Source organism: Gilliamella sp. X-23, from assembly GCF_057063545.1.
Genome location: NZ_JBXSQG010000005.1, coordinates 1 through 115,343 on the forward strand (window position 1 = coordinate 1; position 115,343 = coordinate 115,343).

The following is a 115,343-nucleotide window of genomic DNA, read 5'->3' on the forward strand; positions in this document are numbered from 1 at the left end:
TAGGTTGACTCAAGCCTTAACAAAACTTTATAAAATTTTAACAAAAAAACTAGCGCATTATTATTCAAGCGACTATAATTTAACCGCTTTTAAAGCAAAATAATGCTAATAAGTTGAGCAGTTAATTATAAAAATTCAAATAAAACAAAAAATTACTTGACAGGATAATCGAAATGCGCTATCATCTTTGGCATATGGCATATGGCATATGGCCTGCCAAACCTATGCCCTAAATTTTTTTCATTTTCACCGTAGCCAAAAAACGGCTCTATTCTCTTTTTTATTACCTAGTCTAGCAAAATTGTCCGATTTATCGGCAATATTCTCGTCGAGAACGAAGTATTTATCCAAGTCGCTGTTAGCTTTTGCGCCATTACTCTTACTGCCGTACTCGGTGAGTTCGCTGGCATTGTCAGTCCAGTCCCAGCAGGTCATTCAAGGCTCCGCACCATATTTAAGCATTGATGGTGTAACTAAAGTTGTTAGCATGAAAGACTTATTGGGCATAAGGCTGCCAAATATCAGCTATATTCCTCAGGGGGCAAATAGTGCACTTTATCCTAATGCAACAATAGATCAATCGAACGTAAATGCACCGATCGAGATGGCAAATATAACGGATACATTTGCCGATATACAAACAATAGTACCATTGGTAAATTACCCTGAACTTCAATTAAATGATTTAGTTGTTTCACCTTATAATTATGGTCATGACGATGACGGCGATGATAATATAAATGCAACAGGACAGTTAACCATAAAATGGCAAGATAAAAATGGTACAGATATTACAGGAGAGGTTAAAGCCAATCCGAATAAACGGTTTAATCTTTGTGATGGGCCTTATAAACTTACCTTAACAGCAACTGCAGGCACTTTATCAACACAGTATGGTGTTCCCAATAGTAGCAGCTTTACGGGTAATGACCACAGTTACTATATTAATGGCAATATGAATAGGCCAGTTGCTTGCTATGCGCAACCAAATTTAGCTTACGATGACCATGCTTTTGGTACTACCATTTGGGATATGGATGGTCCAAATTGGGTTTCGTTAAAAGGGTTTAAAGTCACAAATAATAGCAATATAGCAGAGAACTTCCCGACGACGGGATCAGATAGGTTATATTTCTATTTATTATTGGGAGGGATCTCCCCTGAACAAGTTATAGCTGCAAATGGTACAACGGTGAGTGCGGTTAGCGGTAGTGGTGTATCATTATCGTTAAGCAAAGAGAATACACAACATTGGGCTATTGACATGGATAGGATATGTAGAACTTGTATTCGAGGTGGTAACCTTTATCCTGGTGGTGATGAAGCATTGAAGATTGTATTAAAAGGTCCTTCGATAAATTCAAGTAATAAGGCTTTTTCTCCTTCGTTATTTAAGCTTTATTCTGATGTAAATCATACAAAATTACTGTATAGCTTTAAGATAGAACGTTGGTATATCTCTCAACCAGGATCGACAGTAAGATATGGGTATGCGGATGCTCAAAACTTTTGTCGTAATTTAGGAAATGGTTATCGAATTCCCGATATAAATGACTACACCAATGGGAATGGAGCAGGCTGGACTGAAGGTTTATCGGGAAGAAGTATTAATAACAGTCAACGAAAAGTCAGTTATAAAGATATTAGTGGTAAATGGGTTGGGGGATTATTTAACGAGTGGGGGTTTACTGCCAATACTATGAATAATTTCTATGAAGGTAGTGACTGGAATCTCAGTATTGGTAATAATTGGGATAATGATACAGGATATTGGGCTAATTCATATAATGGCAGTCTATATAGTGTTTATTCAGCCGATGGGGGTATTGAGCTGCAGAGTACTACTTATAGTCGCTTTATGGCTTGTGTTACCCCTTAAGTCTATACGTGCGTTTCTTGTCAAAAGCGATATTGTTTTACAGCGATGATGAGAATGCATCTATTTGTAGACCTTAATCTTAAACCTAGACCGAGTTTGCGCTTTTGCTGTTTGACAGCAAAAGCGCTTTTTTCTCAAAATAAGTTAAATTTCTAAGCAGAATTTTGGTGAAGAATGATTATTAGTTCATAGTAAAAAAACATTTGGCTTCTTCAATATTAGTTGAAAAGCCATTGGTTTTATTATTTTTTAAGCAATCTTCTCTTTCAAAACATCCTATCTTTACAACAACCGCTTAATAATCCTATCCACTTTAATGCGGCTCAGCCGCTTTATTAATTTATGGACTTGGGTAGGATAAAATTGGCTCGCTTGGATTTGTTGAAAGTGCGTAACCAACGTTGTTTTTTGGCGAATCGTGTTAAGTTCTTGATTGAACTTATCTCTTAATTCTTGTTTTGGATCGTGCACTAGTATACCGTTTTCAAGGTCAAGGCGCCACGCTCGTGGGTTTAGGTTGTTGCCGGTTATGAGTGCCCAATTATCATCTACCCAGATGCCTTTTAAGTGATAGGTTTGAGATTCGTCTTTCCATAATCTTATTGTGAGTTGCTCTTTATCAATAAAATTTTGTAGGCGTTCAATAAAGCGTCTTAAGTTGATTTCGTATAAATAAGGCAGTCCGCCCGATATGTTAAAGGGTTGGTCGGGTGGGATATAGAAGTCGTTGGCTTCTTTGTCGCCAATGATTAATTCAACTTGACGTCCTTTGCGTAACAGGCGAATGATGTCGCGCACTAGGATGTTAGGTAAATTAAAGTAAGGCGTGCAAAAAATGATTTTTTGTTCGGTTATATTTATTAGGTGATGGATAATTTTATTGAGTGAGTTGTTACGCCCAAGCCCCATTATTGGCGCAATCGATAATGTTTCGTTGTCGGCATTGCCGTTGTATTGGTAGCTGGCATCCATTAGGTGTTGGCGCAGGGTTTTTATTTCGGATTTGATTTGTTTGCGCGTTTTGTGTACGCCCGTATTGAGCAATTGTAAAGCCTCATACGGTATAAAGTGGTCGTTGATGAACTGCACCATGCTATCAGCTAATAATGGATTGGTAATTAAGTGGTAGCGGTCATAACGGTATTTTTCAAGTTTATGTAAATAGACGTTGTTGATGCTTGCACCGCTGTATATGACGGTATTATCAATAATAAAACCTTTTAGGTGCAGTACGCCAAGCACTTCTCGGCGGTTTACGGGTACACCATAAATAGGGATGTCGATGTCAGGGTGTTGTTGTTTGAGCTGGTAGTAATAGTTGGCGTTGGTGTGGGCTTTGTCTTCACCAATTCGCCCCCGTTGTGCGCGGTGCCAGTCAACAAATATTTTGATATCTAAATTTGGGCGCTGTTGTTTGATTTGATACAGTTCGTTAAGAATTTCTTTGCCAGCTTCGTCTTGTTCTAGATAGAGCGCAACAATATAAATGCGATTTTGTGCTTGTTTTATGTTTTCAATTAAAGCTAGTCGATATGCTTTAGGATCATATAAAATTTGGTATTGGTCAGCATTTTGTTGAATTTTGGCTAGTTCATCAAGATGCTTTTGATGATTGTATTTTATAAATGGTATTCGCATGATCTATTTATCGTTATAACTGACCAGTTACGTTAGGGTTTTATCTAAGGTAATTTAAATAAGGCCAGTAAGAATAACACTCCTTTTTATTTGTATGCATTTTTTCTAAGTTGCTTTAGGTTCAGCGTGCAATGTTATGCCTCTTGCAACCTGTTTATGCTTTATTGTCGGTGATAATAAATGGTTTAAGATTGTTCATCAACCCATGTTTGAATTATTTTATAAGTCAATGCTAGTACCACTGGACCAATAAATAACCCCATTATGCCAAAGCCAAGTAATCCGCCAATGACGCCAAATAATATAAGTAAAAACGGTAAGTCAGCCCCTTTTTTTATTAAGTAGGCTCGCATTACGCTATCTAAGGTCGTTAATATGACCGCAACAACAATTAAGATGATACCTGCAATGGTATTGCCAGACCAAAATTGCCAAAAAATGCACCCTAGCATCACAATCACAGGACCAATTTGTGCTACACAGCAAATAAATAAGATCAGCGTTAGCACACCAGGCAATGGCATTTCGGTTAATAGAAAACTTAATCCGCCAATTAGGGCTAAGGTGATAGCCGTAACCACAACCCCAAGTGCTACTGCACGAATAGATTGTCCAGCAAGAGTGACGGTGGTTGTGCCGTATTGTTTTGATAGTCGATTAGCAAGTAAGTAGACATATTTTGTGATACTTTCGCCTTTTAAAAAAAGAAGTAAGCTAAATATAATCATGACGCCAGCATGAAAGATGAATATGCCAATGTTGGTGACTTGTTCAAGTAGCCAACCTATCATGGTGCCAATATAAGGTTGTATGTTTGAGACTAAGTCAGAACCATCAGTTTGAATCAGGTTTAACCATTTTTGGTGTAGTTCAGGACCAAAAGCGGGGATGTTATTTAGCCAGTCTAACTTTGGCAACTCTTGATGTGAAAGTGATTTTGCCCATTCAATAAGGTGGTGACCATTTTGGGCTACCGAACTAATAATTAATATAAAGGGTATAATGCAAACAAGTGCCAATATGAGCGCCATTATTAGTAACGATAACCAGCGTTTGTTAAATAGCTTTTGTTGAATTTTTATCATTAGTGGCCAAGTGGCAATAACTACCATTACCGCCCAGAAGAATCCAAATAAGAATGCTTCAATAACACGATAGGTAATAATGATTAGCAACCCAATGATTAACAGGTTTAAAATCAACTTGAGTAAATCAGTAGTGTTTTTTTCTGCTGGCATTTTTTTACCATATTTATTAATCTTGATGGCGTCATTATACGCATTATCACTTCAAATTAATACGATGGTGTTTATAATTAATTATTTTAATGGAGATTTTAAAATGAAAAAATTACTGTTATTAACATTATTAGGTGTGGCATTAACCGCATGTGCAAATTCCCCAAAAGTGAAGCCTGTTGCACAAAATGCTAATGATACAGCGCCATTTCCTGCAGCTCAAGTTGGCTTTACGCGTTATGCTATCCATTTGCCTGCTATTGCTAATGAGAACAATACAAAAGTTGAAGTGATCATTGGTAAAGAGATGAATGTTGATTGTAATTTCCATAATTTAGGTGGTGTAGTTAAGCAAGAAGAGCTTAAAGGTTGGGGATACTCTTATTATGTTGTTGAAAAGACCGTTGGTAACCTGTCAACCTTAATGGCTTGCCCAGAAGGTACTAATAAAAATCAATTTGTGACGATTAACCATAATTTAGGTTTGTTGAATTATAACAGTAGCTTACCTTTAGTTTTTTATGTGCCAAACGATTTACAAGTTAAATATCAAGTTTGGCAACCTAATGGTAAAACCATGCAAGCTACTGCCGAATAATAATGGGTAATTAATTGCTAAATGGTCATCAATTATTCCCTGAGTGGTTAAAACATAGCCACTCAGTTACGAAAGTTTTAATATTTGATTTTTTAAGTAGACATCTTGAAAAAAAAAGGTATTTTATCCCTCGTAATGCAAGGTTAGCTCTACTCGTTCATTTATTTTATTAATGACTTGTGATTGCCTGATTACCTCGGTTTCGCTTGGCGATTGTAATATTGGTTATTTATATCATTGTTAGCATCGTCGATAGCAAAATTTGGGGGTCCGTTGTGTCTTTGCAATGGGCTTGTGTCTAACATGTAATATCCCTACAACTAGAGGAGAAGTGGTGAGCATGTTTACTCAACGTAAAACAATTCTTTCAATCGTGGCTGGTGTTTCACTAGCGTTATCTCAATCTGCTATTGCTAAAGATCGCGTTGTGCATTTTTACAATTGGGCAGGGCAAATTGGTTCTAATACTATTTCGGATTTTGAAGAGTCGACTGGCATTAAACTTGTTTATGATGTGTACGATTCGAACGAAATCCTTGAAGGTAAATTAATGGCGGGCCATTCTGGTTTTGATGTGGTTTCTCCTTCTGATAGCTTTTTAGCTAAACAAATTAAATCAGATGTTTATTTACCGTTAGATAAAAGCAAGTTACCAAACTGGAAAAATCTTGATCCAAATTTAATGAGGTTAATGGCAACGCACGATCCTGACAATAAATATGCCATCCCTTATGTGTGGATGACAACAGGTATCGGCTATAACATTGATAAAGTGAAAGAACGTTTGGGCAAAGACGCGCCAGTCGATAGTTGGGATTTAGTCTTTAATCCTGAAAATATGGAAAAACTCAAAGATTGTGGTGTGGCATTTTTAGATGCACCAACCGAAATTTTTGCGAGTGCACTTCGATATTTAGGTAAAGATCCAAACAGTACTGACGCTAAAGATTACACAGGTGCGGCTTATGAGTTGTTAGAAAAGGTAAGGCCAGATATTCGTTACTTCCATTCTTCACAATATATTACCGATTTAGCAAATGGCGATATTTGTGTGATTTTAGGTTGGTCAGGCGATATTTTACAATCACGTGATAGAGCAAACGAAGCGAAAAATGGTGTGCATATTGGTTATCAAATTCCAAAAGAAGGCGCATTAGTCTTTTTTGATACCTTTGCAATTCCAAAAGATTCAGACAACCCTGACGAAGCTCATGAGTTTTTAAATTTTGTTATGAAACCTGAAATTGCCGCACAAGTCACTAACGATGTGAACTTTGCTAGCGCTAATAAAGAAGCAAATGACAAATTTATAAAACCAAAAGTGAAAAACGATCCAGCGGTTTATCCAAAACCAGAAGTGATGGAAAAACTATTCACTTTGCAAGTTAAAGATCCTAAACTTGAGCGCGTAATTACTCGTACGTGGACTAAACTCAAAACTGGTAAATAGTTGATATTTTGTATATCGCGTTAAAATGATAATTCTAGACGGATGGGCTATTGAGTCTTTCCGTCTCGTTTTTTTTGGCTTGTTGTTATGAGGAAAATAGAGTGAACAATAAAACAACAAATCAGGTACAGCCTAAAAAAAAGATGATAACTCCACTGTTGGAGATCAAAAATTTAACCAAAGTTTTTAATGATGATTATTATGCTGTTGATGATGTTAATTTGACTATCTACACTGGCGAAATTTTTGCTTTATTAGGTGCGTCAGGCAGTGGTAAATCCACTTTGTTACGAATGCTTGCCGGTTTTGAACAGCCTACGTCGGGGCAGATTATTCTTGATGGTAAAGATTTATCGCAAGTTCCACCTTATGATCGTCCAATTAATATGATGTTTCAATCGTATGCTCTGTTTCCTCACATGACGGTTGAGCAGAATATAGCCTTTGGTTTAAAACAAGACAAATTAGATAAAGCCGAAATCAAACAACGCGTTGACGAAATGTTAGCCCTTGTGCATATGGAGCAATTTGGTAAGCGTAAACCGCATCAATTATCTGGCGGTCAAAGACAACGTGTGGCTTTAGCCAGAAGTTTAGCCAAACGTCCAAAATTATTATTGCTTGATGAGCCAATGGGTGCGTTAGATAAACAACTTCGCGATCGTATGCAACTTGAAGTAGTGAGTATTTTAGAACAGGTAGGCGCAACGTGTGTTATGGTAACTCATGATCAAGAAGAGGCCATGACCATGGCAGGGCGTATTGCCATTATGAATAAAGGCCAATTTGTACAAATCGGCGAGCCTGAAGAGATTTATGAACACCCAAATTGCCGTTATAGTGCTGAGTTTATTGGTTCGGTAAATATTTTTGACGGTATTTTGCAAGAAACACAAGAAGATGGTTTGATCATTAGCTGCCCTATGATTAAGCATCCATTAAAAGTCGATTATGATTCGCCTGCAGTTGAAGGTGTGCCAACACAAGTCGCACTACGTCCAGAAAAAATTAAACTATGCGACGAAATCCCAGAAGATGGCTACAATGTGGCAACTGGTGAAGTCGTTGAAATCGCTTACCTTGGGGATCTGTCGATTTATCACGTTAAATTACCAAGTGGACAAATTATCATTGCACAGCTACAAAATGAGCATCGCTATCGCAAAGGCATGCCAACTTGGGGTGACATAGTTAACTTAAGTTGGGAAGTAGATAGTTGTGTTGTGCTTACTGAATAAACATAAGAGGATATCATAATGCGATCCATTGTATTAGGATTGTTGTTAAATGCATTTGTGTTGCTCAATGTTTATTTGCGTTTTGCAACAACAGGGGCGTTTGATAACTTATTTTTAGATGCGCTATTTACCGCAATGACATTGAGCTTTTTATTGTCATGCTTGGGGTTATTTTTAGTAAATTATAAACCATCTAGGTTTGCTTATAGGCTGATTATTGCTGGCAGTATATTATTTGTCCCTGCGGGGCTTGTGGCAATCTATTTTGCTTATAAAAAAATGCAACAACAACGCTCAGAAGCCGATCTAATGACTCTTTATGGACGATTAATTGTTATTGCCATTCCTTATTTATGGATGCTTTTGCTCTTTTTATTGCCATTTTTAATTGTATTTAGGATTAGTTTTTCTGAAAAAATCTTTACGATTCCGCCTTATACTGATTTGTTTAGTTTCGATGACGGGTTGCTAAATATTGCTTTGAACTTTGGTTATTATATTAACTTAGTTACTGATAATATTTATATTGAGTCTTATTTAGAATCATTAAAAATTGCGGCTATTTCAACCATATTATGTATTTTAATTGGTTACCCATTAGCATGGGCAATTTCAAAATGTAAACAATCTACACGTAATATTCTATTATTGTTGATTATTTTGCCGTCTTGGACGTCATTTTTAATTCGAGTTTATGCGTGGATTGGTATTTTAAATCAAGAAGGCTTGTTAAATCACTTTTTAATGTGGTTAGGGGTTATTGATCAGCCTCTGGTGATTATAAAGACTTATTTGGCAGTTTATATTGGTATTGTGTATTCTTATTTACCGTTTGTTGTGTTACCTATTTATACTTCATTAAGTAAAGTGGATTCGACGTTAATTGAAGCCGCATTAGATTTAGGTTGTAAACCAATAAGGACCTTTTTCAAAATTATTGTGCCACTTACCAAAAATGGCATTATTGCAGGCGGTATGCTGGTGTTTATTCCGGCCGTTGGTGAATATGTGATACCTGAATTATTAGGACCATCTCAAAGTATCATGATTGGTACGCAAATTTGGACTATATTCTCTCGGGATACTGATTGGCCGGCAGCATCTGCTGTTGCGACAGTTATGTTGTTGATTTTAATAGTGCCAATTTACTATTTCAATAAGTTTCAAAGCCGACAAATGGAGGGTAAATAGATGAATGATTTACCTGTTATTTTGCGATCTTCTGTGATTGTATTTATTTCATTGCTATTGGGTTCGTTAGTACTATCGATATTGATTAGTTCGGCTGGGTTAAATCTGCTTATCGATATGAGCTTATATATTAACTGTTTGATCTTTAGTTTTATTGTGACAGTGATTGTGACATTATCGCTTATTTTTCGATGCCTTAAAGGACTTATTTTATTGGTGGTATTTTCTTTTTTATATATCCCAATGATTATTTTAATTGTTTATTCATTTAATAGTTCTCGCTTAGTTACGGTGTGGGCTGAATTTTCAACTAAATGGTACTTTGAGCTAATGCATAATGAAGAGCTATTTAAAGCTGTTGGCCTGAGTTTAGCAATTGCCGCATGTGCAGCGACTTTTGCAACAATTTTAGGTACGCTTGCTTCTTATGCTGTTGTTCGCTTTAAACGATTTAAAGGGGCAAATCTGTTTTCATTTATGACAACAGCACCGCTTGTTATGCCTGATATTATTACAGGATTGGCATTATTGCTTTTATTTGTCGGTATGGGACAAATTCTTGGGTGGCCAAAGGACCGTGGCGCAATTACTATTTGGATGGCGCATACGACCTTCTGTATGGCTTATGTAACAGTGGTGATTAGTGCAAGGCTCCGTGAACTTGATAAATCAATTGAAGAAGCCGCTTTAGATTTAGGTGCTAATCCATTGAAAGTGTTCTTTATTATTACATTGCCAATGATTGCACCGGCATTAGTTTCTGGTTGGTTATTAGCCTTTACTTTGTCTCTTGATGATGTCGTGATTGCTAATTTCGTAACGGGGCCGGGAGCAAAGACATTACCGAAGTTGATCTTTGCAAAAGTGAAATTAGGCGTCGATCCGCAAGTTAATGCGCTTGCAACTATTATTTTATTGATAGTTGGTATTATCGGGTTTATTTCATGGTTATGGATGCGTCAAGCTGAACGACGTCGAATAAATGGATCTCGTATGCATTAATACACACCGCACTTTCTATTATTGCCGCGCTTTGCGGCAATATTTCGTTTTAAAATCTCCGTGTTTTTTTTATCATTTTGTATTATAGTGTGACTTGTCAATCTTTTTGGCAAAATTCTCAGGGCGGGGTGTAAGTCCCCACCGGTGGTATAGCCCACGAGCGCTTAATTTGTCTTGTTAACTGTGGTGATTTTTTTATTGTTCAGTTAATTTTAAGAGGTTAAGGTCAAGCAGATTTGGTGAAATTCCAAAGCCGACAGTTAAAGTCTGGATAAAAGAGAGTTGCTTATCTTTCCAATATTTGCTGAAAGGCAAAACCATGCTAGTCGAGCACTGCCCTGATTCTGGTATTTTATTTATTTGTACTTAATTAATTTAATGGCTAAATAGATCATTGTTAAATGGTTAAACGGTTATTTAAAGTTGATTAAGTAAATAATGAAATGAGCAAGTGAAAATATATAGGTATTTACCATGAATCAGTTTAATTTAAATGAGTTTGGCACGCCCATTGAACGTGTCAAAAAAGCGATCGCATCAATTCAAGCCGGTCAAGGTGTGCTGGTTTTAGACGATGAAGACCGTGAAAACGAAGGCGATATTATTTGGGCTGCCGAGTCTATTACTAGCCAGCAAATGGCGCTGACGATTCGTTACGGGAGTGGCATTGTTTGTTTATGTTTGCCACAAAAACGTTGTGATGAGTTACATTTGCCAATGATGGTGGCAAATAATACCAGCAAAAACAATACAGCATTTACTATTTCGATTGAAGCTGCTAATGGAGTTACAACTGGTGTATCAGCTGCTGATCGCGTTACAACTATTAAGGCGGCGGTGAATGACAATGCTAAGCCGAGCGATCTTAATCATCCGGGGCATGTGTTTCCTTTAGTTGCTAAAGAGGGCGGTGTTTTAGTTCGCCGTGGCCATACTGAAGCGTCGATTGATTTAGTGACACTAGCAGGTTTAAAACCTGCCGCAGTTCTGTGTGAGTTAACCAACGATGATGGTACTATGGCACGAGCACCTGAAGTGGTTAAGTTTGCTAAACAATATCATATGCCCGTTGTGACCATTGAAGATATTGTTGAGTATCGTAAATCGTTAACAGTGTAGTAATGAAAAAAATGACTTTAAATAATTTTTTTAAATCATAGTAATATTAAAATATTGTTTGCTATTTATGCCATTTTCCGCCGAAAACATCGGCGGATAGGAGTTGAAATCAACCAAGTACCTTTAAAGCACAGGCTTTTGTTATTTTGACGCCGTTTTCTAATGCTGAAGTGTCGAACTTCATTTCTGGATGATGTAATCCTGGGGTTAAATCAGCACCTAATCCCCAAAAGCCAGCTTTGACATTGCGTTGACATGGATAGTTGAAAAAATCTTCTCCACCTGGAGTAAAAATTGGATCTTTTAAACCCGCTTTTCCAAGTACATCAACAATTGCTTCGGCAATAATTTGGGTGACATCGTTATTAATTTCAGCAGCTGGGATCTCTTTAGTGACATTAATATCCACTTTGGCACCGATAGATTCGGCACTGAGTTTTATTGCATTTAGAGTTTTGGCTTTTAGTTCATTCATAGCTGGATTTGTTGAGGTTCTTAGATCCCAACATACATACGCTTCAGATGGAATGGCATTAGTTACACCTGCATCACAAATGCAACGTGTTGCTTTGACGCTATAAGTTAAACTTGGTGCAAGGTGAATGGTGTTAACCGCCTGAATGGCAAGTGCTGCTGCATCAAGCGCATTAATGCCTAAATGTGGGCGAGCACCATGTGCAGGTATTCCATGAATATTGGCTTCAACGGTAGTGGATGCCGAATAGTACATTGCTGCTGAGGCAAAGCCTTTAGGACATTCATCTTTAGGGCGTAAATGTAAGCCGATAATCATGTCAACATCGTCAATAACGCCACCTTCAATCATGGCTAAAGCGCCTGAACCAAGCTCTTCAGCTGGTTGGAAGATCAGTTTTAATCGTCCTTTTTTGATGTTGTTTTCTTTTATTAGTTCTTGTGCCGCAGTTAATAATATTGATGAGTGGCCGTCATGACCACATGTGTGTCTTGCACAATGCTTACCATCAATGATATGACCCAATGCATCCATATCAGCTCGTAAAGCCAGAACAGGACCCGGTTTTCCGCTATCATATTGGGCAACTATGCCTGTTGTGTTATTAATATTACGGCTTACCTTATAACCGACTTGTTCAAGCTGCTGTGCAATATATGCTGATGTTTTGTGTTCTTCAAACCCTAATTCAGGAATTTGATGTAAATATTGGTAATGTTCTAATACGTTGGACATTGAGATCTCCTTTATTAAGCAATAAATCGCATAATAATCATTGCAATAAGTGCATTAAAAATACTGGTTAACATAAGCAACGGCCAGTATTTTTTAGGTACATCTGCAACGCCTAATAATCGTCCCATATATTGCAATTGTGAGCCCATTAAGAAAATAGCGGGAGCAAGAATGGTTATTGCTGTCACATTAAGTGTGCCACTAGTAAATAAGTTAACGGCAACACCAGTTCCCGCTGATGCTGATAACCATGCGGTCAATAGTACGGTAATGGCTTCGCCAGGTAGGCCAAAAATTTCCATGACTGGCGCGCAATAAGTTCCAATAAATTGCATTATACCTAAACGTTTTAGAATTTCGGTGATAACAAATGCCATTAAGATGTTTGGCATTAAATTGTTAATGGCGATATTGAATCCTTTGCGTGCACCAATAACAAAGATATCTAAAGGGTTATTTGTTTGTTTTTGTGAATTACTCATTGATAAAATCCTTTTTATAAATTGAATTTAATACCAAGCGGACCAGTATGGCACCAACAAATTTAAGCACTAACATAATGACAAGAGGAATAAAAATAGCCACGGTCATTGAGGCAAATAATGCTGAACCAATCGAAAAGTAGTTATTGATTAAACCTGCACCAGAATATTGCCAAGCACTAATGATGATCAGATCCTTTTTGGTAATTTGCTTTTCGTCATATAATTCTTTGGTTAATACCGCACCTGCATCAGTGCTTTGTAGATCGGTAATTAATGCAAGTCCAGTTTTGCCCGGAACGCCTAAAATTGGTTTTAATAATGGCGTTAATAATTTGTGTGCTGCACGGATTGTGCCGTAATGGGTAAAGATCTCTAACACGCCTAAAGCTAACATAACCGTTGGTATAAGAGATAAAGCAAAAATAAAGCCAGCTCTTGCACTGTTACCTCCTTCACCTACAAAGGTGTTCTTTTCAGGATGAAGCATGGTGCCAAATTTACCGCTTAAACTAGTAAAATCAAATGCACCTAGCCATTCTTTACCCTCTACATTAAAAAACAACCCCGAAAAAAACAAAATTGCCACCACCAGTGACACATAGGCTTTTATACCCACTTTGAACTCATTGTCTGATTTTTTTGACATGCTATCTTCCTTTTCATTTGATTTAAAATACTGATATCCTATAAATGGCAATATTTTAGAAGTGTAAAAAATGTCTACTTCATGTTTTACTTATAAAATAGCCCAAAAGTGCTATTTTATTATTCTATAACGATTCTAAATTAAATTGAAAAAGATATAACTATTTTTATTTTTTTCTAAAAATTCATCTGGTTCGTTTATATCTTGCAAAAAATATCGGCCTATAAAGGCAGCGGATGTGAGCTTGTATAAATGCTAAAATATTGAATTATACAATTTTGTCCTTGCCATTTATAATTCTTCATTATAGAATTACTTACTTATTTGAAAAATAAGAATAAAAATTGTGAAGATGTTTCATAACGTTAAGCGGTTTTGGTTTAATCATTAGGAATATATAACAATTGACATCTTTTGGTGGCAGATCTTTGTTTGCGAACCATCTTCTGTTTTGCCGTTGCTTATCGGCAATATAGCATAATCAATCATTATACTAAAAATAGATTGCAGTAAAAAATTGATTACTACGGCAAAAATAAAATAGCGAAGCGAGGTAGCTATGTTTAGCGTGAATAAAGAGTGGGCATTTGTGATGCTAACTTGCTTTTTTGAATTATGTTGGATTTTAGGGTTTAGTTTCGCAACCGAGCTTTGGCAATGGGGTATTATTGTGTTGCTCATTATTGTCGATTTTACGTTTTTGACTAATGCTTGTAAGACAATTCCGACAGGTACAGTTTATGCCATATTTTCTGGGGTTGGTGCAATTGGGGCAACTGCGATTGATATGTTGCTTTTTGGAAAAGAGATTAAATTAATTCAACTTTTTTTTGTGGCACTAATTATTATTGGTGTTATACAACTCAAACGAGCCGATAGTTAATATTATAATAAAGGACAATTTTAATCATGGGATGGCTGTTGATATTGATCGCGTCAGTTTTTGAAGTAGTTGGTGCAATTGGCCTTAAGCTGTATGCTGAGCAAAAAAATTTGTTTAGACTTGTGTTATATTGGGGGGGATTTTTTGTTTCTTTTGTCCTTTTTTATTTTTCACTTCATTATCTTGATTTAAGTATTGTATATCCTGTTTGGGTAGGGCTTGGTACATCGGGTGCGGTGTTAGCTAATATGTTATTATTTAATGAGCCTAAAAACTTTCCTCGTTTGTGTGGGCTTTCCATTATTATTATTGGTGTTATAGGTCTACATGTTACTTTATGATTATTTTTCGTTAGTTTATTGCGGATAAAAAAAACCGGAGATAAACTCCGGCAATGTAAAATGTAAATTAAGATCATTGGATGAATAAAAAGAAATTAGATTTCGTTAGCATGCTCTTTTAAGAAACTAGCAACACCGTTTGGATTTGCTTTCATGCCTTTTTTACCTTTTGTCCATTGTGCAGGACAGACTTCGCCGTGCTCTTCATGGAATTGAAATGCATCAACAATACGAATCATTTCGTCGATATTGCGACCGATTGGTAAGTCATTAATGGTTTCATGACGTACAATACCTGTTTTATCAATAAAGAATGAAGCACGTAGTGCAACACCCGCTTCAGGATGTTCAATGCCATAAGCTTGCATAATTGAGTGTTTGATATCGGCAACAATTGGGAATTTGACTTCGCCAATACCGCCTTTGTCTTGTGGGGTATTGCGCCATGCATTGTGCACGTATTCTGAGTCCATTGAAACACCAATTACTTCAACTCCTCGTTTTTTAAATTCTTCTAGGCGGTGATCAAATGCAATGATTTCTGATGGACAAACAAAAGTGAAGTCCATTGGCCAAAAGAAGACAACAGCATATTTACCTTGAATATGTTGTGATAAATTGAAGTTGTTAACAATTTCACCAGAACCTAAAACAGCTGTTGATGTGAAATCTGGTGCTTTGCGAGTGACTAATGTCATGCGTTTTCTCTCCTGTGTATTAGTGCAAATTTGTTGCTGTGTATTATAGCGATTTAAACCTATTGTCCAAGTTGTTATAAACAATTGATATCATAAGTTTAAGCTATTAATGGTTGATTTATTATTAGGTATTAATTATTGTTCTTTTAGGTTTACCTTTATTTTTGATATCTCGATGGCGTTGTTTTATTTTTTTCTTTTTAACATCTTCTTTTTTATTGGCGTTTTTTAATTTTGCTTTCTGTGAAGGCTTTTTCTTAGCTGCTGGTTTTGGCGCTTTTGTTTTAGGCCGCAATTCGTCAATTGTTCTTAATTTGATCGGTTCTTGAATGTAGCGCTCAATTTTTTGCAACAATTCGTTATCATGTGCTTCGACTAGTGTTATTGCAGTGCCTTTTTTCCCTGCGCGAGCAGTGCGACCAATACGGTGCAAATAAACATCGGCAGTTTTCGGGGCATCAAAATTAATAACGTGGGTGATATCGTCAATATCAATTCCACGCGCTGCAACATCAGTTGCAACCAGTACATTAACAATGTTATTGCTAATTCTTTTGATTGCTTCGTTGCGTTTTGCTTGTACCATTTCACCTTCTAAATAGCAACTGTGGATGCCAGCTTGATGCAGCAGGCTAACTAATTCGTGCACACGTTCACGTTTACGAACAAATACAATGGTTTTTTTTAATTCTTGTTGTTTTAATAAGTGAGTAAGCAGTGCCACTTTATGGGGTAAGTCGTCAGCACGATAATAGAATTGTAGGATCTTTTTTCGCTCTTTACGTGATGGATCGGCATTGATTTCAATTGGTGCATTTAAAATGCGACTGGCAAAATTATGCAGTCCTTCGCCTTCAAGTGTAGCTGAAAATAATAAAGTTTGTTTACGCCAGCGAGTTTCGGCTGATATGGTTTCGACATCTTGCGAAAAGCCCATGTCTAGCATGCGATCCGCTTCATCTAAAATCAACATTTCAACAGCTCGACAATCGAAATTCTCTTCTTTTATATACTGTAATAATCTACCTGTTGTTGCTATAACGATATCTTGGTTTTTACTAAATACCTCGGCGTGATTCATATAAGCAACACCGCCAGTAATGGTTGCAATACTTAAATGGGTGGATTCAGTTACTAATTTTGCTTGTTCGGCAATTTGCATAGCAAGTTCACGCGTTGGTGTTAAAATCAAAATGCGTGGTGGACCTGGTTTACGACGTGGAAAGTCCAATAAATGTTGTACAGCAGGAATTAAAAAAGCTAGTGTTTTGCCGGTACCTGTAGGCGCGGAGCCTAAAATATCTTTGCCATCTAGAGCAACAGGGATGGTTTGCGCTTGGATAACTGTTGGAGTATTTATATTTTGTGCTTGAAGATTGTGAATTAGTATATCATCTAATTCTAAATCAGAAAAAGTGTGTGCTGTCATAGTGTTTTTGTTATCTAAAATTATAGGGCACATTATAACGGCAATTGTTATAACTACAATCAATAAAAATGTAATGGATTATTATTCGTTCTCTATGAGGCGTTTGCTTGTAGCCAAGTTGTTGTGATTTAACGGCCTGCTTGTGTGTCTAATAATTATACGCTTTATTTCAGCAAAACTTATCATCACCGGTTATTTGTGATAAGATTAAGAGTATTATTATACCATGCGAAACGATTATTTGTTTACACAGTAGACATTAAATTAATCTAAGTAGTTTGGTGCTTAACCATTTTGTAAGTTAATACAGATTAACTTAAAATTCTATTGTTAAATAATACGCCTATAATCACTATCAGATAATGACGATGACTGAATGTTTCTCGAATGATAACTATAATCAACAATTAGAAAAAAAAGTAGATAATTTAAAAGCATTATTATCAGACTTTTCACTTCCCGAATTAGCTGTATATTCATCGCCTATTAGCCATTATCGTATGCGTGCTGAGTTTAGAATCTGGCATGATGGCGAAGATCTTTATCATATTATGTATGATAAAAAGACAAAAAAAAGGGTTAGGATTGATCAATTTCCTATCGCAACTAAACTCATTAATCAAGCCATGCAGGCGATTTTACCTTTGTTACAACATAATCAGTTGCTTCGCCATTTATTGTTTCAAATCGATTATTTTTCGACATTAAGTGGTCAGTTGTTAATTACGCTTTTGTATCATAAAAAATTAAGCGATGAGTGGACCATTGAAGCAAAAAAATTAAAAGTCCAATTAGCTGAACAGGGCATAGATGCCAGTATTGTCGGGCGAGCTAGTAATCAAAAAATAGCGATTGATGTTGATTATATTGACGAAGCTTTGCAAGTAATGGATAAGACGTTTCTTTATCGCCAAGTTGAAAATAGTTTTACTCAACCTAATGCTGCGGTAAATATTAAAATGCTACAGTGGGCTGTATCTGTTACTAAAAACTCATCGGGTGATTTACTTGAGTTTTATTGTGGTAATGGTAACTTTTCAATAGCGTTAGCGCAAAACTTTCGTAAAGTGCTGGCAACCGAAATTGCTAAAGCGTCGGTTTATTCTGCTCAGTATAATATTGCAGTTAACCACATTGATAATCTTACTGTTGTACGATTATCTGCTGAAGAATTTACCTCTGCAATTAAAAAAGAACGCGAGTTTAATCGTTTAAAAGGGATTAATTTAGATGATTATCAGTGTGATACGGTACTTGTTGATCCACCCCGCAGTGGATTGGATTTAAATACCATTGATATATTGAAATCCTATAAAACTATTATTTATATTTCGTGTAATCCTTATACATTGCGTGATAATTTGCAGCTATTGACCAAAACACATTCAATTCAACACTTTGCTATGTTTGATCAGTTTCCTTATACCGATCATATTGAAACAGGTATTGTGTTGTGTAAAAAGTAAAAGAAAGTAAAAGAATGTAGAATATAGAATATTATTTGCTAAAATACTCCGACATCTATACCTAACTGCTTGCCGTTTCCAGTTTATATACAAACTTACATCGATTTAGAATAAAAAAAACCCTAGATAAACTAGGGTGCATTAAATTGCAAGGAATGGATGAAAGGAAATAAAACAATGAAACAGTAATGTCTAGCTTCATGAATCATTGTGTGGCTACTATAACAAAGAAAAACCAACTAATTGATGACATTATTATTACAAAATAGTCATAAATTTATCATGGTTGGTTTAGCGTCTGTCATTTATTCTATAACATTGTTATGCAATTTCGGCAATCAGACAAATAACAAAGGAAGTATTCAAATATGAAATTGTTAGTAGTTGAAGATGAGCAAAAAACAGGTGAATATCTTCGCCAGGGTTTAGTTGAATCTGGATTTGTTGTTGATCTAACAAATAATGGCCTTGATGGCTATCATCGAGCCATGACTGAAGACTATGATTTAATTATTTTAGATGTCATGTTGCCAGATATTGTTGGTTGGAAAATTGTTCAGTCATTGCGTGAAGCAGGTAAAGATGTCCAAATTATGTTGCTCACAGCTATGGGTAGTGTGGATGATAAAGTAAAAGGTCTTAACTTAGGTGCAGATGATTATTTAGTAAAACCTTTTTCGTTTGCCGAATTATTAGCACGAGTTAAATCTCTGCTTCGTCGTAATGTTCCTCAGGTCAATAATTCTCAATTGAGTATTGCTGATTTGGTCATGGATCTTCATAAACGAACAGTAACTCGTGGAGATAAACGTATTGATTTAACTAATAAAGAATTTTTATTGTTAGAGTACTTTTTACGGTATCCAGGAGAGGTGTTGCCTCGTTCCTTAATTGCGTCTCAAGTTTGGGATATGAATTTTGATAGTGATACTAATGTGATTGATGTCGCGATTCGACGATTACGTAATAAAATCGATGCCGATTTTGAACCAAAGTTAATTCATACAGTTCGTGGAATGGGGTATAAGTTAGATGTCTTGGATGAAAACGAGTAAGTTTATCTCATTTCGTTTGCCGCTTGCTGTTTGTTTGTTAACAAGTGGTCTGCTTTATTGTTTCAGTTTTTTAATTGAACACTCTTTTGAAAAAATATCAATTCAACACAATGTCTCCGAACTTAATTCGGTTATTGATTCTATTGAACGTGAGCTTGTTTACTATTCTCCAGACGATAATCGTGATGAGTTTATTCAGAATTTATTACTAATTTTAACTGGTCATCACCGTTTGTTTGTTTATGTTATTGATGATACAGGTAAAATTGTTTATCGAACCCGTGGTCCAAATTTAACTTTTGCTAAAACTCAAATTGATTTTGATACCATTATTAAAAATCACAGCACAGCTATTTGGAATCAAGATAAAGCATCGTATCGGGTTGCTGCGTCAAGCGTTGTTATTGAAAATGGTAAACAATACACTACTATAGCTGCTGTTGGTCGTGATTTATATATTGAATTTATTCAGCGATTACACGATGGTTTAGGATTACTTATTGGTATTGCTTGTATTTTGGCATTAATTGGTTCTTTTATTAGTATCTATTTTACTCAAAAACCCATAAATCGATTGATTAAAAAGATCGAGAAAATTAATCTTAAAAGCTTGAATTACCGTATTCCTACATCTTTGGTTCCCATTAAATACGTTAGCTTAGTGAAAGCATTTAATCATATGCTGAATCGTATGGAAGATGTGTTTCAGCGTCAACGAAATTTTACGGCAGATATTGCTCATGAAATGCGAACACCTATTACCAATCTAACAACACAAACACAAATTGTGCTTAGTAATGCTCGATCGACTAACGAATACCGTGAGATTTTATATTCTAATTTAGAAGAATACGAAAAAATGTCGCAGATGATTTCTGATATGCTATTTTTAGCACAAGCAGATAATCGTCAATTGGTACCCAATTTAATTGATATTGATTTACATGATATGATCACAATGATGTGTGAGTATTTTGAACCACTGACTGATGAGAAAAATATCATCTTTAACCTTGAAGGTAACTGTTCCCATATTCAAGGGGACAAGATGATGTTAGGGCGAGCAATTAGTAATATTTTATCCAATGCAATTCGTTATACACCAGAAAACCAAATTATCACAATAACTTTAAGTCAAGTTAGTGAAAAACGCATTAGGATCATTATTGCTAATCCAGGTAAAAAAATTGATAGTAAACATTTACCACACCTTTTTGATCGGTTTTATCGGGTTGATGAGTCACGCCACCGTAATGGTAATGATAGTTCGGGTACAGGCATAGGACTTGCGATCGTAAAATCCATTGTTGAAACGCATAAAGGCTCGATTTATGCTGAATCCGATGAGCAATCTACGAGATTTATTATTAGTTTACCAGCGGCTATTTAACATCAAAGTCGCTGATCAATAAATTAGCTGCTGCATAAGCAGCTTTATCTTTTAGTTCTTGCGGTACTTGATCGTTACGAACAATATCGTCCAACACTTGCATGACAGCCCCTAAGGCATCTTCAATATAACCCAGATCGTTACTGCCAATTTGTGCGTATTTTTCGCAAATAAGTTCGCTATATTTATTCATTGCATACTTTCCTTTTGATTAACTTATAAAAAGTTAGCTAATTGTTGATAAACTTGTTCGGCTTGAATGGTTTGCATGCTTTTTTCGTTTGAGATAATACTGAATTGGTTTTTTCCATATCCTCCGATTAGTTTAGGATCAGTTTTGCCAAATAAAGTAATATTGGGACGATCTAATGCAGCAGTTAGGTGACTTAGTCCTGTATCAACCGAAACAACCGCTTTTGCTCCAGCAATAATGGTTGCTATGTCAGAAAGTGAACATTTGGGAAGTACTTCGACATGTTGAAATCCCTGAGCTAGGCGAATTGCTCGAGCTTGTTCATGTGGTGCCCCCCAAGGTAGCTTTATTCTTAATCCTGTTGGTTCAACTAATTTAATTAATTTTCGCCAAGCGTCTTCACTCCAATGTTTTTCATCGCGGGTTGTTGCGTGTAAAAAAATTAGATACTGCTGATTATCGCTAGGTAGTGAAGATAAAAAGTGGCGCGCAATGGCATAATCACCCATTGAATTAGGTAGTTGGTACTGTAGACTTTGAGCAAACAGCAATCTAATGCGTTCAATGGCATGCATCTGTTTGGGTACATTGTGTTTTACATCATAAAACCAACTGGCAATGGGTTCTTTGATGCTTTTTCGATCTAAACCGTGCTTAATGCCTTGAGCCTTACGAGTAATAAGAAATGCACTTTTAATAAGTCCTTGCGCATCGATAATCGCATCATATTGTTGTTGTCTTAAGGTCTGGATAAAGTCATTACGTTCTTGGCGAGTTGTTTTGGCAAACCAGCTTTTCCTCCAGCGTCTTATTGCAACGGGGATCACTTCATTTACTGCATAGTGCCAACTGGGTATTTGAGCAAAATTTTCTTCTACTACCCAATCGAAAGCTATATTTGATAAGCTGTTGGCCGCATCAGTTAATGCTGGTAAAGTATGAAGTACATCCCCCATGGATGATGTTTTAACAACTAGTACACGCATTATCCATTACTCTTTTCACAACGCATAATGAGTTTCATTAATGTCTCAAATACGTTATCGGGTTTAATATCAATTAAGCTTTGGTGATAGCCCTGTTCAGCATCACCTTGGCGCACACGTTGGTAGCCAGTAATTAGACGAATAACTTCGGCTTTATTTGATAATGGAGGTGTGAAATCAGGGCTACTTGGTCCATAAAGTGCCACCAGTGGTCTATCTAATGCAGCAGCAACATGCATTAATCCGGAATCATTAGTAACAATCGCTTTACAAGCGGCAATTAAACTCACTGCTTGTTCTAATTGGGTTTGTCCAGCTAAGTTAATACATTGATCGCCATGTGTCATTTTTGCAATAATCTGTTCACCAACGTTGCGATCTTTTACTGAACCAAAAATAATAATTTTAGCATGTTGTTGAACTAGCATATCGGCAAGAGCTGCGTAATGATAATCTGGCCAACGTTTTGCAGGGCCAAATTCAGCTCCTGGGCAAAAACCAATTAATGGTTTATCTTGTGCAATTGTAAAAGTTGAAAGTGATTGCGTTATTTCATCTTGTTCAACATTGAGTTTAGGCCATAACAGAGGCTGTGGTAAGTCCGATGCCGAGTGAATTTGATTTTTAGGATAAGCAAGTGCAACATAGCGTTCAACCATTAGTGGAAAGGCCTGCTTATCAAGTTTTCGTATATCATTTAATAATCCATAACGCATTTCACCTTTCCAACCTGTGCGTTTAGATACTTTTGCAAAAAATGGGATTAATGCGGATTTAAATGAATTAGGTAACACAATTGCTTGATCATAATGGTTATCACGTAGTGATTTTCCTATTTCGTGACGTTTTGCTAAAGCAAACTCACCATGCCCTAATGGCATTGCAATTGCTTGATTCACTTCTGGCATTTTATTTAACAGCGCTCGACACCAAGCAGGTGCTAAAACATCAATTTGGTTATTAGAATCAAGTTGTTTCAATGTACGATACAGACTTTGCGACATCATCATATCGCCAACCCATGAAGGACCAATAATGAGTGTTTTCATTTAATTAATTCCGTTTTATTGTTCATTTAGCCATTTCATATATTCAGCAGTGCCTTCTGCAACGGTTTTAAATTCGATTGAACATGTCGTTTGTCTAAATTTAGTCAGATCAGCTTGGGTATAGCTTTGATAGCGTCCTTTTAGATGCTCAGGGAAAGGAATATAATCAATTTCGCCTTTTTTATGGTAGTTAAGTACTGCATCAGCAACAGCTTGAAATGATTCTGCTCGACCTGTTCCACAGTTATAAATGCCTGAGATTTTGTTTTTCCAGAACCACAAATTGACCGCAACGACATCACCAACATAAATAAAGTCACGTTTAAAATTTTCACTGCCAGCAAAAAGTTTTGGTTTTTCACCTTTGTTAATCTGTTCATTTAAGTGAAATGCAACACTCGCCATGCTGCCTTTGTGCGATTCGCGAGGTCCATAGACATTAAAATAACGGAATCCGCAAACCGGTGAATTAGCTTGGGGTAACAGTTGTCTTACGTATTGGTCAAATAAGAATTTAGAATAACCATAAACATTTAAAGGTTTTTCGTAAGCACGGTTTTCAATAAAGTTATCACTGCGTCCGCCATACGTCGCAGCTGATGATGCATATAGAAATGGAATGTTGAAGTCTAAACAATAATGCAATAAGTCCTTTGAATAGTCGTAATTGTTTTCCATCATAAATTTACCATCCCATTCAGTGGTTGATGAACAAGCACCTTGGTGAAAAACAACATCAATATCAAGATCTTCATGACTAATAATAGCTGCAATAAACTCGTCTTTATCCATATAATCGGCAATATCTAGATCAGCTAAATTGGCAAATTTAGTGCCGTCGGTTAAATCATCAACAACCAAAATGTCTTTATGTCCTAGATCATTCAGACCTTTCACAATATTACTACCAATAAATCCGGCACCGCCCGTTACAACAATCATGATTATTTTCCTTAACCAAAAAAACTAATCTGCTTATGATAACGATTTATGATAAATTTTTCGAGTGATCATTTAAAAAAGCATAATCGAGAGCGGATTTATTTACGAATTTATTTTATTTTTTGCAGTAACTAATATATATCTTGCTAAATTAAGATAAGGTTCAGTTTGGCAATATGTTTGCTCAAGTTCTAATAACTGTTCGAAGTGAGTTTCGGCTTTGGATTTATTGGTAAGATAATCATGAAAAATGCGAATCCCTGTTTTTTGTAAAATAGTAAAATCCAGTTGTGTAAGCCAGTGATATACGTCTGTTGGAACTCTTGGAAAATCGGGAGAAAGTGTTTTCTTTTTGCGTTTAGCTAACCCTGATTGTGTGTAACCAAAATTGCCTAATGTGACAGTTTTAAATAAAAGTGCATGATAATTATAAAACATTAACGATAAATAGCCTTCTGGTTTGAGATGTTTTTTTAATGATGCTATTAATTCAATTGGCTCTGCTACCCATTCTAATACCGCATGGCAAATGACTAAATCAAACTTTTGGTTAATTAAGTTATCAAGCTGTTGGATAGGGCAGCAAAGGCAATTTATATTTACCTTTTCTGCTTGAGCCTTTTGTTTTGCTAGTTCTAGCATCTGTTCTGAGATATCACAAAGTGTTACTTGATGTCCAAGCTTGGCAAGCCTGCCGGCGATTTGACCTTGCCCACCACCAGCATCAAGTATGGTTAGTGGCTTATTGGTTGGATAAGTAACTAAAATTTTTTCTAATTCTTGCCATACTATCGCTTCGCGAATTTTTCCTTTGGTTGTGCCATAAATGTTTTGTGCAAACTTATTGCTGATGTCATCAAAATTACGATCTTGTTTATTCATGAGTTATTTTTGATTATTTAATTGTTTTGCTTCATCATTTATTTGCGCTATTTTAGCAGCCATTTGGTTATAGCATTGTTCCATTAAGGTTCTAGCATCCTCTTTGCTTAGATCTTTTGTTTCTATAGGCTCTAGCATTTCAACAATAAAATGTCCATTATTTAGACGATTTAATTTGATATCATTAGTTTGCGATACACAAATTGGCACAATGGGTACTCCAGCAGCAATTGCGGCTTTAAATGCCCCTGTTTTAAACGGTAACAATCCACGTCCGCGGCTACGAGTACCTTCAGGAAACATCCAAATAGATATGCCACGTTTTTTGATTTCATTAACAACTTGTTCGATTGTATCGCGAGCTTTTGATTTATTATTACGATCAATAAGAATGTTGCCAGTAAGGTAATAAAGTTGCCCAAAAAATGGAATCCAAGCTAAACTTTTTTTACCGACGGTGACTGTTTTAGGTTGTACGACATCTGATGCTACGATGATGTCATAGTTATTTTGATGATTAGCAATATATACACAACTACCTATTTTATTAATATTAGGGTGAATGCGAGTATCAACTTTTACGCCAAATATAGGTTTAAAGAAAAAACCAAATAAATGAGCAAATCTTGCCACATTTTGGGGATTTCTTGGATTAAATAAGCAAAAAATAGTGCCTAACACACAAATAACAAGACCAATGATAACCACACTAATTAAGCGGAAAAGAAATACCATAATTTACCTCATAAGTTAACTTAGCGTATTATATACATAATTAACATTAATATACAGTTGTTAAATATAGCTGTTTAAAGGAAATTTATGCATAAATCGACGATTATTTGGAATGAAAATCAGACGCCTATTTCTGTTCATTTTGATGATGTGTATTTTAATACGGAAGGCGCCATTGAGGAAACAAGGTATGTATTTATTGACGGTAATGATTTACATCAGCGTTTTTTACAGCATAAGCAAGATACATTTATTGTTGGTGAAACAGGTTTTGGTTCAGGGCTAAGTTTTTTAATTTTATGGCAAACGTTTTTAAATTTTAGAAGTGAGCATCCAAATCATATACTGAAATATCTTGCCTTTTTCAGTGTCGAAAAGTATCCATTATCTTTAGATGAACTAATAAAGATACATGATAATGTGGTTTCTAAAAATGAAACGTTATTTTCGTTAGCAAAACAACTTCAGGCTAGTTTGATTGATTCTACCTGCCAATTTGACAACGTTAGTTTGACAATATGCTATGATGATATTAGGCATTTTTCAGATTTTCTAGTTAAGAAAAATGTATTGATTGATGCTTGGTTTTTTGATGGTTTTTCACCGGCTAAAAATCCTGATATGTGGTCAGAATGTTTATTTAGCAATTGTTTTAGCCTAACAGCCCCAGGCGGTGGTTTTGCGACTTTTACGGCTGCTGGTTTTGTTCGTCGTCATTTAATGAGCGCCGGATTTACCGTTGAAAAACGAAAAGGGTTTGGCGCAAAACGTGAAATGTTAGTAGGGTATAAGTGAGTTTGCTTTTTACCTGTATCCACTACCGTCATTTCTCAAATTACAGAAAACAAAACAAGTCACTCCCAAAATTAAGTAATTTTCTAGAAGTGATAAGCTAATTCATGTAACATATTAATCAATAATAACAATTTATTATTGATTAATATAGTTATAAAAATAATAGTAAATTAAATAGGAGAACAAATGAAAGCCTTAAAAAACGTTTTAATTATATTAACCACCGCTATGATTTTAACGGGTTGTGAAGAAAAAAACGAGGAATATTATTTAAACAATATAGACTCAGCAAATAAAAAAGTAGAGCAATGTAATCAGGATTTAGAAAAGGCATTTATAGCAAATGATAAAGGCGGTATCGAAAAGGTAGAAAAAAATCCTGAATGTCGTGCTGCAATGTCTGCAATTGAAAAAGACAGAAAGATAAAATATGAATTAGAAAAAAAACGGAAAGAAGACGAAAAAAAACAAGCGGTAGAATCTGAAATGAGCGCCATCAGACAACAAGTTTCTGGTATGTCATGGGGCGAATCAGTTGATGAATATTTAAAGGTAGATGAGTGTAAGAGTAGTTTTTCGTTTAATAAAAGCCCGAAATGTGAAGCTTGGGAAACGGTTTATAAAGAAAAAGTAGATGAAGGCAAAAAAGAGTTAAAACAGCTATCTTTTAATGAAATTAAAGCAAAAATGCAGTCTTTATGTAAATTAGATAAAAGAACTGGCTCTAAGTGTAGTGTTGCCCAAAAAGCACTAGAAGAAAAGGCGGCTGATGAATTAGCCAATGTCGATATTCAAACCATTGAATCAAAAAAATCGCTATACTGTGCAGAGGATCTGGTTTTTCAATCAGCTTGTAACGTTAGTTGGGAAAAAGCATGGAAAAAAGAAAGTGATAAGTACGTCAAATTCTATACAGAAAATAATGCGGAATTTGTTGCTACATATAACTCATGCATAGATAAATTAGAAGCCGTTAAAGCTCAGAAATTAAACTGGAATGAAGAAAATAAATTACAAAAAGCAATAAAAGAAGGATACCCTTGTAGTCAAGTGAAAGATGCTTACACGAAAAGAGGAATGGGATACTCTTGGTTTTATAAGAAAATTGAAGAATAACCCAATTAGTCGTGTTCTATTAGAATGGAATCGATTGTTGACAAAGAACTCGCTTTTAGCGAGTTCTTTGCGCTAATAGATTTGTAAACTTAGTAAATAAAAATTTTAATAAAATCAATGGTTTTTCTTCTTTAAATCAGGTGATGCTTTGGGGAGGGTTGATTTGGTTTTGTGTGATAGTTTCGGATGTTTTGGCTTTAAGTGATTAAAATGGCGACAGTGACCACGTCCGAGCTAAGGGAATTTGAAGCGAATTCCCTTAGCGACCCCAGGCTTTATCTGCATAATGTGACCTTTCAGACTGCTCTCCACAATTACTTGTATCATCCTGACACTTGCCTTTACGAGGCCATCTTTGCTTTGCTCAGACGTTCAAATAGCACAGCACAAACTAGCCAAACGTTCCTGTTTGGCGTGCTAGCCTCGCTCTATCGTGGCACATTCTGACGTCAAGCAAGACAAACAACATAACCTTGGGTTAGATTTTGTGGAGGTGTTTTTGGTTAAAGAGATCTAATTACTAGCCCAAAATCAGTCAGAAAAGATATTGATTTCATTGAAGTTTTTTTGGTGTTATGGGTTTATGTGCCATTGGACAAAAATAAATGCTGATAGCACTATTTTATCACTGAAATGGCATAATCTGATATGCAGCCTAATTAAAGTGTCAGTTAGCACGCTTTAGCTAGGCTGGTGTTAGCATTTTACTCCATTGAGGTTCTGCGTAAGGTAATGGGCATAGAGTCCTTTGGGGTAATGTTAGAAATCAAATTGATAAATCAGATCCAATGTTTGCGCTAAGCTTGATGCTGCATCTAAATAAAGATTCGGCATAAGCCTATAACGTAAAGTAAACGTTGCCAATGAATCAAAAATGCCGACACCATATTTTAGTTGTAAGTTAGGTAATATATACCCGCTAACCACAACTTTAGAGTTGTTACCCGCACCTTGTGTATCAAGCGTTAGATTTTTGATACCAAATGCATTACCTATATCACCAATATATTTACCGGTTTTTGCTGTGCCAATACCAACGAGTAATGCGGTCATCATGTCACTATCACTTTGTTCCGCACTATCAAGTCCTTGACCTCGAATTAAGTAGGAAAGGGCTTCTTGCTGTGACATGGCAGGATCTGAAAACACTTCAATCTTAGGTGATTCCGACGATCCTGTAACACGAATCCCCGCCATGATGTTATTATTTTCCATTGATTCTGGATTACGGATTGCTTCAATGTCGAGCATAGCTTGATCGGTTGCACCTGAAAATGTGATGATACCTTTGTGAATAATCAAGTCTTGCCCATAGGCATGGAATCGACCTGTTGGAATTGAAATCTCTCCATGTAGATCGAGTCCTTTATTGGTTTGTGTTGCAATTAAATTACCTTTAAGCGATGCATTTAATCCAAAGGCATCGACAGTAACTTTATCCTCAATATTAATTTCAATATGTCCATTGATTTTCATGCCAAATTCTTGGGCCTTAATTTCTTTTCGATTTGCACCAAGCATGACCTCATCGGGCGAAACATCAACGCTTGATGAGGGTAGCGATTCAACCGTTATTTTACCTTTTGGAATACTTACTTTTCCTAATAACGTTAATTCGTCTGGTGTTGCATTGATTTTAATATCAGGAATAATGGTCATAACAATCATTGGTGGCACTGAAACTTCCATGGCGGCACCATTAACTGTTAACGAAGCTTGCCATTTATCTAAGGTATTCCAGCTGGCATTACCATTAATATTAACATTACCTGCTTGAGTGGTTAAAACACCTTTTAATGTGGATGATTTCCCATTGAAATTGATATCAAACTTAGCTGATTTGATGTCAATGGGTAATTGGCTTGATTGTATTTCACTATGTTTCAAGCTAATATTACCTGTTAGCAATGGGTCATTTAATGATCCAGAAAATTTAACCGTACCATTAATGGCACCTTTAGCATAATCTTTACTGTCTAATAATGGATTAATAATCGCTAAAGCTAAATGATCGATATTTAATTGGCCACTTAATGTTTTTTGATTGGTTGGATCTGTTATCACTATATTTCCGCTGATTTTTCCTAGTTTATTTAGGCCAAAAATCCAATCTAATTTAGCTTGTTGTTCATTAAATTCTGCATTGATTTTGAAAAGTTCGAAAGGCAGTGGCAACGACTGTGAGGTAACAATTTGTTGAATATAAACATCATGACTGGTTATATTCGCTTTTATTGATGGTATTTTATTGTCATTTTTAAATTGTATGATTATTTTGCCATTTACATTACCAGCAAGTTTGGTTTCACCATCGTTAGGTATTGGTAGTTTAGATAGATTAATTTCTTTTAACGTAATACTGGTATCGGTGTTTTTAGTTATCGAAAATTGTTTATCAAGGCAAATAGTTGACTTTTCATTTATCCAGCAATGGGCACTAATGGCTGGTATTTGATTCTTTATGTCATAAGATAAGTCCAACGATTTAGCGAGTTGCCAATTATTGTTCTTGCCTAAATTAAGTAGGGCATGCGCAATGGTCCCGCTCCATTTTGTGCGATCTTTATCAAGTTGCCCTGTTAACGAAGTTGTCAATGATGCTGGATCACCATCAATATTTACCGTTAAAGTATGGTGATTTTCACTGCCTGATAACTCAATATTTGCTTTTTTGATGATTTGGCTTGGTAGCTCTATTGTTTGACCAGTGAGCTTGATATTACCACTTAATTGGTTTTTATACCGAATTTTGCCAATAAGATTAGCTTTAGCTAGTTTGATTGTGTTAAAAGAAAATGAGTTAACCGACAAATTGGTATCAATAGTGGCATTGTTAGCAGCGCCATTGAGTTCAATATTGCCCACAACAGATCCTTGCATGCCGTCAATCAATAACGATAGCGATTCGAAATTTAACTTTGTAAGTAAATTGCCACTTTCACTTGAGCCATTTATATTGAGCTGATTTTTTCCCCATTTTATCGCAAAATCATCTGCAGTGGTTTTATTTTCAGAGTTAACAGATAGATTACCTGATGCCAAAAAATCAGCATGATTGATATTACCTTTTAACTGTAAATCGGATAAATTAAATGCCCATTTGTCACTTTCTAGCGAGCCGGTTGTTTTCAATTGACCGTTTAATCGAATTGGATAATTTGGCAATTCTTTAGTGATATCAACGTTATTGAGTTTTATGTCGGTATCCCATTGTAGTGCTTGTTGCCAATTTGCAGTTCCTGCTATATTAATTTCACCTTGGGGTAATTTAATTATTCCATGGTCGATCATTGCACCTTGATTGGTGCCTGTACCGGCAATATCAAACATCGTGTTGGCTAATTCCTCTCCTTTTATATGGCCTTTAGCTGACATTTGATACTGCTGCACGTTACCCTCTATTGATGCAGAAAAATCATTTAATTCATATTGCGCTTGTCCTTCAATTGGCCATTGAATATGCTTACCTTCGAGTTGGGTCATGATAGGCAAGTATTTTTCTATAAAATTGATGCGCCCATTTATTTTTATTTGATTCAAGCCATCAAGAGTTGCGTTAGTTAATAGCTCTCCAAGCAATTTACCTGAAAATTGTGCATCAAATTGATTTTGTTCGGTATTTGCTTTCACTAATGCTAATACTGGCCAGTCGTCATGTAATGTGATTTCGCCCGAAACCGAAGCATGTCCGCTTGCGTAAGGGGTGGTAGCATCTGTATCGACTTGTTTTACAATGATACGACTATTGACGATATTAGTCTGAATTATAACGTTATTGAATCGATAATCTTGCCCACCAATATGTAATAACCAGTTATTACCAGTTAAACTTATCACATTAATATTTAATGGAATATTAACTTGAGGTAATGAATCAATCAGTGGTTGATTAAAAATTTGGCTAATTTTTTCATTAAGCGCGATATCTTCGTTTGTTGCTTCAACAGGTAAATTGGTTGTTTTATTATCGGCAAAAATAGCGCTTAAATCTGTTGCTACAGCGGGATAAACATAAATTTGATTATTAATCCACCTTGCTTTACCAGTAAAGTCTGACATACCAAATTGCATATCATCAACGGTGACTTTTATATTTGTTAAGTGGGTATTTTTAAGATCTATAGGTAACGGTGTTTTGAGTTCAAAACGTTTTTCTGTGTTAGGCTCTTCTCTAGGCGAACTATCTATTTGTCCAGTATTAATTGAAACTTTTACACCATCGGCATTAAATTGATTTACACAGACTTGGGCTTTTAATAAACAATGTCCAGCTAATGAAAATGAAGCATCATTAACTTGAACATTAACATTCGGTAATTCAAGCGAAAGTCCTTGTATATGCAGATTATGTAATGTGCCTTCAACTTGAGCTATCTTTAGCTCAGGTAGAAATTTATTTAAAACATAGGTAGTTAGTTTTACACCAAGACTGGTATATATAAACAAAATAACAAAAACGATTAGAAAGACGATAACAGATAAAATGGCTATGCTTCGCTTTTTCCATTTGCGTATCTGTTTTAATTTTTTTACTTTTTTTATTCTAACTAAATTTTTAGCCATATTATAACTCGCTTCCTAGACCAATATATAGGTGAATAGAACCGGTGTTTTTATTTAATGGTGTTGCTAAATCGATTTTTATTGGCCCAACAGGAGAGGCCCAACGAATGCCAAATCCTGTTCCTGTATAAAATTTGGTTGTATCAACTTTGTCTATGGCTTCGCCAGTATCAACAAAGGCAGCCCCCCACCATGGACCTGATAAATTATACTGGTATTCAATTGAACCTGTGATGAGTTTAGAGGCACCTTTTAATTTGCCTTTTTTATCTTTAGGTGAAATAGATTGATAGCTATAACCACGAATACTGCGCTCACCACCCGCAAAAAATCTAAACGATGGTGGAACTCGATCAAAATTGCTTGCTTGTATAATACCGAAATTGCCACGAGCAATAAATCGATGCGACTTATGTAGCGAGCGAATCCAAGCTTGTTGAGCTTGAAAACGAACTAAATTAATATCTGACCCTAATGATTCTCCAGCGGCTTCGACAGAGTAACGTTGCGAATCCCCCCACATCGCTAATAAATCACCATCAGAACGAATTCTTGATAAGCTAAGTGAAGGGTAATACAAAAATGTTTTGAAACTTGCATCACCTTGGGTAAAATCATCTCGTAATAGATTAAAACCTAATGCTGTTTGCCATCCATAAAAATTATCCCAGTTGCGCAATGCTCCAAACGTATAAGAACGTGAGTAGGTGTCGTTATTATCTATCTTTTTATAACCACTTTGAATGGTATAATACTGCTCAAGAGGTGATTTTTTTAATGGAATTTTGTAACTCATAGTGACCAGTTGTTCTGGTGAAGATAGCGATAAGTTACTTTGAAAACTTTGTCCTCGGCTATTGATCCAAGGTTTGTTCCAACCAATTTTTCCATGTACACCGTTATCTGTTGAAAAGCCTAAACCTAAGTCCATATTATTTTTTTTGCGAGGCGAGGTTTCAACATCAATAGGTAGAACTTTGTCTTTTGTTAAATGTGGAAAGTCAGGTACAACAACCACTGAATTAAACCAGTTTGTTGAGGTAAGGCGTCTATTTAATAATGACAATTGTTCGGCTGTATATTCCTCACCATCTTTAAATGGAACAATATTTGCTAAATAATCGTCACGGATTTTGGCGTTATGAAAAGTGACTTTACCTAGTCGATAACGTTTACCTGTAGTGTAATCAATATTCCAAAAGGCTTTATTTTCAACTGTCGAAACAGCCAATTGATGTTTAGGCATATCGGCATCAAAGTAACCTTTTTTTAGTGATAAATTTTGTAAGCTTTTCTTAAATGACTCATAAATGCCATGATTTAACACATCGCCAATTTTGGGTAAGTTGTTTTTTAGCAAATATTGAAAATCGGGATCTTTTTGTCCATCCCCAGTAATATTGACATTGAGCTGCTCAACTAATACGGGATCACCTGGTGATATGTTAACGACAAGGACTTTGGGATCTTGTGCGTTATATTCAAAAGTTGGCGAATAGTAACCTAATGCGCGTAGTGCTTTTTGCACCTCACTTTCAAAATACCGCTTAAAAGCGGGCGTATCAACCACTTTATTGGGGGAAATTAATGAAACACGTGTATTGACATTGTCAGCTAATTCTCCTGATAATCCTTTAATGGATAATTTCATGTCAGCGTAACTTGATGTCGCTGTCATCACTAACAGTAAACCTAATGAACAGGAAAATCGCGACACATAGACCTCGTATAATATTAAGATTCAAGTAAAGTGACATGACCAATATAAGGTAAGTGACGGTAGTGCTGAGCATAGTCAATACCATAACCTACGACAAATTCGTCAGGAATCGAAAATCCGATATATTTCACTGGAACGTTCACTTCGCGCCGTGAAGGTTTATCTAGCAGTGTACAAATTTCAATACTGCGTGGATGACGTAATTTTAAAATAGCCATAACTTTGCTAAGTGTATTACCCGTGTCTATAATATCTTCGATAATCAATACATCTTTATCACGGATATCTTCGTCTAAATCTTTTAATATTTTAACATCACGGTTACTAATCACAGCATTACCATAGCTTGACGCTGTCATAAAATCAACTTCGTGTCCAACGGTAATTGCTCTGCTCAAATCGGCCATAAAAATGAAAGAGCCACGTAAAAGACCAACTAAAATAAGTTCATTTTGGCTATGTTGATAATCTTGACTGATTTGTTGACCTAGTTCAATCACGCGCTTTTGGATATCATCAGTAGATATCATCATTTCTAATGTGTGTTTTTTCATTAATAATGCTCAAATTAAATTTTAAAAAAATTAAATGAGATTCTAGCAATTTTCCTTGGTAAAAAGAATAAGCGAACTCATTTTTTATTAAACTGACATGGGAATAGATTTTCGTATTTTATGCTTGAACACCTAGTTACCTAAAATTTTTTGATAACTATTTTTAGTCACCTTTTGTTGTAAACGCCGTTTTTTAAAAAAATCACTCAAAATAGTACTACATTCGTTAGCTAGTACTCCGCCTGTCACTTCTGCATAATGGTTGATGCCTTGCTGAGCAAGAATATCGATAAAAGAACCTGCTGCGCCAGTTTTGTAATCACTTGCACCATACACTACACGTTTAATACGGCTATGAATAATGGCGCCAGCACACATAATACAAGGTTCAAGAGTGACATATAAGGTTGTATTAATTATGCGATAGTTATTCAAAAACTTACCCGCTTGTTCAATAGCTAGTATTTCGGCGTGAGCTGTGGGATTATGCTTACTAATAGGTTGATTAAAACCTTCACCAATAATTTGATTATTTTCATCAACAATCACCGCACCGACAGGGATCTCTCCTATCGATTCGGCACGATTAGCAAGCATTAATGCATGTCGCATCCAAATTTCATCTGACATTTTCAAATTATAAATTATTGAGATTTAGGACATCACGCATGTTGTATAAACCAACAGGTTGTTTGGCAAGCCAGAGTGAAGCTCGTACAGCACCATTAGCGAATGTCATACGGCTGGATGCTTTATGACTAATTTCAACACGTTCACCAATATCGGCAAAAATAGCGGTATGTTCTCCTACTATGTCCCCAGCTCGGATAGTTGCAAAGCCGATAGCGCCTTGTGGTCTTTCCCCTGTGTGACCTTCGCGACAGTAAACTGCACGCTCTTTTAAGTTGCAATCAAGTGCATCTGCTATTGCTTCACCCATGGCTAATGCTGTACCAGACGGCGCATCAACCTTGTGACGGTGATGCGCTTCAATAATTTCGATATCAGTATAACCGCCCATAATTTTGGTGGCTTTTTCCAATAATTTTAGCACTAAGTTAACACCAACACTGAAGTTTGCGGCAAATACAATGGCAATGTTTTTAGCTGCATCAGCAATAGCTTGTTTACCTGCATCATCAAAACCAGTTGTGCCAATGATTATCATTTTTTTATTTTCAACACAAAAAGCTAAGTGTGCAAGGGTGCCTTCAGGTCGGGTAAAATCGATCAGTACGTCAAATTGGTCTTTAGCTTGTGCTAAATTATCGGTGACTTTAATGCCACACATACCGATCCCAGCAAGTTCACCAGCATCACTACCAATTAGTGATGAACCAGCTCGTTCAAATGCTGCACCTAAGGTAACCCCTTCGATTTGCGAAACAGCTTGGATAAGTTGCCGTCCCATTTTGCCACCAGCACCAGTTATCGCAATACGAATCATGTTTGTTGACATATAACTTTCCTTAACTTTTTGTGAATGTAGATAAATAAATATTATAGCGGAAAATAAATAACTTATACACATCAGCTAAACTTAAATGCTACAATTTTTGATCCCTTTTCTATAAAAAATAATCAGGAGTTATTATGCGATCTCCATGGTATTTTGGTTGGAATATCGTTATTGCAGCATCTTTTCTCACTTTGCTTTCTAGTGGGTTGAGAATGAGTATGGGTGTTTTTTTCCTACCCATTGCAAATGATCTTGGGTTTAGTCGTAGCGTCCTTTCTGGCATTATTGCTATAGGCATGCTTTTTTCAGGTATCGCAATGCCAATAGCGGGATATTTAGTGGGTAAGTATAGTACTCGTTTTGTCCTAATATTAGGTGCGATCATTATTATTATCTCGACAGTTTGGTCAGCTAACTCAACCGATTATTGGAGCTTTTTACTATCTTTCGGTATTGCATTATCTTTTGGTACTTCTTTTGTGGGGTCAGTTAGCTTTACGCCCATTGTTGCGCGTTGGTTTATTAAACGCAGAGGATTGGCCTTATTTATTTTATCAACAGGAAGTATGGCTGGTATTGCGGTGATGTTACCTGTTTTTGCATTCTTCATTCCTATTTATGGATGGCAAACAACGCTAATTTCGTTTGCTGTGATTTTTATGATTATCGCCTTGCCTATTGCTTTGTTTATTATGAAAGATAATCAATCTGAGATCGAAAATTCTAGTATAGAGCCTGTTATCAATCAAAAAATAGAGCCTAGTGTCAAACTTATAGATGTGCTAAAAACACGTCCATTTTGGCAACTGAGTTTTGGGCTTTTTACCTGTGGCTTTAGTATGAATTTATTAGGAACACACGGTGTCCCAATGCTTATCGATCATGGATTTGATCCTATCACCAGTTCTAATGGTATTGGTTTAATTGGTTTAGTCGCTATTTTTAGTACCTTAGTTTTGGGTTATCTATCTGATATAGTACAACGAAAAAACATTTTGATGATGGTTTATTTAATACGAGGCTTAGGTTTTATTGCTCTTGTTTTAGCATCAACTAAATGGCAGCTTTTTACTATTGCAGCAGTGGGTGGTTTGGTTTGGGCTGGCGCTTTGTCAATGTCTGGAGCTATTACAGCAGATATTTATGGTGTAAAAATTGTGGGATTACTTTCCGGATTAACCTATTTGGGGCATCAAATTGGTGCGATGATTGGTTCATGGTTAGGTGGATGGGCTTACGATCACTTACACACTCATTTAGTTGCGTTTGGTACGGCAAGTATTTTATTGTTACTGGCGGCATTTAGCGCCTATCTTCTTCCTAAACGATAATAGTTTAAAACAAATGGACGTCAAGTGACGTCCATTCTTTCTTATAAAACTTTTAATAATTCAACATCAAAAATTAATGCACTGTATGGTGGAATTGATGCACCAGCACCTTGAGCACCATAGGCTAACTCATGAGGAATATATAAACGCCATTTTGAACCTTCAGGCATCAGTTGTAGTGCTTCAACCCAGCCTTGAATTACGCCATTGACAGGAAACTCAGCCGGTTGTCCACGCTCTACTGAGCTATCAAATACAGTACCATCAATCAATTGACCTGTATAATGAACTTGAACGCGATCTGTTGCTTTAGGCAAAGCGCCATCACCTTGTTGGATGATTTCATACTGTAAACCAGATTCAGTCGATTTAATACCATCTTTATCAATATTTTTAGCAAGAAAATCTTTACCTGCTTGAGCAATTTTTTCTGCTTGTTTGGCTTTTTCTTTTGTTGCTTGTTCATGTACATGACGTAGTGCATCATGTAGTTCTTGTAAAGGTAGTGCAGGCGGATTACCGGCTAAAACATCTTCCATGGCCTGTTTTAACGCGTTGAGTTCTAAATTATTCAATCCTGACTCTTTCAATTGTTGCCCAATTTGTAATCCAATGGCATAACTTGCTTTTTGATCTATTGTTTCTAGTTTCATTTTGTACCTTAATTGTTTAAAAGAAGCGTCTATCATGACTGTATTAAGTTGGTGGATACAAGGATAAAAGTCAAGTGATAATTTGTATCATTACTTGATGATAACTTGATTATTAGCTAATTGTTAAAGAATTTATCAATTTGGCTAGCACTCAGGAAAAATATCAGCGATAATATGGCCTATCATTTTTTAAATGGATAAAGTTAGATGCTGTTTCGTAAATTTACCGCCTTTGCAATTGTAACGAGTGTTTTATTAACTGGTTGTTCGGTTGTTGAGCATTGGATATATAGACCGGATATCAACCAAGGTAATTATGTGACACAAGATGCTCTTGATCTATTAAAAGTAGGTCAAAGTAAAGAACAAGTTGTGTTTATTATGGGCTCACCAATGTTAACTTCTGTTTTTGGCGATAATGTTTGGTATTATGTTTTTCGTCAGCAACCTCAGCATGGGGACGTTAGCCAAAGAAGTTATGCTGTTTATTTTGATGAAATGGGCCTAGTAAAAGATATTAAAGCATCAGAACTAGACGGTTCCAAATCATTAGAAGAAATGAATAAACAAGGTATATCAGACCCGATTGATAAAAAATCTGATGACGATAATCCTGACCCCGATTCTTAATAAAAAACCTCGTTACTTAACGAGGTTTTTTATTTTTGTTTATTTATTTTAATTTTATACCTATAAAAGGTAATAACTTGCAACGATTATTAGTAATAACTACCGTATAAAGTAATAATAATTGGCATGGTATTATAAAAAGCAGTACTGAAGCGATAAATATAATTAAAAATATTTACAATAGCCGTATATTGAGATATTTGTTTAGTTTGTATCCATTCTTATTATTTATATGGTGGTTTTATTTGAAAACGTCGAGTAAAATAACAAATTTTTAATTGATGTCGAGGTTTTTTTGCATAACAGGTCAAGTCTAAATCGTTTTTCCATTGCCCCTATGCTTGATTGGACCGATAAGCATTGCCGTTATTTTCATCGAATTTTAACTAAACAAACATTACTCTATACCGAAATGGTGACCACTGGCGCGATTTTATTTGGAAAAGGGGATTATTTAGCTTTCAATAATGAAGAACATCCAGTCAGCTTACAACTAGGTGGTAGCGATCCTAAAGCATTAGCACAATGTGCAAAATTAGCACAAGAACGTGGTTATGATGAAATAAATTTAAATGTAGGTTGCCCATCCGATCGTGTACAAAATGGCATGTTTGGTGCTTGTTTAATGGGAAAAGCCGATTTAGTTGCAGACTGTGTTGCACAAATGCAAGATCAGGTTGATATTCCCGTCACAGTAAAAACCCGAATTGGCATTGATAATTTTGATAGCTATGCATTTTTATGTCAATTTATTGAAAAAGTCATGCCCTATACTAATACATTCATTGTGCATGCACGTAAAGCGTGGTTGTCTGGGTTAAGCCCAAAGGAAAACCGAGAAGTCCCTCCGCTCGATTATGATCGTGTTTACCAACTTAAACAAGATTATCCCGACTTAACTATCGCGATTAACGGTGGTATTAAAACAATTGACGAAATAAAACACCATCTAAAGTATGTTGATGGTGTAATGGTTGGGCGAGAAGCTTATCAAAACCCACTATTACTGACTCAAATTGATGCACAAATTTTTGGATTAAACTCTCCAATAATCGAACCTAAATTAGCGATTCAGGCACTTTACCCTTATATTGAACAGCAACTGACACAAGGGGCACAGCTAAATCATATCATGCGCCACACATTAGGGTTATTTAATGGACACAAAGGCGCAAGGCAATGGAGACGTTATTTGAGCGAAAATGCCCACAAAAAAAGTGCGGGTGTTGACGTTGTTGAGCAGGCTTTAACATTCATCAAGTAGATGACAAAAAATAGCGGTTATGATCGATAAATATTGATGATAATTGGACGCAACTAGTATATCGTTATATACTAATCCACATTTTTCATAATGGTTTTTATTCAGTGCGTTTAAATTCAAGCCAACAAAAAGCTGTCGAATATGTTTCAGGCCCTTGTCTTGTATTAGCGGGCGCTGGTTCTGGAAAAACTCGGGTTATCATCAACAAAATTGCTTACCTAATTCGTGTTAAAGAGTATTTACCACGCCACATTATTGCCGTCACTTTTACCAACAAAGCCGCACGTGAAATGAAGGAACGTATTGCTCAATCGCTCAGCAAACAAGAGGCTAGAGGGCTAAAAATATCGACATTCCATACTTTAGGGTTAGATATTATCCGCAAAGAATATAAACACCTTGGCATCAAGTCGAACTTTTCTTTATTTGACGATCACGACCAAACAGCACTATTAAAAGAACTCACACAGCAATGGTTAGATGGAGATAAAGACCTTATCAACCAACTGCGCTCAACCATATCAAATTGGAAAAACGACATTATCGACTCAACCCTTGCCATGGCAAGGGCGCAAACTAACAAAGAAAAGCTTTTTGCACACTGCTATCAACTTTACGAAAAACAACTAAAATCGTGTAGTATTTTAGATTTTGATGATCTGATCTTACTACCTACACTATTATTAAAAAACAACGAACAAGTCCGCGAAAAGTGGCAAAATAAAGTTCGTTATTTGCTAGTTGACGAATATCAAGACACTAATACTAGCCAATACGAATTTATCAAATTACTTGTTGGCAACCGAGCTAAATTCACTGTGGTGGGCGATGATGATCAATCAATCTACTCTTGGCGAGGCGCACGTCCACAAAACTTAGTATTACTGAAACAGGACTTCCCAAATTTAGAAGTAATCAAACTCGAACAAAATTACCGATCATCGGGTCGTATTTTAAAAGTTGCCAACATCTTAATCGAAAATAATCCACATATATTTGAAAAAAAACTCTTCTCAGAGCTTGGCTATGGTGAAGTTATTAGAATCATCTCGGCCGATAGTGAAGAACACGAGGCCGAAAAAGTTATTAATGATCTTATTGGTCATCGTTTTACGAATAATAGCCAATACGGACAATATGCCATATTGTATCGTGGTAATCATCAAGCGCGTCTTATTGAAAAAATGCTAATGCAATACCGAATACCATATCGAATATCGGGCGGAACCTCGTTTTTTGCACGTGTTGAAATCAAAGACTTAATGGCTTATTTACGGTTATTAACTAACCCTGATGATGATAATGCGTTTATTCGCATTATCAACACACCAAAACGAGAAATTGGCCCAGCAACCATCCAAAAATTAGGGGAGTGGGCAAATCACCGAGGTATTAGCCTATATCAAGCAAGTCATGATATGGGGTTAACTCAACTACTATCTGGCAAACGCATGGAATCGCTACAGGTATTTATTCATTGGTTTGATACGCTTATTCAAAAATCACATCATGAACCGATGGACGCGATTTATGAACTACTGCATGGTATCAATTATGAAAGCTGGATTTATGAAACATCCACATCCCCAGCATCAGGCCAAATGCGTATGCGCAATGTTGAACAGCTAGTTAGCTGGTTAAATGATATGTTAAAAGGCGATGATATTGACGAAGCTATGACACTTGAACAAGCTGTTGCCAGATTTACCTTACGAGACATGCTAGAACGTAACGAAACCGAAGAAGAGCTCGATCAAGTTCAGCTTATGACACTGCATGCTTCGAAAGGGTTAGAGTTTCCTTATGTGTATTTAGTTGGTATGTCAGAAGGCTTATTACCTCACCAAAACAGTATTGATGAAGACAATATCGAAGAAGAGCGCCGCCTAGCCTATGTAGGCATTACTCGAGCTCAACAAGAGCTCACATTTTCATTTAGCCGACAACGTAAACAATTTGGAGAAACAATACAAGTCGAACCAAGTCGATTCTTATTAGAACTGCCACAAGATGACTTGGCATGGCAAGATCAACGCAACGAACTATCTCCCGAAAAAAAAATGCAACAAGGACAAAGCCGCCTAGCCATGCTAAAAGCGCAAATTGCCAAGGCTAAATAAGCAAATATTAATCATGACAATGTAAGGAATACAAAATATGAAGTTAATGATAAGTGTCATATTAATATTAATCAGTTGCTTTACGCATGCGATAGACTTTAATTATCACTCTGACAACACGCAGTTTTATCTATTAATTAAACAAATTGAATCTCAAAAAACATTACCTAGATTGGATACAGCAAAAGGTAAAGAAATCCTTAGCAAATTCACCGATCCCAAACTTATTGGAAATTTTTCAAACGATAAATTAGACGAACAATTGCAAATCACCAATTATATTAACTATATAGTAGAAATGTATTTGATCTTTTCGCCAAATAAATCAAACCAATTAACGAGCCAAGACCTAACCAATAACCTAAAAAAATTCCAAGCTGAAATCATTCTATTAAGTAATTTTAATATAAAGTATTTTGCGGCAATATCACAGCAGGTTAACCAGTTTTATAAAGAACTTCCAGAAGCGGAGAAGGGTGGAGTTATAAAATATAGTACAAAAATGATGCAAGTAGAAATGTTAAAATACTATTATGGTGGATTTAAGTGGATGGAACTACCGGACTGTTTAACTGAACAATCCAAACTTAATATTATCACTACTCTAGAACAATCGGCTGAAAATTATGCAAATGTGATAACTGAACAACAAAAACTACAAATTATCGAAAAGGCTGAAACACTAATAACTCAACAACCGGCATTTGAAGCACAGTTATCACACATTATTGAAGTGATGAAAAAAAGCAAATGTGAAGAACTATGCAAAATAGCCAACAAAAAAATAAAGCAACCTGAAAAAATAGAGGAAAATAACTAAAATCAAAAACGATTAACAAATAAAGCGCTATATATCAAATAGTCACCAAATTGCTTATAGGTCGTCTATATTCATGACCAAAACAAAAAATAAACACCTAGATTGGTGATATTTTGACAATCCAACGCAATAAACCATTAAAAATCATTGACGGATAGAAATAGCTTTATATAATACACAGCGTCTAATCAACAAATCCAATCCCAGTCTCCTTAGCTCAGCTGGATAGAGCAACGGCCTTCTAAGCCGTAGGTCACAGGTTCGAATCCTGTAGGGGACGCCATTAAAAGATAAGATAATCAATCATTTGCAACCGCCAAGCTCAAAGCTTGATTATCTTTATTTTGATTTTGTGACCAAAATGTGACTGCATTTGAAAAATGGCTTAAATGCTCAGCGTTTAAATGCGCATATTTTTTTACCATTTCCAACGTTTCCCAACCACCCAATTCTTGCAATGTAAAAAGAGGTGTTCCACTTTGAACGTGCCAGCTAGCCCACGTGTGGCGTAGATCGTGAAAATGGAAATCATCAATATTGCAAATTTCCGTAGCACGATTAAAAGCGCGTCGATCAATATCTTTTAATGGGTTATTATTTGTACTCACAAAAACATACTTGCTATTGATGAGTCGTCTGTTTTTTAATAACCCAACAGCCTCATCATTTAATAACAGCGATCTTGCTTTGCCATTTTTTGCAATATCGTTGCTTACTATAGCTATTTTGTTTTGAAAATCTATCTTATCCCAAGTTAATGATAAAATTTCAGTTCGTCTTGCACCAGTTAATAACGCAAATAAACAAACATCACGCAACCATCCTAGAGATATGTTTCTTAACAATTCTTGAGCTTGTTGCTTTGTTACCCATCTAACCCTAACTTTTGGTTCTTTCTGTTTTCCGACGTATGGAACGGAGGCAATCCAATTGTTCTTTTGAGCTAGACTCAACGCCCTAAGTATTGTTTTGCGATATTTATTTATTGTAGCTGGAGCTAATGGTTTTTTATTTTTCGCGTTATGTGTTGGCAGATTATTATCTATCATTTCACCGGTAATCGATGACAAATTTTTACCACCAAAAATAGCGCGCCAATATTTTGCATGACGAACTTTAGTTGCATAATCGTTTTGGTCTTTTCCGTCATTTAGTAGTAACAATAAAGCTTCGTCAAATGTACGTTCTAAACGCTTATCAAGTCGGCTTATTGCCCACATTTCATGCTTTACTTTGTCATGATATTCCTGAGCGAGTTTTTTATCACTCACCCCAGTAGAGCGTCTAATTCGTTCGCCGCTTGGTGTGCGGATGTCGATATAATAGACGCCATTTCTCTTTGATAATGACATTTTTTAACCTCCTTTTTGTCATTAACAAGAGCTAGCCGAATAACATTATTATTTCTTTTCTTGCTCTCGTCTATGTAATTTTGTAAATCCGATTCAGATATGCGCCAAAAGCCCCCGATTTTGTACATGTGATATTTTGCAGGATTTGCTCGTACCGTATGCTCCGATAGTTTCAATGCTTTTGCCACATATCGCATATCATGTAGCGGTGTCATTATTTACTCCTAAAATTTCTTCTCATCTCTCATCAAAAAATCACACTAAGTAATTCGCTGTATTAAAATACTCTGATTTAATTTTTAGTTCGTGTGTTGTCATGGTTGTTTCCTTTAGATAATAGTTATCGTACGCCAAATAATGGGCGTGAGAATATTTGTAAAATTAATAGAATAGGGTGGTATAAAACGAGTTTGCTTCAATAAAAGCTTTATTTTATACTTTGTTAAGTACAATTTACTTCATTTTGATTTTTGAACTTTCAAAAACAATATAAAAAAGTATTATTAATAAAAATTAATAGTCAAAAAAGGGATTCTTATGTTGAAAAAGATAATATTACTTTCGATGTTATTTTCTACAGCCGCACAAGCTAAATTTATTCATCCAATGGACTTTGATGGTTCGGAGGCTCAAAAGCAAGAAGTTATCGAATATATTAAGGCTAACGTAAAAAAAGATTATTGTGAACAACTAGATATGTGCCAAGCTTCCAATTTGAGAATGATGGAGCAAGAGAATTTAAATGCATTTAAAAAAGCTACTAAGGCAAAAAATAGAAAAATAATGGATCAGGTAATTAAAGATTATTGTAATAGTGGTTTAGATATGTGTAGTTATAGCAACATACTAATGATGTATGAAGAAAACAATAAAGCCGACAATAAGGAATTATCTTGGTAGATGTTCCATAATATAACTCACAATAAAAAACCGCTACATGAGCGGTTTTTTATAACCATTTGATTTAAAAAGGTATATCGTCGTCAAAATCCATCGGTGGTTCTGGCGCAGTTGTTTGCGGTTTAGATTGTTGAGGCTGTTGTTCATCCTGCTTTTTAGTCAATTGAATTTGAGATACTCGCAAACACGGTCTTGTGAATGTTGCACCATCTTTTTGCCATTCTTCAACATAAAACTCACCGCTAACTACTACCAAATCGCCTTTTTTGATCTTCGGTGCATAACCCTCCGCGACCTTACCCCATAAAATGCACTTAATCCATGATGTTTTTTGATGTTCGCCGTAACCTTGTTTAACTGGTAATTGAAATTCTGCTACCGCTGTATTGTTTTGTAGATAACGTAATTCCGCATCTTTTCCTGCGTTACCCGTTGCTGTCATTGTGTTAATTGCCATTTTCTTGCTCCACTAATGATTGATCAATTGCATTTTTACAAATTTGCTCTTTGATAGTTTTAGTTAATCTAGTCATAATTCTTTCCTTTAAAAAAAACCGTCACTTGGACGGTTATGAGGCTTCTATTTGTTTGATACGCTCATCGAGTTCTTGCAGAAATTTGATAACTTCTGCTTCTATCTCTTGAGCTAATGCTTCGTCGTAATGAATTCGTATGCACCTAAAACTCAAATTATCGGGTAATCTATCGTCATAACTGACAAAATCGCACCATTTTCGACCTGTGCACATCATTTGCCATTGCATTTGTAAGATGTACTCACGCTTTGGCTTTAGTGATTGCATAAATTCTAAGTGTGTCCACGTATTCGGGCATTTTATTTCGATCAGCCCGTCATCATTTACTAACCCGTCAGGACTAGCGCCAGCGTTTTCGATTGTAGGGTGGGGAATAAAGCCAACTTCTTTAACGGTTACGTCAAATTGGTTAAGTATGTACATTTCTCTAGCTGTTGGCTCTAACTCTGTGCCGCGTTGCATTGCGGCGTTAGAGTATGATTCGGTTGGTTTTTCTGTTAGTCGTTCGCAAATCAGCTGAGCCATGTAATTTTGACGACTAGTCGAATAACCGCTTTTTGTTTTAGTCATCACATCACTAATTCTACTTGCGGTTACTTTGCCCAGTCGCACGTTAAACCATTCATCCGTTCGCTGTTCCATTATTAGCCTCTTTTGCTATATCATAGATACGGCGCTTTTCAGTGGACCCGATAAGTTTTTGGTCTTCAATTGATAACGATTTCCAAAACTCACCCATTGCATCAATGCCTTTTTGTGCAGATTGTTCAACCGCTTTGATTAATGATTCTCGTTTTTTGTTTAACGCATCTTCATTAATTTTTTGCGCCTGTTTTTCTTCTTCTGGTAAATCTTCACCAGCATAGATATAAAAACCCAACCCAAACATAGATATGGCTTTAGTTAAACATCGCATGGTCGCTTTATTAATATCTACTGAATTTGGTGACTTAATAGCGTGGTTTTTAAAATCCATAACTGGTAGCCACATAAATCGAGTTGCCTCGTTGTTATCCTCTTTTATTGTTAGCGTTACGCTAACCGTCATAGAGCCATCCATTTCTGTGGTTGGTGGGTTAATTATGTATGAGGATTGAGGGTAATACTCCATTAAAACACCCCATGCCCACGCCCAAGACAAATATGTTAATCCGTTCTTTTTTTCAACTTTGTCGTTAACATTAACCTGCGATAGAGTTTCCCAAATTTTCTTTTCAAATGATTCTGCCATTTGTATATTCCTTTTTAATTCGTTGCTACTTCTAACATCCAGCTAAACCACATAAATAACCCACCCAATGTCAAAGCGTAGGTACAAAAAAGGGCGTATAGTTGTTCGCCCTTAGTTATTTTGTAATTTAGTCTGAATCGGTCTGTGTCATGTACATTACAGCCGACGTAATCAATTGGGATTGTGTTCATGCTATTTCCTCAATTCTTTGAAAAACCAATCTGTTATGTCTTCTAAATCAGAAGCTCTCAGCGTCAAAATACATTAGGTCATCCCCAAAAAGCCCTCAAAAGAGGGCAAGCGGATGTAGTATGTGCTCGTCTTTCCGAGCTGTCAGAATCTCTTGCTATACTCAGTTTTTGCTTGTGAATAGCATATGTCGGTTATAAATTGGTCATAAATTTCTTTGTCGATTGTTTTGCTTTCTAGCTTTATTTTTAGTAGCTCTACAATTTGCCAATCATTGTCGTTACCGAAATTTTTAATTAATTCTTCGGCTCTAGTTTCAATCCAATTATCTTTAGCATCTTGCATTTCGACATCGTTCATCATTTTGCAATATGCTTTTTCGTAACCGTTCTCTACAGCTCTATGTAATTGCATAACTCACCTCGAAATTTGGTAGTTTTAATTCATAAATTCACTCCTAAATAAGTTTGTGAATAATATATTTGGCAGTATAATGCGTTTTATTTATACAAAAGGAACTGATATGAATATATTCAATAGGTTAGTTAGGGGAGAGCTTAGCCTAACCGTAACTTTTTGGGTGTTTGGTGTTTTTGTTTTTTTTGTTTTGCAGTTATCAACATTTATAATTTTTTGTTTATCTAAAAACTCAGTTTATGGAGCAGGGCTAATATTTTTAGTTTTTTTAGCTAGGTGCATATTGATGTTAATGACTTCAATAGGGCTATGTAAAATGATACTAAACAAAAACTCTGTTTTGGCACTTTTAGCCTTCCTATTAATGGGGTTAGTTTTCATTTATACTTGCTCAGATATAATCGCAGCTGCAAGAGTCTTTTTGAGAATATTATCACGCATTTCATAATTTATTTGTAAGCTATTTGCTAATTATCAAACTAGATGGCTCTCGTTGAAAGACATTTGGTTTGAATATTAGACGCAGACCTCTCAGCCTGCTTGGTGGTTTACCTGCACAATTCATCCAGTCACCCACTAGGCGGAATCAGCAACCAGTAGCCGCCTCTAATCTCTGGTTGCTATATAAAATTAAGCAATCTTCTTACTAAAGAACTTGATGGCCAGTCGGTCTCTTTCGAGGCTGGGAGTGATTAAGTCGCTCACCCGATGCGTACTGCTGTGATTGCTATCAAAACCGCTGTACTTTCATATGCTCCAGCTAGCTACTTGAATCTCGCTTAACTAATTAAGTAACTCGTGGTATTGCTTAATTCTTTTGTTAAGTTGATTTGTTTTGATGTGTAATAATTTAAGATATCTAAAATTAATTGTCAATAAAATATTTAAGAAATCTAAAATAAATTTAAGTATTCTGTAATTGTTTTTTTGTATGCGAGTTATGAGTAATATTGAATTGCAAATTATTTTTTAACCAGAAAGGTGTTTTAAAGTTGTGGTGGGATTTTAGGTGTAAAAAAAGCCCCGAAAGGGGCTTTATTTTATCTCGAATGAACTAAGCAGCTTTAACTAGACTATTGTGAATACACGGACTAAAAATTATTGATGAAGTTATCTAAATTTTGAATTTTAAAGTTATCTTTATTCAATAATCTTGTAGGTAATGAAGATTTTATATTCGATTTTAATAAATCTAAATATCTTGCAAGATCAGAGTTAAGTTCTTTATTATAAACTATTAAAAAATGCCATTTATCTGCATTTTCATGAAATATGGTTTTAGGTTCCAGATCGTTTTTAATTGAGAGTAATAATAATAAAGTATCTTTGTATTTTAAAGCAAAATCATTTACTTTAATATTCTGAAGTAGCTTGGGATAGTGTCCTTTAACTGGACAAGATTTTGCCTGTTCACAACAATTAATCTGTTGTGTTATTTTCTTTCTAATATTTCCATCTTCAGCATTTAAATCACTGAATTCGGTAAAATATAGATTTCCATCTTTTTCTAATAGAAAATCAACAGATTTTAAATTATCACAATTACAATGTTTTTTTAACCCATCATCATTATCAAGCAAATAACCATTAGGTAATCGTTCTAGCAATTCCTTTGTTATATCTCTAAATTCTGGATCTATTTTTTTAAAAAATTTATTTAATTCAATTTTAGCCATTTTCTTCTAAAAACATCTGTAAAAAAGATTCACCCAAATCATCTTTAATCGCTTTAATTTTGTTGAATATATTTTCTTCATTGTTGATTGAGATACCTTCTGATGATAGCTGATTAATTGCAAAGTGATCATTACTTACTAAATCTTCATTTTTATTAATTAACAATTCGATACATTTAATCATATCAATACTATGAGTAGCGATTACAACATGAACGTTTAATTTTGATAACTCTAATAAACACTCAACCATCATTCTTTGCCAATTCGGGTGTAGATTAATTTCTGGTTCGTCAATAAATAAATAGCTACCATCAGAAATAATTCCTTTATCTAATAATAAAGATAGCATTCCTAGGTTTGTTGTTCCTGTAGAAGTTAAATAAAGTGAAAAAGAACTGTTTTCGCAATTCTTTTCTTTGAAAAGAATGTCCCCACTGTCAGAAATATCAAATTTTCCGCCAATTGCATCTTTTAGGGTGGAAGATATTTCTTCAAATTTAGTAACTATTGGTGATAATGTATAATTAACCTCCAATAAGTTCGATAAATCAAAAAAATATTTTGGGATACCCAACAATTCTTTTTGAAAAAATTTAGAACGAAGAGATCTATTAAGAAATTGATTTCTTTTGATTAAATTTAAAGCAGGTCGTATTTTCCAAAATATAGGGGATTCTATATACACAATATTATTGAGCTGTTGAAACTGATCTATGCTAGCTGAATTAAGTTCAAATGCAATGCTGTCTTGCTTTTCTCTTTCATTATATTGCAAACTTATTGTGCCTAATTTTTCAAAGTTAAAAGAAAATTTTTTATTGTTATTATAATTAATTAATTGAGATAATTTAGCAATTTGAAAATTTTCTTGTAATTCAGATCTAAGATCTTGTTCAATTGATTTTGCTATATTATTAATAGGGTCTTTAGCTAAAAGATCTAAATTGTGAATGATATCATCTAATCCTATTAATTCTTCAACGAAAGATTGTATTTTTTGTTTACTTCCAAGCTCGTTTTTAAAGTCTTTGAAATTATTTATTATGTTTTTTAATTTTTCATTTAATTGTTTTGTCAACAAAAATTGCTCTGATAAATAATGAGCATCAACATTATGTTGTATGAAATTAACGCAGTCATCAATCGCTTGTTTCATTAATAAGAGTGATGTAGTTTCTTTTGTATTGAGTTTACTTGTTGATAATATTTTATTTAAAAAAAAGTCAGTTACTCCAATATCATTTAGCAAATTTTTTGTTAAATGATCTTTATTTATTGTATTAAAGAAGCTATAAAAAGCCCTAGTTACAAAACTTTTTCCGCAACCATTCCTGCCTGCTATCACAGTAAAATTACTTAATGTTATATTTGCGTTTTGAATTTTACCAAAGTTTTCTATGTTAACATTAAACTTCATATGAGCTTAGTTCTCTTAAGTAATAGTTGTTGTATCATGTAGTAAAAATAGACAGTGTGTTATTTTAAATGAATTATCAAATTAACTGAATCTATTAGGTATGATATACTACCTTCAATTATTATGAAACTAGAAACTTCAAGAAATAGTCAGTATCTTTATGATCTTTTTTTATTTAACCGCCGAAGCGGTTATTAATGTTTATCTCTGTATAATTTCCATTCATCGACAGTAGTTCCGTCGGGTAGGTGGCATAATCCATACCAACCTTTGCTGTCCTTTACTATTTCAGATTTACCACCAAGACTTTCGCAATAAACTGATGCAGGATTAGCAATGTTAACGTTGTTTTGTGCTGATTCTTTTTTTGCACAAGCTATCGTTGATGCAGATAAAAAACTAATTAATAATAATTTTTTCATTAAAACCTCTTTTTGATATTAACCATTTTTTATAGCATTGATTACATCTATCTTTTACGTCTGAATATCCTATGCTCAACCATTGTGCCAACTATTCTTATTTGCTGAGTTAATGTGCTCATTGTTGTATAGTCAGGATTTAATGGTATAAGTTCAAATTGCATTCTTTCATGCTCATCATATCCTAACTCTCTATATTTCTTGAAAGTTGCTTCTGATTCGCCATTCATTGCGACAACAAATTCACCGGGGATGGGGTTAACGGCTGGATCTATAATGACAACATCACCTTCTTTAAATTCTGGCTCCATTGAGTCGCCTTTTATTTGTAATGCAAATGCTTTATCCGATAATTCCAATGAAGTCATAATGTATTCAAATCCTGTTGAATCTCTTAATTCGCATGATTCAGTCCAAACTCCTGCTTGTACATAACTAATTAATGGTACCTTGAAAGATTTTAATGATGCGGGAACGACATTGGATTCTTCCCCACCATTCAGAAGCCATGCAAAATCACACTCAAGAGCTATTGATAAGTCGAATAAATTTTTAGCGCTAGGTGATGTTGTATCTGATTCCCATTGTGATATTGACCCATGGCTAGCATCCTGTAAAGATTTAGCCAAGTCTTTTTGCGTAAGATTTAAGGCTTTTCTTCGCCTCCGTATTCTTTGGCCAATTGTTTCTGTTGTCATTTGACACCTCTTTTATTGTTTAAGTTATCTTAAATCATATTGACTTAAGTTTTCTAACAATGTAGTATTTTAGAAGTCTTAAATTAATGGATTTAAATTATGCTAAAAAAAATAGTTATTAATTATTTTAAAAATCCCAAAAAGGTAGCTGATGCTTTGATGATTAGTCCTGCTGCTGTTTCTCAATGGGGCGAAATAATCCCAGAAAAAAACGCGTATCGTCTACAAGAATTTACCAATGGAAAATTAAAGGTAGATAGTTCTTTGTATCGAAAAAATAACAGAGATCAAATCAATGGAAAAATTATCGAATAAAACAAATGAAAGAGCGAGAAAGATTGAAAGCATAATCTTGCAACGTCTTGCAGAAAAAACACAGACAACTATTGCAATAGAGTTGGGTATGAGCGAGTCAAAAATATCTAGATTAAAAAACGATGATATTCCCGTGATTGCAAAACTAATAACTTGTTTAGGGTTAAAAGTTGTTCCTGATGATTCGTTAGAAGTGTCACAAGCAGAGCTGAAATCTATAAAAACATTAGCAAGAAAATACTTAGAGATTGATGAAATGGTATAAAAAAGCCACTAATTAGGGTTAGTGGCGCGTGATCACTGAATCGGAGTAAATCACATGAGAAAGAATAAATCATATTACAGAACATGTCAACGGGCAGAAAAACCCGAAGAGTTAGCGATGATCGCATTACATAACCCAGAATTTGGAAAGCGATTTGTAGAAGTGTTTCAATCAGCTAAAAGAGGTAAATCATGTCCACGGCAGAAGTAATCGATTTTTATAACGCTAAAAAAGGCGTAAACATGAGTAATTTTAAAAAGGGTTATATTGCATTGAGTCGTAGTGTTAGACACGCTGATTGGGCTAAATGCGCTATTAAGCGCACGCTTTGGGAAAATTTATTACTTGATGCAAGTTACAAGGATAGAACTGTTAATTTTAAAGGCCGTGACTGGGATTTGTCTCGTGGGCAACTAGTTACGACTAGGGAAATTTTAGCTAGTCAAATTGAAATTGGTGGCAAACCTGTTAACTCCACAATCATCCGCAGGGCATTAGAATTTTTCGAAAATCAAGGCATGATTTCTAAGTCTGGCAATCGTTTAGGTACGGTTATAACTATCATAAATTATGATGCTTATCAGTCATATTTTTGCGACCAATCAAATGACCAAAAGATTGACCAACCTAATGACCAATACCAAGCTAGTAATATCAAGACTTTAAACGGTGTTAATGACCGACCTAATGACCAATCAAATGACCAAAAAGTTGACCAACAGAACAATAAAGTATTAGAACAAGAAAGTAATAATAAAAATAATATGTCATCTGACGATGACTCATCTGCGCCAAAAAATAAAAACTCAATTGATTTTGATTTAGTCATGGATGCATACAACGATGCTGTAGAAAACAGATTACCTCAAATTCAAAAAATGACCACTGCACGAAAAAACCTAGTTAAAAAATTTTTTAAAGACAACAAAAAACTAAACATAAATGATTTGATTAACTATTTTTATGATTTTGTAGAAAGAGCACCAGCTTGGGTGTTTGGTGAAAACAAGCGAAACTGGAAGGCTAAATTTGAATACATTGTGACAGATGAAACTTATACAAAATTCAAGGAGGGTACGCTGTGAACGTGATCCCTCATGATTTAGTTGCTGAACAAGCAGTACTTGGCTCAATGATGTTAGATTTTCAATCAGACCGCTGCCAAAAAGCAATCTATTCATTGAAGCCAGAATCGTTCTACGGCAGACATCATCAAGTTATTTTTGCTGAAATGCTTGAATTAAATCGTAAAAATTACCCAATTGATCTGATTACATTGTCAGACTGTATGGAAGCAAAAGGGATTTTGAAAGATTGTGGTGGTTTAGCGTATCTGGCTGAATTATCAAAAAATACGCCGTCGATGATCAACGTTACAGCCTATGCTGGAATTGTTCGAGACAAAGCGATTGAACGCTATACATTGCAAAAATTAAACGACTGTAGTGCGATGATTTTTGAGAAATCAAATCTATCTACTAGCGACAAAATATCGGCTATTCATGCGCTATTTACGCAAATTGATGACTATAACAAAACAGGTAAAACAACGGGGCTTAAGTCGTTAAAAATAATCGCTGATAAGTGGACTGAAACATTAGAAAAACGATTAGAAAATGCAGATAGTGCGCGTGGTTTATCAACTGGGATAAAAGCACTAGATGAAAAATTATCGCCTAAAGGGCTTGTTCGCGGATCGCTGTTTGTCGTTGGTGCTCGTCCAAAAATGGGTAAAACCACGTTCGAAATTAACATGGCTCGTCATTGCGCTATGAATGAAAAATTACCTGTGCTGATGTTTTCGTTAGAAATGCAAGATGAGCAAATGCTTGAAAATATTTTAGCTCAAGAATCAGCGGTAAATAGCAATATTTTTTATGACGGTGGGTTAGGTTCAGATTCAGAATTTGCGCACGTTATGCATCATCTCAACGAATTATCAAACACCGATAACATTTACATTGATGATACACCTGCGATCACGCTATCGCATATCCGTTCAGAAGCTCGACGAATGGCAAGAGAAAAGGGGCAAATAGGCATGATCATGGTTGACTATCTAACGTTAATGGAGAAAGAAAAAACTGGCGATGATACTCGTAATGACTTGGCTTATGGAGCAATTACTAAAGGGCTTAAAGCCTTAGCTAAGGAGCTTAATTGCGTTGTTGTCATGTTAACTCAATTAAACCGTAATCTTGAATCAAGAGCGGATAAGCGTCCGATCCCAAGTGATAGCCGTGACACAGGGCAAATTGAGCAAGACTGTGATTATTGGGTGGGTATTTATCGCGATGCTGTTTACAACGACAACGCAGATAAGAACCTGATGGAAATTAATGTAGCGTTAAATCGTCACGGCTCGGGAAATTTTACTGTTTTTGCAGGTATTAGCAATGGTCGCATTTATGAAGTTAATCAAGCTGAATCTTATGCTAAAGCTAATCCAGAGCCAGTGAAAAAAGAGAGAAAGTATGCGCGAGCCAGTTAATCACTGCCCACTTGGTCTTAATCACATGCTCGACAAAATAGCGTACGACTATGTAAGAGCGATAAAGAGCAGGGGAGCGAATACGGTACAGATTAAGCATGAAATAGCAGAACGAGTTAAAAAATATTCAGAAGAAGATAAGGCAAAATTGAGAGAGTTGATATAGAAATGGCTTACAAAATAACAGCAGAAGTAAAAAAGGGTTGGCAAGCGTGGGGAACAATCGTATTGCATCGTGATTCAAAACTCACAGAAAAAGGTTTAATTAAAACGCTGGCTACAGTTAAAAACTCATTCGGCAATACTAAAGTTGATGTTGAAGTGCGTAATTTTGAGTGTGTAAGGGTCTAGAAGTGATTAAAGAATTTCGATTAACACACGAACTAGCACGCACTACAGTGATTAACGTAATAAATCAATTGCCAATTGATAGCGAGCATCCATTGCGGATTGTAATTGATGAAGACAATCGCACGTTAGCACAAAATCGCATGATGTGGGCTGTTTTAAATGATATCGCAAAACAAGTTGAATGGAATGGAGAAAAGCTCACAGCAGAGGAATGGAAGCATTTAATCACGGCTAATTTGCACGGGCAGAAATGTGTAAAGGGAATTCAAGGCGGACTGGTATTCATGGGGCAATCAACGCGAAGAATGAATAAAAAAGCATTTGCTGATGTGGTGACTTGTGCTGAACAGTTCGGGGCTGAAAATGGCGTTATATTTAGCTCAGATGCACAGGAAGCGATTCGACTGGCTGAACAGTACAAAGACCAATTATCAAAGGTGGCGTGATGATAAAACAGGTTATTTATCGAAACTCAAAATGGCTCGATGCTGTTAAATCAATAGAATATTGCGTCTTATGTGGTTGTTATTGTCAAACTCAGCCTGCGCATAGAAATGAAGGCAAGGGAATGGGTATGAAAACGGATGATTGTGCATGTGCCGCATTGTGTAATCAATGTCATTATCAGATTGATAACGGTAAAGAATTAACAAGAGAAGAAAGACGAATTTTATTAGATAAAGCAATAGTATTAACAATTATTCAGTTAGCAAGGCGAGGGAAAATAGGGGTAATGAAAGTATGATTACACTAACACTTCCTTATCCTCCAACGGTTAATCATTATTGGGGAACGGCAGGAAAGCGAAGATACATTAAACCTGACGGTATTAAATTTAGAAATGCCGTTGTAGCTATCGTATTGCAGAATAAAGCTAATAAGAAGTTATCTGAAAGGGTAATGGTTGAAATTAAAGCTTATATGCCAGATAGAAGAAAACGAGACCTAGATAATATAAATAAAGCTATTTTTGATGCATTAATTCATAGCGGTGTCATTTTGGATGATGAGCAAATAGATGTATTACACAGCGAAAGAAAAGAAGTTATCAAGGGTGGCAGAATAGAATTATCTATAAGTAAATTGGGGGAGCAATGAGAGAAACTAAAGATATTTTAACAGCATGGAAAAACACCCGTATATTAAAAAGAATGGGAACCGAATACCCCTCAAAATCGGCAGGTATTGATGGTGCGCCAATGGATTTTGATTATCGTCAGTATCTGACCGAAGATGAAGCTGAAATTGTTGATAATGCGGTGTTAATTTTAAAAAATGATAATTATTCACAGTGGATTGTTTTAACTGCATATTATTTGCGTGGAGTTTCGTGTAATGCCCAAGCAAAAGCAATTGGAAAGCGTCCACACGATATTATTAATTTATTAAATCAAGCAGAGATGTTTGTAAGAGGAAATATTTACGAATATTTCAAAAAAGTGGCATAAAATGCAAAATATTGCAGATAAAAAGCTGGACTTTGCGCAAATGCGCATATATAATTAGTTCAAAATGCGGTTTTGAACGCATAGAATTTAAGCCCACAGAAATAGTTGGGCTTTTTATTTTATTGTTCAATGTGCAACCTAGTCTATTTCGCATTTTGACTCATATTTTATATTGGCTGAGTCTAATACTTTTTTTCTGTATTTTTCAGCATTTGTTAACTGTTCTAATAAAGCGTTGAGTGTTTTTTTATTAAATCCAACCTTGTTATATATTGATGATTCACTAAAAATTATTAAAGAATTATTAAAATAAGTATGGAAATTCATAATATTTTCTGCGTCTTCTGATTTTAATAATCCAACTTTATCTAGGTTAGATTTATAAATTGAAGGTAAATTTAATTCAGAGTCTGGAGTGATTAATCTGTTTTCTAAAAGATTTGTATTATTAAATTCTTTTATTTTTTTATTTACTGTCTGAATGCGTTCGCAGATTATATCAGAACCATGATAGCCTTCTATTTCAACAGCAAAAATTTGAAGCCATTTTTTTCCTTCTTCTTCTTGTTGCAACTTGGGAATGTAATATGTAACTACAACACTCACAAATGCTGATATTAAACCACCAATAACAGTTGCACATATTGTTTGTAAAAAATCACTTTTCATTACGTTATTCCTTATATATTTTAAAGCCTTAATTAAGAGGCTTTTTTGTTATCAAGATAGTATTTAACAGCATCAACAATAAGTTGAGCTTGGGGTATATCTAGGCTTTTACTTGCTTGTTCAATTAATGCTATATCATCAACGTGTAGTTTGAAGCCTTTTACTTTAACACCTCGTTTTTGGTCACTTTTTGCTTGAATTTCTGTTATTGATTTTGCCATAAAATCACCTTGATTTATTAAGTGTCAATTGATATATTTAAGGTCATCGGAGAGGTTTCCCTCTCCTTTGAACTACTTTAGAATGCTGGGGAGCTTATCAAAAGTAGCAGAATTAAAATGAGTATTTTGAACTTCATTTTTCTTCTCCTTAAGCCCTCGTCTTAGGTCGGGGGTTTACCTTATCAAGTCCCTTACTTGATGGTTATTATTATAGGTTAACCTATAATAAAAGTCAACACTATCTATCTAAAAAGTTAAATATTTTTAAAGAATTATTAAATCCTGACCCTAAAAAGTTGGGCTTTTGTTTTTATGAAAAGGTAACATAGTAAGCCTTTTTAAGGTAACATATTTGTATAATTCTACTTTACTCTTTACCTTATGGTATTTATAATCTACAGCAGGTTGATAACTTGAGTTATTAATTCTTTTGAGGTGATTATATGATAACAGCAAGAGATTTTGGAAAAGCCCTATTATGGGATGCTAACCAAAAGGGTATTACTGTTGGCAATCTACAACTGCAAAAATTAGCTTACTATTGTCAAGGTTATTTCATTGCTTTGCATGGTGAGAAATTATTTAATGAAAAAATAACTGCTTATAATTTAGGTCCTGTCGTCTTATCTTTATATCATGAATACAAAGGAATAAAGGAGATTAGTTTGGACAGGTTTCAAGATGGGGCATCTATCTTTCATGGTTTAGATGAACGAATTAAATGTATTATAGATTATGTTTTGAATCTTGTTGGTCGTTTATCTCCTTGGGATTTAGTGCTTAAAACGCATCAGGAATCACCATGGATGAAACATTCTCTAGGAATTAATAAAGCGGATGGATGTGAGATCACCACTGAGGAAATGAGTATATTTTTCAAAAATGAATTGGCAAATTTACAAGATAATCATCTAGTGAGCGTGTTAAATGCTCTTGATGATTCTGAAAAGTCACGGTCGATTGAAATACCTAAAAATGTACTTGATAACGATGATGACTTCATTGCTTGGGCTAAAACTTTGTAATGATTGGTTACAAGCATAAAGTAACACTTTCTCAGAGTGATAAATTTAGAAAAGAATGGAATACGTTTCTAGATAACGAGCCTAAAGTTGTTCTTCTGATTAGAGATAATTTTATTCGGCCAATTTCGAATGGTTGGGACCCTTTCTCAGAGCTTACTGGGAAGTACAAACCAAGTTTTGATGTCGATTTCACCTGTAGTGTTGTGAAAGATGCTTTCATTGCACAAGCGAAAAAACATAATCTTTTTCATTATCACTTTGGGTATCCAATTTATAAAGGTGGCTCTGATGATAAATATCAAGGAGATGTTTCGGACGGAATAATTCACACTAAATTAATTACAAATGAAGCTGAAAAAATAATTGAGCATAGAATTATCCAAATATGTAAATTACATCCCAGTCCTTTCGTAGTTCCTTTTGATAGAATTTGTTTTTAGTAAATATCTTTAATTATGCCAAGCCTCAGTTAGCACTGGGGCTTTTTTATTATCAAAATTTTGGAGGGTTGGCAGAGCTGGTTTAATGTACTGGTCTTGAAAACCAGAGAGGGCGAACGCTCTCCGTGAGTTCGAATCTCACATCCTCCGCCATTTTCCAAGGGTCTAAAGCTCATACGGTATGAGCGGTCAACTCATAATTGAAAGGTAGCTTGGTTCGAGTCCAGCTAGACCCACCATAACAGTCCATCTCATAACCTCTACACAATCTGGATAAATCTGGGTTGTGATACGTTTGGGGGCTTCTATTATTTTTGATTCCCTTGTGGAACTTTAAGACCAATTTAAGATGCGTTCATTTTGGCTACACCGGTTGATCACGGTGTATTGTTTTACATCTTATCTACCACGTGTAGAAAAAGTTACGACCTCGTCATCTTTGGCGTGGTTAGCCAAATCGACAGCAAAGCTAGACACATGCATAACTACCAATAGCTAGTACGCTGTCACATCATTAACTAACAAGAAGAATAATAACATGTATAAATCATCAATCATGGAATGGTTACAATCGAATGCGCCCTTAATTTATGGCGTCGTTTTATCCATCATCATAGCCTACGGTCGTTTAACATACGACGGGGTGGGAGGACGCCGTAAATGGGTGGAAGCGTTGTTATGCGGTGCGTTGTCATTAGCTGCCAGCAGTGGACTAGATTATTTTGGTTTGCCAGTTAGCATGAATCCGTTTATTGGTGGTGCAATTGGATTTTTAGGGGTTGATAAATTACGTCAAATATCAAATTCAATGTTAAGAAAAAGGGTTGATAACAACGATGACCAAGCTAACTGAACATTTCACACTAGAAGAATTTACGCGCTCAACGACAGCTAGTAGATTAAAAATCAATAACTTTGTGCCTGAAAATTTAATGCCTAACGTGCAATTAACAGCTATTAAGCTGGAGTTGGTAAGAAAAGCTTTGGGTAAGCCAATCATTATCACGTCTGGATACCGCTGTCCTGCACTAAATGCTAAAGTTGGCGGGGTATCTACTAGTGCTCACACAAAAGGATTAGCGGTAGATTTTAAATCATCATTTGGTACACCCAAAGAGATTTGCCAACGATTAATTGATTCTGGTGTGCAGTTCGATAAATTAATTCAAGAGCATAATCAATGGGTGCATATCGGGTTTAGTCCAACTAACAATCGTCAAATAGTGTTAACAGCAGTTAAGCAGGACGGTAAAACGGTTTATTTGAGTGGGTTGGTATGAAATTAAAAAATCAGCATGAGCACGTGTTAGTTAAAAACGACGATTACGAGATAGTAATAGTTGCAGAAGGTAATTTACTAGTCGAATGGTTTTCTTGGTTTGTTGCAACAATGGTTTCCATTGGTTTTGTTTGTTTATATATAAAATTTGTCTGTCCAGATGTGTGGAGTTACATTGTTATGAATAAATCAAGTATGGCAAGCATAGCATTAATCATTGTCGCTTTTGTCTTTGCTGTCTATTTCGGTTACAACAATTATCAAGATAAGAAACAGCTACAAAAAGATAAAGCTGAGCTATCTAAAAAAATCGAACAGTTAGAGCAGAACATTGCTAAAAACAATCAAATCATAGCAGATAATGAGCAAAGCAAACGTGAGCTAGAAAACCAATCTATCGAAAGGCAGGAGCAAATCAATGAGCAACTCAAGAATAATGACTGTGCTAATCAGTTTGTGCCTGTGTCTATTTCTAGTAGCCTGTACAACAGAGCGAAAGGTTTACGTCGATCGACCGATACCAGCCAATCTATTAAGTGACTGCCTGCCAAATTTACCACCGAAATCGATGACGTTCGGTGATAGCCTCAGATATAACGAGCATTTGCTAAATGTTATTGAAAAGTGTAATGCGGATAAAAGGGCGATAAGAGAGATTAGTGGTGAAAATAAATTATAATTGAAAGTAGATGTAAAATTTTGATTGCTTTTTAACTGAATATAGTATGATATTTCTTCTTTTTAACAAAAAGGAGAACAAAATGAAATGTAAAAATGTTTCTGAATTTATTGTGTTAGAAAAAATGATAACTATATCGGCTAAAGTAATCCCTTTTGCTGCTATTTTCTCGTTGCCTCTTGCTTTTGCTCATATGCAAGGGAATAGTAAATTATTTTATATGTTTACAATATTATACGCGGTATTACTTATATCGGTTGTTTATTTAAGCGATAAAAACTTTATAAGAAAAAATGATAAACTAATAAGTTTTAACATGTTATGGTATATTTTATCTATATTTATAAATTCAGTTCTTATAAATGTTATTTTTTTAATTTCATTTGTTTATGAAGTGCTTACATTAGAACCTTATTTTTCTTAGATTATCTTTTTGAAAACCGGCGTCAGTCGGTTTTTATGCCTATTTTCTTTGAAACACAACAAACCCAATTCAATTTTTAATTACTCATAATTATCCAGTTGTAAATTTCAGTTTTACAACTCGAATAACTTCAAATCAATTTTCAACCAATCATAATGCCATCACACGGCAAATATTAACCAAGAGCTTTACAGAATGGGTCTAAGAGAATGACAGCTAATGTCTGAACTCTTGGGGCTGTTTATTCTGTGTGACTTAGGCTCATTCTATAGAGAGACATAATATGACTATAACTCAATTCAAATTTGAAAACATGGTTACTTTACAAGGTAATCAAGTGATGACGACATCTTTAAAGGTGGCGGAGTATTTCGGTCGAAATCATAAAAATGTTTTAAGAGCCATAAAAAATTTAGAGTGTTCAGATGATTTTACAAAGCTCAATTTTGAGCTTTGCTATGAAATCAATCACTTACAAAATAATAAGCCACAGCCTTTTTATAAAATGACTAAAGATGGATTTATATTTTTGGTTATGGGCTTCACTGGTAAAGCTGCGGCACAGATAAAAGAGGCGTACATTAACGCATTTAACTGGATGGCTGAACAACTTACTAAAATGCAACATAGCTACATGAAACAACATAATGACTTAATGCTTGAGTACATGAAAGAAAAAGATGTAGCTAGTATGTCAGGTCGCTTATTAAGACGCTGGGGTAAAGAGAAAAAGCCAGAGTTAACAAATAGGATACAAAAACTACAAGAACAATCACAAATTCAATTATTAATTTAAGGAAAGATTATGAAAAAGCCAGACTGGGAGGCTATCGAATCAGCCTACAGGGCTGGATTACTATCTATAAGAGAGATAGCTTCACAACACGGAATAACTCACGGCGCAATAAATAAAAGAGCAAAGCGTGATGGTTGGGAAAGAGATTTAAGCGCAAAAATTAAAAACAAAGCAGACTCATTGGTATCCAAAAAAGAGGTATCCACTCAGGTATCCAGTGAAAATAAGTTAAACGAGCGGATACTTATTGAAGCTAACGCCGAAGTAATAGCTAATATCCGAATGGAACACCGAGGCGATATTCGTAAAGCTCGTAATATTGCTAATGCTTTGTTTGAGGAGCTTGGTGCTGAATGTGCGGATATAGAGGCATTCAAAAAACTTGGTGAGTTATTAGCAAATCCAGACCAGAACGGCAGGGACAAACTCAATGAAGTTTATATGTCCGTCATATCAATGCCAGAAAGGGTAAAGTCAATGAAAGCATTAAGTGAAACGCTGAAAAATTTAATCACTTTAGAGCGTCAAGCTTACAACATTGATGATACACCAAAAGATAATTCAGTTGGCCAACTTTCGGATTTAATGGATAAACTATCACGGGAGGGTTAATGTTATCTCCTGGTCATTTAAAAAAACTCAGCAATAAGCTTTGGCGTTTAAATAATCTCTACTACATCACGGATAAAGCAGGCAAGCAAATTCGCTTCACAATGACCCCCGAACAGCTTGAATACTTCGAGGGTATGCATACGAGGAATATCATTTTAAAAGCTCGGCAATTGGGGTTTACTACCGAAGTATGTATTATTCAGTTAGATGCCGCTTTATTTGAATCAGCTAAATGCGCCTTGATTGCTCACACTTTAAATGATGCTAAAAGATTATTTAGAGAAAAAGTCAAATATGCTTATGACAGACTACCCGAAGAAATAAAACAAGCCAACCCTGCTAGTAATGATGCTGCTAGCGAGTTGGTTTTTAAAAAGGGTGGTTCGCTTTATGTTTCTACTTCATTTCGTGGTGGTACATTGCGTTACTTACATGTTTCTGAGTTTGGTAAGATTTGTGCTAAGTTTCCTGATAAAGCTAAGGAAATCGTCACAGGTGCTTTTGAGGCGGTTGCTACCGGTTGTTTCATTACCATCGAAAGTACAGCTGAGGGTAAAAGTGGTTATTTTTACGATTACTGTAATACAGCTGAAAAAGCCCATATTCAAGGAAAACCATTATCATCACTTGATTGGAAATTCTTCTTTTTCTCTTGGTGGAAAAATCCGCTCTATGCGATAGAGCCAGTTGAACAATTACCGTCTAGATTAGAGGAATATTTTAGCGAGATAAAAGCTAAGTACGGTATCAACTTGACCGAACAACAAAAAGCTTGGTATCACGCTAAAGAGAAAACGCTTGGTGATGATATGAAGCGTGAATATCCATCTATTCCAAGTGAAGCCTTTGAGCAATCAATCGAGGGCGCTTACTATGCAAGGCAATTCAGAGAGCTATACAAAGAAAAACGCATTACCACGCTACCTGATAATAGCCATTTACCTGTTTATACCTATTGGGACTTGGGTGTCGGTGATTCAACTGCTATTTGGTTTGTGCGTAAAGTGGGTGAAGAATTTCACATCATCGACTACTACGAAAATAGTGGTGAGGGTCTCAGGCACTACATGAAGGTCTTAAAAGACAAAGCACAAAAGCTTGGTTATGAATATGCTGAGCACTGGGCACCTCACGATATTGATAATCGTGAATTATCGGGTGATGGTAAGAGCCGTAAACAGATAGCAAAAGAAGGCTATGAAATTGACGGTGAGAAATACAGCATTAAGTTTAATGTAGCACCAAGGCTTAGTGTTGATGATGGTATCGAATCAGTTCGTGAAATTTTGTCGCTTTGTGCATTTGATTCAAGCAAATGCGAACAGGGTATTGCTTATTTAGAAGCCTATCGTAAAGCATGGGATGATAAAAACGGCTGTTGGCGAGATAAACCGCTACATGACCATACATCACACGGCGCGGATGCGTTTAGATATTTTGCTGTGGCTAATCGAAATAAACGCAAACGCTCAGCAGGATTATTTATGAGGTAACAATGAGTTATTCGAATTTAACAGATGAACAGTTATTAAATACTGCTACAACAGCAATTAATAACAATCAGGATATAAGCCGACAACGGTTAGCGTATGCATCTCAAGGCTTGGTTAATAACACTAAAAGGGCATTTATCGATCGCGAGTTCGGTTATCCAGAAAACCTTACTTTCTCTGATTTTTATAAGCTATACAAAAGAAACAGCGCTGCACGCGGTTTTGTTGAGCGATTGAGTGATATTTGCTGGCTAGATTACCCAAAATTCATTGATGGCGACATTCGAGAGCAAGATTCAAAGCTAACAATGTGGGAGCAAATAGTTACTGATTTATTTAATGATAAATTGTGGCCAGCTATCACCGAAGCAGATAAGCGCGGAATTGTCGGTAAGTATGCAGGACTTATTATTCAGTTGCGAGATAGTAGAAAGTGGGACGAACCTGTCGATACCGCTGTATTGAACCGGCTTGAACCAAAAGATGCCATTGTTAAGCTAATTCCTGCATGGGAAGCTCAGTTAACCGCTTGCGAATGGAATAATGACGAAGCTGACGAAAACTATGGCCAAGTCACAATGTACCAATTTAATGAAGTAGCTGTAGGTGACAAGTCAGGTAAACCAAATCTATCTCGCAGAATACACCCAGACAGGGTGATCATACTTAATGAAACATCCGTGATTAATTCAATGGATGATGGCGAATCACAGCTTGAGGTTGGTTATAACGATTTAATCGACATGATGAAATATTCAGGCGGTAGCGCTGAGGGTTTTCTCAAGAATGCTAGTAGACAGGTTCATCTAAATTATGACACTGACACTGATATGGAGGAGCTGGAGCGAGAGTTAAGAAAGCGAGGTTTTGAAAAGCCCGCTGATGCATTGAATAAACAAATCGCATTGTTAAATTCGGGCACTGATAGCGCATTAATCACTGCTGGCGCTACGGCTAATATTCTATCGGTTGCCCCTGCTGATCCAAGTTCAGGATGGTCAGTATCCGCAAATAGTTTTGCTGCCTCTGTCAGAATGCCATTTACAATTGTTTTTGGCCAACAAACAGGGAGGTTAGCATCAGATGAAGATAAAGCGGATTATGCAAAGCGCGGAATGTCACGTCGTAATGGTTTTTTGAGCGCATTGATAAAAGAGCTTGTTAATAAGCTTATTAAGCTAAAAGTTATCCAGCCATTAGTTAACGGTACACTTACTCTTAAATGGTCTGACTTATTAGCACCAAGTCAAGCTGAACGAATTGAGCTTATGCTCAAGATGTCAGACGTTAATGTTAAAGCACAGCAATCGATGGGTATTCCTGTGTTTACACCGAACGAAATACGAGAAGCTGGCGGCTATGAGCCCGATCCCGATTTAGAGGATATCGATATTGAAAAGACCGACGATAATAAAGCCGATTCCAAAGAATCCAATATTACCGAAAAGCAAGAATAACCCCACACTCACCAACAAACAAATCCTCCAAATGCGTAGCGAAATACAAAAACGCTACAAAACAATCAAACAATCAATTATTGAGCATATCGAATTAAGTTTAGGCTACTATACTAAAGAGCCGACTAAAACAGCGATATTTGTTGATAACACGCTTTATGTTGTTAACGCTAGCGTTAATTACACTGTTGACGGTAATCAACTTGCTAGGGTGTTAACTCGCATTCAAGAAATTATTGATGAAAGCTTAATTGATGGCGGTATTGACAGGTTTTGGGCAGGTAAGTTTGTTGCTGATATGTATCAAATGGGGACTAATCGAACTTTTCATAATCTATCTACTCAATCAACACTCTATTCACAAGCTACATCACTGGAATCACTGTTATTTAGTGATGCGTACATTCGCAGGATTGGACTTGCCTATACAGCTACATTTAATGACTGGAAAAGCGTTGCAGATGGTTTAAAAGGCGATTTAGGTAACGTTCTAAGTAGTGCTGTAGCAAGAGGGATTAACCCACGAGAAACAGCCGATATTATTAGTAAAAGGATTGATGTTTCATATAGCAAAGCTAAGGCTATCGCTCAAACCGAACAAGTAGGTGCACTTCGCCAAGCAACATGGGACGAAACTAAACGCACTCAAGAGGAGTTAGGGTTAAAGACAGGCTTATTACATATGTCTGCTTTAAAACCCACTTCAAGGGCCACGCACGTTGATAGACACGGCAAGGTTTATACTGTTGAACAAGTGGCTGATTGGTATGAAGAAAGCGGTAATCGATACAATTGTTATTGCGCCCAAGTTGCGGTGTTGCTTAATGAAAAAGGTGATCCACATAATCAAGCCAGTATTGACAGATTATTGAAAGAATCTGATGAATGGCGTGAACAAAACAAACCGAAACAGCAAAGCTTAAATTCTGTTGAAGACGCTAATGAATGGGCAAGAAAACACATTACTGAAACCTCAAACCTACCGCCAGATATTGATACTAAAGAGTTAGCACCATGCCTGAAATTGGTATCGGAAATTCAAGAACGATTTAACCTACCTAAATTTAGGTATGCTGGAACAATAACAGGTGATATTTATAAATATCCAGAACCTCCAAAAGAGATGTTGGCTGCTTATTCACATAAAGCTAATGCATTGCTTATTACATCTGATAGCGTTGATAAAAAAGCGTTGTTAGAAGAGGATTTAAAAAGTAAAGCAAATGGATATAAACGAAGCTCTATAAATATGATTGGTCAGACTAATAACGAAGAATTAGCTAAAATAATTCATGAAATGGATTACATCCCGTGGATAGCGGTATCAACTCCAAGAGGCGTTTATGCTCATGAGATGGGACACGCATTACATTATCAACACCAGGAAGAAATTGATAATATCATTAAGAAATTGTGGGGACGAGGTTGGGCACACGCAATTAGTAAGTATGCTCAACGTAACAAACGAGAATTTGTCGCTGAGGCGTTTTCGTTGTATATTGAAAATCGCATAGAAGCTAAAAAAAGACTACATGCAGAACTATTTAAATTTTTCCAATCGTTAGATAAGGGCATTAAATGAATAAGTTTGATTTATTAGTTGAGCAAGCAACTAAACTGATTAACACCGAGCCACTTCCTGATGACGCAGAGGAACAATTGCAACAAATTATCGACCAAGCTGCCGACAAAACGGAAAGGCGCATGTTAGCGAGTTTTGCTGAATCTCTGTTTGTTATAAGGAATGAGTAATTAATTCACTGAACCGCCATCTGGCGGTTTTTTTATATCTAAAATTCACTCGAGGTAAAGCATGACACTTAAAAGTGTAAATGTTTTATCTGTCGTTAATAGTAAATCCAAAATATCAACGCAAATCATCGACGGTAAAGAGCACATTGTTATCAATGATGTGGTCCCCATTGTCGATGATATTGTCATGAATGGAATTTTCTACCCGGCAGATGAAATTAACAAATCGTACATGACATTGAATGATAATTTAATGCCACTTGATCATCCACGAATAAATAACGAGCACGTTTCCGCATTAAACCCTCAAGCTATTAATAACTTCTATATTGGTGCTTGGGGCAGAAATGTTCGCAAATCTAACGATAGGGTGCTTATGGATGCTTATATCGATAGAAAATTTGCAGAAAGCACTGAAAAAGGTCGAATGCTTGTGAATCGACTTGATGACATGATGAGTGGGAAGAATACCACACCAATTCATGTGTCAACGGGGCTAACTTACACACCCGATAATCAATCAGGCACATCAAAAGGCAAACGATACAAGTCAATAGCTCGAAACATGAAGTTCGATCATGTTGCAATACTGCCAGATAAACAAGGTGCAGCCACGCCAGATGACGGGGTGGGCATTTTTGTTAACTCCAACGGTGAAAAATCGCCAATTGAAAACGTAAGCCTTATTGAGTGTTCAGAAGATTCAGTAAGCAATGTAATTAGCAAAACCATTAAAGAGGTTTTAAGCGTATTTAAATTTAATCAAAAAGAGGAAGAAGACTTAATGAAAGAAAAAATCTTACTAGCTTTGAATGCTGCTGGTATTAAGACCGATGGCTTATCAGATGAGCAACTGTTAAAGGCTTATAACGAGCAAACAACCAAAGAAGCAATTGAAAAAAAGAAAACTTCTGAGGAAGAAGAAAAGAAAAAAGCTGAACAGGAGAAGAAAAATGCAACTAATGCCGAAGATGCACCAGCATGGGCTAAAGCATTGATGAACAAGGTTACAAGTCTTGAATTAGCAGTAAATGCAAACACAGAAAAAGAACTATCCGCTAAACGGGAAGCGGTAAAAGCCAAGTTCAATATGACACAAACTGCAGTCAATGCGCTATCTGGTGAGCCGTTAGATGCCTTATACGCACAGTGCGTTAAAACAGCGCCTATTAGCGGTGGTTTTGCTAATAATTCAGATAATTCACTATTAAACATGGAGGCTCCAGAGTAATGATTCGATTTAAAACCGTGATTGGTGGTCCAGCACGTAAAAATGACCCACAAACAATTGACTTAAAAACAGGTGAAGCGATTGCGCCATGCTCTTTGGTTGCCGTGGTTAACAATAAGTTAATGAAACATTCGGCAGCAGGTGAGCAAACTCAAGCCTTAGTCATCACAAATGATTATTTGGGTGGACATGATATTCGCGACAACGTACCTAATGACACATCAGGCATCGCCATTATTTGTGAAGATGATGTTACTTACCATGTTTTAGTAAAAGCAGGTGAAGCGTTAACAGTTGGTGACAAATTAGCATCTAACGGTGACGGTACACTAAAAAAAGCAAGCGGTACTGATGCGGTGCTGTTCTATGCATTTGAAACCTATACCGTTGGCGCAACCGCTGAACAAGTTCGAGTTCGTAAAGCTTAAGGAGCAATAATGAAGAACGAAAAGATTATTTTTAATAAAAAATTAATTACCAATTCCGCTCAAGTAGCACAGGCTTGGAATCAGTTAAAAGCAAGCCGTCAAATCTTTAATAACGCTCAAAACCAAATGAGCGCAACACACGGCAATGCTATTGAAGTTAATCAAGCCGCAATCTTAACCCAAGATTACTGGCGTGAAGTGGATAACGTGACTACCCGTGTTATTCGTGATGATGAGGGTGCGCCATTACTTGATGATTTATTGTCATTAGGTACGCCTATCTCTATTGGCAAAACAGCGGCACTATACCGTGTTTCAAGCGATGCAGGATATGTTAATCGCTCAATGTCAGGGCAAGAGCCAGAAACGCTAGATAAGGTTGTTTATGACCATTACGGCGACCCTGTGCCAATCTTTAAAACAGGTTATGCTCGTGAATGGCGTGAATGGTTAGGTTTTCAAACTGAAAACATCGACGCAATGTCAGATGACCAAGAAGCAGCAGTGGCGGCATTACGCCAAAATATGGCGCAATACATTTTAACAGGTGATGAAAAAATCAAAGTACAAAACTTTGAGGGTAAAGGTATCACTAATCATCCACACACCAATCAAGTGGATTTAAGTGCGTCAGGTTTTAATATTGACTTAACATCAACAGCCACAAGTAACGACGATATTATTAATTTCTTCACAAAAGACTTTGTAGTCATTCTTGATGCTAATTTAGTGTCAGAACAATTAAAAGTCTTTATCTCTCCTGAGATTGAGCGCCGTTTAAATCTTCCTTACTCTAATTCAAATGGATTTAAAGAGGGAACAGTAAAAGACTATATTTTACGATACTGCCCTTATATCGCTTCATTCACCAAAACATTTGAGTTAAAAGACAATCACTTCCTTGGTTACGTTCGTAATGCTCAGTACATTAAAACCCGCATTGCTGCACCGATTGGCTCGTTCATGAAGCAACGAATTAATCCGCATGACAACTATCAAACACTTGTTTGGTCGGCATTTGGTTTGCAAATCAAACGTGACTTTAACGGTAAAAGCAAAGTCTTTAACGCTCGGGGGTAATTGATGAAATTACGGGTAACTAAACGCGGCTGTTTCGGCCGCATTGATGGCGCTGTGGCTGAACTACCTATCGGGTATGAGTTTTGCGCTACAGACATTCCTACCGCTTTTATTGGGCGTGTAATTGTGTTAGAGCAGCAATCTGTTGAAGTTGAAGCAGACAAAAAGAAAAAGGGTAAATAATCATGTCAGTACAGGTAACCGCAGAAGACGTTAATCAAATGTTATCAGAGCTTGGTTATTCTGTACCGAGCATTGTTATTGACGCAATCCTTAATAAGGTGAATTCAATCAGTGATTGCTTGGTTGCTCATAATTATTCAGAAGCCGACCAACTTTTGATACTTATTTACTCAGCTTGTTTACTGGCTCAAATGCAAGGAGCAAGAAAAATCGCATCACAATCAGCACCAAGCGGTGCATCTAGGTCATTTAAATATGATGACGTGGGTTTTAAATCCCTGTACTCATTACTAAAAAATCTTGATGTCCACGGTTGTACTGATTGTCTAGGTATTTCTTGCTCAAAGAAACCATTTTTTTTAGTTGTGGGAGGTAGGGATGAGTAATACCGCGAATTGGAGCTATACAAATGTTGCAACCGTATATCCTCATACAGGATACGACGGAGAAAACAATGTTGATACTTACGGTCAACCTTATTTGGTGAAATGCACATGGAAAGATGAAGCGCCAAACGCATTGGGTGCTTACATTGATTCTTTGGGTGTTGAAAGAGTAAGAAAAACAACTTTTTACACCGAAGACAGCCGAATCAAACAGGGCGACTTCATAGCAAAAGGTGATAAAACTTCATTATCGTTAGAAGCCTCAAACGCTGAAAAAGTGGAGTTTGTGCTTGAATATGATATGAGCGCTTTTGGTGAAATCCCTGATTATGAGGTGGTTACATAATGGCAGTTAAAGGCGTTTCAAAAGTGAATAGAAATATTCACAGGATAACGAATGAAATTGCCAACATCAGAACCCAAAGGATTATCCAGCAAGTTATGATTGTTGGTATGTCTTTTGTTGCTCCACTTACTCCAATCGACACATCCAATCTTATTAATTCGCAGTATAGAGAACTAAAACCAATCCCAAAAGGTTGGGTTGGTAGAGTTGGTTATACGGCTAATTATGCTGCTTTCGTTAATAACGCAACAGCAAAATTAAGAGGGAAGCCGAGAACGGGTAAAAAATCAAAGGGTAATTACTGGTCTCCTCACGCTGAACCTGATTTTATTAAAAAGGGATTTGAACGGGACGGTAAGGATGTCATACAGCAGGTCATTAGGGAGAGTTACAAAATATGATTTCTGATACATATAACTCAATCAAAAGCTGGCTGAATTCACATAATTTACTTGATGATTACATTTTACAATTTCGGAAATGGGTTGAAGTAAAAAACACAAAATCCAATAGATATATTGTGATTGTCCCTGCTGGTGGCGGTAATGCTAGCGAGGCGATAACGCGAGATTATTTTAGGATTGTAATTATTTCAGCGATCAATGATTCGAATATCGTAGCGGTTAACGATAAAGCAGATGAAATCAGGCAGTTTATGCTAGATGATTTTGAATCCAACAATGTTATTTCAATGAGTCCAATCGGCGGAATAACACAATCAAACACAGAAGAAGGGCGGTTTATTTTTGAATTTACCGCTCAAATGATTATATCAAGATAAGAGGTACATTATGGCTAAAAGTAATGCAGGAACAGGTCGAAAGGTCGGTGTTTATTATTCAATTGGTAATCCAGACAAAAAACCAAATGATACGGATTATAAACGACTTGGCATGATTCGGGGTAAATCACGTGGTGTCAACTGGAACACAATTGATGTTACAGCCGATACATCCGAAGATGGTACAACTGAATCAATGGTTACAACCAAGGAAAAGACGGTGTCATTTGACGGAATTTCACGAGGTGATGACATCCAGAATCAAAGCGCTTTATTAGATCACATCGAAAGCCCGTCTCAGGACACCGATGGACAACCGTACGCTTGGATTAAAATTGTCAATCCAACTATTAACAGGGTGATCGAGGGGTGTTATTTATTGTCTTCCTTAACGGAAGAATACCCATACGATGATGTTTGCACGTGGTCAATTGAGGGGACAAGCGCAGGCAATGTAACAAGAACCGTTATCCCAGAAGTAGTATCAAGGAAAGCGTAGATGAAACCAGTAATAAAGGACATTGGGGAATTTATAATTCATCATAAAGAAATTGATTATTTATTTATTCCATCTTTTCTTAATATGACAAAGATAGGTAAACCAGATGAAATAGTTGAGATTTTTTCTATCATTTTTGGCGAAATAAATAATAACAATTTCACATCTGTCATAGAATGCGCTGACAAAATACTTGAAGCGTGTTGTACAACGGATTGTTCTGTTATTACTGGTTATATTAAAGGCGAAGATAAACTGGTTAATGTGGAAGCGGTGATACCTGTTGAAGATAAGTTGATTCTATCTCAGCATTTGTTAAAACACGGCTTAATTGGTGATGTTTCGCCTAAAAAAAACAGCGAAGATACAGGCTATAGTAATGAATTTCATGCTAAAAAATTTGTTTATCTAGCGGTAGCTCATCTTGGCATGAACGAGCTTGACGCATGGAATATGTCAATGACAGCATTTCAAGAGGCGATGGAAGCAAAATTCCCTAATCACGATACAGATATTATCTCACAAGATGATTACGATTCTGCCATGTCTTATGCGGATTCTATTGTCGGATTAACCCTCTAATTTCTTCTTGGTTTATTAATAATATGAAAAAATCCATTACCTTTAAGAGATCATTTAATGATCAACTTATCGAAATATTATGCTATTATTCTAACAATAAAAGTAAACAGGATAATGCAATGAAAATTGAATCACTAAAAATAGAAAATGTTGGCGGTATATCTAGCTTGTCGTTAGATAGTTTTGACCCCAACTTAAATATTATTTGCGGTGAAAACGGGATAGGTAAAACAAATATTTTGGATTCAATTGCATCATTGTTTTCAGATTATGAACCGATATCTATTAGTGTTAAATCAGGTTTTGAACAAGGATGCATAAAAAGCTCAGTAGATGGAAAAGTAATTTCGCGACCAATAAAGAAAAAATATACAAATCTTACCTATAAAACATGGGAATGTGTTAATAATGATAAAAATGCAAATTTCAATTTACTATATTTAAAAGTTAATCGCGTTTTTAAATATAGGCAAGAAAGTAGTATTAATTCAGACCCAGACATTACCAATAGAACAAGGGAAAACGCTGAAGGTTTAGATAATGATGATATAAAACAATGGTTTATTTCTAGGTATTTGCATAGCGCGCATGTTAATAATTTAACTGATGTTCAACAAGAAAACATTAAATTAGCAATAAGCTGTTTTTCGTTACTTGATAATAAGGTTACCTTTTGTAAAACTACTACTCAAAATGAAATAATTGTAAAAACGCCTACGGGAGAAATATATTTTGAACTTTTATCTTCTGGATTTAGGTCTATTTTATTTATTTTGCTAGGGATAATTAAAGAAATTGAATATCGATTCCAAGACAACAATGTTTTAGCATCAGACTTTAATGGAATTATTCTAATTGATGAGATAGAGTTACACCTTCATCCTGAATGGCAAGGTAAAGTTTGCAGCGTTCTTACAAAAACATTTCCGAAAGCCCAATTTATCATCAGCACGCATAGCCCTCACGTTATCCAAACCGCCGAGGCGAACGAAGTTATAGCTTTATCAGGAGAAAATGGTCATTTAGAAAAAAGAACCTTAGATATCGCCCCACATGGCTTTAAAGGTTGGACGGTTGAAGAAATCCTTACTGATGTAATGGGTATGAGAGATGTTAGAACAGAAAAATATAGGGAAGTTTACACAAAATTTAGTAGGGCGCTAGATGATAATGATATAAAAGCTGCTACTGAAGCTCATAACGAATTAGATAAATTACTTCATCCTACATACCCTTTAAGAGCCCTTTTTAAAATGCAATTGGATGCGCTTAAGGGGTAATCCATGATTAAGTTAGAAAAAGGGAAAAGACCCGATTATTTAAGCGATGATAAAGTTCAAGAACTAACAGAAAGGTATAAGTCTAATTCTGATGCTGTATGGAATCACGAAAAAATAAAGGAGCGATTATTAGAAAGCAGCAACACCAAATGCGCTTATTGTGAATGCCAATTACAGATTGAAGATTCATACGTGGAAGTTGAGCATTTTAAATGTAAAAAACGATATCCTGATGAAGTCGTAAATTGGGATAATTTGTTACCTTCATGTAAAAGGTGTAATCTCAGAAAAGGGAGTTTGGATGTTGTTATAACACCTATTATAAATCCTTATGAGGATGATCCTAAATTACATTTATCTATTCAAGCTTGTCGTTTGTATCCAAAAGGAAATGTAGGTTCAAAAGGTGACAATACTATTAAAAAATTGGATTTAAATTATGATGAAAGGTTGGTTTTATCTCGATTAAAGGCATCAAATAAAATAAATCAAGATTTAGAAAATTTAGTTGATAATCAAAGTAATATTGATTTTGTTAGAAATGGTATAAGTAAAACATTACAGTTTTGCCAACCAGATAAAGCTTTTTCTGCTTTCCTCGCTTTTACTTTGATTAATAACAAAGATACAAAAATAATCAAACAACTTTTAATCGATAATGACTTATGGGATGATAATCTTGATGAAATGTATGAAACCTGCAAAAAAATAGCCCTAGACTCTAGATAACTTATCGTTAACCAACCAAATTCAATTAAACCACCTTCGGGTGGTTTTTTATTACCTAAATTTCTATAAGAGGTTTTTATGTCATTTGAAGCAGGAAGTATATATTACACAATTGATGCTAAAACAGGGGCTTTATTAACAGCCGATAAACAAGTGTCTAGTTTTAACAAAAGAGCGCAGGAGGGGTTTAACGAAACAGACAGGTCGGTAAATTCGTTAAGCGGTTCAATGGGTAAATTAACTCAAGTAGCAAGAGGTGTTGTTGCTGCTTTAGTTACTAATCAAGTTTTTGCTTATGCTAATGCTTGGCAAGATTTAGAAGATAGACTAAAAAATACTGGATTAGCTGGAATGGCGTTAAAAGATGTTCAAGAACAGCTTATGACAACATCAAACCGAAACGGTCGCACCATAGAAGAATCCACCGAGTTATATGTACGCCTTTCAAATTCAATGAGCGAACTAGGATATAGTACGCAAGGTACGCTATCTTATATTGATACGCTATCTAACTTATTTACAATCAATAAAACTAACGCAATAAGCGCAGAATCTGCTATCAATGCGCTAACCAAAGCGCAAATGAAAGGTAAGTTAGCTGGTATTGATGCGATGTCAGTATTCGCAGCTATGCCGAGCGTGCTTAAAACTTTAGGTAAACGATTAAAGAAAACAGAAGCAGAGGTCAGACAAATGGCTTCTGACGGCAAATTATCTATGTCTGACTTTACTGATGCGATGATAGCGGCACAAGATGAAACCGCGGCACTTGCTGATAATATGCGTAATAATCTTGGTGATGCCTCTAATCATTTCACCAATCGCTTAAAAGAGGCATTGGGTTCACTAGATAACACAACAGGAGCAACTCAACATTTAGTTAGTGGCATAAAAATGCTTGCTGAAAATATGAATGTACTTATTGGTTGCGCTGGTTTTTTGTCAGCAATTCTTGCTGGACGATATTTAACATCGTTGACCGCAGCAACAAGAGCAAAAATTGCATCAGCGATAGCTTCTAGAAATGAAACTAAAGAAGAAGTAGAGTTAGCTAGAGCAGAATTAAAACGAATTGATATAGAACGTCAAAGTTTATCTATTTCACTGCAATTTGCTGAAGCGAATTATCGAGCTGCAAAATCAGTTGAAGATCGTATTATTCAAGCAAATAGAATGTCGGCTATACAAGCAAAAATGATTGAATTAGATAAAGCCGAGACTGTGACAAAAAATGCATTATCAGCAGCTACAGCTAGAGCTAATACAGCGGTTAACTTACTAAAAGGAGGGCTAAGCTTGCTTGGTGGACCAGCAGGAATTGCGATCATGGCTGCTGGTGCGTTAATGACTTGGGCGAGCAAAGCAAATGAAGCGAGAGAGGCTGCGATTAATTTTAAAGATAAAGTTGATGATTTAAGAGAGTCTTTAAAGTCTTTAACGTACGCACAGCTAATTAAACAACAACAAGACTATATGCAGTCACTAAAGATTGCAACTAGTGAGCTGTCAGAACAAGAAGCTGAACTTAAGAAAACCGAAAAACAACTAAATAGCATTATAGCAAGTGGGAATTATTATAAACACCCAGAAAGAGCAATTAATAGACTAACAGAGAAAGCTCAAGCGCTTAGAGCTAGTATTGATACAACAAAGCAAAGCATCTCAAATATCCGTGGCTTAATGAGCTACATCAACACGTTGTTAATAGACACAAGCGCAGGAGCAGAGCAAGCTGCTACAGGAGTTGACGGCTTTGCTAAAGCGTTAGAAAAACTAGGCAAAAACAAAGTTGACGATAAAGTTAAAGCGCTTTCTACGCAACTTGAAATTTCAGAAATGAAACTAGATGGAAATAAGAAAGCAGCGTACATATATGAAAATGCGTTAAACGAGCTTGGCGATGCTGGCGAGCAATACAAAACAACAATTAGAGGGTTAATTGATGGCTCGATTGAATGGGCTTCTGTTTCTGAAAAAGTTCGAAAAGTTCTACAGCCATTATTTGAAATGCTAGGTAAAGTTTATGACGCAAACGAAAAGCTAAACGCTAGTAAAAAAAGAGGTTCAGGCACAACAAGAACTTATGCGGAAGAAATAAAAAATCTTAAAAATCAGCTAGAAGTTGCTAAATTAGAAGCTAAACATCTAACAGTTGAAGCGAAAGCACTTGCAATCAGCCAACAAATCGGCACAAAAGCGACAGCAGCACAAACAGAAGAGCTTAAGCGATTAATTCAAGAGCAAGAAAACTTGCAAAATTCACAATCAGGTGAAAATTTTGCACAACAAGAAATCTACAATAAAAAATCACCTTTAGAACAAATAGATATTGATGAGCAGGAAAAACTAGATAAGTTAAACGAATGGCGAGCAACAGGACTTGCCAACGAACAAACTTATCAAGATGCTTTAACTGCGATAACTCAAGATGCTGTAGATAAAAGAAAAAAACTTGAAGATGAAGCAGCTGAAGCTAAGCTACAGTCTACAAGAGCAATACTAAAATCATCATCAGATCTGTTTGGAGGTATGTCTGATATGCTAGGAGCTTTTGCTGGTGAATCAAGTTCAGCATATAAAGCACTTTTCGCTATCAGCAAAGGCTTTGCAATAGCTGATGCGATGCTTAATTTAAACTCTGCAATTATGAAAGCGATGAACGATCAGACAGCGACGACCACAGCAGCAAAAATGGCAAACATGGCAGCAGTAGCAAGCGCAGGCGGACAAGTTTTGTCTACGTTAAAAGGCATCACATACGGAGGGGGAAGACTTCGAGGTGGCGGTGTTGATGTTGGGAAAGCTTATAGAGTAAATGAAAGTGGAGAACCTGAATTGTTTGTTGCTCATGGAAAGCAGTACATGATACCAAATAAAAATGGTGAAGTTATTCCATCCAATAAATTATCTCGAGGCTCAGCAAGCAGAACAATCATAAATAATATCACTCAAAACATCTCTTTTGGTGACGGGCAAGACAATAAAGAAGCAGCTAACGAGACAGCTAGAATGCTGAAACAAGCACTAAGAAGTGTAATTCAAGAAGAACAAAGACCAGGGGGGCTGCTAAATCGGCGTTGATTTTATAGATGAATTCTCATATTTTCACCCAAAAAACCGTCAGAAAAGGCATTGATTTTATTAAAGTTTTTCTGGCGTTTTTGGTGGTGAACTCAACAACCCTTTTTTTAATCGCTTTTTTAATCCATTGAAAAATATAGATTAATTTAAGAGCTAGAAAAAAGGGTTATTTTCGGGGAAATGGTTAAATTTTAGTTAAAACAAAAGGCTATGTTTGATATAATCTAGTTCACCGCCGGGTAGGCGGTTTAGAAAACATAGAGTTGATAGAGCCTGCATTGCGTGCAGTTCACCGCCGAGTAGGCGGTTTAGAAATTTGGCTTCAAGCTTAGCAACTTCTAGCTGATGTTCACCGCCGAATAGGCGGTTTAGAAAAAAAGAGAAGCTTATATCTATGAAAATGCTTTGTTCACCGCCGAATAGGCGAACAAACCACTTTCGGGCGGTTTTTTATTGCTCTTAGTTAATAAATTTCATACCATTATCCAAAAATTAAGGAGGTGGTATGAAAAAGGTCTTATTTTGTTTAATGTTCGTTTTGTCTTTTATTTCTTCGGCTGAATATCAATCAAGCACTCCCAGTACTTCTCCTTCTGCAATAAAGAAGGAAAAATATAAACCAGATGGAAAAGAAATATTCATTTTAAATGAATTTTCTTTTTCAAATATGTTGGTTAAAACATCCCCTAAATCAAAAACCACCCTATTGGAAATCGGAAAATATGGGGGGATGGAGGGGTATGTGGATAAAATAATTTCAACGGATATTTTTGATTACAAGAAGATTATTTTAAAAAATGGAGATGTTTTTTATTTATCTAGTGATATTTTAAAGGAAAAATATGATTCAGATAAATTGCTGATAACTCCAGAGGAATATAAAAAAGTAAGTAAAATGGTTGAAGACACAAAAAAATTAAAACTCCAAAATATTAATGATGTCTACATCCAAAAAGTCATAGTAGAAAAAGATGCTATTTATACTGTTAGATTATCTAATGGGTTGGTTTTAGACTGGAGTGTTTTTAAAGCATTACAAAATTTAACTAAAAAAATAAATAATGAAACGGATGCAAGACTATTATTAACAACATTGAAGAACGGTGTGATTTCTTTAAAGCATGATCATATTGATAATTTTTATCAAATAACTATGAGTGGAAACTCACCTTTTGAAATGTATTTAAATATTTCTAGCGCAGGGGTGCTATCCCCTTTTGTTGAAGTTAGATACCACGGATCGGATTGGGTTTTTGCAAATAGTTTTGTTGTTTTTCAAAATGGAAAAAGACTATCTCGCGATAATGTCCAATTTAAAAGATATAGCTCATCAACTGTAGATGAATGGTATGATTTTACATGTCCCAAAGAAGATTTGGATAGCATTAGATTGTTAGATGAAAATGAAGAGGCGACTGTAAGATTCTATGGTTCTAATTACAATAAAGATAAACAGGTCGATAAAGAAAGTATCAAAAAAATAAAAGAAATTATTGCGCTATATGATATGTTGACGAAATATTACACCATTTAAAGCAATTCAAACCCTCTAAGAGGGTTTTTTATTATCTAAAATAAGGTATCCATATGAAAGTTTTTTCAATAGTTTTTCATGATAAAAATGGCGTAATACTCGCTACAGATCGGCATGAAGATTGTTGGATAAGGTTATTTGGGGAGTATTATGGTCGCTTAACCAAGGTTAGAGACCATAATGAATTTATTAAGGCTGGAAGCATGATGAAATTAGTCGAATTACGTCAGGAGTCCGAGATAGACCCAAGTCTAATAGTTTCAATACCAAATGTTTTGTGGCGTCTACAGGAAGCTCTTTCAACTTACCAAGATATGTCTTCTTCTCAGCCTCAGTTAATGAAGATTGCTTGATAATATCTTCCAGTTTTTCTAATGTTTCATTGTGAATTTTAATAGTTGTAACATTAAGTATTGAAGATAGACCGCCATCATCACGGATAAAATCTATGCCTTTTGTTGTTATTATTAAAGCCGAATCGTTAACATGATATCCATCAGATGTTTGATAAATAGAGTTTTCAGATATTAATCTATGATCAATTAGATATTTAAGATTGGCAATAATATTATTATCATCCCCAAATTTATTTAAAATGAACATGCACTTTTCTTCTTCTAAAGAGTAGGGAAATACATCATATAATGATGTTAGCAATTCATTTTGTATTTCTCTTGGAAATTTGTCCATCATGATTCCTATATAGGTTAGGGGTTATTTTTTAGTTTGATTTTTTTGTAATTCTTCTTGGGCAAGATGGTTGGGTATAACCACTCTAAATATATAAGTTTGAATATCCATATTAAGCTTATTAGCTTGCTCCATCATTAAATCGTATTTTTCTTTTGGTAAATTTAAGTAGACACCAATTTCTTCTTTTCCTTTATCTCCATCAGATAAATCTGTTTCTTCTCCGTATGCCAACCAAGAAAAAGGTACGCCTAAATGATTCGCTAGTTTTGAAATTATATTTGCTCTTGGTTTATTTTTACCTGCTTCATACCTAGATATTTGGGCAGCAGCAATACCAGTTCGTTTGGATAAGTCTTCTTGAGAATATTCAAGTTGAGCTCTTCTTTGTATTAATCGTTTTGCAAAAGTGTCATTATTTATCATAAATAGTATTGAAATGTATTGACATGGTTAATTATTAGAATTAGTATACTATACATTCCATGACACTTTAAGACATTTTATTATTAACAAGGAGAAAACATTGAAAGAAAATAAAGTAACGTTATCAGCAAGAATGCCTGTAAGCCTTAAAGCTGCGCTTGAGGTATTAGCAGCAATGAATGATAGAACAATGAGCCAAGAGCTTGTAAATAGAGTTAGACAGTCATTAACAGAGGAGGAAAAGAAAATTGCAGGTATCTAAAAAACTAAAGGCTTTAACTGCACCACCAGCTAAAGCCCAAATCAAGTTAACCACACACTAAATAAGGAAAACTCATGAATAATAGTAATATAAACAACTCTAATTGTCCAGTAATAGCTGGAATCTCTATCACAACCGATAAAGAGGGTCGATATAATCTTAATGCTTTGCATAAAGCCAGTGGGGGCAAAGATGCTAAAAGACCTAAAGCATGGTTAGCAACAAAGTCCACCCAAGAACTTATTGAAGAGCTAAGGCAGAATTCTGCCTTTGGTCAAGAAATAATCACTGTCACAAAAGGTGGTATTTCTTCTGGTACTTTCGCCCACGAACTTTTAGCAGTATCTTACGCAGGTTGGATTAGTCCAAAATTTCAGTTAATGGTAAATCAAGTATTTTTAGACTATAAAAAAGGTGAATTGAAAAACATTCAAAAACCTTTTAAATCTTACTTACCAGAGTATCGACAAGCTAAGGCAATAGAATTGTCAGTCAGAGCATTAGATAAAATGTTTAGCAATCTGCCGCACCTTAGCGAACAGTCTAAGCAAGCTATCTATGCAGATACAATTAATCCGATTGCTGGTAAAAATGTTATTCCGCTTCCCAAGCTTGAAAACAAAACATTTTCAGCTAGTGAGGTTGGTGATTTACTCGGCGTATCCTCAAATAAAATTGGTCGTATAGCTAATAAGCTCAACTTAAAAACAGATGATTACGGAATTTTCGTACTCGATAAGTCACGTTCTTCTGATAAGCAAGTTGAAACTTTTAGATATAACGAAAAAGCAATAGATGTAATCAAAAATCATCTTATTAATAAAGAAATCGCTTAACCAATTAACAAATTATAAGCCCCCGCAGAGGGGCAACTTGAGGATGTAGATATGAACAGAAATATAATTATTCAAGAGAACGATTTTAACGTTTTATGTGCAAAAATAAATCACATTGCTGCAATTGCAGAGTTATTAATTAGCGACAATGGTCAAAGTAAGTGGGCTGATGAGACTCTAATAAACAGTATAGGTGCAATCTCTACAATGTCGTATGAAATGTCAACTTTATTTGAAAAAGCGGAGGTTGTAGCATGAAACATATTATTGATAATTATGACTATGAAATAATAGTTAAAAATTTAGAACAGGCAAAATCATTGGCTTATCTTATGGGTAGTAATGTTAATGAAAGCGATGACAAATCAAATATATTTTGGTTATTACAAGATTTAGTTAATTATGCTTTGCGATTAGTTGAAGATTCTGAGTCGTTAGTTTAACCCTTTTTTTAGACCCTTTTTTAATATATTGATTATTATTAATTAATTTTCATGTGATAAAAAAGGGTTATTTTTTGGGAAATGGTTAAATTTTAGTTAAAACAATATGATATCTTTGATATAATCTAGTTCACCGCCGAGTAGGCGGTTTAGAAAGTGGGTGTGATGTAGAGATATAGGCTTTCAAAGTTCACCGCCGAGTAGGCGGTTTAGAAATCACCTCTGCTAAGTACATGATGTCTATGGATGTTCACCGCCGAGTAGGCGGTTTAGAAACTTCCGGTCGTAAAGTATTTGTTTTCCGATACGTTCACCGCCGAGTAGGCGGTTTAGAAAAAGCCCCTTCAAAAGACATAAAATAATGATAGGTTTACCGCTGCATAAGCGGTTTAGAAATGATTAAACAGCCTAATCCCGTAAAACCTGCTGTTCACCGCCGAATAGGCGAACAAACCACTTTCGGGCGGTTTTTTATTATCAGTTATCTTCATAATGAAGACGACTTAAAGCTAACATATTGATTTGTAAGGTAACCCAAATTTGGGTTACGAGCGGCGTGTAACAGTCAAATATATAGCACCTATTAATTTTTTGTAATTAGTATAAATTTTCTTTACTCTTTACCTTATGGTATTTATAATCAAGTTGAGGTTGAGAGCTTATTAGTTCTCAGCCATTCTTATATAAAAACTAATGAGGTGAATTTATGGGTCACGCACAAATAAAGGAAGATCGTCTTTATATTCCTCCACGTGACAAACATGTAGAGGTTAAAGCAAAACCTGCGTTAAGTAATGACTGCAATCATAATGAGCAAGTTTTAAATGCCTTTGCCTTTGGGTTCGCTCGCTACAAAAAAGCCATGAGAGACTTATCAAAGGTTTAACGAATGCTAGTGTCACAAATTGGGGAAATAGTTGATGGAATCAATTTTCTTTCAGTTGATGATATAAAGCTTATCAATTCATTGCTAATTAAACTACAGACACCTAAAGAGCCTATATATGTTCGTGATGAGAATACCTTGGGCTCATCCCAAGTTAGACCCAGTCTTTACAGGTATCACGAACAAACTGAGGATATTTTTAGGTTGGCGGCTGTTCTCATTGAGAGTTTAATTAGAAACCACCCTTTTGCAAATGCTAATAAAAGAACGGCTATGTTTTCTGGTTATCTATTTTTACTATTAAATGGGCAAGAGTTAAAAGCTCCTGACGCAGAAGTTGTTGAGATGGGCGTTGGAGTCGCTACAGGAAAGTATAATGTAGAGGAGTTAGAAAACTGGCTTTTTTGTTGGTCACAAGAATTTGACTCACGAACTCTTTGCGTCAGTAATGCGCATTCACTTGAAACGCTAATGGGTTCTATTAAAAATTAGTAATAAAGAAAATCAAACCTAAAGCTCGCAATTGCGGGCTTTTTTTATGTCTGGAGAAAATTATGGAAACATTTCACTGGAGACCGCAAAACAGCTCCACAATCTCAGTATCACCGAAAGTAAAGGTAATTAAATTCGGCGACGGCTATGAGCAACGCATTCGGGACGGTATTAACAACGATTTGCGCTCATACAATGTAACATTTGTCGGGTTATCAGAAGATGTCGGCTTGATTGATGATTTTCTTAGCCGACACAATGCGGTTAAAGCTTTTTTATGGCGAGAGCCTAACACTCACAAAACGATCAAAGTTGTTTGTCGTTCTTGGACATCAACGCCCAATGGCGCAGCTAAAACAATTTCCGCAACATTTGAGGAGGTAGTCGCATGATCCCCAAAAAAATGCTACTTAATATCACAAAAATAGCACAAGATGCGATTATTGACCTGTATGAAGTCGATTTAACTAAAATCGTGGGTAATAAAACGATATTTCGCTTTCATAATGGATTAAATGAGCTTCGGCGTCCGATTACATGGCAGGGTAATATCTATGAGCCATATCCTATTAAAGTAGATGGTTTTCAGAAAAACGGGCAGGGCACTAGTAACCGCCCGACAATGAGCGTTAGCAATGCAATGGGTTTTATTACTGGTCTAATAGCCGATTTTGACGGCTTACTTGGCGCAATTGTCACACGTCACGAAGTGCCAGTTAAATACTTAGACGCTGTTAACTTCGAGAACGGTAATCAATATGCCGATCCGTTTTGCGAAATCAGCTCAAATTATGTGATTGAGCAGGTAAAACAACAAAATTCAATGGTGGTTACGTTTGAATTAGCGTTACCGTGTGAGTCAGACGGCGCATTAATTCCAGCACGCGTCATTATTGCTAATACTTGCAGTTGGATATATCGCTCGTCAGAGTGCGGCTATACAGGTGGGCCTGTAGCTGATGAATTTGATAAACCCACAAACGATATTACTAAAGATAAATGTAGCCGTTGTCTAAATGGCTGTAAGCTTCGTCATGGCCAACACGGTATTCTTCCTTTTGGTGGTTTTCCAACTGCTGCTAAACTCTCTTAATTAATTATGAAAACACAAATACTTAATCACGCTAAACAATGCGGTGAGGCTGAGTGCTGCGGATTTGTTATTGATAATAAATCCTATCTGCCATGCAATAACATTTCACCTACACCAACCGAAACATTTGAAATATCCCCTGACGATTGGATAAAGGCAGAACAAAAAGGAGAGATAACCGCAATTGTTCACTCTCACCCAAACGGTTTACCGATACTCAGCCAAGCAGACCAATTTTATCAACAGCAAACAGGATTGAACTGGTGGCTAGTTTGCAACAATCAAATTCACAAGTTCAGGTATATCAAGCCACTGCTTGGTCGTGAATTTAAGCATGGTGAAACTGACTGCTTAACGTTAGTACGAGATGCGTACATGTTAACGGGTATCGATTTACCGAATTACGAAAGGCAAGATGATTGGTGGCATAACGGGCAAAATCTTTACTTAGATTTACTACCTAAAAATGAGTTTGAACAAGTTGAGGATGTTCAAGAGGGCGACGTTATCTTGGTTTGTCTTGGCTCGACAACACCCAACCACGCAGCCATTTATATCGGCAATCAATTCATTTTACATCATTGCCCAAATCGTCTCTCTAAACGAGATTTATATGATGGATTTTGGCTTAAATACACACATTCAATTTGGAGGCATAAAAAATGGCAATCGTCAGGCTTTACGGCAATCTTAAACAATATGGCGATAAGTTCAATATGAGCGTTGAAACAGCAGCGGAGGCATTAAACGGATTGTATTGTCAAATTAAAGGCTTGAAGCAGCAGATTATGGACGGTTATTTTCGGGTGCGAATTAACGGCGTAGATATGAACGAGGACAATTTACAGTTTGGTCTACACAGTCGAATACCTCAGGACGCTGTTATTCATATTGTACCTAAAACAGAGGGTGCAAAAGGTGGAGCATTCAGCTTTATAGCTGGTGCGGTGATGTTCGTTGTTGGTGCTATTTTTTACTGGACGCCAATGGGTTATCCATTAATGGCAGCGGGGTTGGGTTTGATGATTGGTGGTGTAGCCCAAATGCTAACCAAACTACCCAAAACAGACAAATCAGCTGACGGTGGCGCTAATAAAAACACCTATTTTTCTAATCTGGACAACACGATAGCGCAAGGAGCACCTGTGCCGCTTTGCTATGGCTTAATAAAAGTGGGTTCGAAAGTGCTGTCACAAGGGCTTGAAACATTAGACGACGCAACGAATCCAGATAAAAAACCAACAACACCAATCCCTTGGGATAAAATCATAAAGGGGAAGAAAAATGGGTAAAGGTTCAGGAAAAGCAAAAACACCAAAAGAAGCACAAGACAATCTAAAATCACACCAGCAACTGAGTATTATTGATTTATTATGTGAGGGGCAGATAGAGGGTCCAGCAAACGGATTGCAAAGCATATTTTTAAATGATACACCAATTCAAGCGCCCGACGGTTCATACAATTTCAATGGTGTTAATGTTGAATGGACGGCAGGCATTCAGGCGCAATCACCGCTAGAAGGATTTCCGGCAACCGAAAACGAAGTGCCTGTTAATTTGGAAGTAAAAGCAGCAACGCCGATTGTGCGAACCATTACCGACCCAAATATTGATAGGGTACGCATTACTGTTGGTGTGCAGTCGTTGAGCTCCACAGATAAAAAAGGCAACATCAACCGAACCTCAGTATCAATGGAAATTCAAATCGGTGTGGGTAGTGTGTGGAAAACGGTAAAAACGGTGGATTTAATCGATAAAAAAACACGCTCGCAGTATTTAACTTCTGTTATTTTAGATGATTTACCACCGAAACCGTTTAACATTCGAGTGGTGCGCAGAACACCAGACAGCACATCATCATTGCTAGTTAATAACACGCTATGGAGTTCGTACACTGAAATTTACGATACTAAATTTTCATATCCGAACACCGCGGTCGTTGGTTTGAAGTTTGATTCATCGCAGTTTAGTGGTGTGCCTCGCCGTAATTATTTAATCAAAGGTATGATAGTTAAAGTGCCTGACAATTACACTCCCGAAACGAGAGAGTATAAGGGTTTTTGGTCAGGTAATTTTAAGCTTGCTTGGACGAATAACCCAGCGTGGATATTTTACGACATACTAACTAATACACGCTACGGCATGGGTAATCGTATTGGTCAATTTGGTGTTGATAAATTTGCGTTATACACGATTGCTCAATACTGTGACCAGTTAGTTGATGATGGTTTTGGCGGTAAAGAGGCAAGATTTACCTGTAACTGTTACATTACAGAGCAACGACAGGCGTACGATGTTATTCACGACCTGTGCTCAATCTTCCGAGCCATGCCAATTTGGGACGGTACGCAGTACACTGCGGTGATGGATAGACCAAGCGACCCTGTAGCAATTTATTCAAACTCAAATGTAGTCGAGGGGCAGTTCAACTACACCTCAGCAGCACAAAAATCACGGCATACTGCTGTGCATGTGCGTTATATTGACCCTAATAACAATTGGGAGCCAACAACTGAGTACGTCGCTGATGATGAACTAATTAAGCGATTTGGGCTGAATGTAGCGCAAATCGATGCGTTTGGTTGTACGTCGAGAGGTCAAGCTCACAGGGTTGGTAAATGGTTAATTCAAACTGAAAAGCTTGAAACACAAACGGTTACGTTTAGCGTGGGACGTGAGGGTATCCGTCATTTACCCGGCGATATTATCGGTATTGCTGATAATGATTTTGCAGGTACAACTATTGGCGGACGAATTTTAGAAGCAAATGGTAGCACGATTACGTTAGACCGTGATATTGACATTAAACACATGAAACATGCGTATTTAAGTGTGACTGACACAAATATGCAACTACAAAAAGTTAAAATTCAAGCTCAGGTTAAACCTAATCAAATTGTTTTAGTAAGTAGTGTTAATGTCGATGAATATTCGGTTTGGGGCTTATATGACAATAAAATCAAACCACGGTTATTTAAGGCTATAACGATTGCTGAAAACAGCGACGGCACTTACTCAATCACAGCGTTACAACATGAACCGCAAAAAGAGGCGATAGTAGATAATGGGGCAAAATTTGAAGCAGAAAGTGGTACTATTTTTGGCTGGTCAATTCCGCCTGTTGAACAACTACAAGCTGAAATTATACCGGAGTCCGACTTATATCAAGCTCGTTTGTCATGGTCCACACCTCGCACGATTCAAAACCTGAAATTTGAGGTTAAGGTGCATCGTGATGATAAATTAATTAGTCGTGAAACTGTTAATGATACTGAGTATTATTTATCAGAATTACAGCAAGGCAAGTTTAGCGCAACGGTTAGAGGGGTAGCAGAAGACGGACGATTGGGCGATGAAACTACGATTGCTTTTTCGATTCTGCCGCCGTCTAAACCATCAGGCTTGGTACTCACGCCAAGTAGTTTTAATGTAGCGATTCGCCCTGTTATGACGTCTGTATCGAGCTTGGGTACACAATTCGAATTCTACAAAGGTACAACAAAGTCCGAAGTTGAAGCAAAAACCAATTATCTTGGTAGAGCTATGACATTAACTGATGTTGATTGTCAGCCTGATACTGAGTACTGGTACGGTGTGAATGCAGTTAATGTTGTTGGTCGTTCAGAAATGTTCATTGCTAACACCAAAACATTAATTGCTGAAAACGGGGCAGGGGGATTATTTAGGATTCAAACTCACGACGGTAAATTCCCGACTAATAATGATGAAGCGACTCAAATGTTTTATCGTGAATTCGGATTTTATCCAGCTCGTGATACTACGCTAATTGTTTACTCATTAGATGGTGCGGGGAAAGTTGCACATTCAGAGGCGCGTATGTACAACGGCTCATATTGGATTGAGCCTGCCATGTTCTTGGACGGTGATTTAATTGCTACTGGCACAATGAGGGGGGACAGATTAATCGCTGGCACTGAAATCAAAGCACCGCTAATCTCAGGCGGTAAAATGGTTGCAGGTAGCGTTATCAGTGCAGGTAATCCTCCAGCTTTTGAACTATGGGAGGACGGTACGCTAAACGCTAGACGGGCGAATATTGCAGGCAGCATTTATGCGAACTCAGGGCAATTAAATAATGTTGTGATTAATGAGAATTGCCAAGTTAAAGGGAAGTTAACAGCAATGCAAATTGTCGGCGACATTATAAAAATGCACACATGTGCAAAAGATGGCTCCGTTACTATAGCACCTGAGTCGTTCGATCGAGAGTTGTTTATTTTACCAGTTACGTTAGCAGCCGTTGGTCACCCGGGCCATACTGGCGATAACCACTGGAGCCCGAATTATTTCACATTTGGTAGGCTGGATATCATCATCAGAAATAGTGCAACTAATCAAGTTATCACAAAAAGGATAGAGACATCAGAGATAAGTCTCACTGTAAGTGAAACTCTTTCAACTACAATACCCGCTAATGTAACTTTTTTTGTTAACACACAAACACCGAACAAATATAAAAAAGATGGCATACCAGATTTCATCACAATAATGACATTGAAAAAATAATAATCGCCTTCGTAGTGGTTTTTATTTTAGGAGAAAATTATGGCAAAAATATCAGGCGTTTTAACAGACGGCGCAGGTAATATTATTAACAACTGCACTATTGAGTTATGCGCAAAAAAAACAACAAGCAAAGTACTAACGCAAACGCAAGCATTTCAAGTAGCAAGTAACGGTAGTTACATAATGAACGTTTTGCCGTGTGATTATGAAGTAAAGTTGATTATAAATGGATTCCCACCAAAAAGGCTGGGTACAATTCAAGTTTTTTCTGACTCATCTGACGGCTCATTAAATGATTTTTTACTTAACCCGTCGGAGAGTGAGATAACACCTGAAATACTGCAACAAGTTATTGATGCTCGTAATCATGCTAATAAATCTGCTGAAAAAGCGGCAGATTCAGAACAGAATAGTAAAACATCTGAAACGAACGCAAAAATAAGCGAAACTAATGCAAAAAATATAGCGCATTCAGTTGAAGGCTTGGTCGCTAATGCAAGCAACTCAGCACGATCAGCAAGTGAATCAGCAACAATAGCAACTGATGCTAGCGAATCAGCTAAATCACATTCAGATTCAGCAAAATCATATGCAGATAGTGCTAGTTCATCAGCTACAGCGTCACATAACTCAGCTCAACAATCTAGTAATAGCGCAAATGTTGCTAGCTCATCTGAGCGCAACGCTAAAACATCTGAACAAAATGCTAAAAAATCAGCAGATGACGCTAAAAACGCTGCGCTATCAATTGATACTACAGTTTTCATAAAAAAATCTGGTGTAGATAATCAGTCAATTAATGGCTCATTAGATGTAAAAGTTCTAAATGAACAAGGCCAACGAGTTTACTCGCCGAATAATAAACCAACTGCTGATGATGTTGGCGCTGTTCCTGCCGTTAAAGAGGATGTGAACGGTTCACCTATTTACATGGTAGGTGAACAAACGAATTTTAAACAGCGCCCAAAGTTTAATAACTCTGACTTGATTAGCAGCGCAGAATATGCAGCAGTATTTGCTAAAAATGGTTATGCGAAAATGGCCAATGGACTGATCATCCAATGGGGGGAAGGACAATATTTGGCTGGGGCAGGATTCGGTGGGTCTATTCAAACATTTTTTACAGTATTCCCAAATGCTTGTTTATCAATAGTGACGAATGATTTGTTTGCTGGAGTTAATTCTACAGCAGCATCACCAATATCTCGCTCTCAGTTTAAGTGTTGGGGAAAAGATCCAGTTGGTAGCTACGCGAACACAGGTTTTCTTTACATAGCTATAGGATTTTAAATATGAAACATTTTTACAGTCATACAACAAAATCATTTTATATAGATGAAATTAACAACGAAATACCGTCTGATGCTGTAGAAATCACAGCTAAACAGCACGATGAATTGCATAACGCAATAAACGCAGGCTGCATTATATTTAGTGATTTAACGTACTCAGATCCGAAGCCATCAGCTTTTCACAAGTGGGATGGTAAAAAATGGGTTGAAGACATTAATGAGCGTAATCAATATCTTTGTGAGCAAAATACAATTACAAAAAATTCATTAATCAACGAAGCCAGCGAAAAAATAGCTATTTTGCAAGATATTATCGATTTTGATATGCAAGAAGCCGACGAAGAAGCGCAGTTAAAAGAGTGGAAAAAATATCGAATCTTGTTAATGCGTGTTGATGTATCAGACATTAATGCAGTATTTCCAGACAAGCCGTAAAGAAGTGGCAATTATGCCACTTTATCTTTATTTTTTATTGTTTCAACTTGTTCGATAGCTTTTTCGATGTTGTTAAAGTCAATGACATCTTTGTTTAATAAATGATGTTCTAAATCCCACCACTTTAATTCCAGTAATTTCTCTATGATATCATTTGAAAAACGATATCGTATAATTCTTGCTGGAATGCCTGCAACAATAGCATAGGGAGGGACATCTTTAGTGACAACTGCTGATGAACCAATAATTGCTCCATCGCCTATTTTTACCCCTGTTTGTATAACAACATTTGCTCCGATCCAGACATCATTACCAATTGTTGTGATTTCTAGTGGTTTGAACTTGTCAGTTTCATTATATTGAAATGGATGTATTGATAACCAGTCCGTGGGGTGTTTATCTGCGCCGATTGTAACGTTTGTTGCAATTGAGCAGTACTTACCAATATGTGTGTTTTTAACTAAACCACTAACAATATAAGAATGCTCATCAACTCTACAGTTATCGTCGATGACGACTTGAGGACAAATTGTCGCTGTTTCAGCGATTAATTTAGGTTTCTGAATAATATTATCTAAAAGATTGCAGTTATCCTCAATGACATTTTGATCGTAATTTATCGTTGCTTCTTCAATTGATTTAGTTATCTGAGAACTGTAATCTAAATTTTTGCGTAGTTTTAATCCGGTTTTTTTATAAATCCAATATCTAAATCCCATATCTAAACCCCATGTAATTAAATCGGTTATTCCAAACAAAATAAAATTATAGCAAAATATTAATGATCAAACACACTATCAATCTTCAACTTACAATACTCAACAGCGTCATGTAGCATCACAAAATCGGCGATATCATATAGTGCTTTCTGTGTTTGATAGAACACATAATTGTGCTCGTCGTCGCTGTTGATAATGTATCATTCGCCCGACAATTCAATTTCAAAATTTTCGGGCATCATACGCATATAAAACAAAAGTAAATTTATTTTTCGTTATTTTATATTGATTGTTTTTTGATGTGAAATTTTGGAAGGTCGGTTGTAAGATGGTGTGACCATTTTGTGACACAAATGTTTATTAATATATACTAAAATCTATTAAAATCTACTAATTGAAATTTTGGCTAGCCCTTGTTGTTTCTAGTGTTATTAAGGTTTTTCAATTAATATATTTTAGTATATTAAGGCACTTCTAAGCCGTAGGTCACAGGTTCGAATCCTGTAGGGGACGCCATTAAAATCAATAAGTTAAACCAATTTCTAATGTTTTATAAAATTTAACTGCTTAAGTTGGATTTTACAGATTAACTGTGCTTTAATTTTTATTCTAAATAGAGTTCAAATTCATTATTATGAAAAGAGATCAGCTACATTTACAAGTAGCTGTGTATCTTGCCAAAAATTAAAGATAATTGATAAACAGAATATTAGAGGATAGAAGACATGGCTGCAAATTGAGTTTTCTTATTACTTAACTGAATTAGAAGACAATATTGGGAATGGTTAATGACCATCTAAATACAATAAAAATATCAATGTTCGACGACAGCATCTGATATAAAGAGTATTTGCTAAATGTTATTGAGAAGTACACTAAAAACAAATAATAAATGAGCTATCTAGAATGATTTGTTATAATTTAAATTTATAATAATAAAAAAGGAATAATAATGTTAAAAAGGATAGTTGCATTTTTACTAATGGCATTTGCTTTGTCTGGATGTTCGCCTGAAGTTACAGAAGATATGCTAATTGGGAAATGGATATGTCATAACCAAGGGGTATACAATATAGGAAAAAATGCCAATGACGAAAGAAATTATGAGATAAATGACATCCCCATAAGATATGAAAAACATGAAGACAACTCAATGACGAAACAATCTTATAATTTAGCACCGGAAAAATTTTCATTTAAACGCTATAGAAAAGAGCATCATAATCTAGATAAAAACATTGAGTACGAATATATATGGGAATATCAATATGTTTCAGATGATGAATTTAAATATGTACACACTTATAGTTCTAGATATATTCAAACAAAAAAACCTAGCGAGCTAGATGTTTGGACAACAACATGTTTTAGGCAGAAAAATTAGCGATCAAAATGGTAGCAATTGTTGGGATACCTATGCTTGTAAATAGCTAATTTATGCTTATATGATGAGGATTGATATGAGGTTCCATCTGTATGTGATAAGAACCTTGAATAAGATCATTTAGCAAATCATGGATTTTGAGTTATGAGTATCAGGCGAAGAAGATTAGTTACAAGAATGAAAAAATAGGGCATTATTAGATCGCATTGATTTAGATGCAGAACCTAAAATCAAGTAGCCAGAAAAACCACAGTAATAATCAATTATTCTGGATAATTGTATGTGTTTTTTTCGTATAAACAGTGCAATTATCTGGAATATCTTTATTTACAAATGACATCGCGCCGATTTTTACATTATTGCCTATTTTTATTTCACCACCGAGTATCAGTGAATTAGCACCAATATAAACATTATCTCCCATAATAATATGCATAGGCCCATGCCCAAATCCTATTGTGACATTCTGATGTATAATAAGATTTTCACCAATTATTACGTTTTCACCAATAGTTATAGAATAAGGGTGAGGGAAAGACACATTTTTACCTATTTTTGCACCAAGATGGATATCAATTTTAAATCTATATATTAATTTTTTTTGTATTTTCCAAGAGGTTTCTTTTTGTTTTTTATTTCCATACATATACATTTCATGAGCTAAACGCCACCAAAATAAGTATTTTTTATGTGTTGAATCTGTTCTGATATATGAAATTAAAACACGATAAAATGATATTTGTTTTCGCCTTGTTAATTCAGCTCGCCAGCACTCTTTCAAATGCGTTAAATCATGAGTCATTAAAAATTTAATTATATGTATATACTTCATAGCGCTACTCAATTTAATTTGATAATTTAGATATTAACAAACACACTATCAATCTTCAACTTACAATACTCAACAGCATCAGCTAACATCACAAAATCAGCGATATCATATAGCGCTTTCTGCGTTTGATAGAACACATAATTGTGCTCGTCGTCGCTGTTGATAATATAGCATTCTCCTCGGGTTGCTTAATTTCATAATCTTCCGGTGTCATACACATATAAAACGAAAGTAAATTTATTTTGTTGAATGATTTAAAAAAAACATCTGTAGGATTACTTGATGAGGATTTTTTTATTGCTATTAATTGATAAGTTTCATACTATTATCTAGATTTAATTAAGGAGATGGTATGAAAAAAATATTTTTAGTTGCTTTCTTAGGAATAATTTTATCTGGTTGTGGTGAAAAACGAGTATCGGATGAAATGTTTGTAGGCGAATGGAGTTGTAAAGTGACATTCTATAACTCTGATTGGAATGGCAATGGTTTTGAGGAATTTAAAAAAAAATATAATGATGAATATGTGTTAATGTCATTTAAATATGAGAATAATTCTTTATATTCTAAAAATCTAAAAACAGGACATTGGGACAAAGAAAGCCTTGTAGAAACTTATGATAATAAAACAAAACAAGAAGAAACGGATTACTTTTTTAGCAAAAAGACACGATCATTACAAAAAGAAAGCAATGATAAATTTATTTTGACTTATGAGCGAGAAACAATAACTAAAGATATCGAATATAGTTCATCGAATAATAAAATTAAAGAAGAGGCAAATTGCACCAGAATGAAATAACAGTTATAGACAAACCCTTTAAGAGGGTTTGTCTATAATATATTTAATATTTTTTGTAAGTTAAATAAACATTCTATTTTTATTGGAACAGTGACCAATAATGTGATTTATTTCAGATTGCGTCTAACTTACAAAAATAATTAAAAAGTTAGAAATAAATCAATTTGTCAAAATCATCAGACCCAAATTAAGGCTTTTAGAGTTAACAAAATGGTTGATAAATATTTAGTTTTAAGGTCATGAGTTATCAAAGATATTACCTTAAGGCAATTTTAAGCCATAGTTCACAAATTAGAGTTTTGTTGAGGATAAAATTAACGTTAATCAAATCAACTCAATAAAAACTAAAATTCTTTCTTTAAATTGAAATATATATTATCCTTTGAATTCACTATAAAAATAATGAGAGAAAATAATGTATAAATTATTCAAATTATCCATTTTTATTATCTGTTCGCTATTAATCACATCTTGTGCACAAGATACCGCAACAAAACAAGCTGATAGCGCAAAAAAAAGGCAAGAAGAATATTTAGCAAAAGCCCGTTTTTATTCAGATGTTGAGCCAAAAGGTAAACAACCTAAGGCTAGGATTACTGTAGTACAAGTGGGCTCAGATGATTTTACTGCAAGCAGATTACGTGTATATGACGAAACAAATACACGTAAATTAGGATATTTCATGGCTTATCGATTTGGTGATGAAACTTATGCGCCTATTGTTACCGACATTCATGACGTACACGTTTCGGATGAAAATGCAAAACCAATAAATCAGCTCAATATAGTGCCAGATAAGCCGTTTATTTTTAATGTGGCTGTTTATAGATATAAAAAACAAGAAGCGGGATGGTTCCATCGAGGTTACGCCGAATTGGTTACATGTAACTGGAATAACAAAAAAATAGTATTTATACCGAAAAAAGATACCGATTACTTGCTATCTATCGGTGCTAACCCAATAGAGGATAAAAAGAAATCCTTTTGTATATTCAGATTACAAGAGTGGGATAAAAAGACAAAAGAATATAAAGAAACAGCGGTTATGTCGTTACCAGAAAAATAATCGTTTCCAATCTTTTATAGAAAGAAAACAGCACGATATTTTTTTACATTATGAATATATAGCACAAACTAAAAATAGTTGCTGATAGTAATAATGAAAAAAGAATATATAATAAATAAAAAATATTAATGGATGATAAATTAAATGTACGAATGGGATTTAGTTAACATAGTTTATTTTTTGCTTAGAGTTATCTTTGTTTATGCACCAATGCATTTCTGGTATTTTTATCTTTCCTTATTGATTGTAGGAATTATACTTGTAAAATCAAGTAAGAATAAGTTTTCTTATGGTTTAGGTATTTTTTCTATTATGTTTATTGTCATTAGTTATGTATATTCAATCGTTTTTTGGATAAAACTATAAAAAATAATTGCACATACATCGTTATTAGCAATAACCAATTAAAAATCGGTCAGAAAAGGTATTGATTTTATTGAAGTTTTTTTTGGTGGTTTTTAGTCAAAAATACCACCAAAACCATCCCCCAAAATACGTCAACACAAGCTTAAACTTATCCATTTAACAAAAAAACTAGCACATTATTTTTCAATCGGCTATAATTTAAGCACTTTTAAAGCAAGGAAATGCTCATTAGTTGAGCGGTTAATTATAAAAGTATAAATAAAACAAAAAGTTACTTGACAGGATAATCGAAATGCGCTATCATACTTAGCATCTGGCCTGCCAAATCTACGCCCTAAATCTTTTTCAATATCATCGTAGTCGAAATCAGACTCAATTCTTATTTTTATCACCAAAGTTATCGAACCTGACTTCATCGCTGAGGTCGAAGAGCTTACTTCTCCTACCTAAATTGTCTAAATTATTCAAGCCATGGTTGGTTTTTGTACCGTTGTTGCTATTACTGTATTCGCAAAGTTCTCAGGCATTATCGGCGCAAACCACAAAGGTTATTGAGGGGAATGCACCTTATTTAACGTTTGATGGTGGTCGAACTAGGGCGACTTCAGTGGATAGTTTATTGACTATTACACTGCCAGATGGTAGAACCATCACGCCGTCAACTAATACATCAGACGCAACAAATCCGATAAAGTTAATTAACGGAAGAACTTTGGGCGATATAAGTATGTCGGTACCTTCATCGACTAATTTATTGAATTTAAATGATTTAGTGAATAGATATCATTATTGGGGGGATGATGATGGAGATGGACAGGGTGCAAATGGCATAACAGCGACGGGGAGTATATCGGTAAGTTTCACTGACAAGAATGGCCATACAGTAAGTCGTAGCGATACATTAGATATATGTGATGCGCCTTATAAGGTAACATTAAGTAGTACTGGAGGCAGCTTAGCTACACAGTATGGTGTACCGAATAACAGTACTTTCAGTGGTAGTACGGTGTCGTATTATATCAATCCAAATGAATTGCCAAAAATCTGTTACGTAAGGGTGAATTTGATATATGGCGGTGGTAATCTTGATTTTAGAGATAATCCTAGCCTTGCTGGTCCAGCAAGCATTTGGGATCAAAATAGGGGTTTTTTAGTTCAGTCAACAAGTTTGTCATCTTATGATCTTAATTTTCCGACAACGGGTTTAGATGGTTTGTATTTTGATTTAGATATAGGTGGAGTGGATGGAAGTGAGTTGATGTGGTCTGTTGTCACGAATGGTAGTATAAGGGCAACAGTGAGTTGGACAAGGCCCCATTCTGGTTCATTCATAGATCCGGAGAGAAATAGCAGACCGGCTGATATTTGGATTAGTGATAAATCCCATTATGTAACACGGGTAATGTTAAATGGTCCTAGAGCGGATAGTAGTCAGATAAGTTCAGCAAATCCTAGTCCACTAACTGTACCCTCTTTGCCGCAGACTTTTGAGTTGGTGGGAAGGGATAGTCGTGGTAATGAGGTGAGGTATGGATTTGTGTTGAGGCAGTGGTTCGTCAATCGCGGTGGTAAACACGATACCCAGTCTAATCAAATATCTTGGTGTAGCCGTTTGGGTTATCGTCTTGCTAAGGTAAAGGATTTGACTAACGCGAAATGTGGTGTGCATCATTATTTCCCATGCTATGGAGGTATAGATGGCGCCACGCCTAGGTCATCTGATAATAATTACATGTGTCATATAGGTGCAGGTTTTTTCACTGAGTGGGGCTACATGAACTATTACGCTGATGTGGGTTTCGTTTATAACTACTATTGGGCAAGCGACGTAGCAGGTAGTACTCCGTTTGCTGTCAGCTCTGGTGGCGGTGTCGTTTATAGTTACCTAGCATCCAGTGACCTCTATGCTGTTTGCACCTCACCTTAGCTTTTAGTCCTTTGGCAAAGGGAGGGAGATGATATCAAAGAACAGCGCTCTCCGCGCTGTTGCGATTGAAAGCTACAGTCTATTCTAGTGTGGTAAGGTTTAGGATGTTTTGACCTTTAGTGAAAAAAATAGTTATAGTGTCCACGTCCGAGTTTAAACAATTAAAGCGAATTCCTTACCTCCCCCCTCGCTTTAAGTTACAGAACATGGTCTGCGGTTACTACGCTACTTATCTCTTTGAAGCCACCTATATTCAAATTTGTTTCAGACAAATTTGTGTTTCCGATTGAAGCATAGCATCGCTATCATTCTTGTTTGACGTGCTGATCTCGCTCTGTTATTGGCACTTTATAACGACGGAATAAGATAGGCAACATAACCTTGAGTGGTTTTTATAAGTTACTTTTTATCAAAAGAAACGCAATAATTATCCAAAAATCGGTCAGGAAAGGTATTGATTTTATTGAAGTTTTTATTTTGCTGTTTTTAAACAAATCAATTACTTACATAACTACGGTAGGACGCTGATGACCAACAAGTCCGCAAAATCAATAATAACTTACTCTAGGCAATAGCCATTTAACTGCTAAAGAGTGGTTGGTAATTTTATTGATTTTATTAAAATTTTTCGTAATTTTACCAAAAAAAACGTAAAAAAAACAACCCGCCTAAACGGGTTGATCCAAAACAACACATCATTTTTGATTTACAATTAAAAATCAATATCCATACCTAATTGGAATGTCCTACCCGGTGCGGTAAACATTTCTAGATATTTATAATTTGATGTTTTGTATAGTTTATTATTACTTAGGTAATCCCAGTATTTTTGGTCGGTCAGATTATAAATACCACCGCTTAATTTTACGTTTTTAGTGATATTAATATAACCTGTTAAATCAACAATTCCATGTCCTGCAATTCTAAAATAGTCATCGGTTGAATTTTTGATTGGCTTACCGTCATTGTTGTAGGTTTCACGCGTTGTGCCGTCTGTTTTCTTGCCTTTTTGGAAGGTTGTGGTCAATGCGAAACCATAGTATTTGTTAGGGTCATCCCATGCTAGACCAATGATGCTTTTTAATGGTGAGATGGTGTCCATTTCGATATATTTGTCGCCTAGATAGCTAGATTTTGATTTACCTTGGTTGTAGCCGACAGCAAGTCTTGCGCTTAAACCGTTTATAGATTCAAACCATGTGCCTATATTAAATTCACTGCTGAGTTCGGCACCGTAAATGTAGGCTTTATCTCGGTTTTCCGATTGATAAACGATACGGTTACCTGTTCCGACAAAATTCTTTTTGTAACGAGAATAAGCAATGAAGTTTTTGTATTTATTATAAAAAGCTGCCGTTGATAATGTAACGCCTGCCGTTGGTTGTCCTTTTAGTCCTAATTCAAAATTATCACTGGTTTCGGTTTTTAGATTAGAATCACCCACGAGTACATACATTTGGCTATGCGCTAAATATGAACCATATAATTGGTTTTGATTTGGCATTTGTGCGCCACGTTTGTATTGTAAGTAAGTGGTCATATTTGGGGTGATGTCATACATTAATGACATGGATGGTAATATTTTAAAATCACTATTGCCGTTGTACTGTTTGCCAAGTTGACTTGAGTTTATGTTTGTTACGCTCATGTTTTCAAGATGACGCGGTTTGGTGTTTTGGTATATCGCTCTTGCTCCAGGGACCAAATAGAAGTTATTGCTGTTATTGACGTTAAAACTAATACGATCTTCAACAAATCCACCTAATTGATAACTGCGGCTATCAGCTTGAGGTTTGGTGTAATCGCCATCCGGAAAGATTCTTCCATATTGTGATTTTGCCGATGTGTAAAATGGCGATTCATCTTTGCTCCATTTTGTATTTAAACCCGCACTGATTTTTTGATTTTCATAATTTTTTAAGAGGGTTGTAATAAAGTTATAAGCCTTGGTGTTGTAGTGTGTTTGTGTGTTGAAATTGCCTCTAGATGTGTGTTTTAAGTCTGTATTATCGTAAACGTGAGTTTGTTGATAATTGAGTTGGGTGGTTAAGCTATCAATCCAGCTAATGTTGGTTGGTTTCCATTGCTCTTTGATGGCTAGATTAAAACGGTTATTTTTGCTTCTTTGGTGATCAAAGGATTCGATTTTTTTACCATATTTATCCCATGTGTCGTAATGTGAATTTTTGGTTTTGCCGTTGTAATCAGCCGTGGTATTAAGTAAATGTTCATCATTCATTTGCCATCCGAATCCAGCCAATATTGAGTTTGAATGCCAATTTTCTGGGTAATTGTTGATTGAATCACCATGATTGCGACCTTGCTGACCATCACGACGACTTAATACAAGAATGCCATTAAGGTAATCGTCGCCACCTGCTATGGTTAATCCTTGATGATAACTTCTATCGGTACTGTCATAATTGTTTTGGAAGCCAAAGTAGCTTGTTTTACCAGGGTATAGGTAGTAACCTGCAGTTTTGGTTTGGAATGATACCGATCCTCCTAATGTATTGTTAGCATTACTAACGGGTGTTGCACCTGATTGGATATCGACTCTGTTATACATGTAGGTATCAATATAATCACGCCCAATGCCGTAAGTACCAAATCCAGCTCGACCTACTGAGTTGACGCGTCCTTGTGCGATGGGTAAGGGCATGCCGTCAATGTCGATGGAAACTCGGTTGGCATCTAAACCGCGAATGTTATAGCCAGTAAATCCACCTCGATCCCAGCTACTTTTACCACTGCCAGATCCTGAAATGTTCCCCGGCGCTGAAATAAGTGGTTGATAGCGCATAAGTGTGCCAAAATTGGTTCCGCCATCGCGTCTGATTTCTTGTTCAGAAATTTCGGCATTGGTGCCGGGTTTTTTTGTTGCTTCGTGTGCAGTGACTGTCATGACGTCATTGTACTTTTCTTTATCATTATTTTCTGCTGCGATTGCGGGCATGATAAAGGACAAGCTTAAAGCCAGTGTGCTAGTTTTTTTAAAATGAGTAAAGTTAAGCATTTTATTCCTTTCAAACATAATAAATTAAATAATACGCTTCAATTGCTTCGCTTAAAATTGTTATAAATTAAATATAATTATTATGTTACAAATTAGTTATCCAATATTATTGAGGATAAAAATGTTGATAAAGTATTTGGGCAACTTCGTCAACTCTTGGTCCAATACCAAAAAGATAGCTATCGTCAATGGCAATAATGCGGTGATTTTTATAAGCCGATGTTTCTGTTATTCCTGCAATAGTATTTAATTTTTCCATTCCACCTAATTGTTCAATTGAATGTTTGTTTAATACAATAATTTCAGGATCCATGGCAATTAGGGATTCCGCTGTATAGGTTTTGTAGCTTGTATGTTTGGCAAGATTTTCCCCCCCTGCGATAGTGATGAGGGCATCGGCGGTGGTATTTTTACCTGCGACCGAATTCGTTCCACCCATGCTCATTAAAAAAAGGACTTTTGGCTTATTAGGGTGATTGCTGATTTTTTCTTGAATTTTTGTTAGGTTGGTTTTTATTTTGTTGATTAATTGTTGCCCTTGTGGTTGTTTATTTAATTTGTCGGCAATTTTCTCAATATTAGCATAAAGTAATTCGGTCGTTCCCGGTACTCGTTGTAACGATAAAACATCAACTTTCGCTTGAGTGACTTGGCTTATGATGTTATCAGGCTCGGCATCACTTAATGTAATAAATAGCGATGGTTTAAGCGATAAGATTCCCTCAATATTTAACAATTTCCAATAACCAATTTGGGGAAGTTGTTTGGCTTTACTAGGATAAATACTTGTTTTGTCCACACCAACAACCTGATCGCCTGCACCAAGGGCAAAAACAATCTCAGTTAAAGAGCCTCCAGCAATAACAATTCTTTCATTCGCAAAGCTTAAATTAATAAAGCTGTTAAAGCCGAAAATGAATAAAAATAGTCCTAATTTTGCGAAAAAATTTTTCTTCATCGTTTATTTCCTGTTGATTAGTTATTTTTTAATCGAAATACTATAATGAAAATGATAACCATTATCAATAACGTAGTAATATTTATTTTTGCAACGATAAAAATTTCAATAGGATTGCATGATGTTTTGAGAATTTTAATTAGTAGTAAATTTAATTTATTGGACTATTTTTTATAGATTAAAACATCGCCAAATTTGTGCCTAAAAACTTTGTTACAGATATCCAAATAAAAATATACATAAAAATATCAAATTGTTATAAAAAAAATAAATAAAAAATATTGCTAAATGATAATAATTATTATTTAATTTATGAAGATTATTTGTTCAAGAATTGTTGTTATGAAATCATTAGATGTTAGTCCTTTTTATGCAGAAAATGCGACTTTACCTTTCAAAAATCGCTGGGCAGTGATGCCTTTGCAAGCCAGTTTACCTTTATCGCCGCAATATGTTGTACCTCAGTGGCAAATTATCCAAAATACCGCTTTAACAGGTAAAAAACGGTTGATTTATATCCATATTCCTTTTTGTGATATTCATTGCCAATTTTGTGGTTTTTATCAAAATCCATTAAGAAAATTTAATACTGAAACATATATCGATTATTTATTAAAAGAAATATCGCTCGAAATTCACAATAAAGCGATGCAATCAGCGCCTATTCATGCCATTTATTTTGGTGGTGGTACGCCTTCTGCTTTAGCCGCAGGGCAATTAGCACGCGTTATTCGTTATTTCAAACAGTATGCACCTTTAGCACCCGATTGTGAAATTACAATCGAAGGTCGCATCTCTGATTTTGATGATGAACGTGTTGATAGTTATATTGACGCGGGGGCAAATCGCTTTTCGATCGGAGTGCAAACGTTTAATACTGCAATTAGGCAAAAATTAGGTCGTGAATCGAACGAAGCGCAAATTATTAAGCGTTTTGAGCGTATTGCATTGCGTGATAGTGTTGCGTTGGTATGTGATTTAATGTTTGGTTTACCTAATCAAACCGCTCAAACGTGGCAACGAGATTTAGACATTGCCAATAATTTACCTTTAGATGGCGTTGATCTTTATTCGCTTAATTTATTGCCAACTACGCCACTGGCTAAAAGTGTTGAAAATAAGCGCATTGAGATACCATCAGTAATAGATAAGTGTGATTTTTACCATCAAGGTGCCGAGTTCCTTGCTAAGCAAGGTTGGGTTCATTTAACCAATTCTCATTGGGCAAAAAACAGCCGTGAACGAAATTTATATAATTTTTTAATTAAACAAGGTTCGAATTTCTTTGCTTTTGGATCTTGCGCTGGTGGGCGTTTAGGTGGTCAATCGTTTATGCTCCATCGCGATTTAAGCCAATATTATGCCCAGCTTGATCAAGGAAAGAAACCAATAATGATGTTAACTGACAAACCATTGGTAGGTGAATGGTTATATCAATTGCAAGCAGGTATTGAAAAGGGGCGAGTTGATTTAACAAAATTAACGCCACACTATCAATTATTTGAGCCTCTAATTGCTCAATGGCATCAAGTAGGACTTTTAAAAAATAGAGATCATTGCATGTTTTTAACTTTGTCGGGGCGTTTTTGGTCAAGCAACATGCTACAAGCTTTGCAGCAATTACTATTACAACTCAACAATCCAGAATATATTGAATTACAACAAAAAAGAGCGCAAGCAGGACTATCGAACAATGGTCAACCAGCAATGACTAATTCCGTTATTAAAAAAGCAAAACACCCACATAACATTTCGTAACTAAAGGATCTTATTATGGTAGAAAAACAGTCTCATTTAGCAAATTTAGCTGCTTATATGCAAACCAATCCAGAAGAATTATTAGAAAAAATTGCTCAAGATCATCATGTTACATTGACGCAAGTAATTCAAACTTTACCCGGTGCAAAAATTGTTGATGGTAGCCATTTTGATGCAATTTGGGATGAAGTGACAACTTGGGGAGAGGTGCTGTTTTTAATTCATACCGGTGATGTGATTGCTGAAATTTCGGGTGAATTGCCTTCAGGCTCGCATAGCCAAAAATACTTTAATTTACGTCATCAAAAAGGCCTAAGTGGTCATATCAAAGCAGAATATTGTCAGCATATTGCTTTTATTGAGCGTAACTTTATGAAGATGTCTACCGCATCAATGATATTTCTTAATCATATGGGGCAAGCGATGTTCAAAATCTTTGTTGGTCGTGATGAAAAACATCAACTAAAAGCAGACCAGTTAGAAAAGTTTAGAGCATTAGCTAAAAAAATCAATTAATTTTAAGGTGTTAATATTATGAAGACATTATTGATTTTTGGTGTAAGTCCTAAACTTGGAACGGGCTATCAAGTTTTGCAGCTAGCAAAGCAAAATTATCCGAATTGGCGTTGCATTGTTTTGGTTCGTGATAATGAGTTTGCTAAACAATTAGCAAACCAAGGCATTGAAACTTATGTTGGTGATGCAACTAATGCTTTGCTTGTAAAATCGTTGTGCGAGGTAGCTGGATTGGATGCTATGATTGTGACAACCTTAGGGGGAGAAACAGGAAATTATAAGGCTCAACGAGTAATTATTGATTGCGCCGAGCAAACCGGTATTAAGCAGATGGTTTTGGTAACTTCACTCGGCTGCGGCGATTCATGGCCTACGCTATCGACTAAAGCTAAACAAGCTTTTGGTCATGCCGTACGAGAAAAGTCATTAGCTGAACTTTGGTTGCAAACTAGTACGTTAAATTTTGTTATCTTAAGACCAGGTGGACTGCGTGATGGTGAAATGACACAACATGCCGAGTGTTATTATCAGCAAGAAGTTCATGGTTTTGTTTATCGTATTGATTTAGCGAAAATTATTGTTGATAAAATTGCTGCTAATCAGTTTGATCATCGCGCTTATAGTGTGGTTGATCCTAGCTTAAAAGTCACTTATTGATTAAATGACATGAGCAAATCAACAAAAAAGAGGTTAGTCGGTGCAAAATAATCGTCATTATTCCAATAGCCATCGGTCATTGTTATGGGGATTAACCGGTCTCCTTTTAGCGTTTGTTCTGCTTTCTGCTAATTGTGGTGTTTTAAACTTGTCTATCACGCATTTAATGAACATGCCATTAGATGATCCATTGTGGAATATTTGGCTCAATATTCGCATGCCAAGAATTATATTAGCGGTTGTTGTGGGTATGGCATTAGCGAGTTCCGGCGCGGTGATGCAAGGCTTGTTTAGGAACCCATTAGCCGATTCTGGCTTATTAGGTATCAGTAGTGGGGCGGCGTTAATGGTTGGGTTATCTATTTTGTTTCCAGCAATCTTTCCTCCTATTATGATGCTTTACGGTAAAATGGTGGCTGCTTTTGTAGGTAGCTTGTTGATTTGCTTATTGATTTATATTTATAGCTTAAACTCGCAATGTAACTTGGCTAAAATGGTTTTGCTGGGTGTTGCCATTAATGCCATTATTGGCGCAATAATGGGATGTTTAAGTTATATAGGCGATGAAGTTCAATTACGACAAATCTCATTATGGTCGATGGGCAATTTGGGTAAAGGCTCGTGGGATCTGGTTTTTGTTGCAGTATCATTTATTGTCCCCGCTCTGTTTGCTGTTTTTAAGCTTTCTCATCATCTTAATATTCTTCAACTTGGCGATGAAGATGCTCATTATTTAGGCATCAATGTGCAGCGAATAAAACGCTATTTATTATTGCTTTGTGCGGTGTTAATAGGAACATCGGTCGCAGTTAGTGGCATAATCGCTTTTGTTGGGTTAGTTGTTCCCCATATGATTCGATTAAAAGTGGGTGCCAATCATCGTTGGCTATTACCTGCATCAGCATTAGGTGGAGCTTGTTTATTATTGCTTGCTGATACCTTTGCAAGGACATTAGTTGCGCCTACCGAAATTCCTGTTGGGCTTTTTACGAGTTTGATTGGTGGTCCTTATTTTCTGTGGCTAATTTTAAAACATAAATAATAGATGGAATCTGATTATGTTAATTGCTGAACATTTGACTTTAAGTTATGCAAGCCGCACTTTAATTAATGACGTGTCTTTAACGATAAATGCCGGTGAAATTATGATTATTATTGGACCAAATGGTGCCGGTAAATCAACACTCTTGCGCTTGTTAACCGGTTACCAAAAACCATCATCTGGAGAATGTTATTTACTTAATAAGCCACTATCACAATGGTCAGAAAAACAGTTGTCTCAAGTCAGAACGGTGATGTTGCAACAAAGCCAGTTAACGTTTCCATTTAAAGTAAAAGAAGTGGTTGCTATGGGGCGTTCACCTTATGGTAAAGCTGATTTTAATCAAGCCATGCAAGAAACAATGTTGCAAACGGATTGTTTAAAGTTGGCTGAGCGTGATTACCGTAGCTTATCGGGTGGGGAGCAGCAGCGTGTGCAGTTAGCTAGAGTTTTAGCTCAATTATGGCAACCCAAACCGACTGAAAAATTGCTTTTTTTAGATGAACCCACCTCAGCGCTTGATTTATATCACCAACAACAAACCTTAAGATTGTTAAAACAACTTGCTCATAAGCAGAAATTGGCGGTATGTTGTGTCTTGCATGATCTCAATTTAGCGGCATTATATGCTGATAAAATCCTATTAATTAATCAGGGTAAAATTGTTGAACAAGGCACACCTAAAGACGTTTTGACATCGGATAATATCCATCGCTGGTATGGGGTTGAGTTGGGTATTTATCATCATCCCGATAATTCTTGTGTCCCTCAAGTCTATTTAATGCCTTAAACAAAATAAATAAACACTAATTGGTGACTCCATTTTAAGCTAGATTCAGTATATAATTTGCAAAAACAACAAATGGTATCGATAATGACTAATCAAATTAGTGTAAATTCTATTTCTGTTTCACATCTTCTAGAGGCTCAACCAGCTTTCTGCTGTCAGCTAGATGGTAAAGGCAGAGCAATACCGCTTAATGAACAGAGCACTCCTTCCGTTTCGCAACCATTTTGGATTCATTTAGATTTTGCTAAACAAGAAACCATCAACTGGATAAATACCACAAATCTTGTGCCTGATTTGATTAAAAACGAGTTAGTAAAACCAAACCAAATATCTAAAGAAATTCGTTTTGAATCAGGGGTTTTAGTTGTGTTAAAAGGCGTTAACTTTATCCCTAATGAACTTCCCGATCCTATTGTTACTTTTCGTTTTTTTATTACCGATAATATGATCATTTCAACTCGACATCAAGAAATTGCGGCTATTGCGGAATTAAAAGATCATTTAGAACAAGGCATTGGGCCGGTTGATGTGGCTGATTGGTTGATTCAAATGTCAGATTTAATTAGTGATCAAGTTAATTTATCTTTTGATAGTGTTCATAATAAAATCATTAAGTTAGAAGATGCTGTGTTAAATCAACGTATCTTTTCTTATAAAGAAATAGGTCGTGTCCGTAAACAGTTGATTGTCTTACGTCGATTATTATCACCACAACGTGATATTTTTGTGAAGATTTCAACAGAACGAATATCATGGATTGACGATAACGATCGTCAGCGATTACACGATATTTCTTATCAACAAAACCATTATGTGTCTGATATAGATAGCTGTTTATTACGAATAGCCTCAATCATGGAGCAGATTAATAGTTTCTTGGCTGAATCGACTAATAAACGAATTTACTTAATGTCGCTATTTACTATTATCTTTACGCCGATTACTTTTTTAACCAGTTTACTGGGGGTCAATTTAGCCGGTATTCCTTTTAGTGGGGAAGGATGGTCTTTTGTTGGATTAATATTGCTGCTTGTTGTCATTTGTATTGTTTCAGTCATTTGGCTTAAATATAAAAAGTGGTGGTAGTTAGACACATCTTTTTAGAAAAGTGAATAATAGCTTATACCTTTTGGAATTTTTAATGAATAGTCATTTTTATGCAATCTAATCAGTCTTATCGTTTATTTATTGCCGAAAAACCTAGCTTAGCTCGGGCTATTGCTGATGTATTACCTAAACCTCATCAAAAAGGCAATGGCTTTATTAAAGCAAGTAATGGTGATGTTGTGAGCTGGTGTATTGGGCATTTATTAGAACAAGCCACGCCAGAAGTCTATGATCCTCGTTATAAAAAATGGGCGATTAGCGATTTACCCATCGTGCCTGAGCAATGGATATTAATGCCAAAAGACAATACCAAAAAGCAATTTAATATTTTAGTGGATCTGATTAAATCAGCCGATCAAATTGTGCACGCAGGCGACCCAGATAGAGAAGGGCAGTTATTGGTTGATGAAGTCCTAAATTATTGCCAATTACCGCCAGATAAACGCAAAACAATACAGCGGTGTTTAATCAGTGATTTGAATGCTAGCGCTGTTGAAAAATCCTTACAACAATTACGCAGTAACCAAGATTTTATTCCTTTGTCCACCTCGGCATTAGCAAGAGCTCGAGCCGATTGGCTTTATGGTATTAATATGAGCAGGCTTTGTACTATTGTTGGGCAAAAAAACGGTTATCGAGGCGTATTATCAATAGGGCGAGTGCAGACACCTATTTTAGGATTGGTGGTTAGGCGAGATTTAGAGATAACGCAATTTGTACCTAAACCATTTTATGAAGTTTTTGCAGTGCTGCAAACGAAAGATAATGAAATATTCAAAGCGAAATGGCAACCCAGCGAAGCCTGTGCACCTTATCAGGATGAAGAAGGGCGTGTATTAGTCAAAAAATTAGCCGAAAATGTTTGTCAGCGCATTAATAATCAATCTGGAAAAATTGATAAAGTCAGTAATAAAAAGAAAGAATTAGCGCCACCAATGCCATTTAATTTATCGGCATTGCAAATTGAAATGGCCAAAAAAAATGGATTGAGCGCTCAAGATGTGCTCGACATTTGCCAATCATTATATGAAAAACACAAATTAATCACCTATCCAAGGTCGGATTGTCGCTATCTACCCGAAGAACATTTAAAACAAATTACAGGCATAAAGTCCGCCATTGAAAATAATTGCCCTGAACTACAAAATGCTATTGGTGATGCTAATTTTGCATTACGTTCCAAGGCTTGGAATGATAAAAAAGTTGAGGCACATCACGCTATTATTCCAACTTTGCGCAAAGCTAGAATGGAAAACTTAACTGATAACGAAAAAGCGGTGTATCAAGTTGTGGCAACGCAATATTTAGCCCAATTTTACCCAGCTTATAAATATGCTGAATTGCAAATTGATGTTGACATTCAAGGGGGAAAATTTATTTCTAAAGCTAACCAGATGCTTGACGAAGGTTGGAAAGTTTTATTTAGAAGTAAAAACTACCAAGCTGAAACCGAGACAAATGACAATGAAAGTAATGGTTTATTAACTAAATTAGTTAAAAAAGGCGAAACTGTGCAATGCATTGATAGCGAACTGGTTAGTAAAGAAACTCAACCGCCAAGACCTTTTACCGATGCAACATTATTGTCTGCTATGACAGGAATTGCCCGATTTGTTAAAGATCCTGAAATCAAAAAAATACTGCGTGAAACCGATGGCTTAGGCACAGAAGCAACAAGGGCCGGCATTATTGAATTGTTATTTAAACGCCAGTTTTTAACTCGCCAAGGCAAGACAATTCGCTCAACTGACGTGGGTAAAAATCTAATTTTATCACTACCCGATATCATGTCGATGCCTGATATGACCGCACATTGGGAATTACAATTGGACGAAATTAGTAAAAAAGCGTTTTCATACCAGCAATTTATGTTTCAACTTAATTCATCGCTGTTAGATCTTGTTAATCAGTTAAAAAATGCACGGTTGAACATTCGAGCCTAAGTGCTATATAAAAATAGGATGAAGTTTAATTACCACATTCATCCTCTTGATTTATGCGCTATATTAGTGTCGTTTAATAATGTTTTTAAGTTGCCCTAGCAGCCCTGTTTGGATGGTTATCTTTCTGATTCTGTTATTTCGTCTAGCATTGCGGCGTTAATGTTATTTTTATCTTTTATTATTTTGTCTAATTCGTTATTTGCTCTTTGTAAAAAGGCTTTATCTTTTAAAATTAAAAGATAAGTTTTGAATCGTTTTATTGGTGCTAGTGCAAAGCGAAACAGTGCAATGATAATGATAAAAACAGTTAAAATAGCAACGATAACATTAATTATCCAAGATGAGCTAAAAATTGTCACCATATTAGACAGTAACATAACAAAGGCAAATACAAATGCAGCACCACTAAGTATAACTTCTTTAATTAAATAAGGTTTAAGTGGTGTTATGTGATTTTTTGTAATACTAAAATATTGTGTTAATGAATCTAATTGAGTCAGTTCGATAAGATTATGGACGTCAGCATTAATTAACGAAATAGCGATACGTTCTTTTTCTATATTTCCTGCTTTATAAAAGCAAACTTTGTCCCATATAAGTTTCTTTTTAATATTATTTAAATATTCTGTTTGGTATTGTGGGTGAGGTGTTTTTTCCAAAATATCGGTATATTTAATAATATTATCAAAACCATCATTTTGAGGGCGTTTTTTATACATAAATGCGACAAAAGAAAGTGCAAAAATAATGATCAAATTGAACCAGTTATCATGGAGTAATTCCCAAATTTCCATTTAAAATATTCTCATTAATTAATCGTGCTGTGATTGTAACCTATATTGGGTAAGTGAGGTATCAATTCTATATCAAAATGAAGATAAAAATAGCGATAAGTGCTGTTTTTTTATAATTGTTATCCCCTTTTTTGTTTTATGGGTTGACTTCTGTTTCGTAAAGGCGTATAAAATGCCCGCCTTTTGAGCTTTTCTTCCTTTTTTAGCTATTATGGAAGTTAAAAATGAGGGTGAAGGGAAGTTGAAATACAAAGCGAAGAGTTCAATTTACAGGAGAAATATGGACACTCAATCGGGTCACCCCAACAAGCGGGGAGACAAATTTAAACACATCATTATCGGTTAATGAACCTGTCTAAATCACTATTTTTTCAGTTCACAAGCCGAAATTGATAAAACGGTAATGGTGAACGATATGCATTTTTTTACACGCTATCACACAAACTCAAAACATCAATGCGCACAAAGCTTAATGTTGCGTATTTTACATCTTTCAGAAAAACATTTAGAACCACCGAGTTGTATCTAAATTCTTAATTAATTCTATTTGCTAATTAAATTTAATGCTTAGCACTAGCTATACAAAATAGCTTTACGGGCTAGTTTTGCTATGCACTAAAATTTTAGCTAATCACAAAATTTAATGACTTATCGTTACTTAGTAACAATGAGTTGGCATGCCTTTGCCAAAATTATGAATATAGGTACTCAAGATGACAAAAACTACATCAAAAAATAAAGCACAAAATAGTGCAGATATCAAAGCTATTAATGAAGCACAAAGCAGCCTTGATAGTATTTTATCTAAATTCCAATCTAGCCTTTCAGGATTAACACAAGAAAGTGCTAAATCGAGAATTGAACAATATGGTAAAAATGAAGTCGCACGAGAAAAAGCGCCATCAGTGATAGTGCAATTATTAATGGCATTTAATAACCCATTTATATTTGTATTATTAGCATTAGCTAGTGTCAGTTTTGTGACCGATTTTTGGTTGCCTTTGCAAAATGGTGAAGAAACTGATTTAACTGGGATTATTATTATCCTAACCATGGTATCACTCAGTGGATTATTACGTTTTTGGCAGGAGTTTAGATCAAACAAAGCGGCGGAAGCGCTAAAATCAATGATTCGCACAACCGCAACAGTGCTAAGACGTGCACATAAAGATATGACCCCAGAGCGCATTGAAATTCCATTAAGTGAAATTGTTCCAGGAGATATTGTTTATTTATCAGCAGGTGACATGATCCCAGCGGATATCCGATTAATCGAATCTCGTGACTTATTTGTTAGTCAAGCTGTACTCACTGGCGAATCGATTCCGGTTGAAAAATACGACACATTAGGAGCGGTAACACAAAAAAATACCGATAATATCGAAGCATCAAACATTAATAAAGATAATTTACTTGATGTTAATAACATCTGTTTTATGGGCACTAATGTTGTCAGTGGCACCGCTACTGCCATTGTGGTTGCAACAGGTGCCGATACGCATTTTGGATCATTAGCAAAGTCAATTGTTGGATCGCGTGCTGAAACTTCATTTGATCGTGGTGTTAACAGTGTTAGCTGGTTGCTTATTCGCTTTATGCTAATCATGGTGCCAATTGTCTTTTTTATTAATGGCTTTTCAAAAAATGATTGGGGTGATGCGGCACTCTTTGCATTAGCTGTTGCGGTTGGTTTAACGCCTGAAATGTTACCAATGATCGTCAGTGCTAACCTAGCCAAAGGCGCCGTTGGTATGGCAAAACGTAAAGTTGTAGTTAAACGACTTAACGCTATCCAAAATTTTGGTGCGATGGACATTTTATGTACCGATAAAACAGGCACCTTAACGCAAGATAAAATCATTTTAGAACATCATCTTGATATAAAGGGGCAAGTTGACTCCTCTGTTTTAGAACTTGCTTGGCTTAACAGCTATTATCAAAGTGGTATGAAAAACTTAATGGATAAAGCGATCATCCGTTTCACCGAAGAAAAGACCAACATGAAAAAGGTAGGTGTTGGTTTATACAAAAAAATTGATGAGTTACCGTTTGATTTTGTACGTCGTCGTTTATCGGTAGTTGTGCAAAATGGCAGTGATAACCATTTGATGATTTGTAAAGGTGCAGTTGAAGAAATGCTATCTATTGCTAGTCATGTCTACGAAAATGGTGAATATTTACCATTAGATGATAAACGCAAACAAGCGTTAATTGCACTTGCACATGACTACAACAAAGATGGTTTTAGAGTATTAGCAGTTGGTATAAAAGATATTCCAGCTAGCGAAACAAAAGAGCAATACACAGTACAAGACGAAACAGCACTTGCTATTCGTGGATTTTTAACCTTTTTAGATCCACCAAAAGAAAGTGCGTTCGAAGCGATTTCAGCATTGAATGAACATGGTGTCGGCGTCAAAGTCTTAACAGGCGATAATGAAATCATCACCATCAAAGTCTGCCGAGAAGTTGGTTTAGAGCCAGGTATTCCATTACTTGGCACTGAAATTGAAAAAATGGATGATGCTGAACTCAAAATACAAATCGAACAACGTACCATTTTTGCTAAATTAACACCGCTGCAAAAATCGCGAATTATCCGATTATTGCAAGATAACGGTCATACCGTTGGCTTTTTAGGAGATGGTATAAACGATGCACCGGCACTGCGCGATGCTGATGTAGGAATTTCGGTCGATACTGCAACGGATATTGCTAAAGAATCTGCCGATATTATTTTGCTTGAAAAGAGTCTAATGGTATTAGAAGAAGGTGTAATATGCGGCCGCGAAACCTTTGGTAATATCATGAAATACCTAAATATGACCGCAAGTTCGAATTTTGGGAATATTTTTTCAGTATTAGTAGCTAGTGCGTTTCTACCATTTTTACCTATGCTAGCGATACATTTACTTATTCAAAACTTACTGTATGATATTTCTCAACTCTCATTACCATGGGACAAAATGGACGATGAGTTTTTACAAAAACCACGCAAATGGGATGCGCTAAATATTAGACGCTTTATGATTTGGATTGGACCAACATCGTCTATTTTTGATATCACAACTTATGCACTAATGTGGTTTGTGTTTAGTGCAAACAGTATTGAAGCGCAATCGCTGTTTCATTCAGGTTGGTTTATTGAGGGGTTATTGTCACAAACATTGGTTGTGCATATGCTTAGAACACAAAAAATTCCATTTGTGCAAAGCACCGCGGCATTTCCTGTTATTGTGATGACAATGTTAATTATGGCTGTGGGGATTTATATTCCGTTTTCTCCACTGGGTGGATTAATTGGTTTACAACCGTTACCTTGGTCATATTTCCCATGGCTTTTAGCAACCCTATTTAGTTATTGCTGTGTTGCTCAGTTGATGAAACGGATTTATATTAAACGCTTCGGTCAATGGTTTTAATTTAACCATAATACAGCGTATTACCAATAATGATAAGCGATATCAACGTCGCTTAGCAATTTTAAAATTTATATAGTAAAAGTTATTAAAAATTAATTTATTAACCATATAATTATAACAAAAAAGGAAATAATCTATGAAAACACCACATAAAAATTTAATTATGTTAATCAAAAGCCGAAAACAAAAAAAAGCTCAAGAACAATTAAGCAATTAAAACCAAAATGGTGAATACAAACAATTAGGTTAACAGATAATAAAAAAACCCCAGTTATTGGGGTTTTTATTTGTGTTAATTTTAAGTGATAACTAGTCTATTAATTAAAATGTTTACAAGTGATACTTGATTATAAATTTAAATGAGTATCAGATGCTTTTCTTAAAATTTCATAAATTTCATCTTTAATTTTAAGTTTTTGTTTTTTTAGTGCCTCTATCGTTTCGGTAGTGTTGACAATAATTCCAGATTCAATGTTTTTAATTTTTTGATCGAGCTCATTATGTTGATCAAACAATTTTTGAAAACGTAAATCGGTATTTTTTAATTTAGAAATGATTTCTCGATATTCTGGAAACATAGTGCCTCCTTATATAGGCTAGATAGAATAATAACAATAGCAGCTATTGCTAATTCAGAATACAATATTATAAGCCGTTTTAATAGAGAAATTGTTTTTATAGCATAATTGTTCCTATAACAGATTTGCTCCTATAACAATGCAATTTTTATCACAAAATTAATAAGGGGTTAATTCATGAGTGAATCGATTGTAATTGCCAAAAGCCAAGGTAAAGATTTATCTATTATAGCTGCATTAGCTAATCGTCATGGTTTAATTACTGGCGCAACGGGTACTGGCAAAACAGTTACATTACAAAAAATGGCCGAAGGTTTTTCAAAAATAGGTGTGCCGGTCTTTCTTGCTGATGTTAAAGGTGATCTAACAGGAATAGGTGAAAAGGGTATATTATCTGACAAACTACAAGCTCGCTTAGCTAGTATTGAGGTTGATAATTGGCAACCAGATTCGTCACCAATTGAACTATGGGATGTCTTTGCTGAAAAAGGAATACCTGTTCGCAGTACCGTATCAGATATAGGACCGATTTTACTTGGTCGATTACTTGATTTAAATGACGTTCAAGCAGGCGTATTACAGTTAGCATTTAAAATTGCGGATGATAACGGCTTATTATTAATTGATTTCAAAGATCTTCGAGCATTAATTCAATTTGTAGGCGATAACGCCAAAAAATTTACCACACAGTACGGAAACATTTCGCTATCGTCAATTGGTGCAATCCAACGCGGATTGTTAACTCTCGAACAACAAGGTGCCGAGTTCTTCTTTGGAGAACCGATGCTTGATATCCAAGATTTAATTCACGTTAATTC

Annotated in this window: 121 protein-coding genes, 3 tRNA genes, 1 pseudogene, 1 CRISPR repeat array and 1 riboswitch (1 of these 127 running past the window's edge); of the genes and pseudogenes, 86 read left to right on the top strand and 39 right to left on the bottom strand. The window is 35.7% G+C overall.

Going from position 1 to position 115,343, the window contains the following annotated elements:
* Positions 1 to 187: 187 nt before the first annotated feature.
* Positions 188 to 1,879: a hypothetical protein gene (locus ACYH9I_RS04480; RefSeq protein ID WP_483559232.1), complete on the top strand. Its 1,692-nt coding sequence runs from the start codon at positions 188 to 190 to the stop codon at positions 1,877 to 1,879.
* Between the two features lie 282 nt (positions 1,880 to 2,161).
* Here the strand turns inward: ACYH9I_RS04480 and pssA are convergent, their stop codons facing one another.
* Positions 2,162 to 3,517, bottom strand: coding sequence for a CDP-diacylglycerol--serine O-phosphatidyltransferase (gene pssA / locus ACYH9I_RS04485; protein WP_483559234.1), 1,356 nt, complete (start codon positions 3,515 to 3,517; stop codon positions 2,162 to 2,164).
* Between the two features lie 185 nt (positions 3,518 to 3,702).
* The gene (ydiK, locus tag ACYH9I_RS04490) at positions 3,703 to 4,755 is read right to left on the bottom strand and encodes an AI-2E family transporter YdiK (protein ID WP_483559235.1); all 1,053 of its coding nucleotides are present in this window, start codon (positions 4,753 to 4,755) and stop codon (positions 3,703 to 3,705) included.
* A gap of 103 nt (positions 4,756 to 4,858) precedes the next feature.
* Between ydiK and eco the strand changes: the two genes are divergently transcribed.
* The 6 genes from eco (at position 4,859) to ribB (ending at position 11,353) form a co-directional block, all read left to right on the top strand.
* A complete protein-coding gene (gene eco, locus ACYH9I_RS04495) occupies positions 4,859 to 5,353 on the top strand; it encodes a serine protease inhibitor ecotin (RefSeq protein WP_483559237.1) in 495 nt (164 codons plus the stop codon).
* A gap of 340 nt (positions 5,354 to 5,693) precedes the next feature.
* Entirely contained in the window at positions 5,694 to 6,803 is a 1,110-nt protein-coding gene (locus tag ACYH9I_RS04500; protein WP_483559239.1) for an extracellular solute-binding protein, read from the top strand.
* A gap of 101 nt (positions 6,804 to 6,904) precedes the next feature.
* On the top strand, positions 6,905 to 8,041 hold the full coding sequence (potG, locus tag ACYH9I_RS04505; protein WP_483559240.1) for a putrescine ABC transporter ATP-binding subunit PotG: 1,137 nt from the start codon (positions 6,905 to 6,907) through the stop codon (positions 8,039 to 8,041).
* A 279-nt stretch (positions 8,042 to 8,320) separates the two neighbouring features.
* Positions 8,321 to 9,232, top strand: coding sequence for an ABC transporter permease subunit (locus ACYH9I_RS04510; RefSeq protein ID WP_091349757.1), 912 nt, complete (start codon positions 8,321 to 8,323; stop codon positions 9,230 to 9,232).
* Positions 9,233 to 10,234 (top strand): ABC transporter permease subunit, encoded by a 1,002-nt coding sequence (locus ACYH9I_RS04515; protein WP_483559242.1) that lies wholly within the window; start codon positions 9,233 to 9,235, stop codon positions 10,232 to 10,234.
* Between the two features lie 110 nt (positions 10,235 to 10,344).
* Positions 10,345 to 10,521, top strand: a riboswitch (FMN riboswitch).
* Between the two features lie 187 nt (positions 10,522 to 10,708).
* Positions 10,709 to 11,353 (top strand): 3,4-dihydroxy-2-butanone-4-phosphate synthase, encoded by a 645-nt coding sequence (gene ribB, locus ACYH9I_RS04520; RefSeq protein WP_483559243.1) that lies wholly within the window; start codon positions 10,709 to 10,711, stop codon positions 11,351 to 11,353.
* Positions 11,354 to 11,462: 109 nt separating this feature from the next.
* On the opposite strand, the gene ACYH9I_RS04525 is transcribed toward ribB, so the two are convergent.
* The 3 genes from ACYH9I_RS04525 to ACYH9I_RS04535 are packed head-to-tail and all read right to left on the bottom strand — an operon-like array spanning position 11,463 to position 13,694.
* On the bottom strand, positions 11,463 to 12,563 hold the full coding sequence (locus tag ACYH9I_RS04525; RefSeq protein WP_483559245.1) for a M20 peptidase aminoacylase family protein: 1,101 nt from the start codon (positions 12,561 to 12,563) through the stop codon (positions 11,463 to 11,465).
* A 14-nt stretch (positions 12,564 to 12,577) separates the two neighbouring features.
* Positions 12,578 to 13,045: a YjiG family protein gene (locus ACYH9I_RS04530; RefSeq protein WP_483559247.1), complete on the bottom strand. Its 468-nt coding sequence runs from the start codon at positions 13,043 to 13,045 to the stop codon at positions 12,578 to 12,580.
* Positions 13,038 to 13,694: a nucleoside recognition domain-containing protein gene (locus tag ACYH9I_RS04535; RefSeq protein ID WP_065639206.1), complete on the bottom strand. Its 657-nt coding sequence runs from the start codon at positions 13,692 to 13,694 to the stop codon at positions 13,038 to 13,040. The genes ACYH9I_RS04530 and ACYH9I_RS04535 overlap by 8 nt, the downstream gene beginning before the upstream one ends.
* 559 nt (positions 13,695 to 14,253) lie before the next feature.
* Between ACYH9I_RS04535 and ACYH9I_RS04540 the strand changes: the two genes are divergently transcribed.
* Positions 14,254 to 14,577 carry a DMT family transporter gene (locus ACYH9I_RS04540; protein WP_483559250.1) on the top strand — a complete coding sequence of 108 codons (324 nt, stop codon included), beginning with the start codon at positions 14,254 to 14,256 and terminating at the stop codon, positions 14,575 to 14,577.
* 26 nt (positions 14,578 to 14,603) lie between these two features.
* On the top strand, positions 14,604 to 14,918 hold the full coding sequence (locus ACYH9I_RS04545) for a DMT family transporter (RefSeq protein ID WP_483559252.1): 315 nt from the start codon (positions 14,604 to 14,606) through the stop codon (positions 14,916 to 14,918).
* 95 nt (positions 14,919 to 15,013) lie between these two features.
* Here the strand turns inward: ACYH9I_RS04545 and ACYH9I_RS04550 are convergent, their stop codons facing one another.
* Both ACYH9I_RS04550 and srmB read right to left on the bottom strand, forming a co-directional pair.
* Positions 15,014 to 15,616, bottom strand: a complete 603-nt coding sequence (locus tag ACYH9I_RS04550) for a peroxiredoxin C (protein ID WP_483559254.1) — start codon at positions 15,614 to 15,616, stop codon at positions 15,014 to 15,016.
* Positions 15,617 to 15,740: 124 nt separating this feature from the next.
* Positions 15,741 to 17,045, bottom strand: coding sequence for an ATP-dependent RNA helicase SrmB (gene srmB, locus ACYH9I_RS04555; protein ID WP_483559256.1), 1,305 nt, complete (start codon positions 17,043 to 17,045; stop codon positions 15,741 to 15,743).
* A gap of 368 nt (positions 17,046 to 17,413) precedes the next feature.
* On the opposite strand from srmB, the gene trmA reads away from it, so the two are divergent.
* From trmA to ACYH9I_RS04570, 3 genes are all read left to right on the top strand, one after another.
* Complete coding sequence (trmA, locus tag ACYH9I_RS04560; RefSeq protein ID WP_483559258.1) at positions 17,414 to 18,511, top strand: tRNA (uridine(54)-C5)-methyltransferase TrmA; 1,098 nt, start codon at positions 17,414 to 17,416, stop codon at positions 18,509 to 18,511.
* 368 nt (positions 18,512 to 18,879) lie between these two features.
* A complete protein-coding gene (locus tag ACYH9I_RS04565; RefSeq protein WP_091349598.1) occupies positions 18,880 to 19,566 on the top strand; it encodes a heavy metal response regulator transcription factor in 687 nt (228 codons plus the stop codon).
* Positions 19,544 to 20,956 carry a heavy metal sensor histidine kinase gene (locus ACYH9I_RS04570; protein ID WP_483559260.1) on the top strand — a complete coding sequence of 471 codons (1,413 nt, stop codon included), beginning with the start codon at positions 19,544 to 19,546 and terminating at the stop codon, positions 20,954 to 20,956. The genes ACYH9I_RS04565 and ACYH9I_RS04570 overlap by 23 nt, the downstream gene beginning before the upstream one ends.
* Here the strand turns inward: ACYH9I_RS04570 and ACYH9I_RS04575 are convergent.
* The 6 genes from ACYH9I_RS04575 to ACYH9I_RS04600 form a co-directional block, all read right to left on the bottom strand.
* Positions 20,949 to 21,149: a YaeP family protein gene (locus ACYH9I_RS04575; protein ID WP_160402429.1), complete on the bottom strand. Its 201-nt coding sequence runs from the start codon at positions 21,147 to 21,149 to the stop codon at positions 20,949 to 20,951. The genes ACYH9I_RS04570 and ACYH9I_RS04575 overlap by 8 nt on opposite strands.
* 23 nt (positions 21,150 to 21,172) lie before the next feature.
* The gene (rfaC, locus tag ACYH9I_RS04580; protein WP_483559262.1) at positions 21,173 to 22,135 is read right to left on the bottom strand and encodes a lipopolysaccharide heptosyltransferase RfaC; all 963 of its coding nucleotides are present in this window, start codon (positions 22,133 to 22,135) and stop codon (positions 21,173 to 21,175) included.
* Positions 22,135 to 23,184 (bottom strand): ADP-heptose--LPS heptosyltransferase RfaF, encoded by a 1,050-nt coding sequence (gene rfaF, locus ACYH9I_RS04585; protein ID WP_483559264.1) that lies wholly within the window; start codon positions 23,182 to 23,184, stop codon positions 22,135 to 22,137. Before rfaF ends, rfaC begins: the two co-directional genes overlap by 1 nt.
* A gap of 15 nt (positions 23,185 to 23,199) precedes the next feature.
* Positions 23,200 to 24,126, bottom strand: a complete 927-nt coding sequence (gene rfaD / locus ACYH9I_RS04590) for an ADP-glyceromanno-heptose 6-epimerase (RefSeq protein WP_483559265.1) — start codon at positions 24,124 to 24,126, stop codon at positions 23,200 to 23,202.
* Positions 24,127 to 24,228: 102 nt separating this feature from the next.
* Positions 24,229 to 25,008, bottom strand: coding sequence for a methyltransferase domain-containing protein (locus ACYH9I_RS04595; RefSeq protein ID WP_483559267.1), 780 nt, complete (start codon positions 25,006 to 25,008; stop codon positions 24,229 to 24,231).
* Positions 25,009 to 25,011: 3 nt separating this feature from the next.
* A complete protein-coding gene (locus ACYH9I_RS04600) occupies positions 25,012 to 25,743 on the bottom strand; it encodes a 1-acylglycerol-3-phosphate O-acyltransferase (RefSeq protein WP_483559268.1) in 732 nt (243 codons plus the stop codon).
* An 87-nt stretch (positions 25,744 to 25,830) separates the two neighbouring features.
* Here ACYH9I_RS04600 and mnmC2 point away from each other — a divergent pair, with 87 nt between their 5' ends.
* Positions 25,831 to 26,538: a tRNA (5-methylaminomethyl-2-thiouridine)(34)-methyltransferase MnmC2 gene (gene mnmC2 / locus ACYH9I_RS04605; protein ID WP_483559270.1), complete on the top strand. Its 708-nt coding sequence runs from the start codon at positions 25,831 to 25,833 to the stop codon at positions 26,536 to 26,538.
* Between the two features lie 186 nt (positions 26,539 to 26,724).
* Complete coding sequence (locus ACYH9I_RS04610; RefSeq protein WP_160402418.1) at positions 26,725 to 27,654, top strand: hypothetical protein; 930 nt, start codon at positions 26,725 to 26,727, stop codon at positions 27,652 to 27,654.
* A 759-nt stretch (positions 27,655 to 28,413) separates the two neighbouring features.
* Here ACYH9I_RS04610 and tamB read toward each other — a convergent pair.
* The 5 genes from tamB to dapB form a co-directional block, all read right to left on the bottom strand.
* Positions 28,414 to 32,217, bottom strand: coding sequence for an autotransporter assembly complex protein TamB (gene tamB, locus ACYH9I_RS04615; protein WP_483559272.1), 3,804 nt, complete (start codon positions 32,215 to 32,217; stop codon positions 28,414 to 28,416).
* 1 nt (position 32,218) lies between these two features.
* A complete protein-coding gene (gene tamA / locus ACYH9I_RS04620) occupies positions 32,219 to 33,895 on the bottom strand; it encodes an autotransporter assembly complex protein TamA (RefSeq protein WP_483559460.1) in 1,677 nt (558 codons plus the stop codon).
* A 56-nt stretch (positions 33,896 to 33,951) separates the two neighbouring features.
* Entirely contained in the window at positions 33,952 to 34,491 is a 540-nt protein-coding gene (gene hpt, locus ACYH9I_RS04625; protein ID WP_085247860.1) for a hypoxanthine phosphoribosyltransferase, read from the bottom strand.
* A gap of 132 nt (positions 34,492 to 34,623) precedes the next feature.
* Positions 34,624 to 35,121, bottom strand: coding sequence for a tRNA adenosine(34) deaminase TadA (tadA, locus tag ACYH9I_RS04630; protein WP_483559274.1), 498 nt, complete (start codon positions 35,119 to 35,121; stop codon positions 34,624 to 34,626).
* 7 nt (positions 35,122 to 35,128) lie between these two features.
* A complete protein-coding gene (dapB, locus tag ACYH9I_RS04635) occupies positions 35,129 to 35,950 on the bottom strand; it encodes a 4-hydroxy-tetrahydrodipicolinate reductase (RefSeq protein ID WP_483559276.1) in 822 nt (273 codons plus the stop codon).
* Between the two features lie 134 nt (positions 35,951 to 36,084).
* Between dapB and ACYH9I_RS04640 the strand changes: the two genes are divergently transcribed.
* A complete protein-coding gene (locus ACYH9I_RS04640) occupies positions 36,085 to 37,281 on the top strand; it encodes an MFS transporter (RefSeq protein ID WP_483559277.1) in 1,197 nt (398 codons plus the stop codon).
* A 41-nt stretch (positions 37,282 to 37,322) separates the two neighbouring features.
* On the opposite strand, the gene bamJ is transcribed toward ACYH9I_RS04640, so the two are convergent.
* Entirely contained in the window at positions 37,323 to 37,934 is a 612-nt protein-coding gene (gene bamJ / locus ACYH9I_RS04645; protein WP_483559279.1) for a BamJ family beta-barrel-assembly machinery protein, read from the bottom strand.
* Positions 37,935 to 38,141: 207 nt separating this feature from the next.
* On the opposite strand from bamJ, the gene bamE reads away from it, so the two are divergent.
* From bamE to ACYH9I_RS04670, 5 genes are all read left to right on the top strand, one after another.
* Positions 38,142 to 38,564, top strand: coding sequence for an outer membrane protein assembly factor BamE (bamE, locus tag ACYH9I_RS04650; protein WP_160402412.1), 423 nt, complete (start codon positions 38,142 to 38,144; stop codon positions 38,562 to 38,564).
* 295 nt (positions 38,565 to 38,859) lie between these two features.
* Positions 38,860 to 39,828 carry a tRNA dihydrouridine(20/20a) synthase DusA gene (gene dusA, locus ACYH9I_RS04655; protein ID WP_483559280.1) on the top strand — a complete coding sequence of 323 codons (969 nt, stop codon included), beginning with the start codon at positions 38,860 to 38,862 and terminating at the stop codon, positions 39,826 to 39,828.
* A 104-nt stretch (positions 39,829 to 39,932) separates the two neighbouring features.
* Positions 39,933 to 41,948 carry a DNA helicase Rep gene (gene rep / locus ACYH9I_RS04660; RefSeq protein WP_483559281.1) on the top strand — a complete coding sequence of 672 codons (2,016 nt, stop codon included), beginning with the start codon at positions 39,933 to 39,935 and terminating at the stop codon, positions 41,946 to 41,948.
* 37 nt (positions 41,949 to 41,985) lie between these two features.
* On the top strand, positions 41,986 to 42,768 hold the full coding sequence (locus tag ACYH9I_RS04665; RefSeq protein ID WP_483559283.1) for a hypothetical protein: 783 nt from the start codon (positions 41,986 to 41,988) through the stop codon (positions 42,766 to 42,768).
* A gap of 206 nt (positions 42,769 to 42,974) precedes the next feature.
* A tRNA-Arg gene (locus ACYH9I_RS04670) sits at positions 42,975 to 43,051 on the top strand.
* Between the two features lie 16 nt (positions 43,052 to 43,067).
* Here the strand turns inward: ACYH9I_RS04670 and ACYH9I_RS04675 are convergent.
* Positions 43,068 to 44,120 carry a tyrosine-type recombinase/integrase gene (locus ACYH9I_RS04675; protein ID WP_483559284.1) on the bottom strand — a complete coding sequence of 351 codons (1,053 nt, stop codon included), beginning with the start codon at positions 44,118 to 44,120 and terminating at the stop codon, positions 43,068 to 43,070.
* A gap of 537 nt (positions 44,121 to 44,657) precedes the next feature.
* On the opposite strand from ACYH9I_RS04675, the gene ACYH9I_RS04680 reads away from it, so the two are divergent.
* Positions 44,658 to 45,020, top strand: coding sequence for a hypothetical protein (locus ACYH9I_RS04680; protein WP_483559286.1), 363 nt, complete (start codon positions 44,658 to 44,660; stop codon positions 45,018 to 45,020).
* 64 nt (positions 45,021 to 45,084) lie between these two features.
* On the opposite strand, the gene ACYH9I_RS04685 is transcribed toward ACYH9I_RS04680, so the two are convergent.
* From ACYH9I_RS04685 to ACYH9I_RS04705, 5 genes are all read right to left on the bottom strand, one after another.
* Positions 45,085 to 45,477, bottom strand: a complete 393-nt coding sequence (locus ACYH9I_RS04685; protein ID WP_483559288.1) for a single-stranded DNA-binding protein — start codon at positions 45,475 to 45,477, stop codon at positions 45,085 to 45,087.
* A gap of 112 nt (positions 45,478 to 45,589) precedes the next feature.
* The gene (locus ACYH9I_RS04690) at positions 45,590 to 46,198 is read right to left on the bottom strand and encodes a lambda exonuclease family protein (protein WP_483559289.1); all 609 of its coding nucleotides are present in this window, start codon (positions 46,196 to 46,198) and stop codon (positions 45,590 to 45,592) included.
* The gene (locus tag ACYH9I_RS04695; protein WP_483559291.1) at positions 46,179 to 46,787 is read right to left on the bottom strand and encodes a Sak single strand annealing protein; all 609 of its coding nucleotides are present in this window, start codon (positions 46,785 to 46,787) and stop codon (positions 46,179 to 46,181) included. The genes ACYH9I_RS04690 and ACYH9I_RS04695 overlap by 20 nt, the downstream gene beginning before the upstream one ends.
* 14 nt (positions 46,788 to 46,801) lie before the next feature.
* On the bottom strand, positions 46,802 to 46,978 hold the full coding sequence (locus ACYH9I_RS04700) for a hypothetical protein (RefSeq protein WP_483559293.1): 177 nt from the start codon (positions 46,976 to 46,978) through the stop codon (positions 46,802 to 46,804).
* 142 nt (positions 46,979 to 47,120) lie between these two features.
* Positions 47,121 to 47,390, bottom strand: coding sequence for a hypothetical protein (locus tag ACYH9I_RS04705; protein WP_483559295.1), 270 nt, complete (start codon positions 47,388 to 47,390; stop codon positions 47,121 to 47,123).
* 109 nt (positions 47,391 to 47,499) lie between these two features.
* Between ACYH9I_RS04705 and ACYH9I_RS04710 the strand changes: the two genes are divergently transcribed.
* Positions 47,500 to 47,841, top strand: a complete 342-nt coding sequence (locus ACYH9I_RS04710; protein WP_483559297.1) for a hypothetical protein — start codon at positions 47,500 to 47,502, stop codon at positions 47,839 to 47,841.
* Between the two features lie 643 nt (positions 47,842 to 48,484).
* Here the strand turns inward: ACYH9I_RS04710 and ACYH9I_RS04715 are convergent.
* The 4 genes from ACYH9I_RS04715 to ACYH9I_RS04730 all read right to left on the bottom strand — a co-directional run bounded on the left by ACYH9I_RS04715 (position 48,485) and on the right by ACYH9I_RS04730 (position 51,609).
* The gene (locus ACYH9I_RS04715) at positions 48,485 to 49,069 is read right to left on the bottom strand and encodes a hypothetical protein (protein WP_483559299.1); all 585 of its coding nucleotides are present in this window, start codon (positions 49,067 to 49,069) and stop codon (positions 48,485 to 48,487) included.
* Positions 49,062 to 50,489 carry an AAA family ATPase gene (locus ACYH9I_RS04720; protein ID WP_065590040.1) on the bottom strand — a complete coding sequence of 476 codons (1,428 nt, stop codon included), beginning with the start codon at positions 50,487 to 50,489 and terminating at the stop codon, positions 49,062 to 49,064. Before ACYH9I_RS04720 ends, ACYH9I_RS04715 begins: the two co-directional genes overlap by 8 nt.
* Positions 50,490 to 50,683: 194 nt before the next feature.
* The gene (locus ACYH9I_RS04725) at positions 50,684 to 50,911 is read right to left on the bottom strand and encodes a putative hemolysin (RefSeq protein ID WP_483559301.1); all 228 of its coding nucleotides are present in this window, start codon (positions 50,909 to 50,911) and stop codon (positions 50,684 to 50,686) included.
* A gap of 47 nt (positions 50,912 to 50,958) precedes the next feature.
* On the bottom strand, positions 50,959 to 51,609 hold the full coding sequence (locus ACYH9I_RS04730; RefSeq protein ID WP_483559303.1) for a LexA family protein: 651 nt from the start codon (positions 51,607 to 51,609) through the stop codon (positions 50,959 to 50,961).
* Between the two features lie 99 nt (positions 51,610 to 51,708).
* Between ACYH9I_RS04730 and ACYH9I_RS04735 the strand changes: the two genes are divergently transcribed.
* The 9 genes from ACYH9I_RS04735 to ACYH9I_RS04775 all read left to right on the top strand — a co-directional run bounded on the left by ACYH9I_RS04735 (position 51,709) and on the right by ACYH9I_RS04775 (position 56,479).
* A complete protein-coding gene (locus tag ACYH9I_RS04735) occupies positions 51,709 to 51,924 on the top strand; it encodes a Cro/CI family transcriptional regulator (protein WP_483559305.1) in 216 nt (71 codons plus the stop codon).
* Positions 51,905 to 52,189, top strand: coding sequence for a CII family transcriptional regulator (locus ACYH9I_RS04740; protein WP_483559307.1), 285 nt, complete (start codon positions 51,905 to 51,907; stop codon positions 52,187 to 52,189). The genes ACYH9I_RS04735 and ACYH9I_RS04740 overlap by 20 nt, the downstream gene beginning before the upstream one ends.
* A gap of 191 nt (positions 52,190 to 52,380) precedes the next feature.
* Positions 52,381 to 53,274: a hypothetical protein gene (locus ACYH9I_RS04745; RefSeq protein ID WP_483559309.1), complete on the top strand. Its 894-nt coding sequence runs from the start codon at positions 52,381 to 52,383 to the stop codon at positions 53,272 to 53,274.
* Positions 53,271 to 54,680 (top strand): replicative DNA helicase, encoded by a 1,410-nt coding sequence (locus ACYH9I_RS04750; RefSeq protein WP_483559311.1) that lies wholly within the window; start codon positions 53,271 to 53,273, stop codon positions 54,678 to 54,680. Before ACYH9I_RS04745 ends, ACYH9I_RS04750 begins: the two co-directional genes overlap by 4 nt.
* Before the next feature lie 168 nt (positions 54,681 to 54,848).
* Positions 54,849 to 55,031, top strand: a complete 183-nt coding sequence (locus tag ACYH9I_RS04755; RefSeq protein ID WP_483559312.1) for a hypothetical protein — start codon at positions 54,849 to 54,851, stop codon at positions 55,029 to 55,031.
* A complete protein-coding gene (locus ACYH9I_RS04760) occupies positions 55,016 to 55,477 on the top strand; it encodes a recombination protein NinB (protein WP_483559314.1) in 462 nt (153 codons plus the stop codon). The genes ACYH9I_RS04755 and ACYH9I_RS04760 overlap by 16 nt, the downstream gene beginning before the upstream one ends.
* Entirely contained in the window at positions 55,477 to 55,776 is a 300-nt protein-coding gene (locus ACYH9I_RS04765) for a hypothetical protein (RefSeq protein WP_483559315.1), read from the top strand. Before ACYH9I_RS04760 ends, ACYH9I_RS04765 begins: the two co-directional genes overlap by 1 nt.
* Complete coding sequence (locus ACYH9I_RS04770; RefSeq protein ID WP_483559317.1) at positions 55,773 to 56,129, top strand: RusA family crossover junction endodeoxyribonuclease; 357 nt, start codon at positions 55,773 to 55,775, stop codon at positions 56,127 to 56,129. Before ACYH9I_RS04765 ends, ACYH9I_RS04770 begins: the two co-directional genes overlap by 4 nt.
* Positions 56,126 to 56,479 carry an antiterminator Q family protein gene (locus ACYH9I_RS04775; protein WP_065606362.1) on the top strand — a complete coding sequence of 118 codons (354 nt, stop codon included), beginning with the start codon at positions 56,126 to 56,128 and terminating at the stop codon, positions 56,477 to 56,479. The genes ACYH9I_RS04770 and ACYH9I_RS04775 overlap by 4 nt, the downstream gene beginning before the upstream one ends.
* A 138-nt stretch (positions 56,480 to 56,617) precedes the next feature.
* Here the strand turns inward: ACYH9I_RS04775 and ACYH9I_RS04780 are convergent, their stop codons facing one another.
* Both ACYH9I_RS04780 and ACYH9I_RS04785 read right to left on the bottom strand, forming a co-directional pair.
* Positions 56,618 to 57,148, bottom strand: coding sequence for a hypothetical protein (locus tag ACYH9I_RS04780; RefSeq protein WP_160413103.1), 531 nt, complete (start codon positions 57,146 to 57,148; stop codon positions 56,618 to 56,620).
* Positions 57,149 to 57,180: 32 nt separating this feature from the next.
* Positions 57,181 to 57,369 carry a ribbon-helix-helix protein, CopG family gene (locus ACYH9I_RS04785; protein ID WP_065609594.1) on the bottom strand — a complete coding sequence of 63 codons (189 nt, stop codon included), beginning with the start codon at positions 57,367 to 57,369 and terminating at the stop codon, positions 57,181 to 57,183.
* Between the two features lie 443 nt (positions 57,370 to 57,812).
* Between ACYH9I_RS04785 and ACYH9I_RS04790 the strand changes: the two genes are divergently transcribed.
* From ACYH9I_RS04790 to ACYH9I_RS04930, 29 genes are all read left to right on the top strand, one after another.
* Positions 57,813 to 58,394 (top strand): Panacea domain-containing protein, encoded by a 582-nt coding sequence (locus ACYH9I_RS04790; protein WP_483559319.1) that lies wholly within the window; start codon positions 57,813 to 57,815, stop codon positions 58,392 to 58,394.
* Entirely contained in the window at positions 58,394 to 58,834 is a 441-nt protein-coding gene (locus tag ACYH9I_RS04795) for a hypothetical protein (protein WP_483559321.1), read from the top strand. The genes ACYH9I_RS04790 and ACYH9I_RS04795 overlap by 1 nt, the downstream gene beginning before the upstream one ends.
* Positions 58,835 to 58,896: 62 nt before the next feature.
* A tRNA-Ser gene (locus tag ACYH9I_RS04800) sits at positions 58,897 to 58,987 on the top strand.
* An 8-nt stretch (positions 58,988 to 58,995) separates the two neighbouring features.
* Positions 58,996 to 59,073 (top strand) — tRNA-Met (locus ACYH9I_RS04805).
* Between the two features lie 299 nt (positions 59,074 to 59,372).
* On the top strand, positions 59,373 to 59,687 hold the full coding sequence (locus tag ACYH9I_RS04810) for a phage holin, lambda family (RefSeq protein ID WP_174796895.1): 315 nt from the start codon (positions 59,373 to 59,375) through the stop codon (positions 59,685 to 59,687).
* Entirely contained in the window at positions 59,671 to 60,114 is a 444-nt protein-coding gene (locus tag ACYH9I_RS04815) for a D-Ala-D-Ala carboxypeptidase family metallohydrolase (RefSeq protein WP_483559323.1), read from the top strand. Before ACYH9I_RS04810 ends, ACYH9I_RS04815 begins: the two co-directional genes overlap by 17 nt.
* On the top strand, positions 60,111 to 60,653 hold the full coding sequence (locus tag ACYH9I_RS04820; protein WP_483559325.1) for an MreC domain-containing protein: 543 nt from the start codon (positions 60,111 to 60,113) through the stop codon (positions 60,651 to 60,653). The genes ACYH9I_RS04815 and ACYH9I_RS04820 overlap by 4 nt, the downstream gene beginning before the upstream one ends.
* On the top strand, positions 60,550 to 60,792 hold the full coding sequence (gene lysC / locus ACYH9I_RS04825; RefSeq protein ID WP_483559327.1) for an Rz1-like lysis system protein LysC: 243 nt from the start codon (positions 60,550 to 60,552) through the stop codon (positions 60,790 to 60,792). Before ACYH9I_RS04820 ends, lysC begins: the two co-directional genes overlap by 104 nt.
* Before the next feature lie 82 nt (positions 60,793 to 60,874).
* The gene (locus ACYH9I_RS04830) at positions 60,875 to 61,216 is read left to right on the top strand and encodes a hypothetical protein (protein ID WP_483559329.1); all 342 of its coding nucleotides are present in this window, start codon (positions 60,875 to 60,877) and stop codon (positions 61,214 to 61,216) included.
* 283 nt (positions 61,217 to 61,499) lie between these two features.
* Entirely contained in the window at positions 61,500 to 62,012 is a 513-nt protein-coding gene (locus tag ACYH9I_RS04835) for a Rha family transcriptional regulator (RefSeq protein WP_483559331.1), read from the top strand.
* A 9-nt stretch (positions 62,013 to 62,021) separates the two neighbouring features.
* Entirely contained in the window at positions 62,022 to 62,624 is a 603-nt protein-coding gene (locus ACYH9I_RS04840) for a hypothetical protein (RefSeq protein ID WP_483559333.1), read from the top strand.
* A complete protein-coding gene (locus ACYH9I_RS04845) occupies positions 62,624 to 64,117 on the top strand; it encodes a terminase (RefSeq protein WP_483559335.1) in 1,494 nt (497 codons plus the stop codon). Before ACYH9I_RS04840 ends, ACYH9I_RS04845 begins: the two co-directional genes overlap by 1 nt.
* A gap of 2 nt (positions 64,118 to 64,119) precedes the next feature.
* Entirely contained in the window at positions 64,120 to 65,574 is a 1,455-nt protein-coding gene (locus ACYH9I_RS04850; RefSeq protein WP_483559336.1) for an anti-CBASS protein Acb1 family protein, read from the top strand.
* Positions 65,575 to 65,605: 31 nt separating this feature from the next.
* On the top strand, positions 65,606 to 67,156 hold the full coding sequence (locus tag ACYH9I_RS04855; protein WP_483559338.1) for a phage minor head protein: 1,551 nt from the start codon (positions 65,606 to 65,608) through the stop codon (positions 67,154 to 67,156).
* Entirely contained in the window at positions 67,153 to 67,326 is a 174-nt protein-coding gene (locus ACYH9I_RS04860) for a hypothetical protein (RefSeq protein ID WP_174798208.1), read from the top strand. Before ACYH9I_RS04855 ends, ACYH9I_RS04860 begins: the two co-directional genes overlap by 4 nt.
* Before the next feature lie 61 nt (positions 67,327 to 67,387).
* Positions 67,388 to 68,557: a DUF2213 domain-containing protein gene (locus tag ACYH9I_RS04865; RefSeq protein WP_483559340.1), complete on the top strand. Its 1,170-nt coding sequence runs from the start codon at positions 67,388 to 67,390 to the stop codon at positions 68,555 to 68,557.
* Positions 68,557 to 68,985 (top strand): hypothetical protein, encoded by a 429-nt coding sequence (locus tag ACYH9I_RS04870; RefSeq protein ID WP_297223832.1) that lies wholly within the window; start codon positions 68,557 to 68,559, stop codon positions 68,983 to 68,985. Before ACYH9I_RS04865 ends, ACYH9I_RS04870 begins: the two co-directional genes overlap by 1 nt.
* 9 nt (positions 68,986 to 68,994) lie before the next feature.
* Positions 68,995 to 70,065 (top strand): major capsid protein, encoded by a 1,071-nt coding sequence (locus tag ACYH9I_RS04875; RefSeq protein ID WP_483559342.1) that lies wholly within the window; start codon positions 68,995 to 68,997, stop codon positions 70,063 to 70,065.
* A 3-nt stretch (positions 70,066 to 70,068) separates the two neighbouring features.
* The gene (locus ACYH9I_RS04880; RefSeq protein WP_091346951.1) at positions 70,069 to 70,248 is read left to right on the top strand and encodes a hypothetical protein; all 180 of its coding nucleotides are present in this window, start codon (positions 70,069 to 70,071) and stop codon (positions 70,246 to 70,248) included.
* A 2-nt stretch (positions 70,249 to 70,250) separates the two neighbouring features.
* A complete protein-coding gene (locus ACYH9I_RS04885; RefSeq protein WP_483559344.1) occupies positions 70,251 to 70,634 on the top strand; it encodes a DUF7370 family protein in 384 nt (127 codons plus the stop codon).
* A complete protein-coding gene (locus tag ACYH9I_RS04890; RefSeq protein ID WP_483559346.1) occupies positions 70,627 to 70,980 on the top strand; it encodes a hypothetical protein in 354 nt (117 codons plus the stop codon). Before ACYH9I_RS04885 ends, ACYH9I_RS04890 begins: the two co-directional genes overlap by 8 nt.
* Positions 70,980 to 71,381, top strand: coding sequence for a hypothetical protein (locus tag ACYH9I_RS04895; RefSeq protein ID WP_483559348.1), 402 nt, complete (start codon positions 70,980 to 70,982; stop codon positions 71,379 to 71,381). Before ACYH9I_RS04890 ends, ACYH9I_RS04895 begins: the two co-directional genes overlap by 1 nt.
* Positions 71,378 to 71,761, top strand: coding sequence for a phage tail termination protein (locus ACYH9I_RS04900; RefSeq protein ID WP_483559349.1), 384 nt, complete (start codon positions 71,378 to 71,380; stop codon positions 71,759 to 71,761). The genes ACYH9I_RS04895 and ACYH9I_RS04900 overlap by 4 nt, the downstream gene beginning before the upstream one ends.
* Before the next feature lie 10 nt (positions 71,762 to 71,771).
* Positions 71,772 to 72,260 carry a phage tail tube protein gene (locus tag ACYH9I_RS04905; protein ID WP_411592802.1) on the top strand — a complete coding sequence of 163 codons (489 nt, stop codon included), beginning with the start codon at positions 71,772 to 71,774 and terminating at the stop codon, positions 72,258 to 72,260.
* Positions 72,261 to 72,842 carry a DUF6246 family protein gene (locus ACYH9I_RS04910; protein ID WP_483559351.1) on the top strand — a complete coding sequence of 194 codons (582 nt, stop codon included), beginning with the start codon at positions 72,261 to 72,263 and terminating at the stop codon, positions 72,840 to 72,842.
* Between the two features lie 119 nt (positions 72,843 to 72,961).
* A complete protein-coding gene (locus ACYH9I_RS04915; protein WP_483559353.1) occupies positions 72,962 to 74,122 on the top strand; it encodes an AAA family ATPase in 1,161 nt (386 codons plus the stop codon).
* 3 nt (positions 74,123 to 74,125) lie between these two features.
* Entirely contained in the window at positions 74,126 to 74,851 is a 726-nt protein-coding gene (locus ACYH9I_RS04920; RefSeq protein WP_483559355.1) for an HNH endonuclease family protein, read from the top strand.
* Between the two features lie 78 nt (positions 74,852 to 74,929).
* Positions 74,930 to 77,932, top strand: coding sequence for a tape measure protein (locus ACYH9I_RS04925; RefSeq protein WP_483559357.1), 3,003 nt, complete (start codon positions 74,930 to 74,932; stop codon positions 77,930 to 77,932).
* A 505-nt stretch (positions 77,933 to 78,437) separates the two neighbouring features.
* A complete protein-coding gene (locus tag ACYH9I_RS04930) occupies positions 78,438 to 79,466 on the top strand; it encodes a hypothetical protein (protein ID WP_483559358.1) in 1,029 nt (342 codons plus the stop codon).
* A 189-nt stretch (positions 79,467 to 79,655) separates the two neighbouring features.
* Here the strand turns inward: ACYH9I_RS04930 and ACYH9I_RS04935 are convergent, their stop codons facing one another.
* Both ACYH9I_RS04935 and ACYH9I_RS04940 read right to left on the bottom strand, forming a co-directional pair.
* On the bottom strand, positions 79,656 to 80,156 hold the full coding sequence (locus ACYH9I_RS04935; protein WP_483559359.1) for a hypothetical protein: 501 nt from the start codon (positions 80,154 to 80,156) through the stop codon (positions 79,656 to 79,658).
* A gap of 24 nt (positions 80,157 to 80,180) precedes the next feature.
* Positions 80,181 to 80,582 carry a helix-turn-helix domain-containing protein gene (locus tag ACYH9I_RS04940; RefSeq protein ID WP_483559360.1) on the bottom strand — a complete coding sequence of 134 codons (402 nt, stop codon included), beginning with the start codon at positions 80,580 to 80,582 and terminating at the stop codon, positions 80,181 to 80,183.
* 100 nt (positions 80,583 to 80,682) lie between these two features.
* Between ACYH9I_RS04940 and ACYH9I_RS04945 the strand changes: the two genes are divergently transcribed.
* The 13 genes and pseudogenes from ACYH9I_RS04945 (at position 80,683) to ACYH9I_RS05005 (ending at position 90,848) form a co-directional block, all read left to right on the top strand.
* The gene (locus ACYH9I_RS04945; RefSeq protein ID WP_141675202.1) at positions 80,683 to 80,844 is read left to right on the top strand and encodes an Arc family DNA-binding protein; all 162 of its coding nucleotides are present in this window, start codon (positions 80,683 to 80,685) and stop codon (positions 80,842 to 80,844) included.
* 74 nt (positions 80,845 to 80,918) lie between these two features.
* On the top strand, positions 80,919 to 81,680 hold the full coding sequence (locus tag ACYH9I_RS04950; protein ID WP_483559362.1) for a KilA-N domain-containing protein: 762 nt from the start codon (positions 80,919 to 80,921) through the stop codon (positions 81,678 to 81,680).
* A 51-nt stretch (positions 81,681 to 81,731) separates the two neighbouring features.
* Complete coding sequence (locus ACYH9I_RS04955) at positions 81,732 to 81,938, top strand: hypothetical protein (RefSeq protein ID WP_160432438.1); 207 nt, start codon at positions 81,732 to 81,734, stop codon at positions 81,936 to 81,938.
* The gene (locus ACYH9I_RS04960; RefSeq protein ID WP_160412916.1) at positions 81,935 to 82,123 is read left to right on the top strand and encodes a hypothetical protein; all 189 of its coding nucleotides are present in this window, start codon (positions 81,935 to 81,937) and stop codon (positions 82,121 to 82,123) included. The genes ACYH9I_RS04955 and ACYH9I_RS04960 overlap by 4 nt, the downstream gene beginning before the upstream one ends.
* Positions 82,124 to 82,251: 128 nt before the next feature.
* A CRISPR array of direct repeats spans positions 82,252 to 82,519; the repeat unit is 28 nt; unit sequence GTTCACCGCCGAGTAGGCGGTTTAGAAA.
* A gap of 310 nt (positions 82,520 to 82,829) precedes the next feature.
* Entirely contained in the window at positions 82,830 to 83,009 is a 180-nt protein-coding gene (locus ACYH9I_RS04965; protein WP_065567067.1) for a hypothetical protein, read from the top strand.
* Between the two features lie 18 nt (positions 83,010 to 83,027).
* Positions 83,028 to 83,501 carry a type II toxin-antitoxin system death-on-curing family toxin gene (locus ACYH9I_RS04970; protein WP_483559462.1) on the top strand — a complete coding sequence of 158 codons (474 nt, stop codon included), beginning with the start codon at positions 83,028 to 83,030 and terminating at the stop codon, positions 83,499 to 83,501.
* A 62-nt stretch (positions 83,502 to 83,563) separates the two neighbouring features.
* Positions 83,564 to 83,893 (top strand): phage tail protein, encoded by a 330-nt coding sequence (locus ACYH9I_RS04975; protein WP_483559364.1) that lies wholly within the window; start codon positions 83,564 to 83,566, stop codon positions 83,891 to 83,893.
* Positions 83,890 to 84,594: a phage minor tail protein L gene (locus tag ACYH9I_RS04980; protein ID WP_483559366.1), complete on the top strand. Its 705-nt coding sequence runs from the start codon at positions 83,890 to 83,892 to the stop codon at positions 84,592 to 84,594. The genes ACYH9I_RS04975 and ACYH9I_RS04980 overlap by 4 nt, the downstream gene beginning before the upstream one ends.
* A gap of 3 nt (positions 84,595 to 84,597) precedes the next feature.
* Complete coding sequence (locus ACYH9I_RS04985; protein ID WP_483559464.1) at positions 84,598 to 85,314, top strand: C40 family peptidase; 717 nt, start codon at positions 84,598 to 84,600, stop codon at positions 85,312 to 85,314.
* Positions 85,257 to 85,886: a tail assembly protein gene (locus tag ACYH9I_RS04990; protein ID WP_483559368.1), complete on the top strand. Its 630-nt coding sequence runs from the start codon at positions 85,257 to 85,259 to the stop codon at positions 85,884 to 85,886. The genes ACYH9I_RS04985 and ACYH9I_RS04990 overlap by 58 nt, the downstream gene beginning before the upstream one ends.
* A 253-nt stretch (positions 85,887 to 86,139) precedes the next feature.
* Positions 86,140 to 89,121 (top strand): annotated as a pseudogene (locus tag ACYH9I_RS04995) (TipJ family phage tail tip protein); the annotation flags it as partial.
* Positions 89,122 to 89,160: 39 nt separating this feature from the next.
* A complete protein-coding gene (locus ACYH9I_RS05000; protein WP_483559369.1) occupies positions 89,161 to 90,411 on the top strand; it encodes a prophage tail fiber N-terminal domain-containing protein in 1,251 nt (416 codons plus the stop codon).
* A 2-nt stretch (positions 90,412 to 90,413) separates the two neighbouring features.
* Positions 90,414 to 90,848 (top strand): tail fiber assembly protein, encoded by a 435-nt coding sequence (locus ACYH9I_RS05005; RefSeq protein ID WP_483559371.1) that lies wholly within the window; start codon positions 90,414 to 90,416, stop codon positions 90,846 to 90,848.
* 11 nt (positions 90,849 to 90,859) lie between these two features.
* Here ACYH9I_RS05005 and ACYH9I_RS05010 read toward each other — a convergent pair whose 3' ends face one another.
* Complete coding sequence (locus ACYH9I_RS05010; RefSeq protein WP_483559373.1) at positions 90,860 to 91,567, bottom strand: CatB-related O-acetyltransferase; 708 nt, start codon at positions 91,565 to 91,567, stop codon at positions 90,860 to 90,862.
* A gap of 952 nt (positions 91,568 to 92,519) precedes the next feature.
* On the opposite strand from ACYH9I_RS05010, the gene ACYH9I_RS05015 reads away from it, so the two are divergent.
* A complete protein-coding gene (locus ACYH9I_RS05015) occupies positions 92,520 to 92,951 on the top strand; it encodes a hypothetical protein (protein ID WP_483559374.1) in 432 nt (143 codons plus the stop codon).
* A gap of 259 nt (positions 92,952 to 93,210) precedes the next feature.
* On the opposite strand, the gene ACYH9I_RS05020 is transcribed toward ACYH9I_RS05015, so the two are convergent.
* A complete protein-coding gene (locus ACYH9I_RS05020) occupies positions 93,211 to 93,783 on the bottom strand; it encodes a serine acetyltransferase (protein ID WP_483559376.1) in 573 nt (190 codons plus the stop codon).
* A gap of 352 nt (positions 93,784 to 94,135) precedes the next feature.
* Between ACYH9I_RS05020 and ACYH9I_RS05025 the strand changes: the two genes are divergently transcribed.
* The 3 genes from ACYH9I_RS05025 to ACYH9I_RS05035 all read left to right on the top strand — a co-directional run bounded on the left by ACYH9I_RS05025 (position 94,136) and on the right by ACYH9I_RS05035 (position 97,944).
* Positions 94,136 to 94,585 carry a hypothetical protein gene (locus ACYH9I_RS05025; RefSeq protein ID WP_091349688.1) on the top strand — a complete coding sequence of 150 codons (450 nt, stop codon included), beginning with the start codon at positions 94,136 to 94,138 and terminating at the stop codon, positions 94,583 to 94,585.
* Positions 94,586 to 95,000: 415 nt separating this feature from the next.
* Complete coding sequence (locus ACYH9I_RS05030; protein ID WP_483559378.1) at positions 95,001 to 95,651, top strand: hypothetical protein; 651 nt, start codon at positions 95,001 to 95,003, stop codon at positions 95,649 to 95,651.
* A gap of 856 nt (positions 95,652 to 96,507) precedes the next feature.
* The gene (locus ACYH9I_RS05035; protein ID WP_483559379.1) at positions 96,508 to 97,944 is read left to right on the top strand and encodes a hypothetical protein; all 1,437 of its coding nucleotides are present in this window, start codon (positions 96,508 to 96,510) and stop codon (positions 97,942 to 97,944) included.
* A 712-nt stretch (positions 97,945 to 98,656) separates the two neighbouring features.
* Here ACYH9I_RS05035 and ACYH9I_RS05040 read toward each other — a convergent pair.
* Both ACYH9I_RS05040 and ACYH9I_RS05045 read right to left on the bottom strand, forming a co-directional pair.
* The gene (locus tag ACYH9I_RS05040; protein WP_483559380.1) at positions 98,657 to 100,960 is read right to left on the bottom strand and encodes a TonB-dependent receptor domain-containing protein; all 2,304 of its coding nucleotides are present in this window, start codon (positions 100,958 to 100,960) and stop codon (positions 98,657 to 98,659) included.
* Between the two features lie 106 nt (positions 100,961 to 101,066).
* Positions 101,067 to 101,918 carry a heme/hemin ABC transporter substrate-binding protein gene (locus ACYH9I_RS05045; protein ID WP_483559381.1) on the bottom strand — a complete coding sequence of 284 codons (852 nt, stop codon included), beginning with the start codon at positions 101,916 to 101,918 and terminating at the stop codon, positions 101,067 to 101,069.
* Positions 101,919 to 102,260: 342 nt separating this feature from the next.
* On the opposite strand from ACYH9I_RS05045, the gene hutW reads away from it, so the two are divergent.
* The 7 genes from hutW to ACYH9I_RS05080 all read left to right on the top strand — a co-directional run bounded on the left by hutW (position 102,261) and on the right by ACYH9I_RS05080 (position 109,731).
* Positions 102,261 to 103,676 carry a heme anaerobic degradation radical SAM methyltransferase ChuW/HutW gene (hutW, locus tag ACYH9I_RS05050; protein WP_483559383.1) on the top strand — a complete coding sequence of 472 codons (1,416 nt, stop codon included), beginning with the start codon at positions 102,261 to 102,263 and terminating at the stop codon, positions 103,674 to 103,676.
* 15 nt (positions 103,677 to 103,691) lie between these two features.
* Positions 103,692 to 104,192 carry a heme utilization cystosolic carrier protein HutX gene (gene hutX / locus ACYH9I_RS05055; protein WP_483559384.1) on the top strand — a complete coding sequence of 167 codons (501 nt, stop codon included), beginning with the start codon at positions 103,692 to 103,694 and terminating at the stop codon, positions 104,190 to 104,192.
* A gap of 18 nt (positions 104,193 to 104,210) precedes the next feature.
* Positions 104,211 to 104,849, top strand: a complete 639-nt coding sequence (locus tag ACYH9I_RS05060; RefSeq protein ID WP_483559386.1) for an NAD(P)H-binding protein — start codon at positions 104,211 to 104,213, stop codon at positions 104,847 to 104,849.
* Positions 104,850 to 104,889: 40 nt separating this feature from the next.
* Positions 104,890 to 105,891, top strand: coding sequence for a FecCD family ABC transporter permease (locus tag ACYH9I_RS05065; protein WP_483559388.1), 1,002 nt, complete (start codon positions 104,890 to 104,892; stop codon positions 105,889 to 105,891).
* A 16-nt stretch (positions 105,892 to 105,907) separates the two neighbouring features.
* The gene (locus ACYH9I_RS05070; protein ID WP_483559389.1) at positions 105,908 to 106,681 is read left to right on the top strand and encodes a heme ABC transporter ATP-binding protein; all 774 of its coding nucleotides are present in this window, start codon (positions 105,908 to 105,910) and stop codon (positions 106,679 to 106,681) included.
* A gap of 84 nt (positions 106,682 to 106,765) precedes the next feature.
* Positions 106,766 to 107,767 carry a zinc transporter ZntB gene (gene zntB, locus ACYH9I_RS05075; protein ID WP_483559391.1) on the top strand — a complete coding sequence of 334 codons (1,002 nt, stop codon included), beginning with the start codon at positions 106,766 to 106,768 and terminating at the stop codon, positions 107,765 to 107,767.
* Positions 107,768 to 107,838: 71 nt separating this feature from the next.
* Positions 107,839 to 109,731 (top strand): DNA topoisomerase III, encoded by a 1,893-nt coding sequence (locus ACYH9I_RS05080; RefSeq protein ID WP_483559392.1) that lies wholly within the window; start codon positions 107,839 to 107,841, stop codon positions 109,729 to 109,731.
* A 116-nt stretch (positions 109,732 to 109,847) separates the two neighbouring features.
* Here the strand turns inward: ACYH9I_RS05080 and ACYH9I_RS05085 are convergent, their stop codons facing one another.
* Positions 109,848 to 110,525, bottom strand: coding sequence for a hypothetical protein (locus ACYH9I_RS05085; protein WP_483559393.1), 678 nt, complete (start codon positions 110,523 to 110,525; stop codon positions 109,848 to 109,850).
* A 713-nt stretch (positions 110,526 to 111,238) separates the two neighbouring features.
* Here ACYH9I_RS05085 and mgtA point away from each other — a divergent pair.
* The gene (mgtA, locus tag ACYH9I_RS05090; protein ID WP_483559394.1) at positions 111,239 to 113,947 is read left to right on the top strand and encodes a magnesium-translocating P-type ATPase; all 2,709 of its coding nucleotides are present in this window, start codon (positions 111,239 to 111,241) and stop codon (positions 113,945 to 113,947) included.
* Between the two features lie 347 nt (positions 113,948 to 114,294).
* On the opposite strand, the gene ACYH9I_RS05095 is transcribed toward mgtA, so the two are convergent.
* Entirely contained in the window at positions 114,295 to 114,525 is a 231-nt protein-coding gene (locus ACYH9I_RS05095; protein ID WP_065582975.1) for an HP1242/YdcH family protein, read from the bottom strand.
* Positions 114,526 to 114,702: 177 nt separating this feature from the next.
* Here ACYH9I_RS05095 and ACYH9I_RS05100 point away from each other — a divergent pair, with 177 nt between their 5' ends.
* Positions 114,703 to 115,343 carry the start of a helicase HerA-like C-terminal domain-containing protein gene (locus ACYH9I_RS05100; protein ID WP_483559396.1) on the top strand. 880 nt of this gene lie beyond the right edge of the window, so 641 of the gene's 1,521 nt are visible here — the first part of the coding sequence; its start codon is at positions 114,703 to 114,705; its stop codon lies off the right edge, out of view.

Coding starts and splice junctions, on each gene's coding strand:
- pssA (WP_483559234.1), bottom strand. CDS start 3,517: ATGCGAATACCATTTATAAAATACAATCATCAAAAGCATCTTGATGAA.
- ydiK (WP_483559235.1), bottom strand. CDS start 4,755: ATGCCAGCAGAAAAAAACACTACTGATTTACTCAAGTTGATTTTAAAC.
- eco (WP_483559237.1), top strand. CDS start 4,859: ATGAAAAAATTACTGTTATTAACATTATTAGGTGTGGCATTAACCGCA.
- ACYH9I_RS04500 (WP_483559239.1), top strand. CDS start 5,694: ATGTTTACTCAACGTAAAACAATTCTTTCAATCGTGGCTGGTGTTTCA.
- ACYH9I_RS04510 (WP_091349757.1), top strand. CDS start 8,321: ATGCAACAACAACGCTCAGAAGCCGATCTAATGACTCTTTATGGACGA.
- ACYH9I_RS04515 (WP_483559242.1), top strand. CDS start 9,233: ATGAATGATTTACCTGTTATTTTGCGATCTTCTGTGATTGTATTTATT.
- ribB (WP_483559243.1), top strand. CDS start 10,709: ATGAATCAGTTTAATTTAAATGAGTTTGGCACGCCCATTGAACGTGTC.
- ACYH9I_RS04525 (WP_483559245.1), bottom strand. CDS start 12,563: ATGTCCAACGTATTAGAACATTACCAATATTTACATCAAATTCCTGAA.
- ACYH9I_RS04530 (WP_483559247.1), bottom strand. CDS start 13,045: ATGAGTAATTCACAAAAACAAACAAATAACCCTTTAGATATCTTTGTT.
- ACYH9I_RS04535 (WP_065639206.1), bottom strand. CDS start 13,694: ATGTCAAAAAAATCAGACAATGAGTTCAAAGTGGGTATAAAAGCCTAT.
- ACYH9I_RS04540 (WP_483559250.1), top strand. CDS start 14,254: ATGTTTAGCGTGAATAAAGAGTGGGCATTTGTGATGCTAACTTGCTTT.
- ACYH9I_RS04545 (WP_483559252.1), top strand. CDS start 14,604: ATGGGATGGCTGTTGATATTGATCGCGTCAGTTTTTGAAGTAGTTGGT.
- ACYH9I_RS04550 (WP_483559254.1), bottom strand. CDS start 15,616: ATGACATTAGTCACTCGCAAAGCACCAGATTTCACATCAACAGCTGTT.
- srmB (WP_483559256.1), bottom strand. CDS start 17,045: ATGACAGCACACACTTTTTCTGATTTAGAATTAGATGATATACTAATT.
- trmA (WP_483559258.1), top strand. CDS start 17,414: ATGACTGAATGTTTCTCGAATGATAACTATAATCAACAATTAGAAAAA.
- ACYH9I_RS04565 (WP_091349598.1), top strand. CDS start 18,880: ATGAAATTGTTAGTAGTTGAAGATGAGCAAAAAACAGGTGAATATCTT.
- ACYH9I_RS04570 (WP_483559260.1), top strand. CDS start 19,544: ATGTCTTGGATGAAAACGAGTAAGTTTATCTCATTTCGTTTGCCGCTT.
- ACYH9I_RS04575 (WP_160402429.1), bottom strand. CDS start 21,149: ATGAATAAATATAGCGAACTTATTTGCGAAAAATACGCACAAATTGGC.
- rfaC (WP_483559262.1), bottom strand. CDS start 22,135: ATGCGTGTACTAGTTGTTAAAACATCATCCATGGGGGATGTACTTCAT.
- rfaF (WP_483559264.1), bottom strand. CDS start 23,184: ATGAAAACACTCATTATTGGTCCTTCATGGGTTGGCGATATGATGATG.
- rfaD (WP_483559265.1), bottom strand. CDS start 24,126: ATGATTGTTGTAACGGGCGGTGCCGGATTTATTGGTAGTAATATTGTG.
- ACYH9I_RS04595 (WP_483559267.1), bottom strand. CDS start 25,008: ATGAATAAACAAGATCGTAATTTTGATGACATCAGCAATAAGTTTGCA.
- ACYH9I_RS04600 (WP_483559268.1), bottom strand. CDS start 25,743: ATGGTATTTCTTTTCCGCTTAATTAGTGTGGTTATCATTGGTCTTGTT.
- mnmC2 (WP_483559270.1), top strand. CDS start 25,831: ATGCATAAATCGACGATTATTTGGAATGAAAATCAGACGCCTATTTCT.
- ACYH9I_RS04610 (WP_160402418.1), top strand. CDS start 26,725: ATGAAAGCCTTAAAAAACGTTTTAATTATATTAACCACCGCTATGATT.
- tamB (WP_483559272.1), bottom strand. CDS start 32,217: ATGGCTAAAAATTTAGTTAGAATAAAAAAAGTAAAAAAATTAAAACAG.
- tamA (WP_483559460.1), bottom strand. CDS start 33,895: ATGACAGCGACATCAAGTTACGCTGACATGAAATTATCCATTAAAGGA.
- hpt (WP_085247860.1), bottom strand. CDS start 34,491: ATGAAAAAACACACATTAGAAATGATGATATCTACTGATGATATCCAA.
- tadA (WP_483559274.1), bottom strand. CDS start 35,121: ATGTCAGATGAAATTTGGATGCGACATGCATTAATGCTTGCTAATCGT.
- dapB (WP_483559276.1), bottom strand. CDS start 35,950: ATGTCAACAAACATGATTCGTATTGCGATAACTGGTGCTGGTGGCAAA.
- ACYH9I_RS04640 (WP_483559277.1), top strand. CDS start 36,085: ATGCGATCTCCATGGTATTTTGGTTGGAATATCGTTATTGCAGCATCT.
- bamJ (WP_483559279.1), bottom strand. CDS start 37,934: ATGAAACTAGAAACAATAGATCAAAAAGCAAGTTATGCCATTGGATTA.
- bamE (WP_160402412.1), top strand. CDS start 38,142: ATGCTGTTTCGTAAATTTACCGCCTTTGCAATTGTAACGAGTGTTTTA.
- ACYH9I_RS04665 (WP_483559283.1), top strand. CDS start 41,986: ATGAAGTTAATGATAAGTGTCATATTAATATTAATCAGTTGCTTTACG.
- ACYH9I_RS04675 (WP_483559284.1), bottom strand. CDS start 44,120: ATGTCATTATCAAAGAGAAATGGCGTCTATTATATCGACATCCGCACA.
- ACYH9I_RS04680 (WP_483559286.1), top strand. CDS start 44,658: ATGTTGAAAAAGATAATATTACTTTCGATGTTATTTTCTACAGCCGCA.
- ACYH9I_RS04685 (WP_483559288.1), bottom strand. CDS start 45,477: ATGGCAATTAACACAATGACAGCAACGGGTAACGCAGGAAAAGATGCG.
- ACYH9I_RS04690 (WP_483559289.1), bottom strand. CDS start 46,198: ATGGAACAGCGAACGGATGAATGGTTTAACGTGCGACTGGGCAAAGTA.
- ACYH9I_RS04695 (WP_483559291.1), bottom strand. CDS start 46,787: ATGGCAGAATCATTTGAAAAGAAAATTTGGGAAACTCTATCGCAGGTT.
- ACYH9I_RS04700 (WP_483559293.1), bottom strand. CDS start 46,978: ATGAACACAATCCCAATTGATTACGTCGGCTGTAATGTACATGACACA.
- ACYH9I_RS04705 (WP_483559295.1), bottom strand. CDS start 47,390: ATGCAATTACATAGAGCTGTAGAGAACGGTTACGAAAAAGCATATTGC.
- ACYH9I_RS04710 (WP_483559297.1), top strand. CDS start 47,500: ATGAATATATTCAATAGGTTAGTTAGGGGAGAGCTTAGCCTAACCGTA.
- ACYH9I_RS04715 (WP_483559299.1), bottom strand. CDS start 49,069: ATGGCTAAAATTGAATTAAATAAATTTTTTAAAAAAATAGATCCAGAA.
- ACYH9I_RS04720 (WP_065590040.1), bottom strand. CDS start 50,489: ATGAAGTTTAATGTTAACATAGAAAACTTTGGTAAAATTCAAAACGCA.
- ACYH9I_RS04725 (WP_483559301.1), bottom strand. CDS start 50,911: ATGAAAAAATTATTATTAATTAGTTTTTTATCTGCATCAACGATAGCT.
- ACYH9I_RS04730 (WP_483559303.1), bottom strand. CDS start 51,609: ATGACAACAGAAACAATTGGCCAAAGAATACGGAGGCGAAGAAAAGCC.
- ACYH9I_RS04735 (WP_483559305.1), top strand. CDS start 51,709: ATGCTAAAAAAAATAGTTATTAATTATTTTAAAAATCCCAAAAAGGTA.
- ACYH9I_RS04740 (WP_483559307.1), top strand. CDS start 51,905: ATGGAAAAATTATCGAATAAAACAAATGAAAGAGCGAGAAAGATTGAA.
- ACYH9I_RS04745 (WP_483559309.1), top strand. CDS start 52,381: ATGTCCACGGCAGAAGTAATCGATTTTTATAACGCTAAAAAAGGCGTA.
- ACYH9I_RS04755 (WP_483559312.1), top strand. CDS start 54,849: ATGGCTTACAAAATAACAGCAGAAGTAAAAAAGGGTTGGCAAGCGTGG.
- ACYH9I_RS04765 (WP_483559315.1), top strand. CDS start 55,477: ATGATAAAACAGGTTATTTATCGAAACTCAAAATGGCTCGATGCTGTT.
- ACYH9I_RS04770 (WP_483559317.1), top strand. CDS start 55,773: ATGATTACACTAACACTTCCTTATCCTCCAACGGTTAATCATTATTGG.
- ACYH9I_RS04775 (WP_065606362.1), top strand. CDS start 56,126: ATGAGAGAAACTAAAGATATTTTAACAGCATGGAAAAACACCCGTATA.
- ACYH9I_RS04780 (WP_160413103.1), bottom strand. CDS start 57,148: ATGAAAAGTGATTTTTTACAAACAATATGTGCAACTGTTATTGGTGGT.
- ACYH9I_RS04785 (WP_065609594.1), bottom strand. CDS start 57,369: ATGGCAAAATCAATAACAGAAATTCAAGCAAAAAGTGACCAAAAACGA.
- ACYH9I_RS04790 (WP_483559319.1), top strand. CDS start 57,813: ATGATAACAGCAAGAGATTTTGGAAAAGCCCTATTATGGGATGCTAAC.
- ACYH9I_RS04795 (WP_483559321.1), top strand. CDS start 58,394: ATGATTGGTTACAAGCATAAAGTAACACTTTCTCAGAGTGATAAATTT.
- ACYH9I_RS04810 (WP_174796895.1), top strand. CDS start 59,373: ATGTATAAATCATCAATCATGGAATGGTTACAATCGAATGCGCCCTTA.
- ACYH9I_RS04815 (WP_483559323.1), top strand. CDS start 59,671: ATGACCAAGCTAACTGAACATTTCACACTAGAAGAATTTACGCGCTCA.
- ACYH9I_RS04820 (WP_483559325.1), top strand. CDS start 60,111: ATGAAATTAAAAAATCAGCATGAGCACGTGTTAGTTAAAAACGACGAT.
- lysC (WP_483559327.1), top strand. CDS start 60,550: ATGACTGTGCTAATCAGTTTGTGCCTGTGTCTATTTCTAGTAGCCTGT.
- ACYH9I_RS04830 (WP_483559329.1), top strand. CDS start 60,875: ATGAAATGTAAAAATGTTTCTGAATTTATTGTGTTAGAAAAAATGATA.
- ACYH9I_RS04835 (WP_483559331.1), top strand. CDS start 61,500: ATGACTATAACTCAATTCAAATTTGAAAACATGGTTACTTTACAAGGT.
- ACYH9I_RS04840 (WP_483559333.1), top strand. CDS start 62,022: ATGAAAAAGCCAGACTGGGAGGCTATCGAATCAGCCTACAGGGCTGGA.
- ACYH9I_RS04845 (WP_483559335.1), top strand. CDS start 62,624: ATGTTATCTCCTGGTCATTTAAAAAAACTCAGCAATAAGCTTTGGCGT.
- ACYH9I_RS04850 (WP_483559336.1), top strand. CDS start 64,120: ATGAGTTATTCGAATTTAACAGATGAACAGTTATTAAATACTGCTACA.
- ACYH9I_RS04855 (WP_483559338.1), top strand. CDS start 65,606: ATGCGTAGCGAAATACAAAAACGCTACAAAACAATCAAACAATCAATT.
- ACYH9I_RS04860 (WP_174798208.1), top strand. CDS start 67,153: ATGAATAAGTTTGATTTATTAGTTGAGCAAGCAACTAAACTGATTAAC.
- ACYH9I_RS04865 (WP_483559340.1), top strand. CDS start 67,388: ATGACACTTAAAAGTGTAAATGTTTTATCTGTCGTTAATAGTAAATCC.
- ACYH9I_RS04870 (WP_297223832.1), top strand. CDS start 68,557: ATGATTCGATTTAAAACCGTGATTGGTGGTCCAGCACGTAAAAATGAC.
- ACYH9I_RS04875 (WP_483559342.1), top strand. CDS start 68,995: ATGAAGAACGAAAAGATTATTTTTAATAAAAAATTAATTACCAATTCC.
- ACYH9I_RS04880 (WP_091346951.1), top strand. CDS start 70,069: ATGAAATTACGGGTAACTAAACGCGGCTGTTTCGGCCGCATTGATGGC.
- ACYH9I_RS04885 (WP_483559344.1), top strand. CDS start 70,251: ATGTCAGTACAGGTAACCGCAGAAGACGTTAATCAAATGTTATCAGAG.
- ACYH9I_RS04890 (WP_483559346.1), top strand. CDS start 70,627: ATGAGTAATACCGCGAATTGGAGCTATACAAATGTTGCAACCGTATAT.
- ACYH9I_RS04895 (WP_483559348.1), top strand. CDS start 70,980: ATGGCAGTTAAAGGCGTTTCAAAAGTGAATAGAAATATTCACAGGATA.
- ACYH9I_RS04900 (WP_483559349.1), top strand. CDS start 71,378: ATGATTTCTGATACATATAACTCAATCAAAAGCTGGCTGAATTCACAT.
- ACYH9I_RS04905 (WP_411592802.1), top strand. CDS start 71,772: ATGGCTAAAAGTAATGCAGGAACAGGTCGAAAGGTCGGTGTTTATTAT.
- ACYH9I_RS04910 (WP_483559351.1), top strand. CDS start 72,261: ATGAAACCAGTAATAAAGGACATTGGGGAATTTATAATTCATCATAAA.
- ACYH9I_RS04915 (WP_483559353.1), top strand. CDS start 72,962: ATGAAAATTGAATCACTAAAAATAGAAAATGTTGGCGGTATATCTAGC.
- ACYH9I_RS04920 (WP_483559355.1), top strand. CDS start 74,126: ATGATTAAGTTAGAAAAAGGGAAAAGACCCGATTATTTAAGCGATGAT.
- ACYH9I_RS04925 (WP_483559357.1), top strand. CDS start 74,930: ATGTCATTTGAAGCAGGAAGTATATATTACACAATTGATGCTAAAACA.
- ACYH9I_RS04930 (WP_483559358.1), top strand. CDS start 78,438: ATGAAAAAGGTCTTATTTTGTTTAATGTTCGTTTTGTCTTTTATTTCT.
- ACYH9I_RS04935 (WP_483559359.1), bottom strand. CDS start 80,156: ATGGACAAATTTCCAAGAGAAATACAAAATGAATTGCTAACATCATTA.
- ACYH9I_RS04940 (WP_483559360.1), bottom strand. CDS start 80,582: ATGATAAATAATGACACTTTTGCAAAACGATTAATACAAAGAAGAGCT.
- ACYH9I_RS04950 (WP_483559362.1), top strand. CDS start 80,919: ATGAATAATAGTAATATAAACAACTCTAATTGTCCAGTAATAGCTGGA.
- ACYH9I_RS04955 (WP_160432438.1), top strand. CDS start 81,732: ATGAACAGAAATATAATTATTCAAGAGAACGATTTTAACGTTTTATGT.
- ACYH9I_RS04960 (WP_160412916.1), top strand. CDS start 81,935: ATGAAACATATTATTGATAATTATGACTATGAAATAATAGTTAAAAAT.
- ACYH9I_RS04965 (WP_065567067.1), top strand. CDS start 82,830: ATGGGTCACGCACAAATAAAGGAAGATCGTCTTTATATTCCTCCACGT.
- ACYH9I_RS04975 (WP_483559364.1), top strand. CDS start 83,564: ATGGAAACATTTCACTGGAGACCGCAAAACAGCTCCACAATCTCAGTA.
- ACYH9I_RS04980 (WP_483559366.1), top strand. CDS start 83,890: ATGATCCCCAAAAAAATGCTACTTAATATCACAAAAATAGCACAAGAT.
- ACYH9I_RS04990 (WP_483559368.1), top strand. CDS start 85,257: ATGGCAATCGTCAGGCTTTACGGCAATCTTAAACAATATGGCGATAAG.
- ACYH9I_RS05000 (WP_483559369.1), top strand. CDS start 89,161: ATGGCAAAAATATCAGGCGTTTTAACAGACGGCGCAGGTAATATTATT.
- ACYH9I_RS05005 (WP_483559371.1), top strand. CDS start 90,414: ATGAAACATTTTTACAGTCATACAACAAAATCATTTTATATAGATGAA.
- ACYH9I_RS05010 (WP_483559373.1), bottom strand. CDS start 91,567: ATGGGATTTAGATATTGGATTTATAAAAAAACCGGATTAAAACTACGC.
- ACYH9I_RS05015 (WP_483559374.1), top strand. CDS start 92,520: ATGTTAAAAAGGATAGTTGCATTTTTACTAATGGCATTTGCTTTGTCT.
- ACYH9I_RS05020 (WP_483559376.1), bottom strand. CDS start 93,783: ATGAAGTATATACATATAATTAAATTTTTAATGACTCATGATTTAACG.
- ACYH9I_RS05025 (WP_091349688.1), top strand. CDS start 94,136: ATGAAAAAAATATTTTTAGTTGCTTTCTTAGGAATAATTTTATCTGGT.
- ACYH9I_RS05030 (WP_483559378.1), top strand. CDS start 95,001: ATGTATAAATTATTCAAATTATCCATTTTTATTATCTGTTCGCTATTA.
- ACYH9I_RS05040 (WP_483559380.1), bottom strand. CDS start 100,960: ATGCTTAACTTTACTCATTTTAAAAAAACTAGCACACTGGCTTTAAGC.
- ACYH9I_RS05045 (WP_483559381.1), bottom strand. CDS start 101,918: ATGAAGAAAAATTTTTTCGCAAAATTAGGACTATTTTTATTCATTTTC.
- hutW (WP_483559383.1), top strand. CDS start 102,261: ATGAAATCATTAGATGTTAGTCCTTTTTATGCAGAAAATGCGACTTTA.
- hutX (WP_483559384.1), top strand. CDS start 103,692: ATGGTAGAAAAACAGTCTCATTTAGCAAATTTAGCTGCTTATATGCAA.
- ACYH9I_RS05060 (WP_483559386.1), top strand. CDS start 104,211: ATGAAGACATTATTGATTTTTGGTGTAAGTCCTAAACTTGGAACGGGC.
- ACYH9I_RS05070 (WP_483559389.1), top strand. CDS start 105,908: ATGTTAATTGCTGAACATTTGACTTTAAGTTATGCAAGCCGCACTTTA.
- zntB (WP_483559391.1), top strand. CDS start 106,766: ATGACTAATCAAATTAGTGTAAATTCTATTTCTGTTTCACATCTTCTA.
- ACYH9I_RS05080 (WP_483559392.1), top strand. CDS start 107,839: ATGCAATCTAATCAGTCTTATCGTTTATTTATTGCCGAAAAACCTAGC.
- ACYH9I_RS05085 (WP_483559393.1), bottom strand. CDS start 110,525: ATGGAAATTTGGGAATTACTCCATGATAACTGGTTCAATTTGATCATT.
- mgtA (WP_483559394.1), top strand. CDS start 111,239: ATGACAAAAACTACATCAAAAAATAAAGCACAAAATAGTGCAGATATC.
- ACYH9I_RS05095 (WP_065582975.1), bottom strand. CDS start 114,525: ATGTTTCCAGAATATCGAGAAATCATTTCTAAATTAAAAAATACCGAT.